Here is a 115,343-nt window from a genome sequence, read left to right as displayed (position 1 = left end):
TCTACCCAAATTATCTGTACCTAACAACGAAAAGATATTTTTTTGTGTTAAATAATATTTATTTACAAACTCATTATCTAATACAATTTTTACTGGTATTTCAACAAACTTTCCACTTTTATTAATTAAATGGGTATATAAATCACGTGATGAATTAATTATTCCCTCGTCCATAGCTTTTTTAATCACTATTTTAATTTTATTGTATTCATACGCATTATAACGAATACTAAAATTTTGTCCATCTTTACCAATAAATTTCAAATCACTTCATTCCGGAGTTATAAAAACTCCTTCTGAATTTATTGAATAATCATAATGTAAATTCAATTTCTCATTTAGTGCTGGTTGATATTTTGATATGCCCATTAACAATTCTGCATCCGGATCACTAAACATATTAAATTTTCTCACCCTTATCTGTGATAAAGATGATGGAAGATAAAAAGTATCATTATTATCTTTATCAACCGCAAATGGACTTATCCCTTCATTTAAATTATCAGGATGGTTATTTGGCGATAAATGATTAACCAAAATTGCCGTTAAAATTAAAACAATAAAGATAATGGTTGCAACAACAACATATGGATTCTTGAAATATCTTTTAATTATTTCACTAATCATATTTTTGGGTTTTCCAGCAATTTCGTTTATTGCAATTTGATTAGAAAATTGTTTAAATTTCAACAAATTTAAAGCTTCTTTGCTTAACTTATAATCAAAATTATTCTGTTCCATAAATTTTTCCTTTTTGCTTATTAACTAATTCTTTAATAAGTTTTCTTCTAATCAAATAAGCTCTAAATTTTGCATAAACTGAATTAGGAGATTTTTGTCCATATTTTATTCTAGGATCTAGAAAAACATATGAAACATCAACTAAAATTGTGTTAAATATTCCTAAAGAAGTAAAGAATAAAATATTAAACATGACAATATTTATTTCACCATTCGGAAACGAATTAACTATTAATTGTGATGAACCTGGTATATTTCAATAACGTTCTATAACTAATGAACCAGTAAGTAGGATCATATATGATGTTATAATTGAACCTGAAAGAGGGATAGAAATATTCCTTAATATATATTTAAAAAATATTTGTGATTTATTTAAACCTTTTGATTTAGCTATCAATACATAATTTGTATTCATTACAGTTATAAGCATGTTTCTTGTATAAATAATATAACCAACCATGGACGTAAGTGTAACAACCAATATTACAGGTATATATGAAACAATGATTTCAAAGGTAGTTGCACTTGTTTGTTTTTCAGGGTTGAGTACTTCAGGAGCAATTCCCATTTTCATTGCTATTTGAATAACAAATGGAGCAATTACAAATGATGGTAATGCAACAAATAATAAACTTGTAGTATTAATTATAGTATCAATAAATGTACCTCTTTTATATCCAGATCATATTCCTAAAATAATTCCTAAAAATGCAGAAATAATAAATGATGGAACCGTAACAATAATTGTTCATTTTAATGGTTTGAAAAATACATTAGGTATATATGTTGAAATACTTTTATTTGAATCTAAATATATATCACCAAAATCGCCTTTTAGTATATCCCCAATGTACATAAAGAACCTTTGGATTATAGGCAATCTATAAAAATTACCTTCTTCATCAAATCTCCCTCAATCATATTCAACCATTTTTTCTTTTACATATAATTCGGCTGATTTATTGAAAACTTTGTATCCACCTTTATCAATATATTCGCTAGTCCAAGGTTCATTAGAAAACCACGCAACCAATGTGTAGGTTACGATGGTAATTATTAATATAGTAAATAGTGCTAAAATAACACGCTGTATTAAATATTTGAACATGATAAATTATTTATTTACAAGTACAAGATCTTGGTAATAAGGAACTGAACTACTTGAGTTTGGAGCAATATATTTATTTGTTTGAATTACAGGTCTAGGGCGTATTGCTGTTTGTAAATTTGTTCCAAAATCTCAAATATAAACTGAGTTAATTTCTTTTATTAATTCTATGTGTTCTTCTACAGTTAATTCTCCTTGAAGGTCAAGGAATATTTTTGCAAGTACTGTATTGAATTCTCCAACATTTTTACGAGCATCCAAAATTGCTTTGTCATCCGCATTTTTTTCATCCAATAATCTAATGGTTCCATTAGAGTCTCTATATAATTCATTTACGCTATTTGATATTAAAAATTTATTTGGAATGTCTGAATAGTATTTAAGTTCAAATGGTATAAAATAGTTAGAATTTGGAACTACTGAAAGTTTTTTGTCAAGTAATTTAGCTAGTTTTGTTAATGTTGGAAGTTGAGTTTGTAAATTACCTTCTTCTTTTAGTATTGTTGAAAGAACATATAATAAACTAGTTGATGTGGATGCTGTTAGTCCTGTATAGTATGAACCTTGTGCTTCATAGTCATATCCTCAACCATTAAACTCTTTTAGTCCCGTACCATAAACAACTTGTTGTTGAAGTTCTTTTCCATCTTTTGGATATATAATATCAAACTCCAATCTTGGATCTAATGAATTAACAAGTTTTTTGTAGGTATCCATTGCTTGTCTAGTTTTATCATCTGGGTTTGTATATCTGTAACATTGTGTTCATTTAATTTTATCTGTATTTGCTAACGAGTTTTTAGCATAAAATTCGTCTAGCAATTCTTTCATTGCTTTTTGAATTTTTTCATAAAAAGGTGTCCTTAATTTATCTTCAGTTTTTTGATGAATATCAAAATTTTCAAGATCTTTATGTGTGATTGCGTATTTTGGGTCAGTTGTGTTTGATAAATTTAATTTATTTCCATCTTTATCAAAAACATATGTTTCATTAATTTCATATAAATTCTCTCTTGGAGTTTTTTCTGTATTTGTAAATCATGGAGAATCTAACGCTATTCCAGATAATAATGGTTGATTTTGATTGTTAGAAATGAATGCTGTAAAAGCATACATATTAATTGTATTAGCCACTAAAGATCTAAATGATTTTCCATAACCTTTTACAAATGATGATGCTGTTGCAACATCTTTATTATCGCTATTTACTCCTTTTTTTATATCATCTAATGAATATCCAAAAATCATTTTTGCATAGTTTGTATTGAATGAATAATTATTTGTGTTTTCAGGGTCTGAAACAGGAATAATATTTTCTAAAAGTTGATATAACCTATGATTTTTGTTTAACGATTGTTTATATTGTATTGGAAATTCTGGAATACCTGCATCAACTTTATCTTTGTTGCTTTGACTAAGAGAATCATAAGAAATAGAATCAATTAATCCTGCTTTAAATGCATTAAATTGCGAATCATTAAATTCTTTTCCGTCAATAGGAGCTGCTTTATATTCATTTTGAATTTTTTTAATTGAATTTTTAGAATTAACTCAACCTTGATCTCAGTAGTATTTATTTTGTGTGTATGTTTCTGTGTTTGTTTCGGAATTATATCCATTAGGTATAAATGGACTAACATAAAGTAGTTGTTCTCTTTTATTACCATATCAATAATATCCGTATTTTTTAACATCTCCAGTAAGAGATTTTAATTTTTCTTTTATATCATTATCATCAACTGTTTGTTCTTCATTATTTGCTTCCGCTACTTCTTTTATATATTGACTAGGAGCTGGTGAAAATACCAATTCATTACATAAAGTTTTTAGGTAATCAACAAATTTAGCATTTTGTACTTCAGCACCTGTTTTTCCTTCATTTTGTTTTATTAATGAAGGTGAAGCATTAAATGTAAACGCTTTTACTTTTTGACCTTGAGAGTTTTCAACTTCAACAACAGTTTTGTTATAGTCGTCCAATCCTTCTAAATCAACTCCAAATAATTCTAATAAATAACCATTAGGATAATATGATGTATCACTAAAATGTGTTTTTGCTCCACGATACAATTTCCCGATTTCATCTACGTATGTTTTTTTACCATTTTTTAATTCTTCTGAGATAACATCTTTTGCACCATTTTTAATCCTATTTTTTATTGATAACAATTGAGTTCTCATTCATGAATAGTAAAAATCATCTGCAATTAGTTTATATTTTGTTTCTTTATTATTTGAATCAGTCCAATTTACATCTCTTATAATAAATTGAACACTTTTTGCTTTTTCTAAATCTTTTATAAATTGTGGATTATTAACTGATTTTTCATCCTTAGAAGATAATTTTAAAACTTGTTGTTTTTCATCTCACTTAGGAGTTACTTCATGCTTTGAATTTGTATAATATTTTTTAGTACCATCTCATAGAGTTAATAAAATTTCTGAAGATAAATCTAATTGTAATCACTCTAATGTAGGTTTTTCTACCTTGAAGTCGTAAACAACTGCTCCACCTACTTGTTTAGGTGTTTTTGTAATTTTTGTTTCACCACTACGAGCATATCTTATGAAATTTCCTGATAAATATGTGTTTTCATGACCAGCGGTCATGCTACCGTAAGATGCTGAAAAGTCATAGAAAAATGGTTCGATTGTTCTTGATGCATTATATCTAGTTATAAGTGTATTGCGTCTATTTATGATGTTTTCGTTATCATTATTATTACAACTTATAACACATGTTGACGCTAACAAAGCTGGTATGCTCGCTAACGCTATAAATAAATGTCTTTTTTTAAACATATATATTCCTTTCTAATTTAGTTTATTTTTTAAATAATTTTTTACCAATCTTTATTCATTGGTTGATAACTGATTCTATGTTTTTAAAACCTAAGTTATAAACATTAGGGTCATATAAATCAATATTGTTGTCTTTAAGAATTTCTAGAGGTCACTTTTTGCCTCCCGCACTTAAAAATTTTGTTATATATTCTTCTAGAATATCTTTCCCTTTTTGCTTGTATCTTTCAAAAAATATATTAGCAACTAATTGACCTATTGCATATTTATATACATAAAAATTCATATAGTAATGAGGGACATAAATACAACCTATTTGTTCATTTTCGTTGAATTTATTCGATTTTATGTTTGTTTTGTAATTATACTCTTTTGAGTTTTCAAAATATATTTTTGATAAAGAATCATAATTTGGCGATGCCTTACCAGTTTCTATAGCTTTATAAAGATTATATTCATAATTTGATCATTCTACTTGTCGCATAACAGTACCAATAAAACCATTAATAATAGAATTTAAAATTGAGAAAGTTTCAATTTCAGAAGGAGAAGAAAGGAGTAAATGATCATAAAGCATGAGTTCATTAAAGATTGAGGCAATTTCAGCCAAAAATATTGGATATTGCGACTCTTCTATGTTCAAATTATTATCACTATAAAAACTATGCATTGAATGACCTAACTCGTGAGCAAGAGTTTCAACAGAGCGTAATTGGTTGTCAAAATTCATAAGAATATATTTTTTATCTAAACCATATGTTGCACCAATTGAATAAGCTCCAGATTGTTTGTTATCACAAACCATATAATCTATCCAATTTTCACTAAAAGCTTTATTAATTTGGTTAATATAATTTTCACCAAATGGTTTAAGCGCTTCCAAAACTAATTCTTGAGCTTCATTAATTGTGTATGATTGTTTCAATTTAAATAAATCAACTTCAGAATCAAATCTTGTATATTCTTTTTTAAATTTAGCTTTAAAGAATTTCTTTTTATATTTATGATATTTTTTAAAGATATATAAATTATTTTTAACCGCGCTATATAGAGTTGTAATAAATTTATCATCAATACGATCCTCATAAGTTAACATTTCTACTGTTGAATTATAATTTCGTATTTTCGCTTCAGAAACATGAGATTTAAATTCATTAAATAACAAAGCGCTATATGAATTTTTTCTTTTAATGTAAGCATCTTCATAACTTAATTTTGCTGTTTTCCTTACATTAAAATCGTTATGTTTTAATAATGATGAATAGTTAGCATTTGTAATTTTAATTTTTTTGTTTTTGCTATTAGTGGCATAACCATAATCTATTTCCGAATTATCAATAATGCTAAAAATGCTTTCAATATCAGGGATTCCGTATGAGGATTTGTTTATATAATCTTCAATATTTGCTTCTAATTTATATTTTTTCGAATCAATAACTGCTAAGATATTCTTTTTATATGGTTCAAATTCCTTTAAATTAATTCATTCTTTAATTTTTTCTTCATTTTTAATAATTCTTGTATCTTCACAACCATATTCACTAATAAAATTGTTATATAAATATTCAAATTCGGAATATAACAAATTAATTTCTTTATCAACCACATTTTCATTTTGTTTATTTGACAAATAATTGTAGATTTTATTATACTTAATCGTAAATTGCTCTTCGATTTTTTTAAATTTTAAAAAATCATTTATTGAATTATATTTATCATCTTTGTATTTTAAAAGTTCTTTTGACATAATAAATAATTCATTTATTGCATCTTTTGGACTTTTACCATCTAATAAAATATCTAGGTTTCATTTAAATTTTGGGTCAATTTCATTGCGATTTTTATATTGTTTATTCTTCAATGTACCTCCTTTCCAAATATAAATAAAACGATTGTTGGTTTTGCATCCAAACAATCGTTTTTAATTAAATAATTTTAAAAAAATAAGTTTTTGTTACGATTACTTAGAGCAAAAATAGACTATTTTCATAATCTTATTTGAGCACTTAATAATAAAATGTGTATTTCTTTGTAACATAACTTTAAAATTATATAAAATTTTTTAATTTTTGTTAAATAAATTCTATAATTTCTGCTCCAATTCTTCCTTTTGATTCATCCTTGTTTAAAATTTTTATTTTTACTAATGCTTCTGGTTTATATTTATTAGATTGAGTAATTTTTTCACTTAATTTACTTACGTGTACTAAAGCATTTGTTTTTATACCAAAATAAACAAATGCTCCAAAATCTGTAATATTTTTAATTATTCCTTCATAAATTTCATTTTCAACAACATCACTTATTTCTTTTATATTTTGATTATAATTTGGAGTTTTTCTTTCATCCCTTACGTCTCTATAAGGCTCTATAAGAGCATCAACTATCATATCAATTTCACTTTTGTTTGAACCTAATTCTTTAATTAATTTTTCACGATCTAATTCTTCAACAAACTTTTTATCAATTTTATCTAAATCTAAATTTATGTGTTTTATCAATTTGTTAGCAAGGGGATATGATTCAGGGTGTACAAAAGTTCTATCAAAATAATAAGGTGAATCCGAAATTCTTAAAAAACCAATAGCTTGTTCATAAGCTTTTTTTGTTAAGCCTTTTACTTTTGCTATTTCTGTTCTATTTTTAAATCCATTTGTTTCTTTCACATGTTCTACTAATTTTTCAGCTATCGATGGAGTTATACCTGATATATATGAAAGAATTGATTTACTTGCAGAATTTATCTCTAACCCTACTTTGTTTACCACTTTTGAAACTTTAAAATCAAGCGCTTCCTTCAATTCTTTTTGATTAACATCATGTTGATATTGCCCGATTCCTAAAGATTTGGGGTCAATTTTTACAAGTTCATTTAATGGATCTTGATGACGTCTTCCTATATTGATAGCACTTCTTTCTTCAACACTTAAATCTGGAAATTCTGCTATTGCTATTTTTGATGCCGAATAAACACTAGCCCCGACTTCCGAAACAATATCTGCAGTTACTTTTAAATCATGATTTTCTTTTAGAAACTCGTCCACAAATTCTTTTACTTCATGAGATGCGGTCCCATTTCCCGAAACAATCATGTTGATTCTATGCTTCTTGATTAAATCTAAAAACATTTTTTTATATTCTGGAAAATGATTCTTTTTAGTAATATAAAATAATTTTTTTTCTAAAAATTTACCTTTTTCATCAATAATGGCAATTTTACATCCACTTACATATCCAGGGTCAATTGCTAGTATTCTTTTGTTTTTTAAAACAGGTGCAGAAAGTAATGATTCAAGATTTTCTGAAAATAATTCAATCGAATTTTTTTCAGCTCTAGCAAATAAATCTGACTTTATTTCACGTTCTATTGAAGGATAAATAAGTCTTATTAATGCATCTTTTAGTGAAGCATTAATAATTTTTCCTGTTGTAGGTATTTTAAAATATTTATTATTTAACTCATACTCAATAGGCTTATCCCTGAATTCTAATGTGTAAGAAACAATTTTATTTTCGCTTGCCCTATTTATCGCCAATATTTGATAATCTTTTATGTGTTTAATTGGTGTGCGAAAATCATAATATATCTCATAAACTTTATTTTCGTCTTTTTCTTTTTGTTTTTCAGAAGCTTTTGAAACAACTATTCCATATGTTTCAATATTATTTTTTACATATTTTCTTGTTTCTATATCTTGTGAAATTCATTGAGAAATTATAAATTGAGCTTGCTCAATAGCAAAATCTACATTTGGGACTTTATCATTAATATATTTTTTGGCCTCTGCATATGGGTTAAAAGATTTATCTGTTGCTTCAAAGATAGATTTAGCTAACGGTTCTAAACCTAAAGCAATAGCTTCTGTTGCTTTTGTTTTTTTACCAACTTTATATGGCTCATAAATATTTTCGACTTCTGCTTTTGTTTCGGCTTTTGATATGGCTTCTTTTATTTCATCGGTTAATAATCCTTTTTCTTTTAATATATCAATTATTGCTTCTTTTCTTTTTTCTAACTCAACACCATAACGATATTTGATATTGATAAATTCAATTTGTTCTTCATCTAGATTTCCTGTAACATCTTTTCTATATCTAGCAATAAATGGGACTGTACTATCTTGTTCTAAAAGCGTAAGTTTTGCTTCAACTTGACCTTCTTTTATATTTAATTTTTCAGCAAGTTGCTTAATAATTTTTTTATTCATTGTTCTCCTATACAAATGGGTGAAATATCATCATTGCAATTATTATATTTAATAAAATTAAAATAAAAACAGGAAAATTTTTTTTAAATAAATAAAAAGAATATCCGAACGAGAACAAACATCAAGGAATTAAGATTCATTTTCTATAATCGCTAAAAAAAATAGATTTTTGTGTTTCTTGAACATAAATATATTTTTGATTAAAAATAAAATTTTCAGAATTAAAATGTAAAAAAGGTAAGATTGATACCATCATTATTTGAACAACTAATGCCATCATAATGGCGGCCACAATTGGTTTAAAATATTTAGATAACATTACATTAAACATTCCTTGTTTGTTGTATTTCTTAGATAACCTCATTGAAATGTACATTAAGAAAATTGGCGGAACAACAAAACTAAGATATGTAATTAAAACAATAATAAATGTATATCATTGATTTTGACCTATAAAATATCCGGATAAGAAGGCAAATTTGACCGACAAAACACCAGGTGTTCCATTAGCTACAGCAAAAGCCCCGTCTATAAGTTCTTGACTAATAGGTATTTTAAAAATATTACTTAAACTATTTCAATAAAATTGAAATAAGGGCATAAAAACTTGCCCTCCTCCAAAAACAATTAATGAAATAAATACTAATAAACCAATTGAAAATAATATAACGCTAATCATTTTGCTCACCTTTTATTTCTTTTTTTGATTTTAATAACGAAACAATATAAACAATAGTTATGTATATTATTATGAAAATCATTGGAAAAATTGGTGCATTAAATGGTGCTGGCATAAATATTGAATATGCTAATGTAAAAAGAAAAATTAATCAAAAAATAGATTTGTTAATTTCATTTTTATTTTTCTTTATAAAATTAATCGTAAACGCTAAAACAATACCCGCTATTGTTGGTAAAACTGCAACGGAAACAACATACAAATATTTTTGAGGTAGATAACTTATACATAAAAAAATCGAAAAAAATAACAAAATATGAGGAATTAAAGCTAATAGAATAAGTATCGATCCTTTTCAAAATCCTAAAATTTTGATAGCAATATATGATAATGACTGAACTATACTTGGCCCAGGTAAAAGATTTGTTTTGACAATTAAATTATTAAATTCATCTTCTTCTAATCACTTTCTTTTTTCTAAAACTTCCTTTTTTATTATAGGAAAAATTGCGTTCCCGCCACCAAATGAAATAAATGAAATTTTAATAATTATTATTAAAACCACTCAAAAACTAATTTTTTTTTGCATAAATCCTCTTTTTGCAATTATAATACTTTAATATCATATAAATGGAGCAATTATGCAAATAACCAGTAAAAGAAACAATGATATTTTAATTTCATGTCAATTTATTGATAATGATAATTTTTCTTCACACGAAATGATTGATCTTTCTTCAAATACAGGTTATTTAATTTTTAATAAAAATAAATATAATTTTGAAACACTTTATAGGAAGTTACTAATTGTCTTTAAAGAATCTAAACAAAATTGACAAATTGATCTTGATTCATTTTTAACTAATGATTTTGAAGATATTGATGAATTAATTATGTGTTTTATATATGCTTATCATTTTGTATTTGATAAGCAATATAATTTGAAAAAAGATTATAGCGATAAAAAAACAAATATTTGTTTATATACAAAGCAAACATACAATCGGAAGAAGAAGCAAAAAGCAGAAATTATTTCACAAAATATTACAGAAGTTAAAGAATTACAAATTATGCCACCAAATATTTGTACAAGTGAATATTTGGCCAAGCGGATTACAGATGACTTTAACAAGATGAATTTACCACACTGTTCTGGAAAATTTCTTAATAAAAATGAAATTGAAAAATTAAAAATGAATTTACTTTTAGGGGTGAATAAGGGTAGTTCTTATGAACCAAGATTAGTGGTTCTCGAATATACCCCTAAACCAAATGATAAAAATAAAATTGTTTACGTTGGTAAAGGTATTACATTCGATTCTGGTGGGTACAATATCAAAATAGGAAAATTTCATATGTTAGGTATGAAGTTTGATATGTCGGGAGCAGCAATCATGGCAGGAACAATTAAATCTATAGCTATGTTGAATGGAAAACAAAATGTTGCGTGTGTGTTACCAATAACTGATAATAGACTTGACGGAAACGCTATTACTCCAGACATGATTATAAAAGCAATGAATGGCATGAATGTTGAAATCGAAAACACTGATGCTGAAGGTAGATTAGTTCTTTCTGATGCATTAACATATGCAGCAAAAGAACTAAAAGCCACAACAATTATTGATACCGCTACATTAACAGGGGCTATAGTATCAGCATTAGGGCAAACATTTAGTGGTGTATGATCAACTAATGATGACAAGTTTGAAAAACTATTAAAGTGTTCAAACATACAACATGAATTAATTTGAAGAATGCCAATGCATAAAGATTTTGATAAGAAAAATCTAGAAACAGATATTGCGGATATAAAAAATTGTTCTGAAACTACACTTTGTGATAGCAATGATGCCGCAATGTACTTAAACCACTTTACAGAAAATGTAGATTATATTCACTGTGATATAGCAGGTACTGCCGAAATAAAAAATAAGCCTACCGCCATATTACTTAAAACATTTACAGAATTTGGATTATAAAAAATAATTTATCTTGTTACTGCATCTCATGAATGATGCTGTTTTTTATTTAAATTATTTTCACAAAATTATTAATTTCAGTATTTTTTGAGTAGGTTTTGTTGAAATGTGAAAAAATATGCTTTCTTTAAAATAACTATTTTTAAAAAAATATTAAATAAAGCAACTATTCAAACATTAAAATAAGTGACAAAACACTCATTTTCAAAATATTGATAATTATTAGATGACATTATAAAACATATATAATATATAAATTTAATATATAGATAAGGAAAAACATGAAAAAATTATCTTTAAAAAGAAAAACTTTTTTATCAGTTGGAATAACATTAGCGGCCATAGGAACTATTTTTCTTGGTTCATATTTGTATTCAAAAATTGACAAGCGCCCAAAAAACATAAATAAAGGCACAAAATCAAATGCTTTCAATGATTTTAAATACAATAATGGTGTTTATGAATCTAATACTCAAGGTATTTTTTGCGATAAAAACAAAAAACCTTTAGCTTACGTTAAAGAAAAAAAAGTTGATGGAAAAATAACTAAAAATACAATTTGTTTTTACAACGAGGATAAAGAATATACTGAAAAAGAGTTTTTTAACGAATACTTAAGGCGTTACAACAATGAAACACCTGTTTTAAAAGTTCAACTTGGACCTACTGAATTTGTTAACGAATACATAGAAGCTGTTGGAGTTCAAGACTTTATGGATTATGTTGATTGATTTATTCAAAATGTTGCATGAGGTCCTGATGTATTAACTCTGGAAAGATTCAAAATAGCAAAGGGAGTTAATAAAACTGGTTCTACCATTACACTTGGAGGACATGTTTGCCGTAACAAAGAAACTAAAGAAATAACTTTTTGGCCTGATTCATTCTTTGGTTCTTTACCACTATTTTCTACAGAAGCTGGAGAAGGAAACGGTAATGATTCATTATTAACCAAAATTAATGGTAAAAGTTTGAACAACACAAATGTTCAAAATCTATTAGATGAATTTATAATAACAAACGCTATTTATAACTATCCTGGCGATATAAATAAAACACCTGATTATCAAAATTCTATTGGTCAATTCAAAAATATTCAATTAGTTAACTTAATGACAAACCCAAATCTTAACTATTCATTTTATGAAGTTGAATTAACTAATAAAAAAACATTAGAAAAACAAAAAATGATAATGAGCTTAAGTATAGCTGATGTTAATGAAGCAAGAAAACAAGTTCCAGTAAAATCAGAATTTGAAATTTTGGACCAAAACATCAAAAAAGTTAGAATTGTAAGAACAAACTTTATGAAAAATGAGCATTTGGCATACGAACAAAAAAATGATAAACAAAATTGAAACCTTTCATTAGGCTATATTTACTCGGATGCTGATGAAGCTAATATGGTAGGTAAATATTGTCCTTATAAAGCAGACAGTGAAGAATATAAAGAACTACTAAAAAAACATAATGATGATCCTTCAAAAAATAAACATCCCGGAAAACCAACTGAAAGAATTCAATTAGATCCTTCATGAAATGACCCTATTTTTTCTAATATCTACACAAATATAAATAACTATTTGCTTTCAAAAGTAGATACTTTTAAAGATTTTGTTAACTTCAAAATTTATTTAACGGATTTTGATAAACTTTACAATTCACTCGCTCACGCCGATATTCCTGCATTATATAAAATAGTTACATATTACAATTCAGATGATGAAGATATTGCAAAAAAACTTAGAAGGGAACTTTATTTATATAAAAAACCTAATGCTAATCGTTTCGAATTAAGTAAATCTCTTTTTAAAACTAAGTCTGAAGCTAAAAAAACATTTGGTTCAAACTTTGATGATTCAAATATTGAAAAAGTTTATTTGGATGATTTAATTCTCAAAAATAAAACACTTTCAATCATCCTAGAAAAACAAGATGGAGAAAAAGAAAATATTGAAATTCACGCAGAAGATAATTCAATGAATGCCATAAATCAATTATCAAATTTAAAAACGGCACTAAATTATAAAGTTGCTTATTCTCCTAATTTTTTATCTATTGCAAATGAATATAATGATGCCAATGGAAAAAAAGTATATGAATTTGATTTGTATAATGAACTTTACTCTGATTTAATAGATATTATTGAAAGTGAATATCCATACCTAATTCAAAAAAGAACAGGAGTTCATGTTCAAAAATCAATTGATGAAAATGGAGCATATAAATTCACTTTAGAAAATGGAGAATATTCAAAATTAACTATTAATGACCGTATAAGTTTTATCATGTTATTAAAAGCAATAGATCCTAATTTTGAAGGTGTTGGCATTAACTTCTTGAAATATGTGGGTGCTCACGAATATGGTCACCACTCTACATTAGAAAATATACAAAACATATCAAATAAAGATTATTCTGTTTTAATTGGTGGAATTGATACAAGAATGGGTCCTCAAGATCAATCATTCTATGATAAAGACACTGTTCGCGAATATTTGTTAGCAAGAAGTTCAAAACTTGATTTAATAAACAAAAACCTTGCTTTCAAAAAACAAAATCATAATGTTCCAGGAAACTATCCTGTATTTTCTACTGTAAGCGTTGAAAATAAAAAATTAAAAATAGTACCAGAAACTATTGAACAAATATGAGGAAGTGAAAATTCGCATTCTGCCAAAGATTATTATGAAGCATTTAATAATAATGAAAGAAGAGCCCTTCAAACGATTGAAGGTCTTAAAAATGCGGCAAAATTAAGAGGTCTTAAAGTTTATGATTTATTTTTACTAAACTCGTTTGATCATGACTCCGGAACTATATCTCCCTCTATTTCTGGAAATGCTAAATATTACGCAATTGAAGAAGATGCTGATGGAAATGTAATATATAACTACAAATTTATTAGCTCTGGAACAAGTCAGTTAGAAAAAATATTAAAAGATGGGACCAACAAACCTATTGAATTTATTTTCGATTCAACAAATAATAAATATGTTCCTCGTGTTTTTGAAACAAAAAACATTTTCATCAAAGTAAATGGCAATTATGAAAAATTAACAATTGTCACTAAAGTACTTATAAACGATATTAATGGACAACCAATTTATAAAATAGAAAACAATGAATTCAAAGGTGTTGATATTCAAGGGAATGAAATAACTTTATATGGAGAATTATTCAATGCCGAAATTCAAAATATTAATAGCGAAATCGAATACGCTGTTAGTGAAATGATGGATACAAAATACTATATAAATGGTTGACAAAATTCAGATCATCGTGGTGATGATGATTTAAAAATGCCTACTTTTGAGTTAAAAACATCATGACCTGTTTTCGCCGAATTAAAATCATATTATGATGGCGTTATAAAACAAGTTAAAGCAAATCCCGCGCTAGCTACCGCGCAATTTACTCCTGAATTAGCAGAACGCTTTGATTCGGATAATGCAAATTATTTTGGTAACCCAAATTATTTCCATTTTGTTGCAGCAAGAGATGGTCAGACACCTGTGTTTGATCCAGAAATAAAATCACCAAGTATTTCTAATAATTCAAATAAATATAATAAAAAACTTGATTACTACAAAGATATTCCCGTTCAAGAAAATGGAGTTTCACTTCCTGCGCAATTAAGTAAATTATTTATTGATTATGTATCAACAAAGTCTTATGATGATGAATGAGAAGGTCAAAAAGATAAATTTGGTGTTTTAAGATTTGTGAAAAGTGATAACTCTATTTATAAGAAATATTTCGGAAATATGAAAGATAAATATCGTTACATTTATCAAGACGAATATTCATTAAGAATAAATGAATTTGGAGTTGAATCAATCTTTAATGTTTTATTTAGAGATAAAGATAACATGTTTGATCTATATGCAAATGATGAAGTATTTAGTGATTTAAAAATGGTTTTACCATTCATAAATTCTAAAAATATATTCAAATTAAAAGGTATGGAGTCATTTAACGACCTTGTAAAAAAACAAGAATTTATGGAAATGGTTGTAAATCGAATCAAGCAAGTTAATAACATTCGTTTAAAAAATGAACATGTATCGATACTAAAAAAACTTTTTGGTAGTTCAATAATTGAAAAATATTTAAAAAATGATACATTACAATTTACGGATATAGCAGATTTAGTAGAATTCATGTCTATTGACCCATTAATGGTTTATGGTTCGGAAAGAAATTGAAATATAGAATATGTAAAAACAAAATTTGATTTAGGTAAATTTAAATCACATATTTTAAATAATGGAACCGATGAAGAAAAGGAATTATTAAAAAACAATGATAATGAACAAACTTTAGCAAATATAGCTATGAACAGATTTATAAATTCTGATTTTTATGCATTTAACACAGATGTTGATTTAATTAACTTCAATAAAAATTCAAAAAATGATATCGAATTACAAAAAGAAACATTTAAACAATTTTTAAACATAGCATACAATCAAAATAATTCAATAAACCTTTTTAAAGGTAATAATATAGTTTCGGATAATGAGTTTAAAACTTATCAAGTAGATAAAAGAATTCCAATAAGTGTTTCAATACTTTATGAAAAAATTTGGGAACAAGTAAAAAACTTTATGATAAATAATCCTGCATTAAATGATTTTGGTCAATTAAGTTTAAGTGATATTCCTTTTATAGATGGAAAATATGAACGTCTTTATTCTGAATTTTTATCATACTATAACAGAAATATTTATGTTGTAAATAGATCAAAAATTATGGGATTCCCTATTAATAAAATCGCCTTTACATATGGTTTTAATTTAGATAATCAAATTAATAAAATAGCTAAAACATTCTTTACATCAAGACTCAATACTGATTTAGGACAAGTATTTACTGATTATACATATAATCTTCCTGAAGTTTTAACTCGTGACTTTGTTCAAACCACTTATTCTCCAAGTACAACAGATTTTAGAACTTTAAATAAATACTTCAAAGGAATAAATGAGTATTCTACAGGTTTAGAATTCTTTGTAAATGGACAAATTACAAAACATTTTATTGATAATTCAGCAAATATGAATAAAGTTAATAAAATTTTAGGCGAATTATCATACATGATTGGTAATGATGTAATTAAAGAAAAAATAAATCAAGCTAAATATGGTGATAATAAAATTTCAAGTGCCAAAAAAACATTACAAGAATCAATTAACAAATACAATTCTTTAGTAGAAGATGTTAAAAATAAAACTTATAAAAATGAAAAACAAGATTATGAGGAAAAATCTACTCAACTAATAAAAGTTCTTGATTTATTACATAATGTTAATGATGTTTTCCATATGACAAACTTAAATGCAAACTTTACAAAGCACCTTACCGCTTCATTAATGGCAGGACCTTTTGTTAGCGAAATTCAAAGTTTTATTGATAATGGAGTATTCTTTAAATATTTTGGAACAAATAGGGACCCTAAAGGGCTTAATAGCACTAACACTGGTTTAGATTTCAAATTATTAAATGTTGTTCCTAATAGTGGTGATGATGTTGAAGGGACAATGTTATTGAAAGTAAGACTTAGCATAAAAGGAACAAAAGAAGAAGATATTAATGAACATAATTCGATAATAACTACAGTTAAATTTTATGGTTTTAAAGATAAAGACGGCAATACCTCTGTATCACCAGTACAAAAAATGGGAAGTTCGGATTATGCACCAGCTATTACTAAGTTCAAAAAAATTGTTGAAAATATAGAAAAAAGAAATGAAGAACTAACCAAACATTCATTTAATGACACTAGAAAAAAAGCAGAATTTAAAGAATTAGAGGATTTATCAAAAGAAATTGAATTACAAAATAAAAAAATAAGCGATTTAGTAAAACCTATTGAATCAAAAATTAAAAGAGATAATTCGTTTGGATTATATGGTACTGAAGATTTTACTCTATCATCCGCAAACCCAAGCTATATTGGCAAGGTAAGAAAACAAAATAATGGTTTCTTTAAAGATCGTTGACTAAGAAAAGAATTAGGTTGAGAGTTATATGATGAAAAGGGGAATTCAATAATAGATAAAACAATAAGAATTCAAGACTTGGATGGTAATTTTGTTAATGATCGCGCAAGAGCATTCTGAATATACTTATTAAAATCAAAAGGTGTGGGCGATAGAAATATTACCGGTATTTGAAGAAATAAAGGCGATGACTTTGTTGCTATGTGAGGTTTTGATAAAAAAGAAATAATCAATAGAATTAAATACCTTGAATTTGAAGATGTAAAAACAGGAGAAAAATTCTATATTAACGTTAATACAAAAAATACAAATAACTTATTTTATTACAAAAATCAAGCACAAACTAATTCAAAACACACACTAGAAGATGAAGGGTATGGATCATGAGTAAGTGATTACTCAATATTCGGAAATTATCAAAATGCTACTCTAGTTCCTGGTCACAATTACTTAGTTAGATTTGTTGATAAAGATAAAAAATTCGTTAAGAATATAACAACTGGAAGTAAAAAAACTCTTGCCGAAAATGGTAAAACATACAATCAGTCACCAGTAACAATGAAAACAGTCTTGGCGGTGCATGATGGAAAAGAAGAAGAAGTTGCTCTAATAGAAATAAGAGATCAATTTAATTTATAGGAGGGAAAATGTCTAAAACAAAAAATATTATTATATTGTCATTTGTTGGTGTTGGTATAGCGGCCCCTATAACAACATTAAGTGTAGCTGCTTTAACTTCTGATAATATAGCGTGAACCGCAAAAGATGCAGCTAAAAAATACGATGTTTCTCTTGCCACATTACCTCTTTCATCTCTTAATTATATTCGTTATACAGATGTTGGAAAAGTTCTTCCTTCATTAGTTGAAGGAATAACAAAAGCTGGTGTTAGCGAAGCTATAAAACAACGTTTTCATTTACCTGAATTTAGTTATAGATGATATGAATCAAATGAATCAAGTTTAGATAAATATTTAACGAGTGAAGCGGATTTAAATAGATTAAGGAAAGTTGAAACTTCAAATAGTTATTACAATATTTCAGCGTTTTTTACCGCTGGTAGTTTATTTACTGGTGATAATGGACAAAGATCAATGACTTCAATTCTTAATAAAGAAAATCTTGTTTTATCAACTAGATTTGCACTTAATAAAGGAAGTAGTAAATGAAGTAATTCGGATGAAGTTGTTGCGCAAGATTTTCGTGATTCTGCAGAATATATTCTTGATTTATCAACCGGTTCTCAACATCTAACTACTTTTTTAACACTTAATATAAAAGGAGCAAAGCAATTCATTGATGCGCAACAAGAATATCAAAAGATATTTAAAACTCCATTTATAAATCCTTTTGGACGTCGTACTTATTATTTTGATAACGAATTAAAAATGTGAAGACAAAATCTTGAAAATAAATTTAAAGATTATAGTGGTAAAGAATATACTATTTACGAACCTCAACTAGATGTGGATAAAAACAATAATTTAGTTGATTATAACGGAAATGTAATTACCGATAAATTAGGCAATAAATTTACTCATGAAGATGAGAAAAAATATATTGAAAAAATTAAAAATGCCGCATCAAATTTGGGTATTTATACAGGACAAAGATATTTAGATTTTTCAAATGAATTTATTGAAAAACAATTGAGTTTAGGTGAAAATAGTAATGTTGAAATACTAGATAAAGATGGTAATTTACAACCTATTACAATATCTATTCAAAAAGAAATTGATGGCAAATTAAAAATAATTAAAAATGTTAAAATTTTACCAAATCCGAACTTTGATCCAAGACAAATAAAAGATTGAAGACACCCTGATGGACAATACAAACCATATGCTTATGACAAATATGATTTAAGATATGAATTTGATGAGTTTGCACCACCTACATTAAATAACATGATAAATATTATGGATAAAGGTGTAATAGTTCCTGTTAATCGTAGATTTATAGAGACAAAAGCGGGCGGAATTCTTAATTTTGGTAATAAACTTGAAAACTTTATTACATCAGGACCTTTTGAAATAGAATCTTTAGAACTTGGAGCACAAGGAAATATTGTTCTTAAAAAGAATAAACAATATTACGATGTAGACAGAATAATTCCTCGTAAATGCATTATCTATTTTAACGATAACCCAATTGTCTTAATAAATATGTTCAAATCTGGCCAATTATCCGCTGCGGATTTACCTAGTTCTCTACATTTACAAATGTGATCAGATCCTGAATTTAAAAAATATTTAGTTAAATCAGCAGGATATGGAACAATAGGAATGCAATTTAATTTAGATCCTAACACAGAAGCAAATCCTTTATTAAGAGATCCTAACTTAAGAAATGCTATTGCATATAGTATAGATAGAAATGATATGTTAAATCTTGTTGGATGACAAGCATCATTCCCAGTTATAAACTGAACTGCCTTTAACACCTCAAGAACTACAAAAGGTATACCGCTTGAATCATTTTTCGAGGATGTGAAAGTTAAAGCTAAAAATCATGAAGATTATCCAATCCAAAATTATTCATTTGTTGATCACTTGTCAAAAGCTTATACTTTTGAAAACTTAAAACGTGATGATATGATGTTTGATTTTCGTACCGCAAGGTTCTATATAGAACAATTCAAGAAAAATCATCCAGATGTAAAACAAGTGCAACTTAAATATATCTATGATGGTTCCAAAGAAAAGGAAAGAGCCGGAATATCATTACAAAATCAAATTAAAAAGGCTTTTGGTGATTATGTACAAATTAATTTAAAATCATACCCCCCTAACACTTACACTCAATTTAGAAGTGAGGGAAAGTTCGATTTAACATACTTTAATTTTGATTATTTCGGAACAAATTATGATGGATATATAAGGGCTTTTCTTGAAAAAGATGAAATTAATGAACAAGCATCAAAAACATTAGGTTTTCAAACAAATCCATCAGGTGCATGGACTTATGATAACTATTTTGAGAACTTTGAAAATATAAATAAATCAAATCTAAAATGAATAAAAGACAAATTCTTTTTAGAAGAAGAAGATGCAAAAGAATCATTAAATATATTTTCAAAAATTTATGAACATTATGAAAAAGAATGCTACGAAGGTCATTATTATAATGAAAAACCAATGGAAAAAATATTGTTTGATTTTAATAGTAAAGATGATATAACTGACGAATTTATACAATCACTTTACGGTCATAAAGAATGAGAATTAATAAAAGGCACAGGTAATCTTGAACAAATAAAAGATAGGATTACTCAAACTTTAAAAAATATTCAAGATGAAAAGAAAAAAATTGAAATGTTTATTCCTGGCGTTCAAAATCAACAAGAATTTAATAATATTTTCAAATATTTATTGATAAATGAAAATGATACTTTTGCTAGATTAAGACTAAGAATTAGTGAAAAACATTGAAATAAAATAAAAGATTTAGCAAAAACATATGAAGGCGAAACTCTAGAAGATAGAACAAATAGATTAAACAAATTCTTTTCATTTCAATTTACAGAAAAAGAGAGAAGTGAAGATTGAAATAATGAAAATGATGTTTTTGAATTGATTGTTTCGTTTGAAAAAATACTTCGTGACTCTAACCCTGTTATTCCATTAATGGAAGTGGATACAAAATGACAAATCTCACATGTCGGGGGTGTAGAAAGTCTATTTAAATTTTCATTACAATATGCCTACGATGTAACTAAACCACCATTACCAAATTTACCAACAACTATTAAAGGTTAAAAAGGAAAAATATGCAAGATAAAAATACAAACAAAAAAGATAATACATATCGTTCTCTTAATAAAAATCAGAAAGTTACAAATTTGGTAATTTACAACAATACTCAAAGCAAAAAAACAAGTTTTGTTACTAAGGTTAGACAAAATCCTGGTACCACAATATTTAAAAAATCATTAAAAATGGTTGCTGAATTCTTGATTATTTCTTGAATAGTTATAACAATCACTTTCTTCCTTATTAATTCAGTCCCAGGATCTAGTGGATTAACTACAGGGCTTAGCGAAGCATCAAAAAAAGCTATTGAACATAGATATGGACTAGATTTGCCGTTATTTCAAAGATACCTAAGATATTTAATTGGAATTGTACGACTAGACTTTGGTATTAGTTTAGTTATGTTTCCTTCAGTTGAAATAAATGAATTTATTTGAATTAAATTCTGAAAATCATTTTTAATTGGTATTTTCTCAGTTATATTAACATTACTAATTGGGATACCTTTAGGAATCTGAATTGGTCAAAACCCAGGAGGATTCTTAGATAACTTTTCAACAGTTCTTATATCAATAATTAGTTCAATCCCATCACTTGTTTTAGCTTTATTATTATTATTTTTAGGTTCAAAATTAAATATGCCAACAATGTTTGACCCCTCTAATATAATTACCTATATTTTACCGGGCTTAGCACTTTCAATGGCATCAACAATTACATATATAAAATATTTAAGAACTGAATTAAATACTGAACTTAATTCAATGCATGCAAAATTCGCATACTTAAAAGGGGTGACAAAATCTAGATTTGTTTGAAAACATGCTTTAAAACCAGCGCTATTCCCTATAGCAACATTCTTCCCAGGTGTTATTCTTGGTTCATTCCTTGGTTCACTTTTTATAGAAAAAGTTTACTTTATATCTGGATCGGGTTCAACTATGATCGATGCTATCCAATCAAAAGATTATAATGTTGTGTTATTTATGATAATTATGTACTCAGTATTAATAATTCTTTCTTATTCATTACGTGATGCATTATATGAAGTACTTGATCCACGTGTTAGAAGAGGGGGTAAATAATGAAAAAAAACAAAGAAGAAATTCAAAACAAATTAAGACAATTATATCTAGATACAAAATCAGAAATGAATTATTTATCTCACAAAAAACTTTCTGGAAATACTTATGATGCACAAAATCAAATCAAAAATTTCAAAAAATATAAATTATCTTTTAATGAAAAACTAAAACGTTGGTTACAACAAAAAAGAGAGAGAGAATTATTTAATGATCGTCTTGTATCTCAATACAAAAAAAATACTAGGTTTTCTCCTAATCATTTAATCAAACCATTTGAATATAAAAAATGAGAAATTGTAGGCGACTTATTTAATTTTAAAGATACACAAACAATTCGCGATCCTAGACGTCCTTTTAGGGAATTTATAAATAGGTTTGGACAAAACTTTGGTGGTATAGTAGGAGTTATTTTATTACTTGTATTAATAATTGCCGCAATAGTTGTTCCCCCATTTACTCAAGATCCTCGCGCTTTAAATGGTAGTGAAACATATTTAGACTTCTTTGAAAATGGTCACATTTTTGGAACAGATGATATTGGTAGAGATATATTTGCTGTACTTTTTCATGGATTAGCTTTTTCATTAGCACTAGCTACTTGCGTAACCTTAATTGAGGTAACCGTGGGTCTAATAATTGGTATTTTGATGGGACAATTTAATTGATTTGATAAAATAATGACTTTTATAATCAAAATAATTTCTATCGTTCCTACTATATTAATATTAATACTTGCAACTATTGCCTTTAATCCAAGCTTTTTAGTTATGGTTATTGCTCTCTCATTGTTTTCATGGACAGGATTGGCAAACCAAATTAGAGCACAAGTAAAACGAGCAAAAAATTTTGAATGAGTACATGCCTCAAAAATTTTAGGTACTCCATCATGAAAAATTTCATGTAACTTTATACCTATAATTCTTCCAATTTTAATTACAAACTTAATTTTTACAATTCCGGGAATAATTTTTTCAGAAGTTTCTCTTGCATTTATAGGACAATCAATACCAAATGAGCCTACACTTGGTAACTTGTTAGACAATGCCGCAAATATATTTACAATAAATTTTAGATACTTGGTAATCCCTGCATCAGTTTTAATAATATTAACAGTATCTATTCAATTAATTGGTGCCGCAATTCAAGATTCGTTAAGAAGACAAAGATAGGAAAATATGATACAAAAATTTCACGAACGACTTAATATCAAGAAAAAACTAAACTATGCTCAATTGGAAAAATTTATTGTAAATAAAATAAAAATATACAACAAGGAAAAACTAAAATTTACTAAGTATATTTTAAAGGCTAAAAAAGTTGAGTTTTGAATATTTAAATCAATGGGTTTAACCAAAAATAAAGATGATATTATAAATGCACAAGTTATCTTAGCGAATTATAAACAAACATCAATTAAATATAAACATTTATTAAAAAGTTGTTTAACTAGATTAGATAAATCTAAAGAAATTATTGATAAACATTATCTAGATTTTTACAAAATGCTACAGCAAGATTTAATCGATGATAAACAAAAAAAACTTGATGAGATAAAAAAATTAATTGATTGAAACGATCATAATGAAAATGATTTAAAGAGTTTAAAAGATATTAATTTAGAAAAACCTAAAAAGAGAGAGTTTGATTTAAACGTTGATGAAAACAATTATATTAGAATACTTGCAAATTTATATCAAACCGAACTTAACACATGCGAGATGCATCGTGTTCGTAAAGAAATAATTAAATTTATTGAAGATAATTACAAAAATTTTAAATGAGTTGAAAAATTTGTTAAAACAAAAAAATTTGATTTTGAATTTTTCGAACAAGATGTTCAGTATAAAACAATAAATAATGAAACACTTAAAATAGCTGCTGACATAAAAGATCTTGATTTGTATTTTTTAAACCCTGCTGTCCCTGGACAAAAAAATATTGTTATTAGAAATACATCGATTGATTTTTATGAAGGAAAAGTTCACGCCGTAATTGGTGAATCTGGTAGCGGAAAATCTGTTCTTACAAGTTTGCTTTATGGTTTGACCGGAGACAATGCTCGTATTAGTAATGGAACTGTTAAACTTTATAATCATGAAGTTCAAGATTTTACTTTTAAACAATGAGAAAAATCTAAATATAGAGGAACAGTTGTTAGTGCGGTATTTCAAAACCCTATGTCAACACTTAATCCAACCATGAAAATTGGGTACCAAATCATGGAAGGTATGCTTATTAATAAATTAGTTAAAAATGAAAAAGAGGCAAAACAAAAAGCTATAGAATACTTAAAAATGACAAAAATCAATAATGCTGAAAAAATTATTGATTTATATCCTCATGAATTATCAGGGGGTATGATACAACGTGTTGTTATCGCATCAATTATTGCCTTGCAACCCAAAATTATTGTTTTGGATGAACCAACTACAGCATTGGACCCAACTGTACAAGCTCTTGTTTTGGATATTATTAGAGAATTACAAGAAAAATTAAAAATGACAATCATTTTCATCACTCACGATCTTGGTGTTGTTGCTTCAATTAGTGACTATATATCAATAATGTACGCGGGTCAAATTATAGAAGAAGGTACAAACACTGAAATTTTATTTAATCCTCAACATCCATATACATGAGGTTTAATAATGTCGATGCCAGACTTAAATAAAGGAGAGCGTTTATCAACAATTAAAGGTAGCGTTCCTTCTAGTTTAAATGATATTAAAGGTGAAGCATTTGCGGTAAGAAATAATTATGCTTTAGGAATTGATTTTGAAGAAGAAGCAAAATTTGTTTATTTATCAGATACACATAGAGTTAAATCGGCTTTACTTGATGAAAGAGCTCCTATTTATACACCACCAAAAATAATCCTAAATAGATGAAAACAATATAAGGAGATGAATAAAAATGTTTAGAAAGAAAAATGTTAATAGACATGTTGTAAAAAACATTGATAATGCAATAAACTTTTATCCAGATTTATCACCTTATATAACCATAAGAAATCTTGATGTATATTACGGAAGAGGAAATAAATCTTTTAAAGCTTTAAAAGATATTAACTTAAATATTTATGAGGGTGAGGTTGTAGGAATTGTTGGTGAATCTGGTAGCGGAAAATCAACTTTAGGTAGAGCACTTATAGGTTTAGTTCCTCATCAACACGGGGAAATTAAAATAAATGACTTGGTCTTACCAAAACACATGGGATTTAGTTTTAAAAACCTATTCAAAATAAAAAAGGTTAAAGATTATAAAAGCTTACGTGACTTTATGGTAAATAAAGTGCAAATGATATTCCAAGATCCCGCCAATTCATTAAACCCTAACAAAAATATATATAGTGTTATTTCAGAAGGACTTAATAATATTTCAAATTTAGATATTATTTATATATATAACTTTGATGAAAAAACTGTTGATATGTTATTTGAGGCTGTTGAAGAAAATTATGAACCTAATTCATTATTTGTAAAACAAATAAATGAATTTAAACCTGCTCTTCGTAACGAATTAATTCACGATAAAGATGTTTATTCATTTATTTTAGATTTTGCAAACACATTAGAAAATGAAAATGATAAAACATTTTTAAGAAACATTATTGAAGAAAGAAGCAAACGTAGAGCTTATGATATAAAAAAATCTGATACATTTAAAAAAGAAGAACTTATCATTGATATTATAAATTCAGTTGGTTTGGATGAATCCATACTTAAAAGATATCCGCTTGAATTTTCTGGTGGACAACAACAAAGAATTGGTATTTCAAGATCACTGGTTGTAAGACCAAAAATTTTAATTGCTGACGAACCTATTTCAGCACTTGATGTTTCTATTCAAGCCCAAGTTATTAATATCTTTAATGATTTAAAGGAAAAATTTGATCTCACTGTTATCTTTATTGCTCATGACTTAAGAATGGTTGAATATATTTCTGACCGAATTATTGTTATGAATCAAGGAAGAATTTTAGAAATGGGTCCTACAGATGAAATTATTAAAAATTATATTCATCCATATACCAAAAGTTTGATGGACGCTGTTCCTTCAATCGATTCTAAAAAAGGGTCGTTATTGGGATATCGTTATTCTACTTCTATACATAATTACACTAAAGAAAATCAACCAGAATGAATTGATTTAGGAAATAATCACTTTGTTTTGGCTACTCCAGATGAAGTATATAATTGAAGGGAGGGAAAATATGAAGAAATATAGTATAAAATTGTTGGGATTTTTATTAACCACTTCTACTTTAGGTATTTTAACCTCATGTAATAATAACCAAAATGTTAATAAATATGAAATATTGCCAAGAAATAATGAAAACAGCAATAACAAGCAAACTTCTAATTCGAATAAACATAAACTTATAAATAGATTATCTAATAACATGCAAACAAATATTACTTTTAATGGTAATAATGGAATCATTAAATATGAAGATAGTTCTAAAAAAAGAAATTATTTATCTGAAGTACTAAATGACATTGAAATAATGATAAAACAAAATAGTCAATTAGAAAACATTAAAATATTTAACTCATTCGAAAATGACAATGCTTTATTTGAGGCTAAAATTGAAAATGGACAAGTAAAAGAAATTAAAAGTTTAATAGATAAACAGTTAACGGTTTTTACTAATTTTGAATATAAAATGAACAAAATTCATTCATTTTCTAAATTTTTATATAACTCTTTAGATAACCCTTCAGAATCAAATATTGCTCTTTTCGCAAGATACGAAGCTAACTTAGAGAATCCAAAACTTTCTTTATTAACAAAAGAATGAAGCGGGGAAGCATTCAAAAGAACATATAGTGAAAAAGGGTGAGAAACTTCTTTTGCTCGTTATTTAGCAAAAGATAATATTGACACAAGAATTGAAGATGCATTAATATGAACAGGTGTTGCTGAAGTTAGATATTTTGAAAATAATGACGGAATAAAATTTAACTCAAATAATGAAATTATTGAAGAAAATTTTATGGTCGGTAGATATAAATGTATCTCAAACCCCGCAAATAATTCTGAAACAAATATAGGTAAACCCCCACTTGAAGCTACTTATTATGATGATAAAGATGATGAAACAAATGTTAAAAGAATATATAGAGAAAGAATTAAAGTTGTAACATATGATTCATCATTTAATAAACAAGAAAAAGAAGAGTTAAAACTAAAAAGAACTACTGTTTACTTACATGATGATAATCCTAACCAAACAATCGATAAAATTAATAAATGAAATCATACAATTAGAGTAATCTATGATTCTAACGGTAACATAAATTCTAAACCTACATATTATGAAAAATATGAGGAAAATACTGGAAAAAGCGATCTTGAAGCTAAAGCGTGAGGAATGGGCGTAAAAGAAGAATATGAAAATGGACAAATAAAAAAAATTTATTATCCTTTATTAACTCTTTGAACTTCATTTAATGAATACAACCAACCTATATCTGTTGCGTTATATGATTGTAGATCAGAAAAAAATATAGGAAAAGACATAGAAAATGCTATAGTATGACAAAACGTAGCCATTAAGTACGAATATGATAGTAAGCATAGATTAAAATTTGAACATGACTTACGATATTTATATGTCATTCATTTTGAGAAAAGAGATGGAGAGAAACGTCTTGACGATTTACGAGTAGTTGTAGATGGTGAAGAAATTAACGGACAAAAACGTTATATATATGATGAAAGCAAAGAATATATTTATGATGATGCACTAAACCTTATTACTGATAAAAAACAATATAATGTTAGTTTATCAGGTTTGGGTTCTAAACAATTTAGAACATGATTAAGAGTTAAATATCAATATAATTCTGATAATCAAATAAAAATATCTTCATCATATTCAAGTGAATTAAATCTTAAACCCGATGGAAGCCAAAGAGAAATTGATGACCCAGAAATCAAACGCTGAGGTGTAAGACATGTTTATGAATATGGACCTGATAAAAAATTACTAAAAGAATATAACATATGATCTGTTGAAAATATTCTTATCAAAAACGATAAACGATTTGCGAACAACAACGTTACACCAGAAATGACTAGCACAATTATTAATGCAGAAGATTTTGCCTCGGTAAATCAAGGGCAAAATGGGCAAAAAAATGGACTTATTGGTTTCTACAATGAAAAAGAAGAATTAATCGATGACATTCCTATAAATACATATACTGCTATTTATGCTGACAAAGCAAGATTTGATAAAAATGAAGATGGTATATTCCAAGAAGAAGAAATAGAGGATATATATATAAATGATTATGTGCAAAACCCTAATAATCAAGAAGAATGAAAATTAGAAAAAATCGTATTAACTAGAGAAAGTTTTTACAAAAGATACAATAAAGCTAAAAATTTTGTTTTAAATATAATTAGAGATATCAAAAAACTTAATACAGTAGATGAACTTTATTTTAAAGACAAACATTTTACATATAAATATGCATTTGATTTCTTCTTAAAAGTTATTAGAGAAAAAGAATTTATACAATTAAAAACAAAAGATGAAGTTGATAAATTCTGAGATAAAAATAGAGAAAAAAGTTTTATCATATGAAGCGAACTTTCCGATCTTGAAACAAAAATACCGGGGGTTAAAAAAATTGTTCTTAATTATGATAGTAATAATCAACCAAACCCTCAAACTAAGGAGTCAAAATCTCAATTTGTATATGTTATAAAATCAACTGATATGGATTTAGATTATGAATTATTTAAATCATGACATTTGTATTATGAATATTATTACTTTGAATTGCCAGGGTACAAACCCGACTCTACAAACACAGATATTTGAGATAAATATACCATTAGATATAAAGTTCAATATAATAGAAAGGACTTTTTAAAAGGTGATGAAGTTGAAGAAGTTGATAAAATCGATAAAACAAAATGAACTTCTATAACCTTTGAATATAAAGATCCAAGAACCGGTCAAACACAAGAAAAAATATATTCAAAAAATAACCCGGCCTACAATACTCATACTATAGAAGATATATTAAAAGTTTACAAAACATATATAACGTCACAATATCCTTTTAGAAAGGGATAAAGGAGGCAAATCATGAAAAGAAAATTATTAATTCCATTTATTTCGTTGTTAAGCATAACAACATTTGCAATTTCATGTAACAATCAAAATAAAACAGACATTGTTGAAAATAAATTATTAGAATTTAGCGAAAAAGTTGATAAGTTTGATTTAAATTATGACTATAAAAGTAAATATAATGAGCTATTAGAACTAACAAAAAACAATAATGAGTTAGAAAAAAAATTAATACAAAAATCAAATGAATTGGTTGAACAAACAAGTAAATTAATAAATAAATATCAAGAAAACATCAACAATTTTGAGAATCTTTTAACAAATGAATCAGAAATACAAAAAATAAATGAACTTAGAGAAAAATTTGGTTCTTTGATAATAAAAGATGAACAAAAAAATAATGTAAGTAAACTAAATACTAGTTTTACTACATTTTTAAAATTTAAAAATTTATGAGGCGTTGAATTTCCAAAGATAAAAGATATAAAAGATATGGATGGTTTATGTAAATTTCTTGAAATTATAACTTCTAAATTTAGTGATTTTAATGAACAATATAATAATTATATATATACAAAAATATACAGTTTAATTCCATATTCTCTTTTCTTAGAAAATAATGATAATAATATTAACAAAATTAAAAAAGAAATTGATCTAGTAAATACATCAGAAAAATCCCCTTATGAATTATTAAAAGAGAAATTATCAAATCATTCATTTATTACTTTAGAAAATTTAACACAAATTGAAAGTTCTATTTTTAATAAGTACAAAGATTTACTTCTAGGCGAAAATCCTAATATTAAAATTTTATTAACAAAATATAATGATTGATTTGCAATAGAAGAAAATCAAAATCAAGACTATCTTAAAGAATTTAAAAATACTTTATATAAAATTGATATTAAGACACTTTCTGAAAATGATTCATTTTTATATGTTACATTTTTACATTTTGTTTTGGAACAAAACCTAAAACTTTATGAACGCATAGATATTAAAAACCATATTAAATTAGAAAATAATGATGAATTCACAAGATGAAGCGATATAAAACACAATAATATCAAAATAAATGAAGATGAAAGGGAAATATTCTTTATTAATGAAATAATAAGTAATTATGAAGATATAGAACCAAAACCAACTAAATTCTGAAAAGAAGCAGCTTGAAGAAAAAGAATGAATGAATTTTCAAATTGTTATGGCGATATCGTAATAAAAAATCTTAATTCATTTGTTTCAAAATTCCCTGAGGTATTTTATGAAGATGAAAATTTAATAAAATTAATTTCTAATGATAATTTATTAAAAAATGTTTGAACTTCTCATAATGCAAACATTGGAGATTTTTTAAGTAATAATGGTTTTAAAAATAAAGCTTTAAATGAAATTTATAAAGTTTTTGGAAAAGAAGAAAATCCAAAATTTGATAAATTTGTATCAATTGATGGTGTTGATAAAAGCTTTACGGCAATTAAGGTTCTTGACGAGAAAAAAATCAATGACAAAACACTTCGTTTAAGAAATATAGATGGTAATAACTTTGATTTTGATAAAAATAAATTTAAAATAATTATTAAAGAAAGAGACATTAAAGAATCAAACGATATTAAAAATGCTTTAGAAATAAGTTTTACAATTGAATTCAAAGGCATAAAATCAAAAATATATAATGTTATATTAGAAGACTTAAAAGGTGTCGTTCCAGAATCCGAATATCACAAAATAATAGATAAAGAAATTAAAAAACTTGAACAAAATAAATTAAGAGTAAAAATTAAAGATTTAGATGAAAATAACATCCCTAAATTTTTAAACGAATTTAGTTATTCTAAATTTATTCAAATTGAGGAAGAAATTCTCCCTAATCAATGAGTAGAATATAATTTCCCTTTTAATTTTATAAATGATTTAGTATCAAATTATAAGGCAAATGTTTTAAAAATTAGTATTTCAACAATAAATAAAGACAATATTGAAAACCTATTTAATGAAATTAATAGCTGTAAAAATTTAGAACTAAAAGTAAAAAATAATAATGATTGAATTAAATACGACACCACAAAAGTACTTTCTGATTCTGAAAAAGATGATTTTTTAAGTAAATTAAATGCCAATGAAATAAAAATAGAACTTCTTGCATCAAATGATATTGTATCCGCACATTCACTTGTAAATATAATAAATTATTCAAAATTTATCATTTTTGAAGAAAAAATAAATGATAATTGAAATAAATTTGTAATAAATGATATTTTAAATAATTTAAGATTTAGTACATTTATTAATAGAGGTACCGGATTAATAAATGGTGATGAAGAAAATGTAAACATCACATTCTCATGACAATACACAAGAAGCGCAAACCCAAATCTTGAAGATTGAAACAAAGATATAAGAATTAAAAAAGTTGAATTTGATTTAAAGTTAGTAAGAGAAAAAATAAAAAATAAAAACTTAAAAGATATTGAAAAACTTTTACAAGAAGCAGAAAATTCTATTACTGATCCTCATACAACCATTTCTATTATTCAACCCCTTTATTTAAAAGCAATGAATGCTATAAAATCATTACCTGATAATGATTATGCATTAGAAAAAGTAGAATTTAATAAGAGATTAGAAAAAGTTAAATTAAAATTGGATGACCCAAATTTAAAAGAAATAGACAAAGTCGATAAAGCCGTAAAAGATTTAATTAAATATTCAAAAAATAAATATGCAGACACTACAAAATTAAAAGAAAAATACACAAACACCACCAATTTAATTAACCAGCTAAACGATACATACTTTAAAAATAAATTCACAAATGACATTAAAGATGTAAAAGAGAACCTTGAAAACAAAGAGGCAATACAAAAAGTTTATGATTACATCAACACAAACTTTAATAATCTCACAACAACCAAAAATACTGATTCATTCCCTATGGAAATCAGTTATTATGATACAGATGACTCTAAAACGTTAACCAAATTCATCGAAGATGTAAATCGTCTAGACCTTTTAAAAGCCCATGAAGCCGTTAGTGTCAATGATATAAAATATAAAATTAACGAATACGATGGTAGATTTTACAATAGAAATGGTTATAAAACTATTGGTTTGATAATTTCTAAAGGTAATGATTCAATGGAAATTCAACTTAAAATTTCTGGATTTAAAAAATAAAAAACACAAAACTTGTGTTTTTTATTTTGTTTAATATTGGAAATAAAGTAAGTTTATATATTCTTTTTTTCTTTCTTCTCTATATTTTTTTAATTTGTAAAATAAGTCATCAATTCTTCTATTTCTTCCATTATTAGAAAATGTATTTCAATCTTTTAATAAATAATCTCTTTTATAAGCGGTTATTGATTTATGTTGTATAAAATCATTTCTATTTGTTATAGGCATTATTGGGTCATCTCAAGTGACATCAATAAACAAGTCTTGACCATCTAAATTAACCATATTTCATGCATGTAATTCAGTATTATCAGCACCGTTGGTTGCATAACCAGTAATATATCAACAGTCTATGTTTAAAAATAACATAAATTTAGAAAACATTCTTGCATATCCCTCGCAAACAACACTTTCTTTGTTAACAAATCTAAATGTGCTTCTTATTTTATCTTGTAAACTTTTATCTTTTAGTTCTGTATTGGAAGAATATTCGGTTCTATCAGCTATTCAATTATGAACTGCTTCAATTTTTTGTGCATCACTCATATTTTTGCTAATAATATTAGGTATTACAGCTAATATCATTTTGTTTACAATTATTTGTTCTTCTACATTTTCAGTTCTATAATCAAGATTATCCGTCATTGAATATATATATTGATTGTTCGATATTGGCTTATAACTATAACTAAATGAAACTATATCATTAAAATAATTTGAACCGCCGGTTAAATCATAAACAATATCATATATAGTTGTATGATCAGGAGAATTTACAACTGGTTTATTAACTTTAATATTTTCAATTTTAGCAGTTCCATTTTTAAGCAATTGTTTCCTAAAGTTTTTTATATCTTTTGGTGACATATACTCTGAATCTAAATTTTTATTTAAAAAATTTAGATTTTCTAAATATTCGTTATCAATAACTAGAGCATTTTCCTTATCAAAAGTAAGAGCTATATCTCTTTGTACTCCTTTTAAATAATTTAAAACATCATCCAAAAATGTATTAATAAATTCATAATTATTTACACAATTTCACTTGTATGAATATATGTCATTATGAAAATAATTAATCATGTTACTAATTATGAAATTATTAGGGTTACTACCAATTTTTTTAGTTTTTAAGAAATTATTGATAAAGTTTTCATATCTAATAAGATTTGATCTAAAACGCCCTTCTCTAAGTCCCATTTCATCATAAACTAAAGGTGTAATTCTTAATAATTCATTTCTTGCTGAATTTAATTTTTCCTTAATTGCAAAATAGATTTTTTGATTTCTGGTTTTATCAAATACCCTATCATATGATTCTATATTTTTATCACCCACTATTAGTCTTATATTTTGAATAGCCCTATGTTTATCTATTTCATTTTGCTCAGGTGTAACTTGCTTGTATTCTATTACGAAATCATTTTCTAAATTGTTATCTTGTTTTTTATTTACATCTTCTTTTGGTTTATTTGTTGTGTTATTTTCAGTATTTTTTTTAAAATTATTAAAATTGTTATCTCAATTAGGAATTTCCTTTTTCTCAAATAATTCAGAAACATTACATGATGTCAAAAAACCACCTATTGATAAAGATGGCACAACAAGCAAAATATTTTTAAATATTCTAAATATTTTCTTTATATTTATCATAACTATATGATATCAACATTTTTTAAAAATTTTTTATTATATATATAAACCAAAAAATTAAATATATGAATAAAAAATGTTGCTTTTTTCTTGAAAAATACTATTTTTTGTTTTTAAAATACGACAAAATTTCTTCTACTTTATCAAGTTTTTCTCAAGTAAAATTGGAGCTAGTATGACCAAAATGTCCAAAACATGTTGTTTTAAAATATTTAATATTTTTTAAATTTAGTTTTTCAATAATTCCTTTAGGAGTAAGATCAAAAACACTACTTATCATTTCTATTAATTCTTCATCTTTATATTTAGAATTTTTACTTTTAACAATAGATATTGATATTGGTTTTGAAAGACCAATACCATATGAAACTTGGATTTCTATTTCATCAGCGATTTTTGCTGCCAGAATATTTTTAGCAATATAACGACACATATAAGCAGCTGAACGATCAACTTTTGTATAATCCTTACCACTAAATGCTCCACCACCATGATGTGCATAACCTCCATATGTATCCACAATTATTTTTCTTCCGGTTAAACCCGTATCCCCAAATGGTCCACCTATTTCAAAAATACCTGTTGGGTTAAAATAAAATTTATAATCATTATTTAATCCGTATTTTAAGACAATGGGCGCTAAAATATTATTTTTAACAAACTCCTTCATTTCATTATAATTTTGGTTTTTTTCATGCTGAATGGCCATTAAAATTGTATTTATTTTTGGAGTTTTAAATGTATAATCAATAGTTACTTGTGATTTCATATCAGCTTTAATTCACGTATTATTCTCGCTTTTTCTTATTTTTTCAGCTTGTTTTATAAGATCAATTGCAATAGAGTGGGCTAATGGCATATATTTACTTGTTTCATTGGTTGCATATCCAAACATTATTCCTTGATCACCAGCCCCTAATTCTCCATCAACTTTATCCACGCCAACAGATATATCATGACTTTGAGAATTTACATTAGAAATAATAGTAAAATCATTTTCAGTATACCCAATTTTAAATAATACTTCTCATGCAGCCTTAACAACATCAACATAACTAGTGGTTGTCAATTCGCCCGCTATTATAATAAGATGGTTTGAAGCCATTGTTTCAATTGCAACTCTTGCATCTTTATCTTTGCTTAATACGATATCTAAAATATAATCACTTATTTGATCACATATTTTATCTGGATGACCAACCCCTACTGCCTCACTAGTAAACAATTTTTTATACATTACCCCTCCAATACTTATATAAAATAAAAACAATCTTTAGTAAAGATTGTTAAAACTATATATTAATAATACATGTTGAAACAAATTCCTTACTATCCACCTTGAATCAACAGGTTGGCATGCATCAAAGCCGCTAAGCTATGCAACTCTTTATGTATTTATTTTGTTATTTTGTTATTTTGAATATTATATATTAATAATTTATGGAAGTATTGCCATTTTTGATTTTTATTTATAATTAATGATTATATTGATTTTATATAATATATAAGAATAAAATAAAAGGAGAAAAAATGTCACAAATAGTAAGCATAAAAGCTAGAGAAATTTTAGATTCAAGAGGTAATCCTACAATTTCAGTAAAAGTTATTACAGAATATGGTGCAGAAGGTGTTGCTATGGTTCCCTCAGGAGCAAGCACAGGTACTAGAGAAGCATGCGAATTAAGAGATAAAGGAAATAAAAAATTCGAAGATAACTGATTTGGCGGTAGAGGTGTAATGCAAGCCGTAACAAATGTTAACGAAATCATTGCTCCAGAATTGCTTGGTTTTGAAATAACTGATCAAAGATTAATTGATAAAACAATGATTGAACTTGATGGAACAAAAAACAAAACCAAATTAGGAGCAAATGCTATATTAGGTGTTTCATTAGCTGTTGCAAGAGCCGCAGCGCAAGAAACAGGAATGCCATTATATAGATATATTGGTGGTTCAAACGCAAGAACATTACCTGTACCTATGTTAAATGTTATGAATGGTGGGGCTCACTCTTCAAATACAGTAGATATGCAAGAATTTATGATTATGCCCGTAGGTGCAAAAACAATGCGTGAAGCACTTCAAATGGCTAACAAAGTATTCCATGAATTAGGAAAAATTCTTAAGAAACACGGTCATGGAACAACAGTTGGAGATGAAGGTGGATATGCTCCTAACTTAAAATCTCATGAAGAAGTTCTTGACTTTATGGTTGAAGCAATTACAGCTGCCGGATTAAAACCAGCTACACAAGGTCCTAAAGCTATTGCTATAGCAATGGATCCTGCATCTAGTGAATTTTATGATGAAAAATCTAAAAAATATGTATTTAAAAAACTCAAGGCTGCAATTGATGAAAAACGTCCTGGATTTGACCATTTAGGAAAAGTTAAATTAGAATACACAACAAAAGAAATGGTAGATTACTATGAAAAATTAGTAAACAAATACCCAATTATTTCTATCGAAGATGGACTTGCAGAAAGTGATTGAGATGGATTTAAATTAATGAAAGAACGTCTTGGCGATAGACTTCAAATAGTTGGTGATGACTTAACGGTTACAAACCAAGAAATCCTACGTGAAGCTATTAAAAAAGATGTTATGAACTCAATACTTATAAAAGTCAACCAAATTGGTTCATTATCAGAAACACTTGATACAATGGAATTAGCACATAAAGCAGGATTTACATGTGTAGTTTCACACCGTTCAGGCGAAACAGAAGATACAACAATTGCTGATCTTGCAGTTGCACTTAATACAGGTCAAATTAAAACTGGTTCACTTTCAAGAACAGACCGTATTGCAAAATATAATAGACTTCTAGAAATTGAAGAAGAACTTGGTGAAGTTTCAAAATTTGATGGAGACAAAACATTCTTTAATTTAAAACGTCATGTTTAATAAATAATTAAAAACTTGCATTATGCAAGTTTTTATAATATCTTGTTTTTGCTTTAAAATGGCTATTTATTATTGAAAAACTAAAAAAAATGTTTTTTCTTTTTGTATTATAATTTTTATTATAGAAAGGAAAATAATGAAAAAAGTTGTTTTTAATAATAAAAAATATACATTATTTGCAAACCCAGTTAAGAAAAATGGACACCTATTTTTCACAGGAACAAACCTAGAATTAAAGGATGAAGAACTAAGATCTGAACACTATACACTTATTTCATCATTCCCATCAATTTCAACAAGTATTTGTGATACTCAAGTAAGATGACTAGGAGAATTAGCTAACGAATTCCCTAAATTAGGAATTGTTGCTATATCAAACGATTTACCATTTACATTAGCAAATTGATGTGCGCTAAATTCTGTACAAAATATTAAAGTTTATTCAGATCATGTTCATCATGGTTTTGGTTATAGAACCGGATTACTAATAAAAGATTTAAATATTCTAGCTAGATCTGTTATTTTAATAAATTCACGTAATAGAATTGTTTATATGCATGTAAATGTTGAGCAAAATAAACCATTACCGTTAGCGGAAATTAAAGAAAAAATTAGAAAAATTGTTAAATAAAAATTGCGTAACGCAATTTTTATTTATGCTCTTGATAATTTATTAAAATGGTCCGCCAACTTTGTTCTTTCTTCTATAGTTGTTTTTTCTAATTTTAATGCTTTTAAAATAGGGGTTTTTATAATTTCTCTTGATGAGTAACCTAATACTATTCCACTTTCACCTTGAACTAATAAATTAACCGCTTTTATACCAAGTAAAGCTGCATTAATTCTATCACGAGCAGATGGTGAACCACCTCTTTGGATATATGCTAAAACCATACTTCTTGTATTATGACCTGATTTTTCACCCACTTCTTTAGCTAGTTTGTTTAAATCTGGATAAATTTTTTCAGATACAACGATTATTACTGAGTGTTTGTTTGGTTTTTTAAATTCTTCATTAACTAATTTGGCTATTTCATCTGTTGTTAAAGTATATTCATTTGTAATAATAATTTCAGCACCAGTTGCAAGACCAGAATAAAGCGCCAATTCACCATTGTGATTACCCATGACTTCAACAAATATACATCTATCGTGAGATTCGCTTGTATCACGAACTTTATTTATGGCGTCAACTATATTATTTAAGGCTGTATCATAACCAATTGATTCAGCGCTAGAAGCTATATCGTTATCAATAGTTCCAGGTAAACCAATTGCTTTAATACCTAATTCATGCAATCTTTGCGCCCCTTGGTAACTTCCATCTCCACCAATAACAACAACTGCCTCTATTCCTTTTTTCTTTAATAATTTTACAGCCTTTTCACGAACAGCAGGTTCTTTAAATTCTGGATATCTTGCTGTATAAATACATGTTCCACCTCTTGAAACATAATTGTGAATATTTTCTTGTAAAGATGTTGTTATTTCATCTTCTACAAGCCCCTTAAATCCATTTTTTACAAAACATACTTCAATATTGTGTTTTTTAGCTTCTTGTGTAATGCCGTAAATGGCATTATTCATTCCGGGAGCATCTCCACCAGAAGTTAAAACGGCTATTTTTTTCATATTACCTCTTTCAAATTTGCTTTATTAATTATAATATAAGTAATAATAAATTAAGGAGAAACATGAAAAAAATTTTATTTATAAAATCATCAATTGCAAATGATGACAATTCTGTATCTACGCAACTTTTAAAAGCTTTTGAAAAAAAATACGAAGAAAAAAATCCAAAAGATGAAATTTATTGATTGGATTTGAATAATGAGGATTTAATTGCGATAACAAATAAAAACTCTATTAGTTATTTTAACCAAAAAGCGGATTCGTATATTAATCAACTAAAAGAAATTGATAAGTTAGTTGTAGCGGCACCAATGTATAATTTTAATATTCCTGCAACATTAAAAATTTATATCGATATGATTGCTCAAGCAAATAAAACATTTACATATAAATATGCTGGCAAAAATAAATCTAAGGGATTATTAGAAAACCTTACTGTTGAAATAATAACGTCACAAGGAGCGCCCGTTGATTGATATGAATGAGCAGACATTTCTAAATATTTAACTAACTTTTTTAAATTTTTAGGAACCAAAATTCATGGAACCATTAATTTTTATGGGGCAAAATTAACTGACTTTAATATTAAAAACTTGAACTTTAACGAACTTGTAAAAAAAGATGCTGAAACATTTTAAGCATCTTTTTTTATACCATTAAAATCATTAAAAGATTTATTGTAAAGAAACCAAATGATACACTATCATATCTATCTAAAAAACCACCATGCGATCTTAAAATCTTGGAAAAATCTTTAATTTGAGCCAATCTTTTTATTAACGAAAAATACAAATCACCAACAATAACCATAATAGGTAATAAAATAAAAGACACAAACAAACTAACATGTTCTTGAATTTTGAATTTTAATAAATTGTTTGAATTTGAAACGTTGTTGAAAAGAGGAAAACTAAAACAAATAGCAACAGTTATAATAAAACCACCCAAAAATTGAAAAATGGCTCCTTCCCATGTTTTGTTTGGCGAAATATTTGGTACATATGGTTTGCTTATTCATTTTTTACCAAAAAACCTACCCCCAAAAAAACCGGAAGTATCACTAAATACAGCAACAAGAAACCCTAATACTAAATAACGATAATCAAACACAATTGAAAAATATATAAAACGTAAACTACATATTATTATTAATAATGTCAAAATAAAAATAACACCATCATAGAATAATTTGGATATATTAAAATACTTATTAGTTTTTTTAGTATTTATATAGAAAAATGAAACACAAATAACATAGTCGATAAGTAATAAGGCATATAGTTGTCAACCTAAAAATATTTCAGTAACAAATTTAACAAAATTATTGCTCATCGAAATCTTATTTACCAAAAATGTTTCACTATATTCTTTTTCAAAAACAAAAAAATGTGACCCATTAAATGGAATAACAAAAGCTAGAACATTTAAACAAAAAAATAACACAATATAAGAATAATTTAATTTAAACGCTATGCATAATTCATATAAACAAATAACAAAAAATGAACATATTACAAATAAATATATTATTCTAAACACAAAACCAGTCAGATTTGTTTTTGAACTAAAAACTATTCCTAATGCCAACAAAAATATTAAAACCAATCCAAATATAATTCCTGGTAAAAGTCTATTTTTTAAAAAATTCATAATAAAATTTTATCACACATACATTTAATAAGGAAATATATGAATGTGTGAATGCATCACCTCTTGACCAGCTTTTTCACCGTTATTTATCACTAATTTATAATCAGTAAAATTATGCTCCTTAATAAATTTAAGAGCAATTTTATTTGTTTTACTAAAATAATTTCTTATCTTCTCATCTGGCATCTTTTTTAAATTAGGATAAGGCTCTTTATATATAGATAATAAATGACCTTCAACTTTTTGATCAATATCTCAAATAACTATAATTTCTTGATCTTCAAAATATATTTTTGAAGGTATTTCTTTTTCAATTATTTTTGTAAAAATAGTCTTATCCATTTTGCTTTTCTTTTGTATTTTTTAACGCATCTTGAATATCTGTTTGAACCGGAGTAAGTTTATAACCTAAATTCTCGTAGTATTTTTGAGCAGTCGCAAATAACGTAGAATCTGTTGCGGCAAAAGACAATATTAATTCATTTGTTTTACCGGTAAAATAATTTTTCTCTGATGTTCTAGAAGGACCTTTATTTTTTGAAAAAGATATATAACCTTTTATTTTATTATCTAATTTTGAATCAAAAATAAAATTAGGCACAACTACATGAAGGTATGTTATAGACATATTTGTTCCATCTTCTTTTCATGATAGAATAGGTTGTTTTTTAAGTTCATCCGGAGTGATTAATGTCTTTGTTTTAGTATCAAAAAATCCATAATTTTTAACTATTCTTCCTTCATTAAAATTTTCTTTAACAAATAAAGAAGATAAATCACCATAACCATCTGCAGCATTTTTAATTAAACCATCATATCCATTAAGTTTTGTTTCTGAAAACTCGTTTGGTTTATCAGACACTATTCCAAGCGCAATTTCTTTTCTTTGTTTTTTAGAATAGTACTTTTCATCCATTGCTATATTGAGATAATCTTGTCATGATGATAAAACCATTGAACCTTGTGAAAAGAAATTAGAATTTTGATTAGACTCTATATGTCATTTATATGCAGGTTTTGATTGAAGAACATAATTAATAAGATTATATTGTGTCTTATCTATCATATTGTCTAAAACAGCAATGTTATTACCTTTTTTCAAATTATCTTCATTTTGATCAGTTAAATATTTAAATACAATAAGCATTTTTTTAATTTCATAAGCTAGTTTTGTTTCTTTTTGTTTAAAATATTTTTTAAAAATATTTTCATTAGGAACTTCATTAATCAATAATGAGCTACCACTATATATTTTTCACTCATGATCTTTTGTTTTAAAATATAATTCATTTTCTTGAAGTTTTAAGGCTGCATAAATTTTAAATACATCGTATGAATTTTTATAAAAATCAGAATCTGGTTTGTCAAATTCACCATCAAGATTTTCGCAATTATACAAACTTTCTAATAATTTATCATTTTCTAATTCTTCTTTAATTGAGGCTGCGTGTTTTGTAAATTGTTCAATTTGCTCATTTCTTTCTGATGTGTTAACATTTTTACCGCAAGAAATGGCGATAAAAGGCAAAGCAAACAATGAAACAAAAGATAATATTTTTTTCTTTAGCATTATTCACCTCCTTTAAATATTTTCTTAATTAATAAATTAATAATTCCGTTAACCGAATCTTCTAGAACACAATTGCCATCATGTCCCATTAATTTTATTTTTGATAAATCACCAGAAACAATAAAATCATCTCTTTCTTTATTTTTAGAAATTTTTTCAATATGTTCTTTAATTTTATTAATTGTGGAAATATTTAAATTTGAATTTTGTTCTTTTATTTTATTTTTCAAGCTTTTTTCTAATGTTTCTTTAGAAATATGTTTTTCAATTAATTCTTTTGATACTTTTCCATCTTTTATTAATTTATTTTTAATATCATCAAAATCTTCATTTTTTAAATATTTTAATAAGAACACTCTATCTATATTTTGGCTAGAACTTTTTCATTTTTTAATTTCTTCTTGATAATTATTAACTAATTCTTCCCCATATAAAGTTTTATTCATATCAAAAATAATAGATTTAAATATCTCATCATTTGTATTTGAAATAGTTTTATAACTAATTAATGAAATACCATCTGTTGTTGGAACAACATAAAATACCTTGTCATTTTTTTTGTAGGCATAAAACATTCTTACGTTTTCATTACTTATTCCATAAAATTCTTCACGAAAAATAGAACCAAATTCTTTCTTCATTTCTTCATCACTTAATGAATTAATAACGCTCTCTAAAGCTTTGTTGTAAGCCTCAACAAGTTTATTTACTGTAATCGTTCTTTCATTAGCGGGTTTGGTTTTTTCGCTATCATATTTTTGCTTAATATTTTGATAGTTTCTTACCTCTTCAGTGTTCTTTTTAAATAATTCATTAATTTTTACTTTTAATTTTTCGAAAATTTTACTCAAAATTGAACCATTATATTCAATTGTTTCATTTGCAATTTTTAAGTCGCCATTTAATAAAGTTAATAATTCTTCATTAGATAATGAACTTGAAACTTCATTGATATTTTGAACATCTTTAGTTCCTAAATTTCCATCAAGCTTGGTAATAAATTTTGGTAAATAAGCTTTTAAGGTTTTATTTAAAATTTTCTCTTCATCACTAGGAGTTATTAAATTAACATTATTAAAGAATTGTAAGAATAAATCAATATTTAGATGTTCAAAAACCAAACACCCTTCATTATCTGGTTTGAATAATCCATTTTCTTCTTTTTCTAACATTTTATAATTCTTTTGAAGTCCTCTGATGGCTGAATGTGAAAAAAGATTAATAAGTTCTTGTTTATTAATAGTTCAATTTTCAAAAGAATTGTCTAAATTAGCTATGCCTAAAATTTTAGCTTGTGTAATTTGAAGAATGTCCCTTTGCTTTGAATATTCATTTATTATATTTAAGGCGCTCCTTTTATTCGGATCTAATGAAAAACTATCATTTAAAAGAACTTGTATTTTTTCAACCCTATTATTTGGATCATTATTTACATATTTAATTAAAGTATTTTCATTTGTTTTTGGAGAGTTTATATCGCTAACTTTGATTAATAATTTGTCCCTAAAAATATAGTCATTGAATTTATAAATTATTTTACCATCTTGTTTTTCTCTTACTTCTCCATCTACTATTTCTAGTTCTTTTATGTCACGTGGCGCTCTTCTATCTCAATCTTCTTTTTTAAAAGTGTCATTTTTAATTAATGAAAAACGACGTAATGCATCTGGTGTTATTGTTTTTAAAACCAATGTTTCAAGCGCTTCTTCTATAGTTTTGGCACCATTGTATTGATTAGAAAGAAATTTAACGAATTCAGTTTCTCATTTTTCCAAACCAAAATTTTTTTGATATAGATTTTTATAATCTAATAATGTATTTTTGTTTGTTGTCCTTATTTCATCAAGAGAACTTAAATGAATATTATTCGTGTCTTCTTCACCTTTGTTTTTTGTTTTATTTATTAAATATTCATATTTTAGTGAATCTTCATATTCTTCGTTATATAACTTATAAATTACTTCAGTAAAAAAAGCTTCTTGTGTTTGTGCTTCAGTTTTTTTAATTGGGTCATCAAGAAATTTTTTTATTTCAGAAAGCGGAACATTTATAGTTTTATCTGGTGTTTTAAATTCAAAGACCTTTTCCGTATCATTTATTTTAGGAATATAATTAATCTTTGTACTTGAAACAATAATTGGAACTCCTATTCCAACACCAATAGAAACAGCTAATGCACCCAATATTGAATATGTTGCAATTCTTGCTTTTTTCGATTTTAATGTAACTTTTTCTTTTTGTTCAACATTTTTTTTGGCTAATCTTTCAAAAAATGATTCTTTTTTGTTGGCCATATTTCTCCTTATAATATATATTTTTACTATTAAATAAATTATTATTATTATAAATTATTATTTATAATTTAGAAATAAATATGATTATTAGTAGAAACGATAAAAACACATTAAATTATTTAATTGACATTATTGAAAAAAATAAAATGTTTTATTCATTGGGAAGAGACTTTCTAGATTATATTTTTCGGGGAGAAATAGATGATTTAACTCCGCAAAATTTTAGCGTTATTTTAAAACCTGATGATTATTTTAAATTGAAATTATTATACCCATCAAATTTTATTGATAATAGTGATTTGCTAAAAGGAGAATTGTGTCCTTTATTTATTAATGGTGAATATGGAATAAATATCTACTTTTTTGTACCAACAAATAAACAGAAATATCAATGTTTTTTAAAGAAAATTGCTCAAAATAACTATTCTTTTGTTTTAGAAAATAAATTAAAATTTAAGAAAAATACTATATTTAAATCAATGTTAATAAAAACATTTAGATTTATAAAAAAAGAAACAAATTTTAAATTATTATTAAGCAAACTATTAGAACATGAATATAGTTATTTTGCTTATATTCATTCATATATCCAATCTAATAAAAATAATTTATACACAAATATATCATTCAAAACAGATTTAATTGATTTTGAAGATACTAAATACAAATATTTTATCGAATATAAAAATGAGACTCATTAAGCTACTTGTGTCTCATTTTTATTTTTGTAAATTAAACAAATAATTAACATTGTTAGAGATAATACTAAAGAAATAACTTGGTAAATTAAAAACATTAGAACCGTTATACTGTAAATAGTTGACCAAAATACTATTCATAATAAGTTAAGAGTAACTAAGATGAGCATCATTCCAATTGAGACATTTTTTACATCTTTATAAATAATGCTTTGAAGAGTTTGTGGAGTAAAGGCAAATGTTGTTAATGCGCCAGTAATTATTGAACATATTAATTTTGCGTTTTGATTTTGAAATCCTCAGTCAGTTTTAATCATACCAATTGTAAAAGAAATTGTGTTTAATAAAGTTAATAAAGCAATCAAAGAACCTATAAAAATTATTTTTTTTGAATTAATATTTTTGCTATATTTATAAACTAAGAATAACATCATTCCATAAACCATAGTACTTAAAGCATTGGGTACAGCTGTTTGATATAATTTTTTACCATTTTCGAATGCAAATGAACCATAAGTTGTTCAACAAATTAATCCAATAAAAAATAATCAATTAGAAATTAAACTAATACCTGATGAATTTTTTGTTTTTAATAATTTTATAAGTTGTGGTAATCCAATAATAACTGTAATCACTGCAGCTAATCATCCAACTACTTGATTTATAATGTTTATAATTTCCATATTATCTCCTTTTATTACTTAATATGATAATGTATTTTTCTCTTTTAAATTAAATTAATTGAATTGTATACCTAATAATCTTTTATAATTTAATATTAAATAGAAAGAAAATCATGTATAAAACGAAATTAGATGTAAAACAAACACAAGAAGCAATTCACTTAATTAGAAAACATTTTCAAAAATTATTTGCTAAAAAATTAAATTTAATAAGGACAAGTGCTCCTTTATTTGTGGATTCGGTAACAAAAATTAATGATTATTTAAATGGTGAAAAACCCGTTCGTTTTACCGCTAAGGGATTTGATAATAAATTCGAAATTTTACATTCATTAGCTAAGTGAAAAAGAGTGGCTCTTCAAAAATATAAAATTAATTTGTATGAAGGTATTTATACAGATATGAATGCCATTAGACGTGAAGAAGATTTAGATTATATACATTCATTTTATGTTGATCAATGAGATTGAGAAATTAATATAAATAAAAAAGATAGAAATACAGTCTTTTTAAATAAAGTAGTTAAAAAAATTTATTCCGTAATAAAAGAACTTGAAGATTATATAAATAAAAAATATAATGTACTTGGCTATAAGTTGCCTGAGGACTTAACAATAATTACAAGCCAAGAACTTGCTGACATTTATCCAAAATTAACTCCCTTCGAAAGAGAAAAGGAATATGTTAAAACACATAAAGCTGTTTTTATTACTCAAATAGGTCATCCTTTAAGTGATGGAATTCCTCACGGAAATAGAGCTTTTGATTATGATGACTGAAAATTAAACGGAGATTTAATTTTCTATGATAAAGTAAATGATAACCCTCTCGAAATTTCTTCAATGGGTATCAGGGTTGATTCCAAAACACTAAAAAATCAACAAAATATCTTAAATATTGAGGAAGATAAATTATCACCTTACCATTTTTCAATCTTTAATAAACAATTACCTTACTCAATTGGGGGAGGTATTGGACAAAGTAGGCTTTGTATGTTCTTATTAGAAAAGAAACATATTGGTGAAGTACAATGCTCATTTTGACCTGAAGAAAAAATTATAGAATGAAGGAACGAAGGAATAGAATTGTTATAAAAAAACCACAGAAGTGGTTTTTTTATATTAAGCTCTTCTTAAAGGCGCAATAAGTTGTTGGGTATTAGGAGAGTATTTAGAAATAATTAACACTTTTTGAATATCACTACTTATACAGATTACTATTTCTTTATCAAAAACTTGTATTGCTTCATTAAAAAAATTAAAATTAAAATCTATTTCTAAAGGTTTACCTTGTAATACAAATTGACTAATAGATGATTCCATTTTAGCCATTTCTTGGACGTTACCAGTAGCTACTAATTTATCATTTTTAATAATTAGAGTAAACCTATTATTTTTATCATCTGAGTTGTAGAATATTTTACTAATTAAATCAGAAATGTCTTTTTTTTCAACAGTTATTGTTGAAATGAATTCATTTGGGATTGTTTTTGTATAATCAATAAACATTGTATCAACTATTTTAGAAACAATAATTGTATCTTTTGTAACAAACGTAAATTCAATATCATTTGCATAAATATCTACCTTTTTACCCCCATCATCAATAAGCATCTTTTTAATATTTTTTGCTTTTACTATTTTTTGAAATTCTGCATTTTGTTCTATATTAACAAAATGTCTTGCAAACCTATATTTATCCGATGCTAAAAATTCTAATTTATTGTTTTTAGCATTAAAAGAAATTGAAGCAAACCTTGGATTAGGATCCTTTTCATTTATCGCAAAAATAACATTATTAACAGCTTCTTTAAACTCACTATAATTTAATGTAATTTTTTCCCCTGATAATGAAAAAATTGGCATTTGATATTCTTGACTTTTAAGAAGTGCTAATTCATATTTTGTTTGACCAGAATTTAATATGATTGTATTATTATTTTTCAATATAGTAATTTCACCATTTACTTTTGTTACTGATTTTTTAAAAAAATCATAATAAATCAACACTTCTCCAGGTTCGTAAATTTCCAGGTCATTCGATAATGGTATACGAGTTTTAATAGAAAGCTCTCCATCAGTTCCAATTAATTCTATTTCTCTTTCATATACTTTTATATAAACTCCACGAAATTGCATCATAACATTATTTACATCTATTGCTTTTCCGACAATATTAAGATGTTTTTCTAGTAAATTTTTTTTAATTTTAAAATTCATAATTCTCCTTTAGTTAGTTTTAATAAGTAAGTTAATTGTTTTTATTACTTGTTTGAGGTTTGGATCTTTTTCTTTACTGTTTTCAATTTTTTTAATTGCATATGTTACCGCTGAGTGATCACATTTGAAAATATTAGCAATTTTAATCTGTGTATATTTAAGCATGTAAGTCATAAAATACATAATAATATGGCGAGCTCTTGATATTTCGGATTTCCTTACTTTAGATAAGACATTTTTCTCCAGTAAATTAAAGTAGTTGCATACGACTTTAATTATAGTTTTTTCATCAATAACTTTATTATTTCTTAATTTATCAAAATAATTAGATAAAACTTTGTAAGAATAAACTTTATGTTTTTTTATACTAGAAGAAAACGTATCTAACGTTATAACCATACCTCTTATTTTATTAATATTATCAACATCCATGTCAACTAAATCATGTAATGCTTTTTCATCAAAAAGTTTTATATCTCACCCATTTTTTTCAAGCATAAATTGTAAGATTTTAAAATATTCTTCAGAACTAGGTTGTTGTATTTCCAAAACCATTCCTTCTTCAAGTCTAGAAATTAAACGTTCATCAAAAGATTGTCTTAAAACATCAGGTTTTTCATCAGAACAAATAATAGTTAATTTATCTCGAGTTTTTCTTTCCTCTATAATATCATTGATAAATTCAAATGTCTTTGGTTTTGTTTTGTAATTTTGAAAATCATCAAACACAAGAATATCGTAGTTAATTAATTTTTTAACAAATACACTTTTTTCTTCAGGTATATTCCTCTTCAGAATTGTCGCAAATTTAATATCATAATTTGAAGGTTTTATTATTAATGAGGTCAACCCTATTTTTTCATATTCGAGACAAACAGCATTCGCTAAATGAGTCTTCCCCATCCCTGTACGTGAATTTATAAAAAATATATTAAATCCTATATTTTCATCCGTGATTTTTTTCGATACTTGATAGGCAAGTTTATTAAAATTTCCTTTATATAAATTATCAAAAGTCATTGAATAATTTAATGTCTCATTATTTTTTAATTTTACTTCCTTCATGGGTAAAATTTTTCTTTCATGAGTTATGTAAAATGATTCGATATCGAATTCTTTTTTTAATATACTTTTTATTAATATTTGAACAGAATCTTTACTTATTTGGTAAGAATTCGTATTCGGTATAAAGAGTAATATTTCATTATTGTCAAAATTTATAATTTCAAATTTATTAAGCACATTCTTTTTTATTATCTCATCACAATCAAACGCTAATGCTGCTTGTTTTAATTTTAAATTTAAATTTTCTAAATTAATATCTTCTTCGATTTTCATAATATTATTTTAAAATAAAAAAGTCGTTTTTTATATATATTAATTTATTAATTTATTTATTATTAATTATTAATAATAAACATCCCTAAAATGTTAAAAAAATGTTAAAAAAATAAAAAAAACATATTTTTACTCATAAATATAATCAAAAAAATGTTTTTAAATTAAAAAATAATGTTAAAAATTTTTTTAGTTTTCACTTTTTATTTAAATTTTTATTCGCGTATTCTTTAAAAATAAAATAAAACCTTGTTATATAATAAATAATATTATTGAAAGGATATTAATGAAGACAATGGTTGATGTAGCTATAGAATACTTAAATAGCCATGGACAAGACAATTTTGAGAATATTTTTACAGCTGTTAAAAAAGAATTCCAAGAAAAATGACAAAACGAAGCTAAAAAAAATAATTTAACAATGGAAGAAATATTGGTTAAAAAAACAGGTGAATTTTATAAACTTCTAACTGTTTATGCAAAATTTACTCACTTAGGAAATAATGAGTGGGATTTGTCTTATATAGAAAAATAAAAAAAAGGAGTAGAAGATGATAGTAAATGCTAAAAAAATGTTAAAAGATGCATATGATAAAGGATATGCGGTACCACATATAAATACTAATAATTTAGAATGAACAAAGGCCATTTTGTTAACTGCACAAGAAATGAAATCACCAATTATTATTGCAACTAGTGAGGGAGCAATTAAATATATGGGTGGGTTTAATGTAGCTGCTGCGCTCGTAAAATCAATCGATAAAGATTTAAATATTACTGTTCCTGTGGCTTTACACTTGGATCACGGAACATTTGAAGGGGCTAAAAAAGCTGTAGAAGCTGGTTATACATCAATAATGTATGATGGCTCTCATGAACCATTTGAAAAGAATTACCAAAATACAAAAGAATTGTTAAAACTTGCAAAAAAACACAATTTAAGTTTTGAAGCTGAAGTTGGAACTTTAGGTGGTGAGGAAGATGGGGTTGTTGGTGCGGGTGAATTTGCAAACCCTGAAGAAGCTAAAAAAATGGCGGACCTTGGCATAGATGTTCTTGCTGCTGGTATAGGAAATATTCATGGTCCATACCCTAAAGGTTGAAAATCATTAAATTTTGATGTTTTAAAAAATATCTCATCAACTATAGGGATGGGTGTTGTTCTTCATGGTGGTTCCGGAATTCCTAAAGAACAAATACAAAAAGCTATTTCTTTAGGTGTTGCAAAAATAAATGTTAATACAGAATTGCAACAAGCTAACCATAAAGCTATTCGTGCATTTATAGAATCGGGGAAGGATTTGGAGGGTAAAAACTTTGATCCAAGAAAACTTTATGCACCCGGCTATAAAGCAATGTGTGAAACTGTTAAAGAGAAAATTCTTGAATTCGGTTCAAACAATAGAGCATAATAAAAAGCCAAAAATAGGCTTTTTATTTTTTATCTAAAAATAATAATTTCAATAATAAATCAATAAAAAACAAACATATTTTTTATTTATTGTTTAATTTTATTCATCAAAAAGATTTATTTGTTCACTATCATTTAAACCATCTAAAACGCCCAATGAGTTTAAATCATTAAATACATTTTTGTTAATTTGGGTTCTTTTTAATAAATCTTCTTTAGAACTAAATGGGTATTCATTTCTTGCGTTAACAATGGATATAGCAACCGTTTCTCCTAATCCCTCTACTGTTATAAAAGGGGGAATTAATTTATTATTTTTATAATCTATTAATCATTCTGTCGCTGCCGATTTTTTTAGTGAGACATTTGAAAATGAAAATCCTCTTAAAACCATTTCATAAGCCACTTCTAGTGAAACTAATATGTTTTCTTCTTTTGGTTTTATATCACTTTCTTTACTATTTTTCTTTTCTAATAATTTATTATATTTTTTTTCTATTGCTTCTTTTCCCTTACACATTGTTTTTATATCAAATTCTTCACATCTAACTGTAAAGTATGTTGCGTAATGTTCAAGTGGTTTATATAATTTAAATCAAGCAACACGTCATCCCATTAAAACATAGGCGGCAGCATGAGCTTTGGGAAACATGTATTCAATTTTTTTCATGCTTTCTATATACCAATTAGGAATTTTGTGTTTAATTAATATCTCTTCCTGTTCTTTTGTTACATTAGTATTCTTTTTACGCACATTTTCCATTATTTGAAAAGCGGTTAATGGTTCAACACCTTTTCTTATTAAGTAAATCATTACATCATCTCTACATGAGATAATATCTTTTATTTTCTTATTTTCTTCCCTGATTAATTTTTGCGCATTATTTAATCAAACATTTGTTCCATGACTTAATCCGGCAACTGAAATTAAATCTGCAAAAGACTCAACTTGTACTTCTTGTAACATTTGTCTAACAAATGGAGTACCAAATTCAGGAATTCCGATTGCTCCAGTGGTGTCGTTACCAATTGTCCCTGGTTTTATGTTTAGAGCTTCATTTGTTCTAAAAAGTGATAGTACTTTTTCATCCATATTTGGAATATCGCTAAATTTAATCTTGGTTAACCTTTCTAGCATTTTTATAGCGGAAGGATCTTTATGGCCTAATAAATCAAGTTTTAGTAAAGATTCGTGTATTGATTCATGATTGAAATGTGTTGTTTTTCATTCACTTTCAGGGTCATCGCTAGGAAAGTTTATTGGCGTAAAATCTTCAACATCATATTCTTTAGGAATTATCATTATCCCCCCCGCATGTTGACCAGATGTTCTTTTTGAACCTTCGATCGATGAAGAAAGATATTTAGTAAAACCAGAAGTAAATTCCTTTTTAATTTCTTGGGAATATGTTTTAACATAACCATAACATGTTTTTAATTTTGCGGTCATTATTGTACCCGCTCTAAAAGTATGATTCTTACCAAACATACGTCTTACTTCATTGTGAATTATGCATTGATACTCTCCAGGGAAATTTAAATCTATATCAGGAACTTTATTTGCATTAAATCCTAAAAAAGTTTCAAAAGGAATTAATTGACCATCTTTATATAATTCTATATTACATTTTGGACATAATTTATTTGGTAAATCAAAACCAGAAGTAAAATTATTATTTTCAATTACTTCAAAATATTTACATTTATTACATAAATAATGTGGAGCTAAAGGATTAATTTCTGTAATTCCGGCTAGTGTAGCAACAAGTGAAGAACCAACACTCCCCCTACTTCCTGCTAAATATCCATCATTTAGTGTTTTTGTTACAAGTTTGCTTGCGATTCAATAAATAACTGAAAAACCGTATTTTAAAATTGGATTAATTTCTCTTTCTATTCTTTCTTCAATTATTTTAGGGAGAACTTCACCATATTTTATATGAGCATTTTCGTAGACAAGATCTTTTAAATTAGTTTCGGAATTATCGAATTTAGGGGTAAATAATTTATCTTCAAAAATATTAATTTCTGAAATCTGGTTTGCTAATTTATAAGTATTATTTACAACAATATCATAAATTAAATCCGGGTCATTTAAAAAATTAAAATAATTAATCATCTCATCAGTTGTTGGTACAAATTGCAATGGATAAGTTAATGTTCCTTCTTGAGCTCTTTTATAATTATATAAATAATGTTTTACCCCACCAACCCCACTTGCATGAATTAAGACCTTATGAATTTCTTGTTCGTGTGGATAAATATACCTTGCATCCGAGACCGCTATTATTAATTTATTCATTTTTTTAGCTTCTCTAACCAAAACTTTTAGCAATCTAGTTATTTCATCCTTGCTAAATTTATCTTCGAATGATGCAAAATTATGTGGTGGTGTAATTTCTATGTAATCATATTTTTGCATTTCTTGTCTTAGCGCGAAGAGAGATTTAAAAAATAAACACTCATATAAATCGCTTTGTAAAGTTGAAGACCCAATTAAAACATTTTTACATTTTTTAATTTCATCAAAAAATATTAATGGGTATTTTGAAGAATTATTTGCAATTAATTTTGTGTGAGCACTTGAAACAAGTTTATATAATTCCTTAAGACCTACTTTATTTTTTGCTAAAACACTAACTTTTGAAGTTAGATATTTAGGTATTTCACCAGGATGATTTAAATTTTTTAATTCTTTTATTGTGGTAATATTTTTATTAATAGAAAGTTGTCTTTTTAATATTATTCATATTTTAGCTAATACCTCAGCATCATAATCACCGCGGTGTGCTTCTCTGGTGTTATATGGAACACTTAATTTTTTAGCAACACTACCTAAAGTATATTTATTGAATGATGGGTGCATGATTCTTGAAAGCGCAAGTGTATCAATAAAAGTTGTATTACAATTGTTTAAATTAAACTCTTCAAATTTTTGAATAATAACATTCATATCAAAAGAAGCATTATGAGCAACAGCGACTTTATCTTTTATGACGTCATATATTTTTTTAATTCCTTCTTCTTGGGTATAACCCAATTCCTCTAACATATCATTTGTTATACCAGTTAGCGAAGTTGTTTCCTCAGATATTGGTTTAGATGATTTTATAAAAAATTGAATTTTATCTATTATTTCATTATTTTTAACAACACTAGCTCCAAACTCAATTATTTCACTAATGATAGGAGATAAACCTGTTGTCTCTATATCTAAAACAATAAATTCATTATCATCTATTTTTTCATTATATTTTCCCTCTAATAAAATAACATTATTTAATTTTTTAACAGTAGTAAATGTACAACCATAAAATTTCGAAAATTCAGCAAAATTTGCTGAAAATTTGTTGAATTCAGGAAAATTTTGTACAGAATCAATATCCATTAATGCCATACCTTTTAATCCCATTTCTTTTATGTCATGTGCCAGTGTTTTTGCTTTTCTAAAACCGTCTAAGGTAGTCATATTTGATTTGACATTGAATTCAATTCTTGGTTTTTTACTTTTATCTTTTTTCAAAGAAAAAAGAGGTTCTATTTCAACAAAAGAATTTAATTGTATATTTCATTCATGAATATTGGAAAATGATTTATATTGTGTTGTACCTTTAAATTCATAAGTTTTCCCTGTTTCTAGTTTTTTAAATTCTTGTATATATTTTTCTTCTCTAGCAAAGCAAAAAAATGAAATAGCGTCCTTAAAATCAGTTATATTAAATGAGAACATTAATGCTCCATTCTTTACGCTTTTGCTAACAATTTCACCAAAAATTGTCCCTCTAACAATTACTTTTTCTTTTAGATTTATATCCTCTGTAGAGTTAATTTCTGAAATAGTTCTTTGAAAATATTTGTAATGATTATTTTTAAAAGTTAGTGAATATTCTAATTCTTCTTCATTTTCAGTTTTATCATATACCCCATTTTTAAAGTTTTCGTCTTTTTGCTGTTCCAATACTTCATAGAGTTCGTCATGATTTTTGCGTTTTAAAATATCTAATGAAATTGTTTTAAAACCAGCTTCATGAATTAAATTTAATAATTGGTTTTTAATTTTTTCAAATATTAATTTTACTTCTTCTGTATCAAAAGCAAAAACAATAATACCATCTGGTTTTATAGATGTAGAATTACCTAGGGATTTTTGTATTAAATTTTTTTCATTGTTTTGTAAAACTTTTGATGCCTCTTCAAAAAAAAGTCATAAGTAAGTAATAAAATTTTCTGTATTATATACGGGATTATTGATTTCTAAAACTAAATTTTTACCTAAAACATCATAAAGTTTTTTGTATTCTAATGAATTTGGAATTTCTTCTACTTTTAAATACATTTTTTTTATGGTTCTATTTATTTTGTCAAAATCACATTGAAAGTTTTCAATTTTTAATTTATTAGCATCGACATTTATTTTAAAAACTATATTGCATATTCTTGTAAAATCATTAATTATTTCTTTTCTATTGGAGTTCATATCGTTCATAATATGATTATAATAAAATAAAAATATCTTTTTTATCAATTAATGCATAATTAAAAATATAAAAGGAGATAAATGTTTATTACTTTCGAAGGTTTGGATGCTAGCGGAAAATCATCTGTATTAAAAAAAGTTGGGGATTATTTAAAAAAGAAATATCCTAAAATTAAGCTAATAATAACAAGAGAACCAGGTGGAGTTAATATAAAGGAAGCGGAAGAAGTAAGAGAAATAGTCTTAAGTAATAAATCGAATTTATCTGATTGATCTGAAGCGATATTAATTTCAGCGGCAAGAAGAATACACCTTGAAAAAGTTATTTGACCAGGATTAAAAGAAAATAAATTAATAATTTCGGATCGCTATATTGATTCTTTTTATGCTTACCAAGGATTCGGGAGAGAAATAGGATATCAAAGATTATTTGATTTTTCTAAATTTATAATTGAAGACACTATGCCTACTTTAACTTTTTATTTTGATATTGGGGTTGATAAATGTTTGGAAAGAATGTCAAAAACAAGAAAAAAATTAGATCGTTTAGATAGTTTAGATAGAGATTTTTATTTTAAAGTTCAAAAAGGATATGAATTTTTAATTAATATGGATAAAGAAAGATTTATTTTAATAGATGCTACAAAAAGTTTTAATGAAGTAGTTAGACAAATCATTAAATCATTAGAATCAAACAATAAATTTTTGGAGTATATAAATGGATGTTTATAGTATTGTGGATAATTATGTTAAAAAAGATAAAATAAATCATTGTTTTATTTTTTATTCTTCTAAAAATGTAGACATAGAACAATATATGCTTTATTTTTTTAATAAAGTGAATAAGTCAAAATATGTTGAATTAAATTATGAACAAAATTATGATAATTTACATCTTGTTAATTTTGATAATGCATATTCTAGTAAAGAATCAATGGTAAATGCTTTTCAAAAATTAGAAAATAAAGTATCTCAAGATAGATATAAGTTTTTAATGATAAAAAATTTAGATGAAATGAGTCCTAATGCAATAAGTTATATTTTAAAACTTATTGAAGAACCATTCCCAAACTCTATTATTATAATTAGTACAAGAAACATTTCTTCATTACCTAAAACAATCATTTCGCGCGCTATTTTAATTAATGTGCCGCCATCATTATCAAAAAAAGAAGTAGCATTATTAGATAAAAAAATAAAAGAGCCAATTTATAAAAATGTATTAACAAATATTTTGTGTTCTTACAAAGAAATTGAAGAATTTTGTGGCTTTTTCGAATTTAGTGATATTTATAATATCCTTGATGTTATTTATAATTCTTGCAAAAATAAATATATTTTAGCTGCTTATATAATTGAAAAAATGACTTTAAAAAATTATTATCATTTTTGTTTAATGTTAATTTTTATTTTCCAAGAAATTCATTTGCGTAGAACAGAATTTTCTAAAAATAATAAGGAAAAGTTTGATTTTATTTTAGAATCTAATCTAAAAATTGAGCCTATTATTGATGAAATTTATAAATTTATAAAACAAATAAAATCAAAATATAATTTTTATTTATTTAAACAAGTATTAATTATAAATACAATGAGGTCTTATGTCTAAAATTTATATAGTTGGTACACCTATAGGTAATTTGAAAGATATAACATTAAGGGCGCTAGAAGTTTTAAGGTCTGTTGATTATGTGGCTTGTGAAGATACAAGGACATCAATAAAATTATTAAACCATTATGAAATAAAAAAACCATTATTATCTCACCATTTATTTAATGAAAAAAATAGTACAAAAGGGATATTAAAATTAGTTAATGAAGGCAAAACTGTTGCCCTAATTTCTGATGCGGGGATGCCAATTATTTCCGACCCAGGTTTTAATTTACTTAAAGAAGCAAAAAAGAATAATATAGATTTTGAAATTATACCAGGTGTAAGCGCATCCACGCTTGCCTTTGCCTATTCTAGTTTGGGTAATAATTTTACCTTTTTAGGTTTTTTAGAATCAAAAACAAATCAAATAAAAAAACAATTAACAAGACTAACAAAAGGCGTCTATGTTGCTTTCATTTCGCCCCATAAATTAATTACAACAATGACAATTTTTCAAGAGAATTTCAACGAAAACGCTGAAATATATTTATTAAAAGAACTTACAAAAATAAATGAAAAACATTTTTTTGGCACCCCAAGTGAGGTTTTAAATAAATTAAATAATAACTCGTTAAAAGGGGAATTCACGATTGTCTTTAAAATTTATTAAAAAAACAAAAAAACTAAATTCAGAATGTTTTTTATGTATAAAACATGTTTTTATTATTTTATGTAATAATTAGTAAATGAAAACTTTAAATAAGATAACACCTCAAAGTGAAAATTTTGCCAAATGATATGTTGATGTAGTTAAAAATGGCGATTTAATGGAATATGGGTTAGTTAAAGGTACTATTGTTTTTAAACCTAATAGTTATGGCATATGAGAAAATATACAAAGAATCTTAAATAAAAAATTTAAAGAGCAAGGTGTACAAAATGTTTATTTACCCATGCTTATTCCTGTAGAACAATTTCAAAAAGAGAAGAATCATATAGCCGGATTTAATCCTGAATTGGCTACTATAACAAAAGTTGGAGACAAAGAACTCGCTGAGCACATCTATATTCGGCCAACTTCTGAAGTTATATTTGCCGATCTTTTTAAAAATATAATTAGTGAAAAAAATGAATTACCAATTATTTTTAATCAATGAGCAAATGTATTAAGATGAGAAAAAACAACAAATCCATTTTTAAGAAATTCAGAATTTTTATGACAAGAAGGTCACACAGCACACGATAATGCGATTGAGGCAAGAAAGCTTACTAGAAAAATTTTAAGCATTTATTCAAAATTCATTAAAGATTATTTAGCAATACCTACAATTATGGGTAAAAAAACACCTCGAGAAAAGTTTGCTGGCGCATGCACCACTTACACTATTGAGGCAATGATGAAGGATGGTAAGGCATTGCAAAGTGCAACAAGTCATTATTTAGCTCAAAACTTTTCAAAAGCATATGATATTAAATTTAAAAATAAAAATAATGAATTTGAACATGTATATCAAACATCATGAGGACTTTCAACTAGATTGATAGGCGCAATTATTATGAATCATGGTGATGATAGAGGTGTAATAATTCCTCCATATATAGCAAATACACAAATTGATATAATAACTTTTTTCGCTAATAAAAATCCAGAAATTATAAATGTGGCTAAAAATATTTATAAAAATTTATCAAAAAAATATCGCGTTAAATTAGATATATCAGATAAACAACCTGGTTATAAGGCATCGGAAAGTGAAATACAAGGTACCCCAATAAGAATAGAAATAGGACCAAGAGATATTGTTGATAATAATGTGTCAATTGTTCGTCGTGATACTTTAGAAAAAGAAATTGTTAATTTATGTGATATCAGTTTTTATATTAAAAAATTAATTAAAAATATTCAAGAAAATTTATATAAAAAAGCTAATGAGAGTCTTATTAATAATATGATTGAAGTAAGCACTTATAAAGAATTTAAAGAAGCAATTGCTCAAAACAAATTTGTCATTGCCCCATTTGAGGGGGATGAAATAGTAGAGGAATTAATACAAAAAGAGACAGGAGCAACATCTCGGTGTGTACTTATGCAAGAAAAAAAAGCACCATTAAAAAAATGTATTTATTCTAGAATTAAGACAAAAAGGCGTGTTCTTTTTGCTAAAAGCTATTAAAAAATGGGCATTTTTCCCATTTTTTTATTTTTTTGGCATTTTATCCCCATTTTCATACTTTTATTGGTTGGAGGTAAAAAAAATGAACATAAAAAAATTAGATTTCATATCTAAAAAAAATTTAGTTAGAGATGCATGTAAATTCTATAACCGAATAAAAAACATTCAGTTAAGTGATGAAATTTTAAAAAAATATGACACATCTGCTAAAAACATTTTAGAAATGAATAAAACTACAAAAGTAAAATCAATTTTTGAACAAATATTGAATTTACTTTCACCAACAAGCTATATGATTATTGATAACTTTTTCTGAAGAATGTAGAAAATGAAAAAGAATGAGCTGAGCAATATTTTTCTAAAACAACTTTCTATAAAAGATAACATGAGGCTGTAGATGAGTTTTTAGACTATCTATATGATAAATAATGTTAGTATTGAATTATGATATTCCTCAAAAAGTAATTGAGGAAAAGTTTAGAGGGACTGTAGAACAAAAGGTTGCCGTGGAATATTCCGGGTTTGAACTCAGTATAAATCCCGTTAATGATCATTTTCATATTTCATTCGGCACCAACAGAAACAAGTTTGGTTATGAAGATATGAAAACAAAAATTTTCATTAATTCAAATTTAGTCTTTGATGGAGGCGAACCAGAAATAAAAGAACATTCATATGGTTATTTTTCATTTTTATTTAGAGAAAACATATTTAATTATATGAAATGAAGTGACGTAAGAAATATTTATATTGATATGCAATATAAAAATTATCAAACAAAAAAATGAGAAATGTATGCAAAATTACATATAGTAAATCCCCCTAAAGAGGAGGATATTAAAAATCGAGAATATTCAATAGGCAAGAACGGTATTATATTTCGCGAATTAAAAGGTTTAGATATGATGAGAATGGAAGAAATAAGAAGGTTTGAAGAAAAATATTGCGAATTAGATATTCGACCTATTATTGATAAAGAACCAGATTTATATGTAAATAAAAATGATTTTTTTCGATTACATTTTCACAATTTGCTCCCCTATATTAATTACAGTCCTAAATTTGAACATTATGGGTTAAAAAATATTCCTATTGATAATACTTTAAAATCTATCCCAACAAAATATATGAAAGATAAATTTTGTTGGGAAATAAACTCTGATATACAAAGTAGGTACGATTATAATAATAAGACCACCACAACATTATCTAATGCAGAAATAAAAGACGGGTATATTTTGCCATATTCATTTAAAGGAGTGTTTTCTCCAAGGTTAGAGTTTAGTTTTGGTCATTATAAAAATATCAAAATTGGTTATGATGTAGAAGTACAAAATTCGCTATTAGGAGAACTTGATAGCAAATATACTGTTAACATAAAAGAAGAAAATTCAATAAAAAACAAAGATTTTAGTTGGAATCATTACAAAATATCCTCCAAAGATTTTTCTTATATTTTGCCTAATCAACTAAATTATTTTTTATTAATTAAAAAATCAATATTAAATGGAGCGGTATTGCCATGAAAAGAAAATGTATTTATCATTGAAGAAAAAAAGAAAGACTAATGTGAATAAATTTACTAAGAGATTTTTTTTATTTTTTTCATTTATTGTTTCCCCTTCCTTAATTACAATTAGTTGTAATAAAAATAATTCTCCTATTAATAATTCAACTGAAATGATAAATACAAAAACTTCCAATAATAAAACAGGTTTGTACAATCATAAAAATGTTTTCCCGGAAATACATAAGGACTCATTTTTAAAATTTATTAGATACAATTCTGATCAAAAAAAACCATATTTTGATAAAGAAATAATAGCCGCTTTTATTAATGAACTCATAACAAAAATAAATATTTTATCTGGTGATTTGTTTTGAAGTTATAAACAAATAAACCCTGAAACATTAGAGATATATGTGTCATGAGTTGATAATAAAACATCCTTAGATAAAACATATACTTTTAGTATTGTTGAATAAATTTAAAAAGCAAAACATTATGTTTTGTTTTTTAAATATGTAATAATTAATAAGGTAAAAAAAGGAGATATAAATGATAGTTTTAAAAATGAAATCAAACAATCCTTATGAAACATTATCGTTAGAGGAATTGATTTTAAAAGATGAAAAATATATAGACCAAGATATTATGTTGTTATACCAACATGATAATTCAATTATAATTGGTAGAAATCAAAATTTATATGAAGAAATTAACGTTGATTATACAACTAAAAACAATATAAAAATTGCCAGAAGAATTTCGGGTGGCGGAGCAGTCTATCATGATTTAAACAATCTTAATTTTAGTTTTATAACAAATAAAACATCAATGGGTTATGCACAATTCTTGAAACCAATAATAGAATACTTAAATTCTATAGGTGTTTTAGCAGAATTTGAAGGGCGTAATGATATTAAGGCCAATGGACTAAAAGTAAGTGGAAACGCCCAATTTATATACAAAAATAGAATGTTTAGTCATGGTACATTACTTTTTGATGTAAATATTGAGACAATGATGAAGGCTTTAAAACCAAATCCTCTAAAAATGCAATCAAAAGGTATTAAATCTGTAAAACAACGTGTTGGAAATATAAAGCAAATGTTAAAGGAAAATATTTCTATTAATGAATTTACTGATAATTTAATTAAATTTATGGTTGAAAAATATAATGCAAAAATTGTTACCGAAAAAGATTTTCAATATAAAGAACATGCAGATTTAATTAAATATAAACAATCTGATGAATGATTATTCTTTAAAAATCCAGAATTTAGTATTGTTAATACAAGAAAATTTGATAATGGTTTAATTACCTTTAAAGCAAATCTTGAAGAAAACAAAATTAAAACTATAACTTTTGAAGGAGATTTCTTATCTCAAAAAGAATTATCAGATGTTATTGATTTATTTATTGGTGTAAATTATGACAAAAATTCTATTGGTAACATTCTTGATAAAATTGATTTAGTATTATATTTTGGTGGAATTAAAAAATCAGAATTTATTGAATTGATTTTTGGTTAAAATGACAATCGATATATTAAATGAATCTATAAATTATTCAATAGAAAGCAATAACAAAGAAAAAATTCTTTTTATACACGGTTTTGGCTCTAATGGAATGGTAATAAATAGGATAAAAAAATTTACCCCAGATTTTGACTTTATTCAAGTTGATTTACCCGGATGTGGCAAATCAACAATGAATAAGGATATATGTTCATTAGAATATCTTTATGAAATAGTTCTGGAATTTTTAAAAAAAATAGATACTAAAATAGATATAGTAATTTCTCATTCTATGGGAAGTGATATAGCTTTACAACTTTTAAAAAATAAAATTGTTAAAAAAGCTATTTTAGTTTCTCCGCTTACATTCCAATTACAATATTCAAAAATAGATATAAAGGAAAACATATTACCAATAACACGTGAACAAGCAAAACACGCATTGTTAAATTTATTTAATTCTCATTCTGAAAAATTTTTATCTATCATTGATAATCAAGCAAAAATTTCTCTTGATTATGCAAACATACATAGAAAATTTTTTGAAAAAATGGTTGATAATCAAATATTAAATACATCATATTTAAAAAATAGACAAGAAGAAATTTTTAAAAAATATAATAATGACATATTCATAATTGTTGGAGATAATGATTTATTTACAACAAGAGAGAGTTTGGATTTATTATCAGAAATCTATAACATAAAATTATATGTAGTTAATGATTGTGGGCATGCAATATTTGTTGAACAACCCGAACATGTTGCAAACAATATTAACAATATTTATAAATGTATAATTTAATTATAATTTTTGTTAAAATATAATAACTTAGCGTTTATAGGACAGGATATAGGTGAAAGACTATACATAGGTGGTTTTAGCGCGTTAAAACATAATAAAATGAAAGGAACAAAATGGCAAAACAAGATTTTGACCGTAGTAAAGAACACGTTAATATTGGTACCATTGGACACGTTGACCATGGTAAAACAACATTAACAGCAGCAATTGCTACAGTATTAGCAAAAAAAGGTTTATCAGAAGCTAAAGATTATGCTTCTATTGATAATGCACCCGAAGAAAAAGCTCGTGGTATTACAATTAACACATCACACATTGAATATCAAACAGAAAAGAGACACTATGCACACGTAGACTGTCCTGGTCACGCTGACTATGTTAAAAATATGATTACTGGTGCAGCACAAATGGATGGAGCAATATTAGTTGTTGCAGCCTCAGATGGTCCAATGCCTCAAACACGTGAACATATCCTTCTTTCAAAACAAGTTGGTGTTCCAAAAATGGTTGTATACCTAAATAAATGTGATATGGTAAATGACGAAGAAATGATCGACTTAGTAGAAGTTGAAATTCGTGAATTACTTTCACAATATGGTTTTGATGGTGATAATACACCTATTATCCGTGGTTCAGCTCTTAAAGCATTAAATGGAGATGCTAAATATGAAGAAACAATATTCCAATTAATGAATGCGGTTGATACATGAATAGAAAATCCACCAAAAGAATTAGATAAACCATTCTTACTTGCAGTAGAAGACGTATTTACAATCACAGGACGTGGTACAGTTGCTACAGGTAGGGTTGAACGTGGTGTTTTAAAACTTAATGAAGAAGTTGAAATTGTTGGATTAAAACCAACTAAAAAAACAGTTGTTACAGGAATTGAAATGTTCCGTAAAAATCTTAAAGAAGCACAAGCCGGAGATAATGCAGGATTACTTCTTAGAGGTATAGATCGTGATGGTGTTGAACGTGGACAAGTGTTAGCAAAACCAGGTTCAATTATTCCTCACACAACATTCCAAGCAGCTATATATGCTCTTAAAAAAGAAGAAGGTGGACGTCATACCCCATTCTTTAAAAACTATAAACCACAATTCTACTTCAGAACAACAGACGTAACCGGTGGTGTTGAATTTGAAAAAGGCCGTGAAATGGTTATGCCAGGAGAAAATGTTAACTTAACAGTAACATTAATAGCTCCTATTGCTGTTGAAGAAGGTACAAAGTTCTCAATCCGTGAAGGTGGAAGAACTGTTGGTGCTGGTTCAGTTACAAAAATTATTAAATAATATAAAAAAGAATAAAAAAGCAACTAAGTTGCTTTTTTATTTATCAATAATGGAATTTATTGAATAAATTAATAATAATGTCAAATGTTTTATTATTTAATTTGATTGATTAACAATATACATAAAATAATAAAATATTAATCAAAATTAATAAGAATAAAAAAATACAAATAGTTTTTATATAGACATCAACATTAAATCTAGTTAAAGAAATAAAGTATATAAATACTAAAGTGACAAAAAAACTAATATATTATTATTACTTATTTTTAATTTCTATATTATAAAATATAGAAATGGATATATATATTTACGTGTCCCATAAAGAGAAACACATTAATTTAAATAATATTTATTCTGATGAAAGAAGAGAAGAAATTAATAATGTTAGTAATTATGATGTAAAAAATAGTAAATATAGCGTTTGAATTTTGTTGCAAAAAGCAATTAAAGAAGTCTTTGGATTAGACCCAAAAGATATCAAATTTATAAAAGATTCCAATAATATGTGAAAGTGTAATAATTTCTTTTTTTCTATTTCTCATTCAAAAAAATTTGTTGCAGTAGCTATATCTACTGAAGGAGTAGGGGTAGACATTGAAGAGATTAAAAACATTTCATTAAAAATTTCAAAACACATTTTATCTGAAAAAGAATCAATAGAATTTAATAATCTTAAAAAAGAGAGGCAAAATAATTATTTACTAGAAAAATGAACGCAAAAAGAGGCCCTTTTTAAGTATTTAAATAATAAAATTTTCGAAAGTAAAAAACTAGATACCATTATAAATAATAATATTCTATCCACTATTTCTTTAGAAAACAAATTAATATTGTCTGTCTGTTCAAAAATAAATAAAAAAACAAAGTTAATTTTTAAATAAAATCAATGTGTTTCCTATAAAATACATTGATTTTGTTATTTTTATGACATTATAATTTTGATGTTTTGCTTTTTAAAATTATTATAAAGATTACTTAATAAACTATTAAATTCCTGCTTATTTTTAATTAGGGTATTTGAGTTATCTTTAATTTTTTCCTCTAAAATTTTTTGATTATTTAAAGATAATCAAGGTTTCAAGTCTTCAAATTTTTTAATGGAAAAAATAGTAGTAAAAAATGTGATTAAAAGAGTTTTCTCGTTTTCATTCATGGAGGAATTATTAATAATTTTAATATAGTCATTTGTTAAATTGGTGTGTTTAGTGTTTTTTAATGCATCTAATATTTTATATAATGAGTTATCGTTATTTAATGTTTCTTCCAATTTGGCGTTTGTTGAGATGAGATTGCAAATTTGTTTAATGTTTGCATTTAACTGATCCTTAATTTGAAATGCATAAATCATTGTTTGTATATCGCTATATGAATAATTTCTCATCTCATTAAAAATTTCTTCCTTTGAAATGTATTTTTTTAAGAAATTTCAAGTTGGTTCGTTGTTTACAAGTCTTCAATAAATATATCCGCAAACACTTGCTGTGTGTCCATTATTTCCAATTATTTTTTTATTAATTTCAGATTTTGCCAATCCAGGGAATAATTCTAAAATTTTTTTATTGGAAATTATTGAATAAAATTTTGGGAATTGATTTTTATCTTTTTTATTTTTAAGAATATTTAATGCCAAAGGTGCTTTGAATAAATTATTATCTTTAATGTCTTTTACGACAATATTTTTACTAATTTTTAAATTTCTAAAAATTTTATTTTCGTATGCGGGCGCCCAACCATAAAACTCTGCTTTATCATTAAATTCGTTTCACGAATTAATTGATAATTCATTAAAAACTACATTTTCAATCTTCTCTAACATTAACTTGCTTCAATTTTTATAATTAAGTTTTTTAAAATCAATTGATTTAGTAAAAGTTTTATATGTTTTTTCATCCTTTTTAATTGCCATTGAGAACATATATGGAATATAAAGTCCGTATGATTGGATACCTTCAAAATCTATTAAGATAATTTTTTTCATAATGTGTTTAATTATAAACCGAAGATTTAATTTTTTATGGTTAACTGTTTTTGATTTTATTTATAATATAAATGCAGTCACAAAGATTGTAGTTTCCTGACTGGGTTAGTTCCCCAACCGGATGTAAAGCCATCGTACTCTTTGAGCATGAACAGGTTAATTTCCTGTGCCGACAGTAAAGTCTGAATATAGTCTCTACACAATGTGTATGGTCATCAGGAACTTCTTTAAAAGGAGTTTTTTATTTATGAATATTACAAAATTATCTAAATTAAACCATAAAACAATATGGTTTGATTCTTTGATTGGAACAGGTCTTGGATTTTTTGCCACTTTGATTATAGGCGGATTATTTGGTATGGTTGGTAGTTATTCAAGTGAAAATATTTTTGTTTCAATTAAAATATTTTTGTCATTTATTTCTCCTTTAGCAATAGGTTTAGCGATTAGCATTAAGAATAAAAGAAGTATATTAGAAACAATAGCAATTTCATTGAGTGCTTTTATTGTTTCCAATAGTTCTGTAAAGCCGGTTTTTGATGTGGTGAATAACAATATTATTTATGAAGTTTCAACCATAAATATAAATACAAATATAAAAATTGTTGGTGACGCAGTTAGTGCTTGATTAGCATCAGTAATTATTATTTACTTTTTTAATATTGTACATATTGATAATTCATTTTCAATTCTTGTTTTACCATTAATTGGTGTTGCTTTAGGTATTGTTAATGCATTATGATTAACATATATATGTAATTTAATTTTGATTTGGATTGAGTGATTAATTGTTAATTCAGTTAATTCTAATAATGTATTAAGAATTATATTATCGCCAATAGTAGGATTAATAATGGGGCTAGCTTTAACATTACCTATATCATCAGCATCTATCGCTTATTCAATTCATCTCAATTCATATGGCGCATCAATAGCTGTAGCTGCAACAACAGCGCAAATGATTTCTTATGGTTTTATAGTTTTACTTAGCACCAAAAACATAAGTTATTATATTTCCACAAGTTTTGGGACCACAATGACTCATATGAATAATTATGTAAAGAATTGGAAATTATTGATATTACCTTGTTTTGCATCTATGATTTGTGGATTTTTAGCAAGCCTTTTACCTTGTGAATTTAATTTAGAAAAAAATCAAAATTATGTATTAGGTGGAATGGGGAGTGCTGTATTATATGGTCCAATTTTTACAATAATTGAACTGGGATATAGTGAAATTTGATCGTGGATACATGTTTTATGTTTACAATTCATTTTACCTATGTTGCTTGCTACTGGATTTCATTTTTTAAATAAAAAACTATGTTGATATCAAAATGAGGAGTTAAAATTATGAAAAAATATATAGCAGAATACTTTTTTAAAACAAAAAAGATTTTGGAGAAAAAGAAGCCAAACAATATTGTTACAATTCAGTTTTTTCAACGAGAAGATAATGTGGTTTTGTGTGGAATAAAAGAAGTTTTAGAATTACTTGAAAAAGAAACTGATACAAAGAAATATAAGATTAGTTATTTGCCAGATGGTTCTATCATTAACAACAAAGAAGTAGTTCTCGAATTAGAAGGGCACTATCAAGATTTTGGTATATATGAAGGAATGATTGATGGAATATTGGCTAGGGGTTCAAGTATTGCAACTAATTCAAAAAGAATAATTGATGTAGCTAATAACAAAAATGTTGTTTTTATGGGTGATAGAGCAGATCATTATTTGGTCCAAAGGTTTGATGGTTATGCAGCACACATAGGTGGAATAGACACTCAATGTACAAAAGAACAAGTTGCGCTTCATAACGGATTAGCGGTAGGAACTATTCCTCATATTTTAATTCAAGGGTTCAATGGAGATATTATTGAAACATTAAAAGCGTACAAGGAAATTATTAAAGAACCTCTTACCGCATTGGTTGATTTTAATAATAATGTTATTGATGATTCATTAAAAGCTTTAAAAACTTTTGGAAAAGAACTTGTGGCACTAAGAATAGATACTGCGCAAAACGTAAGGGATAAAATGTTCACTAATAACGAAGATGAATATGGTGTAACACCAAACCAAGTAAAGAGATTAAGAAAAGCGCTTGATGAAAATGACGGTAAACATGTAAAAATTGTTGTTTCAAGTGGTTTTAATGCAAATAAAATTAAAATGTTTGAAGAACAAAAAACACCTGTAGATGTTTACGGGGTTGGGGCAAGTATTTTAAAAATTAATATTAATTTTAGTGCTGATGCAGTGAAACTTAATGGAAGTGAAATAGCTAAATTTGGTAGGGGTTATTCATATAATCCTAGACTTATTAAATACGAAAAAAATAATTAGATATATTTAAAAATAGTATTTGTTTATTTTAAAAATTAAAAAATAAATTTGTTATACTTCTTATGTAATGAATGAGATAGTAATTACCACAAATTATTTAGGTGTCTCTAAACTTGCAGATTAGTCTGTTAGTTTAGGGGCGCCTTTTTATTTTTTGTGAACATGTTTTAGTATCTATGTATTTTTAAAAATACTAAAATATGGCTAAAAGGAGGAAAGAAATGAAAAGAAAATTATGATATTTAGGAGTTATTGCACCTATAGCAATTTTACCTTTAACTACTATATCATGTAGTAAAGATAGCGTAGCAATTAAAACAAATGGTTATGCTGATGCAATGACAAAACTAGCCGGAAAAGATATAAATCTTTTAGGTTGCTGAGGAGATGCAAGATTTTACGCAGGCGAAAACGCTAAGGATATAATTGTTGTAGGAACTACAAGTGCTATTTCGAATGATGGTGCTCAAGCAAGAGCAGATTTAAAAGCAGACGATGTAAAAGGTGTTCAAGATATGTTTATTTTAGCAATGCAAGAAGCAAATAACCAAGCTAAAGAAGCAAAAAAATTAAAAAGTCTCGAAGAATACGATAAGTTACCAGCTGATAAAAAAAGTTTATTATTTAAAGCGGAAATGAAAGATGGAAAACTTAAAGTAAGAACAGTTTTTGATATTTATAGTCACTCAGACTACACAAAAGTATCGCCAGATGCCGAAATTACAGTTAATGCAAAAGGTAAAACTAAAAAAGCATTTAATTCAGCTTTAGTTGCTGGCGGGGATTATTTTGATGAGTCGGGTAAATTTAAGGCTGATGCCAAAGCTTTAAAAATTTACTTAATTCCTTCTAGTGATGCAAGTGATATAGCTGAAGCGGGTAAAAAAATTAAAGATTTTTTAGCTACAAAAGGTTACAAGACTGAAATAACTGTTTCAACAGGTTATGATCCGGCAGCCACTGCGTTAGAAAATAAATCAATTGATGTTGCGTTTTTACCGGTTGGTACATGAGATAAAACCGCTCCAAGTACAAACTTTATAATTCAAGCCGGAAGACCAGTTCAAATAATTGATCCTTATAAAAATGGAAATTCTTCAGTACCAGCTATTAATGACGAAAAAATATTAGTTGAAGCATTTAATAACTATAAAGAATTTAATGGTGGTTCATTATATGTACAAAAGGAAAAGGCCAAAAGACCTAATGCTGTAACAGAAGGATATTCTAAAGAATTAAAAGAAGCAGTAGATGCAATTGATGAAGGTGATTTACATGTAGCTGGATATTACAGATCATATATTTACGCTCGTAAAGATTCAGAAATAGCGCAAATAATTCTAGAAGCTTTAAAAGAACATGGTTCTAACTGAAAACTAAAATGAGATGATGTTAAAGATAAGATAAAATACGGACACACCGGAACAACTTCTTCAGCATCATATTCATTCCCAGAAGTATGATTCGCTAAACACTTTGAAGGTTTCACATCATTTAATTAGTAATTTATGAATGAAAATAAATTAGGTACCCCAATTAATACTCAAGAAATTGAAACTCAAGATTGAAATATTAAGTGGGATCATGTATCAAAAATTTATGATAACGGAAAGAGAGTGTTGACTGATGTCAACGTTTCTATTAATCAAGGTGAATTTGTTGCAATCATAGGTCTTAGTGGGGCCGGTAAAACTACGCTTATTAAAACCGTAAATAAAATAAATGATATTAGCGAGGGTGAATTATATGTTGGCCCTTATAATGTTAGTAAAACAAAAGGTAGTAAATTAAGAAAATTTAGATCAAAAATCGGTATAGTATTTCAAAGATACAATTTAATAGAAAATATATCAGTAATTCAAAATGTTCTAACGGCAAGACTACCGCAGATGCCAAAATGAAGATCATTTCTAGGCATTTATTCAAAAAAAGATGTTCAAATTGCATATCAATCTTTAGCAAAAGTTAATATTCTTGAAAATGCATATGACTTAGCTAAAGACTTAAGTGGTGGCCAAATGCAACGTGTTGCATTGGCTAGAACATTAGCGCAAAAGCCTAAAATTATTTTAGCTGATGAGCCCGTAGGTGCACTAGATCCTATTATGGCAAAATCTGTTATGGATGGGTTTTTATTAGTAAATAAATTAGATAAAATAACTGTATTAGCAAACTTACACCATGTTGACTTAGCACTACAGTATGCGGATAGAATAATTGGGGTTAAGGATGGTGCAATTGTTTTTGATGGCGCATGAGATAAAGTTAATTTGGATGTTCTTAAATCCATTTATGGAGAACAATTGGAACAATTTGATAAAGAACAATTTTTAGAAACTAATAGGAAAAGAAAAGCAATTCAAGAAAATATTCAAAACAGAATAAGAGAATTTGAAAAATAATATGAATAAACAAAAGAAAAGAAGTCTTAGATATTACTTTGAAAGATTTATAGATTTTTTTAATCCAAAATTTATAGATATTAATGGTCAAAAAGTAACTAAAAAATTTCCATGATTGTTAATTTTTTCTTGAATAATAGGATCGGCTTTATTAATATATTTAATAAATAAAGTACATCCGGATTTTTCCTATGCATATAAAATGTTTGGACAATTGTATCATTTTACCGAATTTAACAAGACAATTTATATTGGAAATGGTGATACAACTCCATTAGATACTTTTGTACTAAGTCTTGAGCTATTATGGGAAACAATTGCTTATTCTGTGTTAGGTACTTTATTAGGAATTATTATTTCAGTACCTCTTGCTTTATTTAGTTCTAAAAATTTTATTAAATCACCATTTATTTATTATCCTACAAGAATTTTCATGTCATTTGTAAGAGCAATTCCGCCAATTGTTTTTGCGTTTCTTATATTTCAATTAGTTAGCCCATCATTGGCGGCGTCTTTATCTATAGCTATATTTGTTTCAACACTAATGACAAAATGGCTATATGAAGATCTAGATACTTATGATGTATCTACATATTACGGAATGCTTTCTATAGGTAATACTAGATTTCAAGCATTTAAAAAATCAATTCTTCCCTATTTAATGAAAAGAATTGTAACTTATGGTTTATACACTTTTGAAATGGTTGTTCGTTTTGCTGCAATTCTAGAAGTTGTAGGTATTGAAACTATTGGTTCATTAATGAATGATAAATATGCGGTTCCAAACCATTGATCTCATTTATCTATAGTTTTATGAATTCTTGTTGCATTTATGATTATTCTTGAAGTATTTAATTATTTAATTAAAAAATATCTTTTAGAATATACGCCAAAACATCCAAATATTGATAGTTCATTAGAATTAAAAGATCAAATTGATAGTCTTAAAAAACAAAAACCTAAAATATTTTATGCTTATTTAACATTAATTATTTTGTTAGCAATTTTAACAATTGCAACATTATTTGAAGTTGAGTGGAAAATTGCAAATGATATAAAATTAAGAAATTTTGGGAATGGACTTAGAAAATTATTTAACCCAGATTGAACATTATTTAATAATTGAGATTCAGGTAATAATCCAATTAATTTAGGGTTGGATGCTTTAGTTGTAGCTGTTGTTTCATCTGTGCTTGGTTTATTGTTTGCCTTAATATTAGGAATATTGGCGGCAAGAAAAATATCTGGGCATTTCTCATTAATTTTCAAATTTATAATTATAGTTATAAGGGCAATCCCTCCATTTACTTTAGCATTATTATTTTTGGTTATGTATCATTATTCATTATTATTTGTTGGGGTATTGGCATTAGGAATTCACTCTATAGGTATGCTTGGTAAATTAGTTACAGAGTCTATTGAGAGAATAGATAATGAAGTATTTGTCTCTCTAGATTCTGTTGGTGCAAATTGATTTCATAAAATTAAATACGTTGTTATTAAAGAAATTATGCCTCAAACATTATCAAACTTCCTATATAGAATAGAAATTAATTTTAAGACAACGGTTGTTATTGGCGCTGTTGGAGCATCTCCATTTGGACAACAAATTTCTATTTATTCCGCAGATACAAATAATTGAGATAGACTATCATCATATTTAATTGTTACTATTGTATTATTATTGATAATTGAGCAAATTTCAAACATTTTAAGAAAAAAATTAATTAAGGGTTACTTCTTCGAAAAGAACTTTATAATAAAACGTAATCTTAGACATTCTCAACTTCTAAAATCACTCTCTATCTCATATATAACAAATGTTGAATATAACAATAAATTATCAAATGCTCAATTTAATATTGCTAAAAACAAAAAAGATAATTTATTAACATTAAATAAAGAATATGCAAACAAAAATGAATATTTATGTGATTTAAAAAACAAGAAAAAAGAAAATATATTAATAAGAAAAACTTATAAAGAATATAAAAAAGAATTTCAAAAAATGAAGAAAAAGGTTTTTATGGATATTTTTACAAATACCAATAAACCTAAATGACAAATTTTGGCTAGATATAAAATAGCTATTAAATCATTAAAAACATACGTTTCAAAATATTTCTCAAAAGGTATCCACAAACCTATGGATAGGCAATGAAATGCTTGATGACTATAAAAAGTTATGAAAAATAATTGCTAATCATTCTTATATTACAATATGTACTCATATTGAACCAGACGGAGACACTTTAGGTTCTGCTGTTGCTTTAAAAGAATTGATTAGGATTAATTGTCCAAAAGTAAAAGAAGTTAAAATATCTGGTGGCGATTATCCAAGAAATTTATTGTTTTTAATTGATGAACCAATAAACTTGGTTGAAAATGAATATTTTAATAAATCATTAAAAATAGTAGTTGATACATCAACTAAATCAAGGATTTATGATTCTAGAGTAATACCAGAACAATCTTTAAAAATTGATCATCATCCTCATGAAAATAAATGATTATTTGAAATAGGTGGAGATAATTGACCAGCAACAGGTGAATTACTTACATTAATAATAAAAGCACTAAAGTTAAAAACTAATGGAAAAGTTTTGAATGGATTAGCTGTTGCCATAATAACTGATACAGAGTTTTTTATGGAACGTAATATAAATCAAGAAACTTTTAAATGTATGGGTTTTTTAATGGAGAAAGGTCTAAATTATTCACAATTAATAAAAAATATGAAGTTGAATAATTTAGAAAATAAACTTATATTTGATACTATAAAAGATAAACAGGAATATGAAGGTATATCATATGTTATTTCTGATAGTGTTATAACAAACGATATTGTTAGACCGTTAGTAATGAAGTTTGTTGATTCAACAACAAGCGAAGTTGCAATAGCTTTCTTAAAAAAAGATGATGGTAAGTATAGGGGGGAAATAAGATCAAAAACACATTTTGATGTTTCTCAAGTAGCTAGAAAATTTGGAGGCGGAGGTCATCATAACTCATCAGGTTTTATAATAGATAACATAAATGATGTTCAAAAGGTTTTGGATTATACAAAATCAGTTCTAATTTAATCATTGTTTAAAAAATTTTAATAGATCTATCATGACATATAAATTTGTTATTTAAAATAATCAACCAATAAAGGTTGATTATTTTATTAATTAATTTTTATAAAAATAACTTAACTTGTGTTATTTTATTTTTAATTTAATTACAATAATTTATAAATTTGTTTATATTTTGTTGAATTTGCTTTCAAAATTAATATTTTTGTAATCAAATTTATTTTTTAGAAAGAAAGTTTTTAACTAATTTTAGAAGGTTTTCAGTGTTAAAACCTTTTAATGAATAAACTTTACCGCCATCTTCTGAATGTCCATATGTAGTTGCTAGGAATGCATCTATTTTATTATATTTTGACAATTTATATCACATGCAATCACTTGTTGCTTCAATTGCAAACATAGGTTTTTTATCAAGTTTTAATTCTTTAATCAATTTTTCATTATCAACAAGGTCTTGAAGTAGTGGAACTGATATTACTTGCGCTTTTATATTTTCTTTCTCTAAAACATTAGCTAATTCTACTGCTAGAGATACTTCTGAACCTGTTGCAAGAAGAGAAATATCAAATTTAGGATTTGATTTTACTACATATGCTGATTTAAATTCTTTAATTAAATTAAATGACTTAATTCCTTGACGACAAGCAATAATTGCATATTTTTCTTTATCTTGATTTAACGCTTGATTAAATGCTAATTTCATTTCTGTTTCATCACATGGACGAATAACTTTTACGTTTGCCATTGCTCTAAGCATAGGTATTTGATCAAATGGTTGGTGTGTTGGTCCATCTCCACCAACTTGATATGAATCATGTGTGTAAATATGAACACTAGGTATTTCCATTAAAGCACCAAGTCTAACTGCGGCTTTTGCATAATCGGCAAATGCAAGAAATGTAGAATCTATTGTTTTTAGATTAGAGTGTAAATATATACCATTATTAATAGCGGTCATTGCATGTTCTCTAATACCATATTTTATATATTTGCCACCATTATTTAATGTGTTTGCGAATTTAATTTTAGTTGCTGAAGCTAAATCTGCGCTACCCCCAATAACATAAGGAGATTTTTCTAGTTCATTCATTATTGGTGTAAAGTAGTTTCTTGTTGCAACATTTGATTCTTTAAATTCTATTTTTGATAAATCAAATTTGTATGATTTATTTTTTAAAGTGTTTAAAAATTCTCATTCCTCTGGATATTTGTTTTTAAATTCTTTAAATAATTTTTGTCATTCATCATAAATCTTGTCTTTTTTTACTCAATGACTTTGTGCGTGAGTATATACGTCTTTATCATATTCGAAAGGAATTTTGTTATTTAATCCTATTTTTTCCTTAAAAGCAATTGTTTTTTCGGGATCTAATACACCATTGTGTCCAGCGGATGTATTTTCAACAGGAGTATTGGCTGCAATAACTGTATGTATTTGAACATATGAAGGTTTTGTTGCTTTTCTTGCTTTTTTAAGAGTTGATTCAATATTTTCTACTGTAGGTTCTGTAACAACAAATGTTTCAAAGTTTTGTGCTTTAAAGTAAGAAATAAAATCTGTATTATTAACCTCTTTTGCTCTTGAATCAATTTGAACATCATTAAAATCATGTATTAAAATTAGTTTACCAAGATTCATTGTGCCAGCTAATTGTATTGCTTCAAGAGCAACCCCTTCTTGAACACACCCATCACCGTGTAAAACATAAATATCATGATCAATAATATTAAAGTTTGGTTTGTTTACGCGATTTTGTAAGTATTTTTGACTAATCGCCATACCAACACCCATCGCAATACCTTGTCCTAAAGGACCGGTTGATGCATCAATGTAATCTTGTGAATCAATTTCTGGGTGGCTTGGAGTTTTAGAATGTAATTTTTTGTGATTTTTGATATCTTCTACATTTAAAAGACCTAAGTAGTTCATAATTGAATACATTGCCATTGATCCATGTCCAGCGCTTAATACAAAACGATCTCTGTTTATTCACTTAGGATCATTTTTATTAATTTCTAATAATTTTGTAAAAATTGTGTATGTAATTGGAGCAGCACCTATTGCCATACCAATATGTCCTTGCCCTGCTTTATTTATTGCATCTAATGCAATACCTTGCATAGAAGCAATTGTTTTTTTATCTAAGTTCATTTTTTCCTCTTTCTTTATACAATTATAGAAATTATACATTTATAAAAATATATTATTAATACTAAAATTAAAAATATAATTTATAAATTAAAGAAAGGAAAAAATGAAATATTCTCAAAGTATATGTGCTTTAAATTCATATGAATCATTAAAAGATTTAGATTATTTATATCAAAATGGGTTTGAAAATTTTCATCTTGATTTTATGGATTTTCATTATGTAAATAGTTTTGGATTAAAATTAGATGATGTTATTTGATTAAGAAATAGATATCAAAAAGCAATTTTTGAAGCTCATTGTATGTGTAAATATTCTGATGCTTTAATTCAAAAATTAGTAGAAATTAAAATAAACAAAATCTCTTTACCTTCTAGTGAGTTCTCTGTAGAAAATATATTGAAAATTAAAAAAGAATATCCGAACACAAAATTCGGAATAATGATCGAATCAAAAGATAAAATTGAAGACATAAAAGATCAAATTAAAATGCTAGATTATGTTGTGCTAATGACAATAGATATTATTGGTGGTGTTGGTCAAAAATTGAACCCTATTTTGTTTGAAAAAATCCCAAAAATAAAAAAAATAAATAAAAATATTGAAATTATTTCGGATGGTGGTTTAAGATCAGAAAATGTTTTAGAGTTTAAAAGATGAGGAGTTGATATTGCTGTTGGTGGTTCAATATTAAGAAATTACATAAAAGAATACAATAACTTTAATGATTTTTGAGAAAAATACGTATTAATTAAATAATGTGGATTTATTTTCATATTATTTTTCTTTTTAAGTGTTTTTAGATTTTTATATATATAATTTTAAATATCAAATAATAAAGAGTAACATAGTTTACTTATAAATTTAAATTATGAGTGGAAAAAATACAGAAAAATTGGGATATTCTTGAACCGAACCTAATATACTTAATGTTTCTTTTTGAACATTAAGTGCGTTATTAATTCTTATTCTTATAGGGGTTATAATTTGAAGAATACTTATCTATTTTTGACCATCCTTGGATACTAAAAAAGGTCGCGAGAAAAAACAAGTAGGGTCAATTAATAATGATTTAAATAAATTTGTAAAAACAATTATCCTAAAGAAAGAATCACGTTTATTTTATAATGTTTTGCTTAAGAATAAGTTTGCTAAATTTAATTATTCATTAATTCCAATTTTAATTATTCATAATAATCATATATTTTTAATTTCAAATTTGGTACGTAATTATAAAGGTCAAAATTTAATATATGAGGATGGAGTTTTAAAACTTATTAATTCTAAGAAAAGTAATAAAATTGACGATGTAAAACTAGAATGATATGAAGATATTTGTAAACTTTTAGTTAGTAAATATGAAATTGAAAATAAACAAATTACAAAAATAATTCTAACTTTAAACGAACAAACGCAAACAGTTATTAATGATTACAATGTTGTTTCCACTTATAATTTAGTTCCATTTTTGGAAGAGAATGAAGTTGACAAAATTGATGATAGTAAAGTAGATAAAATTATTCAAAAATTATTATCAAACAACCTTATAAAGATGAAAGTGAGCAAATAATGATTGACTTTACATATTCTGATTTTTATATAGGTTTTGCAATAATTGTTTTTAGTTTTATTATTAGTGCATTTTACAATTACATCGTAATATTTAATATTACTCATGAACAAAAACAAGAAAGTTTAAAAAACAAGGACCATATATTATTTGAAGCTAAAACATTAATTGGGAAATATGGTTTATCATCATCATTTAAGAGAGAGAATTTAAGTTTTGTTTTACCATACAATTTAAAAAAGTCGATTGTGAAATTTAATGCTGATGTTTTCTTAAATACAAATATTTATAATTCGGTAAATTCAATTTACACTACATTTATGTTTATAGATGATAAAATAAGTAAAAGTAATAGCGTTTATAAATTTAATAAAATATTTTCTTTTACAAATTTATTTATATGAATAATAGAGGTTACATTTTTAGCAATGTCTTGATGAGAATTAGGTCTAATTATTTTATTAACTCGACTTTTATTAATTGTTGTTAAATTTATCATAAATTTACCAAAAATCAACAAAAACATTGATATTTCATTCAAATATTTAAAAACGGATAATAAAGAAATTGATGCAAAAATTTTAAAAATATTAAAATTAAAAAGGTGGTTGATTTTTGATGAATTGTTAAATCACTATTCAAAAACAATATTTGAATTAGCGATTTCTTTTAAAAAATGAGGAAGAGATGAGTAACGATAAATTTAATAGAGAACACGCAATTCAATTATTGGTAAGTGTGTATGATGAAGAATATGAAAAAATGAATTTATTATCTGATGAAGAGCTAAAAGAATTAAGTATAGAACATCAGAAAAAAGATATACAAATTAAAAGGAATCCAAATAATTTCTTTTATATAAAAGGAATGCCTCTTCCTAAAGAATATAATCCAAAAACTTCAACTAGAGGAGGGTGAATTCTATTTATATCTATAATCATTGTTATTATTGGTGCAACACTTACTTTTTTACTTTTAGCTTTTAAAAGTCAAGGAATGATATAAAGGAGGAATATGAAATTATTTGACACAAAAATGATAGAGTACAGGACAGATTTGGATAACTGAAAAGATGTTGTTCATGCTGGTGTTGATATTCTTGTAAAACACAAATATGCTAAAAAAGAACTAGCTGATGCAGTCTTTGAATCAACAAAACAATATGGGGCATATTATGTTCTAGAAAGAGGATTAGCATTAGTTCATGCAAAGCCTGGTCCTTATGCTTTAAAACCAGGAACAAGTACACTTTTGCTTGACAAATATGTTAAGTTTAATAATCAAGATGATAAAGAAGCAAAAATTATTATTACTTTATCAGCAATTGATAGTACCAGCCACATTAGTATTATTCAAGAATTTGGTGAATATTTTACAGATGAAAACTTTAAAAAACAAGCACTTGAATGTGATTCTGTTAAAAAATTCATTGAATTATTAGATAATTATAAAAAAGGAGGTAAATAATGAATATAAAAACAGTTTGTGGATCAGGTTTAGGATCTTCACTACTTGTAGAAATGAATGTAAAGAGTGTTTTAGATAAATTAGGAGTTCAATATGACTCATGTGAAGACACAAATATTTCAAGCTTTTCTGCTCACGGTGTTGATTTAATTGTTGTAGGAGCTGATATTGCTGAGGCATTAGAATTTCCTGAAGAACACAAAATTGTTCTTAAGAACATTTTATCTAAAGTTGAACTAGAAGAAAAATTAAGAAAATATTTCAAAATAAATTAATTACTAGTTAAAAAAATTTAAATTATTTGTATTTTTCTATTGGTACAAAGATTTGTGAAAGCTTAATTTAAATTTTATAAATAGAAAGAGAAAGAAAGGAAAAGATGTGATTCTTAGAATTTATTAAAGCTTTTGTTGGTGTTCCAGCATTCTTAGTTGGTATCTTTACTTTACTAGGTGCATTAGTACAACGTAAAAAAGCTTCCCAAACAACTTTATCTGTGTTTAAAGTTATTATCGGGTTTTTAATTTTAGGTGGCGGATCTGGTGTTATTGTTGGGTCAATTAGTGCTTTTCAACCAGTATTTATGGCAACATATGGATTATCTGGTGTTATTCCTAACAATGATGCGCTTGCTGGTGCAATGACAGGTGCATTACCAACAATCGTTACTCTAGGTAGTTTAATCATGATTATCGGTATGATTCTTAATATGATTCTTGCCGCATTCTCAAGATTAAAATATGTTTATTTATCAGGACACGTTTTATACTATACATCATTAATGATTTCTATGGTATTTTACGCAATGGGTTTTGATTTGAGAAACAATGCAGGTAATTTTGCGGCAGCTCTTATATCAGGTAGTGCTTTAATAGCAGCATACATGGTTATAGCCCCTGCAACACAACAAAGATACATGAAAATGATCTTAGGTACAGACGAAATTGGGTTAGGACACACAGGAGGATTCGGATATGCTCTTAGTGGTTTGATTGGTGAAGGTATTCACAAACTAACGAAAGGAAAAATTGCTTCAACCGAAGAAATTAAATTCCCTAAAGGTTTATATTTCTTAAGAAATACAATAATCTCATTAACAATTTCAATTTTTATTTTCTATGCAGTAGCATTCATACCTGGTGGTGTTTTATATGAAATTGGTAAAATAACAAAAGCCAATAAAGATACTGAAGGTGCGTATACAATTCTTAGCAAAGGAAATTGAGTTGTAACATTATTAGTACAATCATTTACATTTACAGCCGGAGTAGAAATTATGCTTTCTGGTGTAAGATTGTTTGTTGGTGAATTAGTTCCTATGTTTAAAGGAATTAGTGACAAATTAATCAAAAACTCTAAAGCAGCAGTTGACTGTCCAGTTGTATTCCCATATGCGCCAGTTGCAGTATTGATTGGGTTTATTTCATCATTCGTAGCAGGTATAGTAGGAATGGGTATTACAATCGGTCTTTATTCAGGGGGATTAATTGCCGTAGTTATTTTACCAGGACTTGTTCCTCACTTCTTCTTAGGAGCAACAGCAGGTGTGTTTGGTAATGTTCGTGGTGGTTGACTTGGCGCTATTGTTGGTCCATTTGTTGGTGGTATTATAATTACATTTGTGCCAGCAGCATTTATATGAGGTGGATGGGTACCATATTCAAGTGATGCCCTTAAACAAATTCTTGAAAGTTCAACAAATGAAGAAGCTAAAAAAGCTTTAGACACACTTAATACCTTAAACTGAGGAGACACTGATTACATTATTGGTGCAATACCAGGATTGTTTGGTAAAATCCCAACTGTTGGTAAATGAGTTGGATTTGGTGTTCCAATCGCCATTTATCTTGGAATTCTTTTTGATGGAATTATCAGTTTCTTTATTAAAAGATCAAGACCATCAAACAAAGAAGTTAACGAAGTTAAAGCAGAAGCTTAATTCTAACAAAAAAAACGGCTTTTGCCGTTTTTTTTATTTATTGAATTTGTTCATAAATTTTTTCATCATTATAAAAATAATCTAAAGGTATTTTGATATCTGGCTCTATTCCATTTTCAACTTCAATATAATTATTACCATCTTTAATAACTAATAGATTATTCGAGCTTGTTTGAAATGATGTTCCATCATCTAAAACAATAGGTATAACTGAACACATACCACCACCTGAACGTTGACCTATTATTTTTGCGCATTTATATTTTTTAGAAAGAAATGCAAATAAATTAGCTGCACTAAATGTATTATTGCTTGTTAAAACATATCATTGGTATTTTGTGTAAGCATCATTATCATCATAATTATTATCATTATTTACATCTACTCTTAGTGCATTAGATGTAATTGAATTATCAATTGAGTTTTTAAATAATATATCTATATTATCATTTGTAAGAAATCCTAAAGCTTTACCCATGGCAGCTATACTGCCGCCACCATTAAGGGATAAATCAATTACTATTTTTTTAACACCTTCAATTTTTGGATTTATAGATAATGGGTCTACCATATATTCATATTTATTAATTTTTTTCATAGCTTCAGTCATAAGGGCAAAAGTATCATTGGAAGGTGTAGAGTTATTTTTGTTACCAACATCAAAACTATTAAATGTTATAATAGCCATATCTTTATAAAATCTAACATAATCTTTACTTATATTTTTTTGATTTTTCTGTAGGATTTCACGGGTTTTCTTGAAGTTTTTTAATTTATCGCTATTTATATTATAAGAATTCAATGTATTATTATAATGATTATAAAATGATGTCATATGTATTGATGTATGTAATTCATTTAATTTTCCATATAAAAGATCTATATATGCTTGAGTAAATTCATTTGGGTTATTTGATAATAACGTATTTATTTCATTTTCACTAAAAAGAGACCCAAAATTATTTATAGATTTATTGTTTTTTAAACCATAAAAATAATCCATAGTAAATAAAAGATGTTTAATTGTGTCTTGTCGTTGTTCTTTAGTTGGTTTAGTATTATTTAAAGAATTTTTTTTAATATTCTCTATACCCGCCATATTTTCATTTAAAAGAAAATATGTTCCATATACATTATCACCTGTAAAATATAGGTTATAATAATTTGGACTACAAAATAATGTATTAAATACAGCTAATGGCATAAGTATTTTTTCATTTTTGTAAAAAATGTCGATACCATATTTTTTAAGATCAAAAACAATACCATCATTATTAGGGTTTTCTATTTTGTTATCCAATCATTCAATATTACTATCAAAATCTTTTGTTTGAGATGAATTAGTAAAGTTAAAAACACCTTCATTACTTACTCAAATAGTATCATTGATTCAATCTAAAATAAGCTTACAGTTATTTGCATATAATACAAATTTATTTGTGAAAAAACGCTTTCTATATAAAACTGAATTAAGGTTAAATAATCCATCCAAGTCATTTATAATTTCTGTTAAATTTACATATTTTGTTTTTTTATTATTTATTTCATAGAGGTTTATGAAATTAGTTGGAATTGTATAATCATTAGCTAAATTGTGAAATAGATATTTATCTTTTTTAATAGTAATATCATCTTCTTTATGAAATAAAGAAGTACAAGATAAACTAATTGTGCTAAAAGATAAAACAAAAGCGCTTGTTAAAGTTAAAACTTTATTTAGTTTCATTAAGGCCTTTTTAAAGCGAATTTAATCTATTTAATAATTTATCAATGCTATCAAAAATGTCTCCATTTTCTTTAATGGCTCCAATTACAAATAAATTAAAATACATAAATTGAGATTCTGCAACTTGGGTTTTCATGATTTCTAATTTTGGTTCATTATTCTTTAAATAACCAGTTTTTCTCGAGTCAGTAATTAAACCAAAAATAGGTTTTTTGCATTGCGCAAATATTCCTATTTCTGCAGCAACACCAGGATCTATAACTTGACCATCTAATACAGCAACTAGAATATCGCACTTATCCAATTCATTTTTGTCAGCTCTATAGATATCTTTTGAATCTGCCGATTTTGACTTATCATTTATACTTAAGTTTTCTTGTGGGGCATAAACGTTAAATTTATTTAGATCCCTAATTTTTTTAACTAACATTTCATTAAAATAATATTCAGCATTAGAAAATAAAGCATTAGCAAAATAAATTCTTTTCATAATTATTCCTTTCTATCTATTATAAAAAAATTATAAATGATACTAGAATAATTTATTTTCATTAAGCAATTTTTCATAACAACATTGTGCAATCATGGCACCATTATCTTGACAATATTTTTTATTAGGTATAAGAGCATTTTTGTGTAATGATAAAAATTTATCTCTTAATAAAGTATTAGAGCTGACCCCTCCGCATAATATTATGGATTCGGGGTTATATTTCGAAATTGCTAATTGCATTTTATCAATAACATAATTAATTGACGTTTCCATAAAAGAGGATGCTATAATTTCAACATCTATATTATTATTTTTATTATAGTAATTAACAACTTGAGTTTTTATTCCGCTAAATGAAAAATCAAACCTATTTTGTGTTTTTGGTTTTGTAAATTTAATTAATTTGCAAGGCATTTTTTTGTTATAAATATTATTTATAATTGGCCCTCCCGGAAAACCTAAATTACATTTTGAAGATATTTTATCAAATGCTTCACCGATAGCATCGTCTTGAGTTTCGCCAATTACTATATAATCAAGTGGCTTATTTGCAAGTATTATTTCGCTATGTCCCCCCGATAAAACCAGTGCTAATGCGGGATATTTAATTTTTCGTTCTTCAATATTAACAGAATAAAAATGACCTAACATATGATTTATCGGAATAACGGGAATATTTAAAGCAATTCCTAAACCTTCTGCAAAAAGTCTTCCTACTTGAAGTGAACCAATTAAACCCGGTTCATTAGTATAAGAAATATAATTTAAGTCTTTTAACATTTGATTACTTTTTAATAAATTAAAAATAATTTGAATATTTTTAGTATGTTCTCTTGATGCTATCTCTGGAATTGTTCCACCAAATTCTTTAAAAATATCAATTTGTGAAAGTGTAATCATATTAATTATTTTATTATCTTCTCAAAGAGCAACGGATGTATCATCATGACTTGTTTCTATCCCTAATATTCTCATTATTTTTTAACTCCTATTTGTGGGCTTTTTAAGTAAAGAGGATCAATAATTTCATCGGATTTAATTTCTTTAAAAAATTGCTTCAATTTACTAAAATTATTTTCTATATTATCGTATTTTATATAGTTTATAACTACGTCATTTTTTTTGGGAATTATTGTTATTGTTTTTAAATCAGTATTAAATTCAAATAAGTCAAATTTACTTGCTTCTAAATATAAGTTCTTTTGATTTGAAAATGGTGCTATTAGATTAAAAGAATTACAAATATAAATTTTTTTATTATTGGTGCCAGCAATAGTTTTAAAAAAAATTAACGCCGTCCTGCTGCCCGTAAATGATCCTGGTCCAATATTAATGTAAAATTTATTTATTTGGTTAATGTTAATTTTCTGATTGCTTAACAAAATTTTGAATTCATTAATTAATGGTTCAATTTTTTTAATCAAGTTTTTAATATGAATTTTAGCCAATAATTTATCGTGATCAAAAATTCCTACATATAAATCTTTATTAGATGTATCCGCAAAAAGTTCCATTGTATCCTTCTAATATACTAAATATTTTCTTTCATTTAAGTTTTTGGTATATTTAATTTTAATTATTAATCTATTTTTATATTTATCATAATTTAATAAATTTGCTCATTCAACAATTACTAATTTATCTTCAATAAAATCTTCAAAATCATCTATGCTTCCATTTAAGTTATAGGCATCAATATGAATAAATTTATCATAAATATTTATGTAATTAAAAGATGGGGATTTAATATTTTTTTGTTCATTTAATATTTTTCCAATGAGCTTAACAAGCGTAGTTTTACCCGCCCCTAATTCTCCCATTAAAAAGATAAATTGAGTATTTTTTATTGAATTTTCAAGAAAATTCACAAATTCTTGGTTTTTAATTAGAGGTAATTTAACAACAAATTCTGTCATATTATTTTCCAAATCTAAAATGACAAATATCGCCATCGTTCATTATGTAATTTTTTCCTTCAAGTCTTAATTTTCCCGCATTTTTTACACCTAATTCACCATTATATTTAATATAATCATCATAAGATATTACTTCTGCCTTGATAAATTTGTTTTGAAAATCAGAATGAATTATACCAGCACATTCGGGGGCAAGCATTCCATTTTTATAAACTCATGCCTTGACTTCCATTTTACCAGCGGTAAAATATGTTTTTAAATCTAATAAATCAAATGTTGCTCTTGCTAACTTATCTAAACTTGTATCTTGTAGATTATATAATGCCATAAATTCTTCTTTTTCATCATCATCAACTTGTGAAATTTCGTTCTCTGTCAAAATACACATAGGAAGAACAGGTTTATCTTTTACAAAGTTCTTTAATGCTTCCACAAAACTATTTTTATAATGTAAATCAAGTGATTTAACATCAATATTTGCAACATAAATAGTGGGTTTAGATGTTAAAAATTGATATTTTTTAAGTATGGTTTTATTTTCCATAAGCTCTTTATCGTCAAAAATTAAAACACCATTTTCAAGATTCTTTTTAATTTTTAACAATATTTCATATTCCTCTATTGCCTCTTTGTCACCGGATTTTGCCTTTTTAAGAAACTTGGGAATTATATTTTCTAACATGTTTAAATCAGATAAAATTAATTCTTCATTTATGGTTTGGACATCATATACGGGGTCAATTTTATTATTTACATGGAGAATATTTTTATTTTCAAAACATCTTACAACATGGACTATTGCATCAACCTCTTTTATATTGCTTAAAAACTTATTTCCTAAACCTTCTCCTTTACTAGCGCCTTTTACAAGTCCGGCTATATCTACAAAATCAAAAGTTGCATAAACAATTTTGTCTGGATTAACAATTTTTGCCAAATTATCTAAACGCGAATCTTTTAATAGAATTGTACTTATATTTGGTTCTATAGTTGTAAAGGCATAATTGCTTGATTCAACCATTTTTTTTGTTAATGCATTAAAAAGACAGCTTTTGCCCACATTTGGCAACCCTACTATTCCAGCTTTTAAACTCATAATACCTCCAAATAAATACAATAATATGATTAATGTACTTAATAATAATATATATTTATATTATATGAAAAGATATTTTTATAAAAATAAAGACTATATTATTGACTACGAGAAAAAAGTAGTTATTATTAATAAGGAATTACATAACAAACTTTTAAAAAATGAATGTGTTTATCCAAATACAAGCCTAAAATTTGGATATAAAAAAATTGGTGGTTCTTCTTTAGGTAATATTTTAAAAGCCACTTCATTTAGTTCGGATTTTAATGCGTTTTGTAATTATGCTTATTTAGCACCAAAACCATTAGTATTAAAATATATTAATGCCGGTATTGCAGTAGAGCCAAAGGTAATTGAATTATTAGGGAAAGAATTAAATAAAAATAGAGATTTAGATAAAAAATTAGATGTTGTAGGTATTTCTGCTAAAGATTATAATTTTAATTATTTTAAAAATTTTGACGATTTAGTTAACGGGGTACCCGATGGTTTTATTACGCTTCCTGATAAAACAAAAATTTTACTAGAAATAAAAACTGCTGGTAAAAAGAAGTATAACGAATGATGCAGTAATGTGCCCAGAAATTATATAAAACAAGCACAATTATACTCGTATATATTAGGGTTAGAAAAGTTTTGAATAGTTACTTCATTTTTAGAAGAATCAGATTATGAAAAACCAGAAGAGATAGATGTAAGTAAAAGAATTCTTAAGAACTTCCCTTTTAAAGTTAATAACGCGGAAGCTCAAGATGACCTTAATTATGCAAAAGAATGGTATAAAAAATACATTTATAATGGTATTTCTCCCGAATTTAATAGAATAAAAGATGGAGAACTTTTAGAATATTTAGAGTGTGAAAATGAAGAACAATGGCAACAATTAATTGATAAATGGAAAAGGGAAGGTAAGTGCGATGAAAAATTTGAAGGATAAAAAAATTGATTTTAAATTATTTTATAATTCATTAACCCGCTCAAAAGGTTTGTGGTTTGATGATGATGAAGATGAGGAAGAAAACATTGATGAAGATTTTTTTAGGATAGAAAATCCTGATGATACAGTTCAAGAAGAAGCTAATTCATATGTAAAATCTCCAATTTCTGTTTTTGAAGATTATAAAAAATCTAGAGATATCTTTTTTGAAAAAAGTCAAAAAAACAATAACATTAAATGGATAAGTGCAAAAAAACTTGAAGATAAAATTAAAGAAACATCAAGTTTAATTTACTCAAACGAAAATATAACAATAGTAAACGGAGCATGTGAATATAATGGTGCTATAGCATCTTTTTATGCCCTAGATACAAAAGAAGGTATATTGTATGTCGATTCATTTAGTGTTACACCTATTGTAAAAGATATTGCAAAAGCTTATTTTGTATATAATGTTGTAAAAAAAAACTATAACAAAATTTTTTCAATTAAATTCATATGCAGAAGTGAAGAAGAAACTTATGAACCCAAGAAATTTTATTTTAAATTTACAGAGTATGCAGAATGTAAAAAAGGTAAGACAAAAGAAAATTCTGTTATTGTTAAAAAAATAGGACTGACAAATTTTGCAAACTTAAATCTTCAATTAAATAATCAAGATGAACAAGAGGCAAAATTAATTAACATGATTGACAAAAATCAATTTTATAAGTTTGGATATGATAATAAAAACAATAAAGTAAAATTAATAGCAAATACTGATTGTTTTTTTAATGAGTCTTTTGATGCTCAATTATCATATATAAAGAGCAATATTGATTTTAAATTTAATATAACAGATTATAAGGATAAATATATATCGATATATGACGAAAATAAAGGTGTGTGAGGAGATAATAAGAATTTTAATAAATTATTTGAAACGTACTTTCCTGAGTTAAATGGGTTGCATGGGAATTATGTTGCGAAAAAATCTTTATTGTCTGATTATTCAAAAGGAGAAGAAGCAGAATCAATAAAAAAAGCCAAAAAATTTTTAAGTATAAAAGATGAATATATTATTCCTAATGTAGAAAAAATTGAGGAAGAGATTAGAAAAATAGATTCTAAAAAAATAGTTTGGTATGACTATGAATCTATTTCGCTTCCATATGCGATAATTAAGAATACGACGCCATATCAACAGATTATTTTTCAAGTTTCAATTATAAAAACAAATAATAATAAACAAACAAAATGTTATGACTTAGTTTATGATCCAAAAACATTAACGCCAATGGATTTTGTTGATAATTTTTATCATTTATATGAAAAAAATGCTGATTATTATATTGTATTTAATAAAAATTTTGAGAATATAAGAAATAAAGAAATGATAAAAATTATTGAAAAGTCATTTAATGAAGATAAAGATTTTGCTAACAATGTGCTAAAGAAATATAATTTAAATTTTGATAATTTAAAAAGCATGCAAGAAGAGATAAATAATAAAACCTATGATTTAGCTGATTTTTTCAATTATAAAAAAGGAGAAGAAAAATCATATCAAAATGAGTATAAAATACCAAGATTATACATACCAAGCTTAAAACTTTATTATTCTATTAAGAAGGTTGAAAAATTTGTTTCTGCAAAACCTCAAATAAATTTAGAAAACAAAATAAAAAAATATGATACATTAAATATAAAAAATGGTTTGTATGCACAGGAAGCCGGAATAAGAAGGTTTTTGGGCGAATGTAAAGATAATGAGTGAAAAGTAATTGAAGAGGATCTTAAAGAGTATTGTCATAATGATGTAATGGCAATGTTGATGGCATTTGATTTGGTTAAATATTTTTACAATAAAGAAAAACAAAAAAATATAAAAAATCAGTAAAAATATTGATTTTTTATTGATTCTATCAATTAAACTCATCCTTAAAATAAGGATTATCAATTATTAAAATTGCTTCATAAGGATTTACAAAATTTTTGTCTTTTATCAAATTTCTATCAAAATTATAGTTGCTAAAAATAATACTTTCTGTTTGAAATCTTTTAATATTTCGTTTTACTTGACTAAAATTAGCGTAAAGCGTTAGTGAATAGTCTAATGAAATAAATTTTATTTTTAATAGATTTAAAAATGAAGATATTTTTATATTACAATTTTTAATTAATTTTATAAAATTGTCAGAGTTAGTGAAAGATATTAATTTTTTATAAAAATGTAATGTAGAATTAGGTTCGTTTCTTTGTATTTTATAATTATTTAATTTATAGTTTTCGTCATATATGCCACAAATAGTATTTGACTCACTAAAGCCGGCATTTATATTACTATTTCACGTGAATATTAATTTATCATTCTTCTTTTTAAAAAAATCTTTTAAAAATGTCTCAACAGAAAATTCTGAAGCGGAAGGGTTAAAAATATTTAAGCCAATTTCATCTCCAAAATATATAAATTGTTTACTTTTTGCTAATAATATTATTGATAATAATAATTTAGATATTTCTGTGTTTAAATAATAGTTATTAAAAATTTTGTTTATAGTTCGAACATTATTTATATATGTTAGATTTACTATCAAATCATTTTTTAAAATCATTTTAATTTTTTTTGAAAAATTATTACAATTCAAATTATCTATTTCACTAACAAGTATTTCATCAAAAACCATGTTTTTTAGATATTTTATTTTCTTTATGTTTTTTAGAGATGTTTCAAAAATAACATTGTATTCATTATTTAAGGTCTTAATATTCGAATATGTTTTTTTAAAAAAATTGAGTCATAATTCATTTTTAAGATCTATTTCATTTGCTATATTTTTAAATACAAAACCTTTAATTCCAAGTTTAAGAAAATAATTGAAAATATCAAACAATTTTTCTTCTTGCTCTTTTAGGTGTGAGTTTAAATTTAAAATATATGTATTATCTGAAATATAAAAAGTTTCAGTTTTATCCATGTTCTCGTTTTCTTTTGAAATCAAATTTTCTTTATTGGTTTTTTGATAATCTTTTAAGTTTTTAAATCAAATAATTATTTCATTGATTTTTAACAAGTCAATTTCAATTAATGGGGACAATTCATTTTTATCTAAAATATATATCATATTTTTAAAATCATCAAATGAACCAAATTTATTCTCATTAAAAACGATTTCTTCAGGAAAACTAGATTTGTATATCTCTAATGGGTTGGGTAAAATAATATAATTTAAATCCAACTTGTTTATAACATTTATTTTTTGAATTATTCCATTGTAATTACCAAATCCAGTATTACCACTATCAAAAAATAATGATGGTTCAATTTTATAATATCTCTGCATTATTCATAAACTATATCCATATATTTTATAAGGAAATAATCAAACCACCTTTCTTTTCCTATATTTGTTGTTCTAGAGTTTATTTCTATGTTACCAAGTTCTTTTATAATATTATTTATTTTTTTTATACCATAAGAACTAACAATTTTATTAGCCACAAAAACACGATAAGGATGTATTTGTAATGCTTCTTGAATTTGATTTTCATTAAAACCAGCTTTAATAAAACAATAATATTGACTAGCTAATGTAAAAAAACTTGAAATTATTTTTACAAGCTTTGACGTATCCCCTTCAATTTCAATTGTTTTTTTACATTCGCTAACAAAATTTACCACATCTTTATTTTCTAAAAAATTTTGAATTGAGTAAGGATTTTTATTTAAGTATGAAGGAAAATCAATTTCTGGATCAATCCGAATCTCTTTATTTCTATCCATTAATTTATTTATTTCTTTAGATAAAATAAGTAGATCATGAGGGAGATAATTTAATAATATATCTATATTTTTATCACTAATTTTTCCATTTTTTTGTTCAACAAAATTTTTGATTCATTGTGCTAAAAAATTATCGTTAAGAGATTTAATTAAAAGAACATTAGCCTTTTCTTTTAAAAAATCAATTAGAATATTTGATTCTGGTAGCTTCATACTATTAATAATAAAAATAATATGAGTAGCTTTTCTATTTTTTAAAAGTTCAATTATTTTGTTTAGTTTATCAACATTTTTTGAATTATTTGTCAAAAAACTTAAATTGTTGCAAACAAATATTCGATGTTCAATAAAGATTGGATTATTTTCTAATTGAAATAAAAAATCATCTTCATTGATTTCTTGGTTAAATTTTAAAATATCAACCGAACTATCGTCAAATTTTTTATTATATTCTTCAATAATACTATTAACCTTTGTTTCAATTAAATATTTATCTTCACCATATATTAAATACATAACATTATTATATTTAATAAATATAAATTATTTTTTAACATTAGTTTTTAAAATACTAATAAAGGCTTCTTGAGGTACTTCAACATTTCCGAATTGCTTCATTCTTTTTTTGCCGGCTTTTTGTTTTTTTAATAATTTTTGTCTTCTTGTAACGTCACCACCATACAATTTTGCTGTAACATCTTTTCTATATGCTTTAATGGTTTCTCTAGCAATAACTTTACCTCCAATAGCTGCTTGAACCGGAATTTCAAAAGATTGTCTTGGAATAACCTCTTTTAGTTTTTCAACTAAATCTCTAGATCTTGCATAAGCATGGTCTTTGTGACAAATTATTGAAAATGCATCAATTTTGTCTCTATTTAACATAATATCTACTTTTACAAGATCGCTTGGTCTTTCATCAATAAGATCATATTCAAAAGAGGCATATCCCTTTGAAATAGATTTTAATTTATCAAAGAAATCGAAAATTATTTCCGATAATGGTAATTCATATATAAGTTTTCTTCTGTCTCCATCTAAAAATTGAATATCTATATAAATACCTCTTTTAGTTTGGCATAAATCCATTACAGCACCAATAAATTTATCTGGAAGTAAAATAGTGGCTTTTATATAAGGTTCTGTAACTTCTTTTATAAATGTTTTGTCTGGAAGTAGTGCCGGATTTGATATTTTTTTGATTTCTCCATTAGTTAAATAAACAGTATACTCCACACTAGGTGAGGTAGCTATAACACCAATGTTATATTCTCGATCCAATCTCTCTTGCAATATTTCCATATGTAAAAGACCCAAAAATCCAACCCTAAATCCAAAACCAAGTGCTTTTGTTGATTCTTGTTCTCATGTTAATGAAGAATCAGATAACGAAATTTTTTCAAGACTTTCTTTTAAATCATCATAGTCTAAAGTATCAATTGGATAAAAACCGCTATATACAACAGGTTTCATTTTTTTATAACCAGGCAAAGCGACCGGGGTAGGGTTTTCAAATGTTGTAATCGTGTCTCCAACAGATACTTCTTTCGCATCTCTTATATTTGCGGCTACTCAACCAACTTCTCCGGCAACAAGCATTTCTTTTTTAATTTCATTAGGGTTTTTAACCCCTAATTCGGAAACATGAAATTCTTTATTGTTAGACATAAATTTTATTTTTTCATTTTGCCTTAATACACCATCAAAAATTCTAATTAGTAAAACAACACCCCTATATGGATCGAAATATGAATCAAAAATTAAAGCTTTTAATGGTTTATCATCATTAGCGTCTTTGGGAGCGGGAATATAATTAATAATTGCATCAAGCACTTTTTCGCAATTTAAACCTGTTTTAGCAGAAATTTCCACAGCGTTGTCTGTCGGGATGCCGACTATATCTTCTATTTCTTTTTTTACATATTCAGGGTTTGCGCTAGGCAAATCTATTTTATTTATAATAGGAATAATTTCTAAATTATTATCCATAGCCAAATAAACATTAGCTAAAGTTTGTGCTTCAATTCCTTGTGTTGCATCCACAACAAGGAGAGCGCCTTCACTTGCGGCCAAAGAACGTGAAACTTCATAAGTAAAATCAACGTGTCCGGGAGTATCTATAAGATGAAAAACATAATCTTTATATTTTATTTGAGCAGCATTTAATTTAATTGTTATTCCTCTTTCGCGTTCAAGGTCCATGGTGTCCATTGTTTGTTCTTTAATATCTCGCGAAGTAAGAGTGTTTGTTAATTCTAAAATACGGTCAGCTAATGTTGACTTTCCGTGATCAATATGTGCTATTATTGAAAAATTTCGTATTTTAGACTTATCCATATACGTATTATTATAAACAAGTTTGTTATAAAATAATAATACATTTAATATACTTTTTCTAATTATTTTAAAAACAACTTTATAAAAAAATGAACAAAAATTGTTTATTTTTGTTCATTTTCTACAATTTTATATTTATTTTTAAATGAGTTTTCCTTACCTTTAAATAAACGGATAATATTTTGTCTATGAGCATATAAAACAAGTAAATATGTTATGCAACAAATAATTCCTATTAGTCAATATTTTTCATTCACACTTCGATTTAACTCGCTTAAAATTGATCCTGTCGCAATTCAAGGTATAAATGCGCAACCAGTTAAAATTAATGTGGAAATTAGAGTGGCAACTGAAACAATTTTTGTTAAAAAGGCAATCGATAGAAATAGTATGACCCCAGCTATAAATAAAATAATATTAATTGATGAAATTAATCCTGCAAAACAAGCCGCACCTTTACCACCCTTAAATCCATGGTATAAAGGGAATATGTGACCAATAATAACCGCCAAACCAATAGATTGTGGAATAATATAATTTTTATAAAATATATTACTTGATTGTGGTTCGATATATTTTGCAAGTAATCCTATAAGCAAAATAGGTATTAAACATTTGAAAAAATCAAATAAAAAAATTAAAAAACCAATTTTTTTTCCATAAACTCTTAGAGCATTTGTGGCCCCAGCATTTCCTGAACCCATGCTTCTTATATCTCTATTTTGTTTTGTTTTTGATATTAAAATGGAAATATTTAATGACCCAATAAAATAACCGATAAAAATTAAAGATAAATTGTATAAAATCATTAATCACATTTTTCTTCCTTAACTATTCAAACATTTTTTATATTAATTATTTCATTTGGTTCAAATAAGAAAGTCTGATAATCATCTTTTTTTATAACTCATGTATAAGTGTTAAATGAAATATCTTCTTTTTTTGTATCAATGATGGAATAATTTGTTAAATTATATATTTTAGTATCGCCATTTTGCTTTTGTAAATCAGACTTTTCGAATTTTAACGAAATAAGTGACTTTTCTAAATGTAACTCTCTAAAAGTCCCATCTTTTTGTTTTCGGTGGTAGTCATAAAGTCTATATGTAACATCACTAGGTTGTTGTACTTCTAAAACTTCAATAAAATCATCTTTATTGTAACCTATTCCATGTATAAGGCCAGCAGGTACATTATAGAATTCATTAATTTCTGGATCTATAATATTTAAATACTTTTCTAAACAATTATTTATTACGGCATTCTTAATTATTTTTTTGTCTATAGTTTTAGACCCTCAAATAATTTTTGCATTTTTACTTTTTTTAATTAAAATTCATGCTTCATTTTTACCATTTGATTGGTTTTCTAGCTTTTTTGCCAATGTATCATCAGGATGAACTTGTATACTTAAAGGTTGATTTGCAGAGATTATTTTTATTAATGGTCCAAAGCTATTCTTTTCTTTATTCTCAAAAGTTGTTTCAAAATTTTTTAAAGGAGAGTGTAGTCATATTTCTTTGCCTCATAATTTTTCATGAACAACAGGTACTATTTTTTTCATAATTATTAATATTTTATAATATATTAACTATAATATATCCATGAATGTAATTTTTTCTGATATAGATGGCACAATTTATGGCCATGGCAAAGATATGACTACTAAAACAAAAGAAAAAATATTATCATTAAAAAAACTTGGTGTAGATTTTGTAATAAATACAGGAAATGCTAATTATCCTAAACATCTAAAATTGGGCGAAGACTTAAATGCAACTTATGCAGTTCTTAGTTGTGGTGCGGGAATATGAGATATTAAACAAAAAAAATATATAAAAACATACCCTTTTGATACAAAAATAGCTAAAAAAATTATGGATATAGCGATTAAAAATGGATGTGGATTGTATTATTTTGGAGAACACAAACAATATTTATTTAATACATCAAATGATTATAATGAATTTATTTTTAAACATGCTGGTACAAGAGATTTTATTAATACGGGAGAAATTCCGGATGATTTAATAAAAATGGAAGTATGTTTTAGTTCCCTTCTTGAAATAAATCCTTTACATGGTGAAATTCCTAATATAAAAAAATGTTACAATGAACTTGTTGCCAACGGAATAGATAAAGAAGTTCATATTATGTATATGAATGGAACTCATATGGAAATTGTGGCAAATGGTGTTTCTAAGGGAGAAGGTATTAAATGACTTTGTGAAAATATATATAAAATAGATCCTAAAGAAGTAATGGCGATAGGTGATAGTGCTAATGATATATCAATGTTGGAATATGCCGGATATAGTTATGCAATGGATAACTCACCAAAAAATGTTAAAGATGCCGCAAAATATCATACTTGTGATGTAAATCAAGAAGGTTTATATATGGCTATTGTAGATTATTTACATCGTAAAAAAATAGAAATATAAAAATCGCTTATTCAAGCGATTTTTTTCTTAAATCAGTTAATTTTTTTAAATATTTATCTTCTATACGTGAATAAATAATGGTCATTGATTCAGGTCCAGTGTGTACAGCAATAAGTGGAGATAAATGATATTTATAACTTATGTTTACATTATTTTTTTTATAAATATCTAAAAATTCATTAATGTCAGAACATCTAGCTTCAATAACTATATGTTTATACGATGGATCCTTTTTTAATGTTTCTATGTTTGAATTTATGATATTTGAAACAGTTTTTATAAATTTGCGCCCTTTACCGTATTTTAATAATTTGCCATCTTTAAATTCGATGATTGGAACAATATGTAAAAGTTTTGCTATAGCATTTGCTGCTGGGGTTAAGCGACCACTTTTAAGTAAGAAATCTGTATTTTTTGGCACCAATAATACTGATTGTTCTTTATTACATTTACCAAGTTTACTAAATTCTCTTTCAAAATCTTCATCTGTTTTAATGTTTTGATCTAAGAATTTAAAAATATCCAAAACCATAAGTTCACAAATATTTTCGCTAGGTACAACATATACATTTTTAAATTCTTGTGATAAAAGTTTTAAATTTGAGTATTGTGAAGATAAATGAATAGAAATTGGATAAACTACAACTTTATCATATTCTTTTGATAATTTAGAAAATAATTCTGATGCAACCGATAAATTAGAGGCAGATGTTTTAACATCAGACTCCTTATTATATATATCAAAAAAGTCCTTCGCATTAATATCTATACCATCAGCATACTGTTTACCATATATATTTATATAAGAGGGTAATAAAAATCACCCTATTTTTTCAGCCTCTTCTTTTGTTAAATTTGCTGCTGAATCTACTACTATTGCAATTTTCATATTCTTATTTTACATTATAATTTAAACATGATAATAAAACTAAGAATAAATAAAAATTTTAAAAATCATACTATTTATAAACTAGGTAATGTGGCTAATTGGGAAAACGTAGAAATAGTAAAAAAGAATAACTTAATTGGTTATGTTGAGAGCAATGAGTTAAAAATAATTATTGATACAAATGATACTAAAAGCAAGTTTGAATATCAATTAATAAATAAATTACCTAAAAGAATTAGTGACTTATTTAATAATTTTATTATTAAAAACTATGATTTTTTTCTATATTCTAAAGTCATAAAATGTGATAAATTAATTAATTCAAATCTATATAAACTATGTATACAAACTCAAAATAATAGTGTTGTTGTATTAACAAATAGAGAAGATATTAAAGTAAATGAATCTTATTGATTTGCTCTAGAGGGCTCTATTTTGAGTGATGGAAGCATTATAGAGGAATTTAAAGTTAATAATATTAGTTCTTGAGGAATGATTCTTTCTCAGAATTCAATATTAAAAAATAATAATAAGGAATTACTATTTAAAGAAAATGATTTAGATGTATTGTTTGAAGGAATAGGGTATTAATAATAGTAATTTAAGTTTATGTAAATATATTTATCAATTAAATCAAAAAAATAATATTAATTTATAAATTTTTATGGAAAATATAGATTTTATTAAAATAATTAAATACTAAATTAAAAAGGCGAAAGAGTTAAAGTAAAGATATATGGATAATGAAGAATTTCTTTTAACAAATTGAAAAAAATTTTGGTTAAAAAATAAAAAAAGAAAAATAGCGCAAATAGTAGATAAATTCAAAAGTGATTCTTTATTTTTTTCTAGTCCGTCTATTAATGATGATGGTATGGTTAAATGAATTAAAGATATAGGATATTCAAATTTGAATTTATTAACTCTTTCTCAATTTATTGTTGAATTTCATGATTATATTAACTTAGCAAATAAAAAAATTTTGTTAATGCAAAACATTAATAAACCTAATTTTATATACGAAGCTTTTTCTAGTGTTGCTAATGAATTTGGAGCTAATCTCTTTGTTACAAAACATAAACAAAAAACATGTTATGTTATAGTTAAGGAAATAATAAAAAGAATTAATGTTGATTATGCTTTTTATTTTTATGAGCAAAACAAAGAAATTTTTATGGAAATATATAATGGTAAGGGCGAGAAAATTAATGACAATAATCTTACCGAAGCTATTAACAATTCTAAATATCAAAATATTGATATACCAAAATATTCTTTTGATAAGACAATTAATATAGATCAAAGCTTGATTATTGAGGATTATATTGAAAAAATAATAAGGAAATTTTCAGGTAATTCATTATATGATGAACCTTTAGTAAATATATTTGTTTATAAAAATAACACTGAATACAATCAAATTTTTAAAATTATTGGTAAAAAAATGAATTGAAAAATTAGGTTTTCAAAATTATTAAATAAAAATATATTTAATAAATTTTTAAATTGATTTTATGTTAGATTTATAGAAAAACAAGATTTAATATTTAATTACTCTGAAAACTTTGTTTTGCCCGAAATTAAAATGTTACATAATACAACGCACAAGACAATCCAAATAAACAATTTAATTGGTTCCTTTCTTGATTATTTTTTAGAAGATCAAAAAAGACTTAATCAAAATAATAATGATATTAATTTAGAATTAGATATTTATACAAATAATTTTGTTAAAAAAATTATTAATAAATATAAAAATTTAACTCTCAATAAAGGAAATAATTATTTATTTAAAAAAGAAGAAGAATTCATAAGTTTATCAAATGATTACATAAATGACAACATTCCATTTATTTTTAAATTTATTCAATATGTGAATTATTTAAAAAATCAAAACATAAATTTTTCATTAAGGTGGAAAAATCTTTTCAAAATATATGGTGATTATTTTGAGATTAAAAAATCATTTAAGTTTAAAAAAGTTGATCATGATGTTTTTATGGAATCAATTAAAAATATTTTCGCCAATTCTCAATTCGAGTTATTGGAATGAGAGAGAACTAACAACAAAACAAAATTGGTATTTGATCATGATGTATTTGCAGTAATCTATTTTGATGATAAAAATCAAAAATACAACATTTTTATAAATATCAACAAAAACCAGCAAAAATTCAAGAAAAAAGCAAAAAATCTGTTTAAAATTATTGAGCGTTCCATAATAGAAAGTGAATAAAAAAGAGGATTTATTCCTCTTTTTTATTCATCGTCATTATCTTCGCTACGTTGACTTAATATAACTTCTTGCGTTCTTTGGTATTCAGCTTCTGCTTCTTCCTCTATTCCCTTAGTATCTATAACCTCAAACGCCTTAAGACTTTCATTACGTTTTAAGCTAATTACTTTTACACCTTTTGCAAACCTTCCTATTATTGGTATTTCATTTCCGTTGATTCTTATTGTTGTACCTTTATTATTTAAAAGAATTATATCTTCATCACCTTTTATATAACGGCATCCTATTAATTCTCCTGCTTTATCGGTGTTTAGAGTATGTACACCACGAGCGCCTCTTTTTGTTTTTCTATATTCATCAGCTAATGTTTTTTTACCATAACCTTTAAAACCAAGCGAAAGTATATAATCTCCCTCGCCACTGTGGCTAGCTGATACAACAAAGCAATTTTCTCTTAATCTTATACCTATAACGCCAACAGCTGTTCTCCCACTTTGACGAATATCATCACAGGTAAATCTTGCTAAGCTACCATCATTAGATGCAATGATTATATCTCTTTGACCATCAACTATCATGGCCCTAATTAATTGATCATCTTCTTTTAATCCAAGAGCTATTTTACCGTTTGTGTTAATTCGTTTGTATTCAGAAATAGGTGTTTTTTTAATCATTCCTTGTTTTGTTATTGTAACAAGGAAATTATTGTCGCTATAATCGTTGTTTGCAATAATCGAGATAACGCTTTCCTCAGGTAATAAATCAATTATATTTACAAAAGGTATTCCTTTTGAGCTTTTGCTTTGTTCAGGGATTTGTAAAGCTCTTATTCTATAAATTCTGCCTAAAGAAGTGAAAATTAATAAATCTATATGGGTTGTTGTAATTATTAATTGTTCAACATCATCATCTTGATATGTTTGCATCCCTTTAGCGCCAATACCACCTCTTTTTTGGGTACGATATTGTACTAGATCAGTTCTTTTTACATAACCTTTCGAACTAAGGGAAATAACAATTTCTCTTTCAGGTATTAAATCTTCATCCGATATATTAATTGAAGCAGATTCATTTATTTTTGTCCGACGTTCATCACCATATTTTTCTTTTATTACACTTAACTCGTCTACTATTAAATTAGTTAATAATTCTTGGCTGGCTAAAATAGCTTTAATTTTTGAAATTTCAGCCTCTAACATTGCAATTTCTTCATTCATTCTATCGATTGCTAAACCAGTAAGACGACCTAAACGCATATCAACTATTGATTTTGCTTGAATTTCAACCAATTCAAAACGAACCATTAAACGTTCAATTGCTTCTTGATCGTTATTTGAGCTTCTAATGATTTTTACAACTTCATCAATATTATCTACAGCTATTTTTAGACCTTCTAATATTAATAGTCTTGCTTCATTTTTTTCTAGATCAAATTTTAACCTTCTTGTTACAACGTCATATTGGTGTTCGAGATAATATTCTAACATTTCTTTTAAATTAAGAAGCTTTGGTTCTCCTTTTACAAGCGCCACCATATTTGCATTGTAATTTGTTTGAAGTGGGGTTTGTCGATAAAGTTGGTTAAGAATAACGTTAGGGTCAGCATTTTTCTTTACTAAAATAACAATTCTAATTCCATCTTTATTAGATTCATCACGTAAATCGGTAATTCCATCTATAACTTTAGTTTTTACTAGTTCTGCAATTCTTTCAATAATTGCTGTTTTTCTTATTTCATATGGTATTTCAGTGATTATAATTTTTGACTTACCACTTGCAAGAGTTTCTATTTTAGCCTTACTTCTAACAGGAATAGTACCTCTTCCTGTTGTGTAAGCGTCATATATTCCTCTTTTTCCGATTATTTCTGCACCAGTAGGGAAATCAGGACCTTTTACATATGTAATTAACTCATCAATTGAAATATTAGGATTTTTAGCAAGTGCAATTGTGGCATCAATTGTTTCACCTAAATTATGAGGCGGAATTGCAGTTGCCATACCAACAGCAATACCCGTTGCACCAGAAACTAAAATATTAGGGAAACGACTTGGTAAAACAACAGGTTCTAATTCACTGGCATCATAGTTATCGATGAAATCTACAGTATTTTTCTTTATACCATCTAACATTTCAGACGCAATTTTAGACATCCTTGCTTCTGTATAACGCATTGCGGCGGCCTGATCTCCATCAATGCTTCCAAAGTTACCATGACCATCTATTAAAGGATAACGAAGTGAAAAATCTTGTGCTAATCTAACCATGGCCTCATAAACAGAGCTATCACCATGTGGGTGATATTTTCCTAAAACATCCCCAACAATTCTAGCTGATTTTTTGTGGGCGCTAGATGATGTAATTCCTAATTCATTCATCCCATGTAAAATTCTTCTATGAACAGGTTTTAATCCATCCCTTACATCAGGTAGAGCACGAGAAACTATAACGCTCATTGCATAGTCAATAAACGAACTCTTCATTTCTTCGCGTATATCGCGAGGATAAAGTCCTCTTGTTGGCTCTTCAATTATTGCTGATTCAACTTGATAACCAGTTATGTTTTGAGGAAGATTTTCATCTTCATCATCCTCTTCAATCTCTTCTTTAGGTTTATCATTATTAAAAACTGTTTTTATTTCTTCATCATCATATTCTTCAATATTATCTTTTTTTTCATCTTCATCAAACAACATAATTCTCCTATATTAATATATATAAAATATTAATATATATTATATATTAAATATATTATTATAAGATTCACAATTAACCTAAGGCAATACTTTCTTCAATATATTCATAAAAGTTTTCTTTACTTGATCTATTTTTCCAAACAAGAATAGTACTTGAAATACCGAATTGTCCGATAAACATTAATATAATTAATGTTATTTTAGAAGCAATATTTAATTTATTAGTTATGCCCGTACTTAAACCTGTAGTTCCGAAGGCTGATGTTACTTCAAATAATAAGTGTGAGGTTGTATAAGTTGAATCTAATTCTCCATGATAAATATCTAATGAAGAATGTAGGATTAGTATTCCAATAATAATTAATATCAAACTAATAAGAAATACATTTGATGCCATTTGCACTCTTTCATCAAGTATTTTTCTTTTAAACATTCTTGTAGATTTATAACCTAACATTTTAGAAAACAATGAAATAAAAACAACTGCAAATGTAGTGGTTCGAATTCCTCCTCCGGTTGATGCGGGAGCTGCACCAATAAACATAAGTATACTCAAAATTATTAATGTGGCTGGAGACAAATTATGCATAGATATAAGCGAAAATCCAGCACTTCTTGTTGAAAAAATGCTGAAAAACAACACTCATAACTTATTTAATTGCCCGCCAAAGTTTTCGTTTTGTCAATAGTTTGTATTACCACCTACTTCAATTGAAATAACAACCAAAAATGAGATAAACGACAATAAGAAATACGTTGTTAAACTAACTTTAGTGAACAATGATCATTTATATTTTTTACCTTTATTTTTTTTATTGAAAATAAATTTTACTCATGATAAAAAATCATATATAACAGGATATCCTATTCCGCCTATTATGAATAAAATCATAAAAATTATATGCAAACCATAATTATAAAAATATGGACTAATAGATTTTGTTCCCATAATATCATATCCAGCATTATTTAATGCGCTAATTGCGTGGAAAAACCCAAACCTAAAAGATAGTGATATATCATGATAAGGAGAAAGTGGAAGAGCTGATTTTGATACTGTTGGAAGCGGTTTGTTTGGCACAAAATAAAAGTATATTGTAAGCGTTAGACCAGCTACTATTAAAGTACCAATAATAAAATTAATACTCTTAATAACTAAGTCGCTTGTTTGAAGAGTAGTATCCCCTCTTTCAGTATTTAACAATTCTCTTTGAGATAAATCATAATTTTTAAACCTAAACAAGTAGTTCATTATAAAAACTTTTAGTGCAAAAAACCCGATTCCACCAACAAATATTAAAGCTCCAATTATTGCTTGTCCAAAAATGTTTCATGCATCTTGTTGTGATTCTATAGTATTTAATCCAGTATTACTAAAAGCGCTAGCGCTTGTAAAAATAGCATCCATATAATCAATTTCTTCTTTTCCGGTGTGGGTTCATGGGAAAAATAAAATAATTGAAGAAATAAAAACTATAAAGAAATATACAAAAAATATATATTTGATTTTTTTCTTATTATTATTTTTATTTTGGTATTTTGATCATAATAATTTAAATTTATTATTTTTCATAATTGTATATTTTATACTATTATTAATATATATTTAAATTAGAATATTAGTATGAAAGATGAAGGCAATTATGAAAATGAAAAAAGATATTTGTGTAATTGGTGCTGGGCGTTACGGGCAGGCAATTATAGAACAACTTAATAAGTTAAATTACCCAGTTTTAGTTTTAGACAAAGATGAAAAAGCATTACAAGCAATTAGTGATTTAGCAACTAATGTTTATGCATTGGATGCCGCTGACATGAAAGCATTAAATGCTATTAGCATTAAAGAAGTTTCGACAGTTATTGTGGCTTCACCAGATAATTTAGAAATAGTGGCGGCACTTTTAGAATTAAAAGTTAAGAATATTATTGTTCGCGCAACATCAAGAAGACATGCTAGAGTTTTAAAACAAATAGGAGTTCATATGATTGTTCGACCAGAATATGAAGCAGGAGTAAGAACTGCGCTAATTGCTACAAATCCTAATTTTATTCACTATTCAAAAAATTTAAATGAAATTGGACATAATTTTGTCATGGGTTCAACAAATGTATATAACAAAGATTTTGAAAACAAAGAATTGAAAGAATTAAATTTGTATGATCAGGGAATAAATATTGTATTTGTTTCAAGAGAAGGGAAAGGCATACTACCTGTAGGTACAACTAAATTATTAAGAAATGATAATATTTCATTTGTGGGTTCAATTGCTGACGCAACAAAATTTATGGCAATAATTAACCTAGAAAATGAAAAGAAATTGGAAGACTAATGAAAACAATTAATAATAATGAAATAACATTAAAACACTTAGGAAAAGAATTAACAGTTTATGGTTGAGTTCAAAATAAAAGAAGATTTGGTAAAAAAACTTTTATTGATTTACGTGATAGAAGTGGTATAGTTCAACTTGTTTTTGATAATATAGATTTACATATCAATAAGGAAGCTGTTTTAAAAGCGACCGGTAAAGTAATTAAAAGAATTGAATCAAATAAAGAAATAAATTCAGGTGATATAGAAATTTTAGTAAATACATATGATTTACTTTCAGATTCAAATGAATTACCATTTAGTATTCGTGATGATAATAATGTTAGTGAAGATTTGAGGATAAAATATCGTTATTTAGATCTTCGTCGTCCAACAATGCAAAAAAATATTATTTTAAGAGCTAAAGTTATTTCAATAATGAGAAATTATTTATCTGATCAAGACTTTATAGAAATCGAAACTCCCATTTTAGGTAAGTCAACTCCTGAAGGTGCAAGGGATTATCTTGTTCCAACAAGACATCAAGGAAAGTTTTTTGCTCTTCCGCAATCACCACAACTATTTAAACAACTATTAATGGCTTCAGGTTTCGAAAGATATTATCAAGTAGCAAAAGTTTTTAGAGATGAAGATTCAAGAAAAGATCGTCAACCAGAGTTTACTCAATTTGATATTGAGGCTTCATTTATGACGAAAAAACATTTTCAAGAACACATAGAAAAAATGATGAAAAAAGTTTTTTTATCTATAGGACAAAAATTAAAAACACCATTTAGAAGAATAAGTTATAATGATGCAATTAACGATTATGGTAGCGATAAACCCGATTTAAGATACGATAACAAAATTACTACAATAGAAGATTGAGACAGAAAATCAGGTTTTGAAATAATTTCAAAACAAGAATCAATAAGAATGATTCATATTCCTGATATTATTACTAATAACGAATTTAAAATTTTTGAAGAAGTAGCTAAAAAAAATGGGGCAAATATTCTTTGATACATTACTCATGAAAATAATGAAATTATAAAAAGCAATTTTGCGGTAAAAGACAAAGAAAATTCTTTAAAAATTATTGAAAAATGCGAAAAAATGCATTATGGAAAAGGAACGATTTTTATAGTTGCTAATACATATATGAATACCTCAATATCTTTAGGGGCTGTTCGTATAAAGGCTAATGAGTTATTTAATTACGCAAAAGACACATATGAGTTTGCGTGAGTTGAAGATTGACCTATGTTTGAATATGATGAGGAATCAAAAAGATATGTAGCCATGCATCATCCATTCACAAATTTTGAGGGTGATATTGATAATGTTGATATTACTAAAATGAAATCACAAGCTTACGATTTAGTTTTAAATGGTTATGAAATTGCTGGAGGTAGCGTAAGAATTCACAAGAAAGAAATACAACAAAAAATGTTCAACTTAATTAAATTAACAGATGAAGAAGTAAAAAATAAATTTGGTTTCTTTATAGATGCATTTAATTATGGGTTGCCGCCTCATTTAGGTATGGCTTTTGGCATAGATCGTTTAATAATGATAATGACAAAATCTAGTTCAATACGTGATGTAATTGCCTTTCCTAAAAATGCTAATGGGTATGATTTGTTAACGGGATCACCATCAGAAATCACAAAAGAACAATTAGATGAGGTGTTTTTAAGATTAAAGGAGATTAAATAATGAAAAAAGAAAACTTTAATATTGTTAAGAAATCGTTTAGCGATGCTAAAAAGATATTAACAAAAGGAAACATGATTATTTTGGCCATTGGTCTTATTATTGGAGCCGCCTTTTCAGCTGTTGTAAAATCATTAGCTGATGATGTTATAATGGCTACTATTGTTAAAATTGTTGGAGTTAATGAATCAATATCTGAATGACAAGTTAATGGTATTTATCTTGGTAAGTTTTTGGCAGCCCTTATTTATTTTGTTATTGTTTTTATATTTTTATTTATATTTCTAGGTTCGTATTTTCTTATAAAAAATATTGTTTTTAAAATGAGGGGTAGAAACATAGAAGAAAAACCAGCGCCCCCTACTACTGAAGAACTAATATTAGAAGAGTTGAAAAAATTAAATAGTCATCATAAAAACATTTAAAAAAACATTCATTATGAATGTTTTTTAATAATTGTTCTGCATTCTTTCTCAATTAATCTTATTTTTAACTAAATATGACTCTTTAATTTCTTGAGGTGTTAAGCCAACTAGTTTACTTAAACCAAGAATTAAAGAGAGCGAGTTTGTAACATTTTCTTTATTATCATTGTCAAACAATAAAACTAATGATTTCATTATTTCTATATATTGATCATTTACATCATTATTGATTATCTTAGGTTCGATAATAGGATCAATGTCTTTTATAACAGCTCAACTGATAATAAAATGTAAAACATCCGCAAATTCCTCTTTAATATTATCTTTATTATTTTTCTTATTTTTCTTTCAATATTTAAAAGATTCAATCTCGTTCATAAATTCGCCCATTTCAACTATAAGAGATATTTTGCTAAGTTTATTTCTTTCTTCAATGGTTAAATTAGATAGTAAATGTTGCGATCTTTCTAATATTGTTTTATCCAATTTTTTTTGTTTATCAAATATTTCACTAAGGTTCATGCGTTTATTATAAACTCTTTTAGCGCGAAGTGTTAAAATAGTGTTATGAAAAAAATTAGAACAAGATATGCGCCAAGTCCTACAGGATATTTACATATAGGGGGGGCTAGAACAGCTCTTTTTTCCTATTTATTTGCTAAACATAATAAAGGAACTTTTGTTATAAGGACAGAAGATACAGATCAAAAACGCGATGTTAAAGATGGTGAAAAATCTCAACTAGAAAATTTAAAGTGATTAGGAATTATAGCTGATGAAGATCCGTTAAACCCAAATAAAAAATACGGGAAATATCGTCAATCAGAAAAGATAGATAGATATAATGAAGTAATAGCAGATATGTTAAATAAAAATTTAGCATACAAGGCATATGATAATTCTGAGGAATTAGAAAAACAAAAAAATGAACAATTATCAAAAGGTATTACTTCTTTTAGATACGATTCTAATTGACTTAAAATTTCAAAAGAAGAACAAGAAAAACGTGAAAAAAACAATGAATATTCTATTAGATTTCGAGTTCCAAAAAATAAAATTTACAAATGAAATGATTTGGTTCGAGGATTAATTGAATTTAATTCAAATGAAATTAGTGATTTTGTTATTAAAAAAAGTGATGGTTTTCCAACATATAATTTAGCAGTTGTTGTGGATGATCATGATATGCAAATTACTCATATATTAAGAGGTGAGGAACACATAGCAAACACCCCAAAACAGCTCGCTATTTATGATGTTTTGGGATGGGAAGTTCCCAAATTTGGACATTTAACTATAATTACCAATATGGAGGGAAAAAAACTATCAAAACGTGATTTAACACTAAAACAATTTATAGAAGATTATAAAAACGAAGGTTATATACCTGAAGCAGTATTTAATTTTCTAGCACTTTTAGGTTGAACAGATCCCGAGTCAAGAGAAATCCTTTCACATAAAGAATTAATACAAAGATTTGATTATAAAAGATTATCAAAAAGTCCTTCTAAATTTGATATTTCTAAAATGCAATGATTTTCTAAACAATATTTAAAACAAATAGATAATAGAGAAATAGAAAAAATGTTAGCTTCTAACCATAATAGCGAATGGAATAATATATTCATAGAAACATACAAAGATAGTGTATATTGCATAAAAGAATTACAGGATAAATTAGCCATATATGATGATAAACAAATCGTTAAATTTGATATTAAAAATTTTGATAATTCGGTTATCAAAGAATTTAATAATTCAATGAAAAATCAAGAGTTTAATATTGAAAACATTAAAAAAGCGATTTCTGAAGTTATGGAAAAAACGGGCATCAAAGGAAAGAACTTATTTATGCCAATAAGACTGGCCACAACGAATCAAGAACATGGACCAGAGCTTGCTAAAGCGATATTCTTATTTGGTGAAAAAATAATAAGAGATAGACTTTCTTTATGAAAATAAATTTCAAAAGTATTAGTAATGCAAATGGTCAAGAAAACATTATTGAATTTACATCATTTGTAGATATTGATAAGTATGAGGACTTTGATGTATATGAATTTTTGGAACCTAGTAATAAAGTTATGAATAGGATAGAAGTAAAAGATGATGCCATAAATATTATTTCTGGGGTAAGTTTTCTTGAACTTGAATTAGGAAAAAAAATAAAAAATAGATATAAAACAGAACATGGTTTTTTAGATTTAATTATTGAAACAACAAAAATAAAAAATAGCAAAAACAATATTGAATTTAGCTACGACATGTTAGATCAAGAGAAAAAAATAGCATCATTTACAATTTTTTTAAAAATATTTTAAAAAATAAACCACAAGAGGTGGTTTATTTTTTATCCTAAATATGGTCAAACAGATTTCAAGTATAGCGCACCAGAATAAAGACTAAAAAATGTTGAAAAAATTATTAAACTGTTTATGGAGTGATTAATCAACGCGTCCATTCAGTATTGTCATGTTTGGTTTTCTAATATAACAAGGTGTTCATCGACATTATAAAATGTATAAAAAGACATCACTAATATTATTCCAAGAGTTAAACATAAAGTTTTTAGTTTTCCTCATATTGATGCCGATAATTCTATATTATATTTAGCCATTACTATTCTAGAACCATCAACAATTAAATCCCTTAGTATGTGAATTAATAATATTCAAACAGGTACCGTGCGAAATCCCACCAAAAACAATAGAGCAGTTGTGGTTATTATTTTATCGGCTAGAGGGTCTCATAGTTTGCCAAATTCAGTAATTATTCTGTTTTTTCTTGCGAAATATCCATCTAGAAAATCTGTGAACATAGCAAAAATAAAAATAAAAAGTGATATTCCCATGAAAATACGGCCATAAATTTCATACCCCATATTCTCTATAGAAATGCTTACTTTATACATGGTCAAACAAATGATAAAAGGAATAACTAGAAAAAGGCGACAAATTGTTAATTTATTTGGAAGATTATAATTTTTCATCATTATCCTTTTTATTTTTATAATATTTTTGAATTCTTGATTTTGATAATTGATAACGTCCCTCAAAATTTGTTAATGAATTTTCAAAGTTATTTTTCAATGAGGTAAAAAATTCTAAAGTGTTAGGGATTCTTTTTTCTCAAAGATTACTTTTTGTCTCTTTTAACGCTAACGTTTGGTTGAATAATTCTTTATATTCAACATTATTTTTAAAAACAGTTTGATAAACATCGCTTTCTAATAATTCGCTTAATATTTTTTTTGGAACATTTGTTATTTCACTCATTTTATATTCGCCAATAGATACCTCAAAATTGGATAGTCTATCTTTATTTTCTTCGATCAAAGCATTTATATCGAGAATTGCTTGTTGATAACCATTAGTTGCAATTTCTTCTATCATTTGCTTTTGTTTTTTTATTTTTCTTTTACTAATTGTGCTTTTAATTACTGAATACAATATAAATAGTATTAACAATCCTCCAGCAATTGAAAGCATTACAATAGTGCTTGTGTTATTGCTCCCAGAAGAGGAATAAAAATATTTTGTTACATTTGATGTTTTCATGTTTTCTCCTAAATAAATTTATTTTTTTCTAAAAATTCTAATATACCAAAATTTTCTGGAGGGGCAATAATAAATTTAGCAACTTTATTGTTGTTTATGTTTTGTCCTTGTCTACCCAAAACACTAACACCAACACCCGCATGTTTTATCATTTTATAGTCATTTGCGCCATCCCCAAAGGCCATAACGTTTTCTAAATTATAACCATATTTTTTAGCTATAACTTCAATTGCATATATCTTATCTACATTTTTATTAGATATAAATGTACCCCTAGATCATGACGCAGTTATTTCGAGAGGCGAATTGATTTCATTCATAGCCTTTTTAATTTTATTTAAAGCATTTTCAAAGTCATGAAAAATTTCTATTTTAGAGATTGTATTTTTATCAACATTATTAAAATCTAACAATTTTATTTTATCTGTGTATTTTGATCAAAACCAATTATCAGTATTAATTTTGTTTATAGCATGTATTGCTTTTGAGTCTGTTATAAAAATATTGCTCATTTCATCTTTTAATTTGTTAACAATATCTTTAGTAGAGTCTATATTAATATAATTATTTCATACTTCAGTTTGCTTATTCAAATCATAAATAAATGTTCCGTTACCACCAATTAAATAATCGGCTGTAATTTGGGGCATAATATTAGTTACTGTATTATATTCGCGCCCAGTAGCTATTACTATAATGTAGCCGTTATCTTTTAATGTTTTGAACATTTTTTTAATCTTATCATGTATAAGATGTTGTCTATATGTTAAAATTGTGCCGTCTATATCAAATGCAATGATTTTAATTTTGTCAAAAATTTTATTCATTTATATTAATCTCTCTTTCTTCTTTTTCTAAATAATAAATAAAGAGGAATCACCACTAAGCTAAGAAAAAGGGCTAAAACTACTAACGAAATAATCAAACAAGCTTTATTTAATTGTTTGAGATTTGCTTTTTCATGGTATTGAGAAATATTAGAAGGAGAATAATTTTCAATCATCTTTATTTTTTTGTAATTATAGATATATCTAGTGATTGATAATATATCGAAAATTCCTAAAACTATACCCACTATTGCAATAAAGAATGTTACATTTCCAAAAGATGATTCTAAAATTAATGGTCAATCAATATTCATTACAAAATGCCCATTATTACTATTTATCTCTCAAGCAGCACTATTTAATGAAAGGATAATTATTATAAAAAGCAAAGTATAAAAATTAATTCACGATGTAAATCAAATATTTATTAAATTGGATCTTACACCACCTATATAAGAGCTTCCAACAAAACTTGGTGTTACAGTTGTATCAACATTTTCTAACCTGTAATCTTCCATTTGTTCTTTTATTGAACATACATTAATTCAATGTTTAATCAAGAAAAATAAAGAAGATAACAATAATAATGAAAAAGTTATATATCAACCAATTGATGTGTTTTTAATTTTAGGCATTAGCACATTTGTTACTTGCAATGAAATCATGATAATAACTAAAATAATTATCATAGAATGGATAAAAATTTTTGAGAAGCCTATATTTAATTCGGATTTGTGTAATTTATAAAGACGTACAGGCATCTTATTTTCTAAGGCATCTTTTTCGTCTTTTTCAGTTATTTCTAATAAAACCTCTTCTTTTTTTACGTGATTTGGGGTATTAACTATAACTATTGCATCTGTATTTTCTTTAAAATTTTTAGGTTTATATTCATTCATATTTTCTTAATTATATTGTAAATTATTTAATATCAAAAATTATCATGTTTTTAAAGCATATAATTAGTTGTATGAAATTAATAGTAGGATTAGGGAATGACGCAGAAAAATATGATTATACAAGACATAATTATGGTTTTATTGTTTTAGATGCGTTTGCAAAAAAATATAATTTAGAGTTTGATAAAGAAAAATTTAATGGTGTTTTTTCAAAACAAAATGATTTTATTATTGCTAAACCAAAGACATTTATGAATTTATCTGGAGAATTTGTGAGGGACATATGTAATTTTTACAATATTAGTCCTGATGATGTGTTGATTGTTCATGATGACATTTCTTTAAAAGTGGGTTCGGCAATTCTTAAAGTTAAAGGTGGTGATGGTAATCATAATGGAGTAAAAAACGTTATGCAAATGTTAAAAGTTGATGTTTTAAATCGATTAAAATTGGGGATAGGAAAAGATCCGAAATACGAAATGAAGGATTGGGTTCTATCAAAATTTTCTCCGGAAGATCTAAAAATAATTGAATCTAAATTAGACCTTTATGTAGATGCGATATTATGTTTTATCTATAATGATATTTATATAGCGATGAATAATTACAATGAAAAATTAAAAGGTAATAATGTCTAAGTTTTTATTAGCTGTTTCGGGTGGTCCAGACTCTATGTTTTTATTAAATATGTACAAAAATAGAAATATAGTAGTTTGTCACGTTAACTATAATAAAAGGGAATCAGCAAAACGTGATGAAGAAATAGTGGTGTCGTTTTGTGAACAAAATAATATAAAACTGTATGTAAAACAGATGGGCAAAAATTATACATATAATAGCAATTTTCAGAATTGCGCCCGTAATATAAGATATGAATTTTTTAAAGAAATTTATGATAAAGAAAATTGTGACACGTTAATGACAGCGCATCATTTAGATGATTTTTTGGAGACATGTTTGATGCAATATAATGCTAAAAAAACACCCTCATATTATGGCATTAAACAAGAAACAAATATCTATGGAATGAAGGTGATTAGACCATTTTTATTCAAATTTAGAAAAAAAGAAATAATAAATTTATTAGACAAAAAAAATATAAAGTATGGTATTGATGAAACCAATGAATTGGATATATATGAAAGAAATAAAATACGTAATAATTTAAAAAACATTTCTGATGAAGAATTCAGCAAAAACGTTGAAAAATTTTTGAAATTAAATGAAAATCGAATTAAAAAAAATGATGAAATATTGTTAGAATTAAGTGCTTGAAAGGAGCAAAAATATAGTTGTGTATATTTTGCAAATTTAGTTAACAAGGAAGAGGTTTTATTTACTTTTTTACATAAAAATTATTCTAACTTAAAATTATCGTCAAGTAAATTAAAATCAATAATACAATTTATAAATTCTAAAATCTCTACATCATCATTTAAACTAAAAGATAATACATATTTAATTAAAGAAAATGATTTTATTATAATATAATACATTATGTTTTATTAAAGGAGACCTATGCAAAAATCAAAACCAGTTAGATGAGGAAGAATAATAATAACAATTATCTTAGCTTTATTATTCGGTTTTATATTGTACAAAATTTTTAAACCAAAACCTCAATTGATAACCCCTAATGAATTTAGGACACAATTAATAAAAGCGGCTGCTAAAAACGATGATAAAAACAGATTTGTGCAATTAAGATCGGATATAGAATCTGCTTCTATAGAAGGAAAATATGTTGTGGATGATAATGGTGAAAAGTTGGTTTGATTTAAGACCCAACTTAATGGCAATGATGAAAGAAATGCGTTTTTTTCATCATCTAATTCAAGTAATCTTGGGTTAGAAATTGTTCAAGAACTAATTAAAAACGGAGCCAAAGAAGATGGTGGTCACGCTATTGTTGGGTTGGATGAAAAAGGAAAAGAAATAGAAATTACACCTGATTCAACATGAAACAAGTTGGTTCAACAATCTATGTGGAGCTCAGATGCAAATTCAAACAAATTAATTGACCAAAATATAGTTGTTAATGAAATAAAAACGGGCGTATCTATTTTTGATATTTTTATTAGATTATTACCTACTTTATTGCTTATAGCTATGCTTGTATGAGTATATAAAATGCAAGTGAAATCTATGGGGGGCACCGGACTAGGTGGGACAAATAACCAAGCGGTCAAAGTTAAAACTAATAAAAAATTTAAAGACGTTGCAGGAAACGCGGAAGTAAAACAAGAAGTAGAAGAACTTGTCGACTACCTTAAAAATCCAAGTAAATATTCTGATGCTGGAGCAAGAATTCCTAAAGGTATATTACTAGGTGGTCCTCCCGGAACTGGAAAAACCCTTATTGCGAAAGCAACGGCTGGAGAAGCAAATGTTCCATTCTTCTTCATTTCCGCATCAAACTTTGTTGAAATGTTTGTTGGTTTGGGTGCAAAGCGTGTTAGGGATATGTTTAAAGAGGCTCGCGCAGAATCCCCTGCAATAATATTTATAGATGAACTTGATGCAATAGGGCGTCGTCGTGGAAGTGGTGTTGGTGGCGGAAATGATGAACGTGAACAAACCTTAAACCAAATTCTTGTTGAAATGGATGGTATTACAGACAACTCGGGAATATTAATAATGGCCGCAACAAACCGTACCGATATTTTGGATCCCGCCCTTTTAAGACCTGGACGTTTTGACAGAACAATAACAGTTAATTTACCCGACATAAAAGAGCGTGAGGAAATACTTAAATTGCATGCTACAGGTAAAAGATTAAGTCCTGAAATAAAATTTGAAAATATAGCAAAAAGAACACCAGGATACTCTGGTGCTCAACTTGAAAACGTTATTAATGAAGCTGCAATTTTATCTGTTCGTGAAAATACTAAATTAATAACACCTGCTCAAATAGATGAAGCTATAGATCGTGTTATGTCTGGGCCCGCTAAAAAAGGCCGTGTTATTTCAAGAGAAGAACTACAAATGGTTGCCTATCATGAAGCAGGTCATGCTGTTGTAGGTCTCAAAGTCCCTGGTGGTAATAAAGTTCAAAAAATTACAATTATTCCAAGAGGCAATGCTGGCGGTTATAATTTAATGCTTCCGGACGTTGAAAAGTACAACATGACTAAAAAAGAAATGTTGGCAATGATTGCTTCATATATGGGTGGTCGAGCTGCGGAAGAAATTATTTATGGAAAAGAAAATATTTCAACCGGGGCAGGAGACGATATTGCAAGAGCAACTAAAATAGCTAGAAAAATGGTTACTGAATACGGTATGTCAAATTTAGGTCCAATAAAATATGAAGAAGATACTGAAAATCCATTTTTAGGTAGAGATTATGCCAAAAATTCAGCTTTTAGTTCAAAAGTTGCTCATGAGATAGATATAGCTGTTCGTGAAATAATTACAGAGGCACAAGCAATTGCTCAAAAAACAATTAATGAGAACCGTGAACTTCATAAATTAATTGCGGACGCATTATTAGAAAATGAAACAATTGTGAAAGAAGAAATTGATTATATTGCAACAAATTTAAAATTGCCTCCCAAAAAAGAGAAAAAGACAACAAATATTAAAGAATATTCTATAGATGAGATCTTGCAAGAGGTTGAAACAGAAACCGATAAAGAAAAAGATAATGAAATTAAGATTGTTGTTGAAGAGGAAAACAATAAAAAGACAAAAAAATAAAAAATAGACCTAATTATAATTAAAAAGGTCTATTTTTATTTTAAAAATTTATATAAAGTTTAAATTATTAAAATAGAATAAGTATAAAACGTTAAATTTAAAAAATAAAATGATTTGAATATTTTAATATCAATTTTAAAATAAAAAAAGTATTCAAGATTCTTGCAAAAATATATATCTATTAAATATATTAAATAAAGTTAATAATTATCATTCAATTCTAAAAAATTAAAATATTTTTATTTTTTATATTTTTTAATGTCTTCAATATGAAATGATTTAAGCATTTTTACATCTGATTTTAATTCCGCAACATCAGATTTTAATTGTGTTACATCTGATTTTAATTCCGCAACATCAGATTTTAATTGTGTTACATCTGAT

The 115,343-nt window shown here is 26.0% G+C and carries 92 protein-coding genes (1 of these 92 running past the window's edge); 53 read left to right on the top strand and 39 right to left on the bottom strand.

Translation table 4 applies throughout. The annotated features are described in order from the left end of the window. The 7 genes from T380_RS0100470 to T380_RS0100440 form a co-directional block, all read right to left on the bottom strand. Positions 1–741, bottom strand: the 5' portion of a protein-coding gene (locus tag T380_RS0100470) for an ABC transporter permease (RefSeq protein WP_027334009.1). 648 nt of this gene lie to the left of the window's left edge; only the first 741 of its 1,389 coding nucleotides appear in the window; its start codon is at positions 739–741; the stop codon falls past the left edge of the window. After that, entirely contained in the window at positions 728–1,852 is a 1,125-nt protein-coding gene (locus T380_RS0100465) for an ABC transporter permease (RefSeq protein WP_027334008.1), read from the bottom strand. Before T380_RS0100465 ends, T380_RS0100470 begins: the two co-directional genes overlap by 14 nt. A gap of 6 nt (positions 1,853–1,858) precedes the next feature. Beyond that, entirely contained in the window at positions 1,859–4,654 is a 2,796-nt protein-coding gene (locus T380_RS0100460; protein WP_027334007.1) for an OppA family ABC transporter substrate-binding lipoprotein, read from the bottom strand. Positions 4,655–4,676: 22 nt separating this feature from the next. Beyond that, positions 4,677–6,515: an oligoendopeptidase F gene (gene pepF / locus T380_RS0100455; protein ID WP_027334006.1), complete on the bottom strand. Its 1,839-nt coding sequence runs from the start codon at positions 6,513–6,515 to the stop codon at positions 4,677–4,679. 211 nt (positions 6,516–6,726) lie between these two features. After that, the gene (locus tag T380_RS0100450; protein WP_027334005.1) at positions 6,727–8,862 is read right to left on the bottom strand and encodes a Tex-like N-terminal domain-containing protein; all 2,136 of its coding nucleotides are present in this window, start codon (positions 8,860–8,862) and stop codon (positions 6,727–6,729) included. Positions 8,863–8,869: 7 nt separating this feature from the next. Beyond that, the gene (locus T380_RS0100445) at positions 8,870–9,541 is read right to left on the bottom strand and encodes a chromate transporter (protein WP_027334004.1); all 672 of its coding nucleotides are present in this window, start codon (positions 9,539–9,541) and stop codon (positions 8,870–8,872) included. Further along, positions 9,534–10,130, bottom strand: coding sequence for a chromate transporter (locus T380_RS0100440; protein ID WP_027334003.1), 597 nt, complete (start codon positions 10,128–10,130; stop codon positions 9,534–9,536). The genes T380_RS0100445 and T380_RS0100440 overlap by 8 nt, the downstream gene beginning before the upstream one ends. Positions 10,131–10,182: 52 nt before the next feature. Between T380_RS0100440 and T380_RS0100435 the strand changes: the two genes are divergently transcribed. The 9 genes from T380_RS0100435 (at position 10,183) to T380_RS0100395 (ending at position 32,635) form a co-directional block, all read left to right on the top strand. Next, a complete protein-coding gene (locus T380_RS0100435) occupies positions 10,183–11,523 on the top strand; it encodes a M17 family metallopeptidase (RefSeq protein WP_036436599.1) in 1,341 nt (446 codons plus the stop codon). Positions 11,524–11,804: 281 nt separating this feature from the next. Beyond that, positions 11,805–18,167: a PDxFFG protein gene (locus T380_RS0100430; RefSeq protein WP_027334001.1), complete on the top strand. Its 6,363-nt coding sequence runs from the start codon at positions 11,805–11,807 to the stop codon at positions 18,165–18,167. An 8-nt stretch (positions 18,168–18,175) separates the two neighbouring features. Beyond that, positions 18,176–21,286 (top strand): ABC transporter substrate-binding protein, encoded by a 3,111-nt coding sequence (locus T380_RS0100425; RefSeq protein ID WP_027334000.1) that lies wholly within the window; start codon positions 18,176–18,178, stop codon positions 21,284–21,286. A gap of 11 nt (positions 21,287–21,297) precedes the next feature. Then, complete coding sequence (locus T380_RS0100420) at positions 21,298–22,365, top strand: ABC transporter permease (RefSeq protein ID WP_027333999.1); 1,068 nt, start codon at positions 21,298–21,300, stop codon at positions 22,363–22,365. Further along, on the top strand, positions 22,365–23,534 hold the full coding sequence (locus tag T380_RS0100415) for an ABC transporter permease (RefSeq protein ID WP_245594762.1): 1,170 nt from the start codon (positions 22,365–22,367) through the stop codon (positions 23,532–23,534). Before T380_RS0100420 ends, T380_RS0100415 begins: the two co-directional genes overlap by 1 nt. 6 nt (positions 23,535–23,540) lie before the next feature. Beyond that, complete coding sequence (locus tag T380_RS0100410; protein ID WP_425411596.1) at positions 23,541–25,286, top strand: ABC transporter ATP-binding protein; 1,746 nt, start codon at positions 23,541–23,543, stop codon at positions 25,284–25,286. Then, on the top strand, positions 25,279–26,592 hold the full coding sequence (locus T380_RS0100405) for an ABC transporter ATP-binding protein (RefSeq protein ID WP_036436597.1): 1,314 nt from the start codon (positions 25,279–25,281) through the stop codon (positions 26,590–26,592). The genes T380_RS0100410 and T380_RS0100405 overlap by 8 nt, the downstream gene beginning before the upstream one ends. Then, positions 26,579–29,458, top strand: coding sequence for a hypothetical protein (locus T380_RS0100400; protein WP_156930181.1), 2,880 nt, complete (start codon positions 26,579–26,581; stop codon positions 29,456–29,458). Before T380_RS0100405 ends, T380_RS0100400 begins: the two co-directional genes overlap by 14 nt. Positions 29,459–29,470: 12 nt before the next feature. Further along, positions 29,471–32,635, top strand: coding sequence for a hypothetical protein (locus T380_RS0100395; protein WP_027333994.1), 3,165 nt, complete (start codon positions 29,471–29,473; stop codon positions 32,633–32,635). A 30-nt stretch (positions 32,636–32,665) separates the two neighbouring features. Here T380_RS0100395 and T380_RS0100390 read toward each other — a convergent pair whose 3' ends face one another. Together T380_RS0100390 and metK are read right to left on the bottom strand one after the other, a co-directional pair. Further along, entirely contained in the window at positions 32,666–34,288 is a 1,623-nt protein-coding gene (locus T380_RS0100390) for a transglutaminase domain-containing protein (protein WP_027333993.1), read from the bottom strand. Positions 34,289–34,388: 100 nt separating this feature from the next. Further along, entirely contained in the window at positions 34,389–35,525 is a 1,137-nt protein-coding gene (metK, locus tag T380_RS0100385; protein WP_027333992.1) for a methionine adenosyltransferase, read from the bottom strand. Positions 35,526–35,818: 293 nt separating this feature from the next. Between metK and eno the strand changes: the two genes are divergently transcribed. Together eno and T380_RS03745 are read left to right on the top strand one after the other, a co-directional pair. Further along, positions 35,819–37,195 (top strand): phosphopyruvate hydratase, encoded by a 1,377-nt coding sequence (gene eno, locus T380_RS0100380; RefSeq protein ID WP_027333991.1) that lies wholly within the window; start codon positions 35,819–35,821, stop codon positions 37,193–37,195. Between the two features lie 136 nt (positions 37,196–37,331). Beyond that, positions 37,332–37,826 (top strand): redoxin family protein, encoded by a 495-nt coding sequence (locus T380_RS03745; protein WP_051599912.1) that lies wholly within the window; start codon positions 37,332–37,334, stop codon positions 37,824–37,826. Positions 37,827–37,849: 23 nt separating this feature from the next. On the opposite strand, the gene pfkA is transcribed toward T380_RS03745, so the two are convergent. Beyond that, a complete protein-coding gene (gene pfkA, locus T380_RS0100370; RefSeq protein ID WP_027333990.1) occupies positions 37,850–38,827 on the bottom strand; it encodes a 6-phosphofructokinase in 978 nt (325 codons plus the stop codon). Positions 38,828–38,889: 62 nt separating this feature from the next. Here pfkA and T380_RS0100365 point away from each other — a divergent pair, with 62 nt between their 5' ends. Next, positions 38,890–39,465: an FMN-dependent NADH-azoreductase gene (locus T380_RS0100365; RefSeq protein ID WP_027333989.1), complete on the top strand. Its 576-nt coding sequence runs from the start codon at positions 38,890–38,892 to the stop codon at positions 39,463–39,465. Between the two features lie 10 nt (positions 39,466–39,475). On the opposite strand, the gene T380_RS04185 is transcribed toward T380_RS0100365, so the two are convergent. From T380_RS04185 to T380_RS0100345, 4 genes are read right to left on the bottom strand one after another with little or no spacing between them, the layout of a single operon-like run. Then, a complete protein-coding gene (locus tag T380_RS04185) occupies positions 39,476–40,477 on the bottom strand; it encodes a phosphatidate cytidylyltransferase (protein ID WP_051599910.1) in 1,002 nt (333 codons plus the stop codon). 24 nt (positions 40,478–40,501) lie between these two features. Next, entirely contained in the window at positions 40,502–40,819 is a 318-nt protein-coding gene (locus tag T380_RS0100355) for an HIT family protein (protein ID WP_027333988.1), read from the bottom strand. After that, positions 40,812–42,047 carry a HinT-interacting membrane complex lipoprotein P60 gene (locus T380_RS0100350; RefSeq protein WP_027333987.1) on the bottom strand — a complete coding sequence of 412 codons (1,236 nt, stop codon included), beginning with the start codon at positions 42,045–42,047 and terminating at the stop codon, positions 40,812–40,814. Before T380_RS0100350 ends, T380_RS0100355 begins: the two co-directional genes overlap by 8 nt. Next, positions 42,047–44,341: a HinT-interacting membrane complex protein P80 gene (locus tag T380_RS0100345; RefSeq protein ID WP_027333986.1), complete on the bottom strand. Its 2,295-nt coding sequence runs from the start codon at positions 44,339–44,341 to the stop codon at positions 42,047–42,049. Before T380_RS0100345 ends, T380_RS0100350 begins: the two co-directional genes overlap by 1 nt. Before the next feature lie 80 nt (positions 44,342–44,421). Between T380_RS0100345 and T380_RS0100340 the strand changes: the two genes are divergently transcribed. Beyond that, a complete protein-coding gene (locus tag T380_RS0100340) occupies positions 44,422–45,042 on the top strand; it encodes a hypothetical protein (RefSeq protein ID WP_027333985.1) in 621 nt (206 codons plus the stop codon). Here the strand turns inward: T380_RS0100340 and T380_RS0100335 are convergent. Continuing rightward, on the bottom strand, positions 45,039–45,722 hold the full coding sequence (locus T380_RS0100335) for a PQ-loop domain-containing transporter (RefSeq protein ID WP_027333984.1): 684 nt from the start codon (positions 45,720–45,722) through the stop codon (positions 45,039–45,041). The genes T380_RS0100340 and T380_RS0100335 overlap by 4 nt on opposite strands. Before the next feature lie 113 nt (positions 45,723–45,835). Between T380_RS0100335 and T380_RS0100330 the strand changes: the two genes are divergently transcribed. Continuing rightward, entirely contained in the window at positions 45,836–46,816 is a 981-nt protein-coding gene (locus tag T380_RS0100330) for an aspartate--ammonia ligase (protein WP_027333983.1), read from the top strand. A 27-nt stretch (positions 46,817–46,843) separates the two neighbouring features. On the opposite strand, the gene dnaN is transcribed toward T380_RS0100330, so the two are convergent. Further along, complete coding sequence (dnaN, locus tag T380_RS0100325) at positions 46,844–47,941, bottom strand: DNA polymerase III subunit beta (protein ID WP_027333982.1); 1,098 nt, start codon at positions 47,939–47,941, stop codon at positions 46,844–46,846. 9 nt (positions 47,942–47,950) lie between these two features. Continuing rightward, the gene (locus T380_RS0100320) at positions 47,951–49,279 is read right to left on the bottom strand and encodes a DnaA ATPase domain-containing protein (protein WP_027333981.1); all 1,329 of its coding nucleotides are present in this window, start codon (positions 49,277–49,279) and stop codon (positions 47,951–47,953) included. 286 nt (positions 49,280–49,565) lie between these two features. Here T380_RS0100320 and rpoE point away from each other — a divergent pair, with 286 nt between their 5' ends. After that, entirely contained in the window at positions 49,566–49,814 is a 249-nt protein-coding gene (rpoE, locus tag T380_RS0100315; RefSeq protein WP_027333980.1) for a DNA-directed RNA polymerase subunit delta, read from the top strand. A gap of 16 nt (positions 49,815–49,830) precedes the next feature. After that, complete coding sequence (gene fba, locus T380_RS0100310; protein WP_027333979.1) at positions 49,831–50,691, top strand: class II fructose-1,6-bisphosphate aldolase; 861 nt, start codon at positions 49,831–49,833, stop codon at positions 50,689–50,691. A gap of 99 nt (positions 50,692–50,790) precedes the next feature. Here fba and T380_RS0100305 read toward each other — a convergent pair whose 3' ends face one another. Then, the gene (locus T380_RS0100305; protein WP_036436593.1) at positions 50,791–55,176 is read right to left on the bottom strand and encodes a PolC-type DNA polymerase III; all 4,386 of its coding nucleotides are present in this window, start codon (positions 55,174–55,176) and stop codon (positions 50,791–50,793) included. Between the two features lie 72 nt (positions 55,177–55,248). On the opposite strand from T380_RS0100305, the gene tmk reads away from it, so the two are divergent. From tmk to T380_RS04180, 11 genes are all read left to right on the top strand, one after another. Continuing rightward, a complete protein-coding gene (gene tmk / locus T380_RS0100300; protein ID WP_027333977.1) occupies positions 55,249–55,899 on the top strand; it encodes a dTMP kinase in 651 nt (216 codons plus the stop codon). After that, positions 55,886–56,776, top strand: a complete 891-nt coding sequence (locus T380_RS0100295) for a hypothetical protein (protein WP_027333976.1) — start codon at positions 55,886–55,888, stop codon at positions 56,774–56,776. The genes tmk and T380_RS0100295 overlap by 14 nt, the downstream gene beginning before the upstream one ends. Further along, positions 56,769–57,431 carry a 16S rRNA (cytidine(1402)-2'-O)-methyltransferase gene (rsmI, locus tag T380_RS0100290; protein ID WP_027333975.1) on the top strand — a complete coding sequence of 221 codons (663 nt, stop codon included), beginning with the start codon at positions 56,769–56,771 and terminating at the stop codon, positions 57,429–57,431. Before T380_RS0100295 ends, rsmI begins: the two co-directional genes overlap by 8 nt. A 76-nt stretch (positions 57,432–57,507) precedes the next feature. Further along, positions 57,508–58,935: a proline--tRNA ligase gene (gene proS / locus T380_RS0100280; RefSeq protein WP_027333974.1), complete on the top strand. Its 1,428-nt coding sequence runs from the start codon at positions 57,508–57,510 to the stop codon at positions 58,933–58,935. Positions 58,936–59,017: 82 nt separating this feature from the next. Next, positions 59,018–59,260: a hypothetical protein gene (locus T380_RS0100275; RefSeq protein WP_156930180.1), complete on the top strand. Its 243-nt coding sequence runs from the start codon at positions 59,018–59,020 to the stop codon at positions 59,258–59,260. Between the two features lie 103 nt (positions 59,261–59,363). Beyond that, positions 59,364–60,503, top strand: a complete 1,140-nt coding sequence (locus tag T380_RS0100270) for an MHO_1580 family protein (RefSeq protein WP_027333972.1) — start codon at positions 59,364–59,366, stop codon at positions 60,501–60,503. A 1-nt stretch (position 60,504) separates the two neighbouring features. Continuing rightward, positions 60,505–60,921: an MHO_1590 family protein gene (locus T380_RS0100265; protein WP_156930179.1), complete on the top strand. Its 417-nt coding sequence runs from the start codon at positions 60,505–60,507 to the stop codon at positions 60,919–60,921. A gap of 73 nt (positions 60,922–60,994) precedes the next feature. Beyond that, positions 60,995–61,972 (top strand): lipoate--protein ligase, encoded by a 978-nt coding sequence (gene lplA / locus T380_RS0100260; protein ID WP_027333970.1) that lies wholly within the window; start codon positions 60,995–60,997, stop codon positions 61,970–61,972. A gap of 1 nt (position 61,973) precedes the next feature. Further along, on the top strand, positions 61,974–62,762 hold the full coding sequence (locus tag T380_RS0100255; RefSeq protein ID WP_156930178.1) for an alpha/beta fold hydrolase: 789 nt from the start codon (positions 61,974–61,976) through the stop codon (positions 62,760–62,762). Between the two features lie 113 nt (positions 62,763–62,875). After that, positions 62,876–64,060 carry an elongation factor Tu gene (gene tuf / locus T380_RS0100250; RefSeq protein WP_027333968.1) on the top strand — a complete coding sequence of 395 codons (1,185 nt, stop codon included), beginning with the start codon at positions 62,876–62,878 and terminating at the stop codon, positions 64,058–64,060. Positions 64,061–64,356: 296 nt separating this feature from the next. Next, positions 64,357–64,944: a 4'-phosphopantetheinyl transferase family protein gene (locus T380_RS04180; RefSeq protein ID WP_027333967.1), complete on the top strand. Its 588-nt coding sequence runs from the start codon at positions 64,357–64,359 to the stop codon at positions 64,942–64,944. Between the two features lie 41 nt (positions 64,945–64,985). On the opposite strand, the gene T380_RS0100240 is transcribed toward T380_RS04180, so the two are convergent. Further along, positions 64,986–66,041, bottom strand: coding sequence for a hypothetical protein (locus T380_RS0100240; RefSeq protein ID WP_027333966.1), 1,056 nt, complete (start codon positions 66,039–66,041; stop codon positions 64,986–64,988). Between the two features lie 247 nt (positions 66,042–66,288). Between T380_RS0100240 and T380_RS0100235 the strand changes: the two genes are divergently transcribed. The 6 genes from T380_RS0100235 to T380_RS0100210 all read left to right on the top strand — a co-directional run bounded on the left by T380_RS0100235 (position 66,289) and on the right by T380_RS0100210 (position 73,872). Then, positions 66,289–67,410, top strand: a complete 1,122-nt coding sequence (locus tag T380_RS0100235) for a PTS sugar transporter subunit IIC (RefSeq protein ID WP_027333965.1) — start codon at positions 66,289–66,291, stop codon at positions 67,408–67,410. Beyond that, a complete protein-coding gene (locus tag T380_RS0100230; protein WP_027333964.1) occupies positions 67,395–68,387 on the top strand; it encodes a nicotinate phosphoribosyltransferase in 993 nt (330 codons plus the stop codon). The genes T380_RS0100235 and T380_RS0100230 overlap by 16 nt, the downstream gene beginning before the upstream one ends. Before the next feature lie 221 nt (positions 68,388–68,608). Continuing rightward, on the top strand, positions 68,609–69,889 hold the full coding sequence (locus tag T380_RS0100225) for a type 2 periplasmic-binding domain-containing protein (protein ID WP_027333963.1): 1,281 nt from the start codon (positions 68,609–68,611) through the stop codon (positions 69,887–69,889). A 6-nt stretch (positions 69,890–69,895) separates the two neighbouring features. Then, positions 69,896–70,789, top strand: coding sequence for a phosphonate ABC transporter ATP-binding protein (phnC, locus tag T380_RS0100220; RefSeq protein ID WP_084259779.1), 894 nt, complete (start codon positions 69,896–69,898; stop codon positions 70,787–70,789). A gap of 1 nt (position 70,790) precedes the next feature. After that, positions 70,791–72,968, top strand: coding sequence for a PhnE/PtxC family ABC transporter permease (locus T380_RS03730; RefSeq protein ID WP_051599915.1), 2,178 nt, complete (start codon positions 70,791–70,793; stop codon positions 72,966–72,968). Then, positions 72,952–73,872 (top strand): DHH family phosphoesterase, encoded by a 921-nt coding sequence (locus T380_RS0100210; protein WP_027333961.1) that lies wholly within the window; start codon positions 72,952–72,954, stop codon positions 73,870–73,872. Before T380_RS03730 ends, T380_RS0100210 begins: the two co-directional genes overlap by 17 nt. Positions 73,873–74,083: 211 nt before the next feature. Here the strand turns inward: T380_RS0100210 and T380_RS0100205 are convergent, their stop codons facing one another. Then, positions 74,084–76,018, bottom strand: a complete 1,935-nt coding sequence (locus tag T380_RS0100205; RefSeq protein ID WP_027333960.1) for a transketolase family protein — start codon at positions 76,016–76,018, stop codon at positions 74,084–74,086. Positions 76,019–76,121: 103 nt separating this feature from the next. Here T380_RS0100205 and T380_RS0100200 point away from each other — a divergent pair, with 103 nt between their 5' ends. From T380_RS0100200 to T380_RS0100170, 7 genes are all read left to right on the top strand, one after another. After that, positions 76,122–76,775: a beta/alpha barrel domain-containing protein gene (locus tag T380_RS0100200; RefSeq protein WP_027333959.1), complete on the top strand. Its 654-nt coding sequence runs from the start codon at positions 76,122–76,124 to the stop codon at positions 76,773–76,775. A gap of 112 nt (positions 76,776–76,887) precedes the next feature. Beyond that, positions 76,888–77,586: a hypothetical protein gene (locus T380_RS0100195; protein ID WP_027333958.1), complete on the top strand. Its 699-nt coding sequence runs from the start codon at positions 76,888–76,890 to the stop codon at positions 77,584–77,586. Continuing rightward, complete coding sequence (locus T380_RS0100190) at positions 77,586–78,281, top strand: hypothetical protein (RefSeq protein ID WP_027333957.1); 696 nt, start codon at positions 77,586–77,588, stop codon at positions 78,279–78,281. Before T380_RS0100195 ends, T380_RS0100190 begins: the two co-directional genes overlap by 1 nt. Then, complete coding sequence (locus tag T380_RS0100185) at positions 78,274–78,591, top strand: hypothetical protein (RefSeq protein WP_027333956.1); 318 nt, start codon at positions 78,274–78,276, stop codon at positions 78,589–78,591. Before T380_RS0100190 ends, T380_RS0100185 begins: the two co-directional genes overlap by 8 nt. 9 nt (positions 78,592–78,600) lie before the next feature. Continuing rightward, on the top strand, positions 78,601–79,053 hold the full coding sequence (locus T380_RS0100180) for a PTS sugar transporter subunit IIA (RefSeq protein WP_027333955.1): 453 nt from the start codon (positions 78,601–78,603) through the stop codon (positions 79,051–79,053). Next, positions 79,053–79,328: a PTS sugar transporter subunit IIB gene (locus T380_RS0100175; protein ID WP_027333954.1), complete on the top strand. Its 276-nt coding sequence runs from the start codon at positions 79,053–79,055 to the stop codon at positions 79,326–79,328. The genes T380_RS0100180 and T380_RS0100175 overlap by 1 nt, the downstream gene beginning before the upstream one ends. A 104-nt stretch (positions 79,329–79,432) precedes the next feature. Continuing rightward, positions 79,433–80,992, top strand: a complete 1,560-nt coding sequence (locus T380_RS0100170; RefSeq protein WP_027333953.1) for a PTS sugar transporter subunit IIC — start codon at positions 79,433–79,435, stop codon at positions 80,990–80,992. A gap of 37 nt (positions 80,993–81,029) precedes the next feature. On the opposite strand, the gene T380_RS04175 is transcribed toward T380_RS0100170, so the two are convergent. The 6 genes from T380_RS04175 to ychF are packed head-to-tail and all read right to left on the bottom strand — an operon-like array spanning position 81,030 to position 86,223. Continuing rightward, the gene (locus T380_RS04175) at positions 81,030–82,718 is read right to left on the bottom strand and encodes a S41 family peptidase (protein WP_051599900.1); all 1,689 of its coding nucleotides are present in this window, start codon (positions 82,716–82,718) and stop codon (positions 81,030–81,032) included. Positions 82,719–82,728: 10 nt separating this feature from the next. Next, positions 82,729–83,208, bottom strand: coding sequence for a nucleoside 2-deoxyribosyltransferase (locus T380_RS0100160; protein WP_027333952.1), 480 nt, complete (start codon positions 83,206–83,208; stop codon positions 82,729–82,731). Between the two features lie 42 nt (positions 83,209–83,250). Next, entirely contained in the window at positions 83,251–84,186 is a 936-nt protein-coding gene (gene tsaD / locus T380_RS0100155) for a tRNA (adenosine(37)-N6)-threonylcarbamoyltransferase complex transferase subunit TsaD (protein WP_027333951.1), read from the bottom strand. Next, positions 84,186–84,725, bottom strand: coding sequence for a hypothetical protein (locus T380_RS0100150; RefSeq protein ID WP_027333950.1), 540 nt, complete (start codon positions 84,723–84,725; stop codon positions 84,186–84,188). Before T380_RS0100150 ends, tsaD begins: the two co-directional genes overlap by 1 nt. 9 nt (positions 84,726–84,734) lie before the next feature. Continuing rightward, a complete protein-coding gene (gene tsaE / locus T380_RS0100145) occupies positions 84,735–85,127 on the bottom strand; it encodes a tRNA (adenosine(37)-N6)-threonylcarbamoyltransferase complex ATPase subunit type 1 TsaE (protein WP_036436609.1) in 393 nt (130 codons plus the stop codon). A gap of 1 nt (position 85,128) precedes the next feature. Continuing rightward, positions 85,129–86,223: a redox-regulated ATPase YchF gene (ychF, locus tag T380_RS0100140; RefSeq protein WP_027333948.1), complete on the bottom strand. Its 1,095-nt coding sequence runs from the start codon at positions 86,221–86,223 to the stop codon at positions 85,129–85,131. 64 nt (positions 86,224–86,287) lie between these two features. On the opposite strand from ychF, the gene T380_RS0100135 reads away from it, so the two are divergent. Continuing rightward, positions 86,288–87,160, top strand: coding sequence for an MAGa7180 family putative nuclease (locus T380_RS0100135; RefSeq protein WP_027333947.1), 873 nt, complete (start codon positions 86,288–86,290; stop codon positions 87,158–87,160). Further along, positions 87,141–89,039 (top strand): UU173 family protein, encoded by a 1,899-nt coding sequence (locus T380_RS0100130; RefSeq protein ID WP_027333946.1) that lies wholly within the window; start codon positions 87,141–87,143, stop codon positions 89,037–89,039. Before T380_RS0100135 ends, T380_RS0100130 begins: the two co-directional genes overlap by 20 nt. 22 nt (positions 89,040–89,061) lie before the next feature. Here the strand turns inward: T380_RS0100130 and T380_RS0100125 are convergent, their stop codons facing one another. The 5 genes from T380_RS0100125 to T380_RS04170 form a co-directional block, all read right to left on the bottom strand. Next, complete coding sequence (locus T380_RS0100125; RefSeq protein ID WP_156930176.1) at positions 89,062–90,483, bottom strand: alpha-amylase family glycosyl hydrolase; 1,422 nt, start codon at positions 90,481–90,483, stop codon at positions 89,062–89,064. Next, on the bottom strand, positions 90,483–91,439 hold the full coding sequence (holA, locus tag T380_RS0100120; protein ID WP_027333944.1) for a DNA polymerase III subunit delta: 957 nt from the start codon (positions 91,437–91,439) through the stop codon (positions 90,483–90,485). Before holA ends, T380_RS0100125 begins: the two co-directional genes overlap by 1 nt. A 27-nt stretch (positions 91,440–91,466) precedes the next feature. Continuing rightward, on the bottom strand, positions 91,467–93,260 hold the full coding sequence (gene lepA / locus T380_RS0100115) for a translation elongation factor 4 (protein WP_027333943.1): 1,794 nt from the start codon (positions 93,258–93,260) through the stop codon (positions 91,467–91,469). Between the two features lie 104 nt (positions 93,261–93,364). After that, positions 93,365–94,078 (bottom strand): glycerol-3-phosphate 1-O-acyltransferase PlsY, encoded by a 714-nt coding sequence (gene plsY / locus T380_RS03720; RefSeq protein WP_051599897.1) that lies wholly within the window; start codon positions 94,076–94,078, stop codon positions 93,365–93,367. Continuing rightward, positions 94,069–94,824: a type I phosphomannose isomerase catalytic subunit gene (locus tag T380_RS04170; protein WP_051599895.1), complete on the bottom strand. Its 756-nt coding sequence runs from the start codon at positions 94,822–94,824 to the stop codon at positions 94,069–94,071. The genes plsY and T380_RS04170 overlap by 10 nt, the downstream gene beginning before the upstream one ends. A 40-nt stretch (positions 94,825–94,864) precedes the next feature. On the opposite strand from T380_RS04170, the gene T380_RS0100100 reads away from it, so the two are divergent. After that, positions 94,865–95,704 carry a Cof-type HAD-IIB family hydrolase gene (locus T380_RS0100100; RefSeq protein ID WP_036436587.1) on the top strand — a complete coding sequence of 280 codons (840 nt, stop codon included), beginning with the start codon at positions 94,865–94,867 and terminating at the stop codon, positions 95,702–95,704. Positions 95,705–95,711: 7 nt separating this feature from the next. Here T380_RS0100100 and T380_RS0100095 read toward each other — a convergent pair whose 3' ends face one another. Further along, positions 95,712–96,593, bottom strand: coding sequence for a DegV family protein (locus T380_RS0100095; RefSeq protein WP_027333941.1), 882 nt, complete (start codon positions 96,591–96,593; stop codon positions 95,712–95,714). A 27-nt stretch (positions 96,594–96,620) separates the two neighbouring features. On the opposite strand from T380_RS0100095, the gene T380_RS0100090 reads away from it, so the two are divergent. Together T380_RS0100090 and T380_RS0100085 are read left to right on the top strand one after the other, a co-directional pair. After that, positions 96,621–97,184, top strand: coding sequence for a hypothetical protein (locus T380_RS0100090; RefSeq protein ID WP_027333940.1), 564 nt, complete (start codon positions 96,621–96,623; stop codon positions 97,182–97,184). 145 nt (positions 97,185–97,329) lie between these two features. After that, positions 97,330–98,829 carry a hypothetical protein gene (locus T380_RS0100085; RefSeq protein WP_027333939.1) on the top strand — a complete coding sequence of 500 codons (1,500 nt, stop codon included), beginning with the start codon at positions 97,330–97,332 and terminating at the stop codon, positions 98,827–98,829. 23 nt (positions 98,830–98,852) lie between these two features. On the opposite strand, the gene gyrA is transcribed toward T380_RS0100085, so the two are convergent. Together gyrA and T380_RS0100075 are read right to left on the bottom strand one after the other, a co-directional pair. Then, positions 98,853–101,525, bottom strand: a complete 2,673-nt coding sequence (gyrA, locus tag T380_RS0100080; protein WP_027333938.1) for a DNA gyrase subunit A — start codon at positions 101,523–101,525, stop codon at positions 98,853–98,855. Between the two features lie 73 nt (positions 101,526–101,598). Further along, positions 101,599–103,098, bottom strand: a complete 1,500-nt coding sequence (locus T380_RS0100075; protein WP_027333937.1) for a potassium transporter TrkG — start codon at positions 103,096–103,098, stop codon at positions 101,599–101,601. 70 nt (positions 103,099–103,168) lie between these two features. On the opposite strand from T380_RS0100075, the gene T380_RS0100070 reads away from it, so the two are divergent. The 3 genes from T380_RS0100070 to T380_RS0100060 are packed head-to-tail and all read left to right on the top strand — an operon-like array spanning position 103,169 to position 105,977. Next, positions 103,169–103,855 carry a potassium channel family protein gene (locus tag T380_RS0100070; RefSeq protein ID WP_027333936.1) on the top strand — a complete coding sequence of 229 codons (687 nt, stop codon included), beginning with the start codon at positions 103,169–103,171 and terminating at the stop codon, positions 103,853–103,855. After that, the gene (aspS, locus tag T380_RS0100065) at positions 103,855–105,555 is read left to right on the top strand and encodes an aspartate--tRNA ligase (RefSeq protein WP_027333935.1); all 1,701 of its coding nucleotides are present in this window, start codon (positions 103,855–103,857) and stop codon (positions 105,553–105,555) included. Before T380_RS0100070 ends, aspS begins: the two co-directional genes overlap by 1 nt. Further along, on the top strand, positions 105,555–105,977 hold the full coding sequence (locus T380_RS0100060) for an MscL family protein (protein ID WP_342665508.1): 423 nt from the start codon (positions 105,555–105,557) through the stop codon (positions 105,975–105,977). The genes aspS and T380_RS0100060 overlap by 1 nt, the downstream gene beginning before the upstream one ends. A 24-nt stretch (positions 105,978–106,001) precedes the next feature. Here T380_RS0100060 and T380_RS0100055 read toward each other — a convergent pair whose 3' ends face one another. Next, positions 106,002–106,499, bottom strand: coding sequence for a dUTP diphosphatase (locus tag T380_RS0100055; RefSeq protein ID WP_027333933.1), 498 nt, complete (start codon positions 106,497–106,499; stop codon positions 106,002–106,004). 45 nt (positions 106,500–106,544) lie between these two features. Between T380_RS0100055 and gltX the strand changes: the two genes are divergently transcribed. Both gltX and T380_RS04165 read left to right on the top strand, forming a co-directional pair. Beyond that, on the top strand, positions 106,545–107,939 hold the full coding sequence (gene gltX / locus T380_RS0100050) for a glutamate--tRNA ligase (protein WP_027333932.1): 1,395 nt from the start codon (positions 106,545–106,547) through the stop codon (positions 107,937–107,939). Then, complete coding sequence (locus tag T380_RS04165) at positions 107,930–108,298, top strand: DUF1934 family protein (protein ID WP_051599893.1); 369 nt, start codon at positions 107,930–107,932, stop codon at positions 108,296–108,298. The genes gltX and T380_RS04165 overlap by 10 nt, the downstream gene beginning before the upstream one ends. Before the next feature lie 29 nt (positions 108,299–108,327). Here the strand turns inward: T380_RS04165 and pgsA are convergent, their stop codons facing one another. Genes pgsA through T380_RS0100025 form a run of 4 tightly spaced genes read right to left on the bottom strand, consistent with a single transcriptional unit; the run spans position 108,328 to position 111,260 of the window. Next, complete coding sequence (gene pgsA / locus T380_RS0100040; protein ID WP_027333931.1) at positions 108,328–108,966, bottom strand: CDP-diacylglycerol--glycerol-3-phosphate 3-phosphatidyltransferase; 639 nt, start codon at positions 108,964–108,966, stop codon at positions 108,328–108,330. Next, positions 108,953–109,534: an MHJ_0274 family protein gene (locus T380_RS0100035; RefSeq protein ID WP_027333930.1), complete on the bottom strand. Its 582-nt coding sequence runs from the start codon at positions 109,532–109,534 to the stop codon at positions 108,953–108,955. Before T380_RS0100035 ends, pgsA begins: the two co-directional genes overlap by 14 nt. 8 nt (positions 109,535–109,542) lie before the next feature. Then, a complete protein-coding gene (locus tag T380_RS0100030) occupies positions 109,543–110,361 on the bottom strand; it encodes a YcsE-related riboflavin metabolism phosphatase (RefSeq protein WP_027333929.1) in 819 nt (272 codons plus the stop codon). Between the two features lie 5 nt (positions 110,362–110,366). Continuing rightward, complete coding sequence (locus T380_RS0100025) at positions 110,367–111,260, bottom strand: MSC_0882 family membrane protein (RefSeq protein WP_027333928.1); 894 nt, start codon at positions 111,258–111,260, stop codon at positions 110,367–110,369. 71 nt (positions 111,261–111,331) lie between these two features. On the opposite strand from T380_RS0100025, the gene pth reads away from it, so the two are divergent. From pth to ftsH, 3 genes are read left to right on the top strand one after another with little or no spacing between them, the layout of a single operon-like run. Next, on the top strand, positions 111,332–111,898 hold the full coding sequence (gene pth, locus T380_RS0100020; RefSeq protein WP_027333927.1) for an aminoacyl-tRNA hydrolase: 567 nt from the start codon (positions 111,332–111,334) through the stop codon (positions 111,896–111,898). Continuing rightward, the gene (tilS, locus tag T380_RS0100015) at positions 111,891–112,751 is read left to right on the top strand and encodes a tRNA lysidine(34) synthetase TilS (protein WP_036436584.1); all 861 of its coding nucleotides are present in this window, start codon (positions 111,891–111,893) and stop codon (positions 112,749–112,751) included. Before pth ends, tilS begins: the two co-directional genes overlap by 8 nt. Before the next feature lie 27 nt (positions 112,752–112,778). Beyond that, positions 112,779–114,959 (top strand): ATP-dependent zinc metalloprotease FtsH, encoded by a 2,181-nt coding sequence (gene ftsH, locus T380_RS0100010; protein WP_027333925.1) that lies wholly within the window; start codon positions 112,779–112,781, stop codon positions 114,957–114,959. Positions 114,960–115,343 lie beyond the last annotated feature (384 nt).

Source organism: Mycoplasma elephantis ATCC 51980 (assembly GCF_000687815.1).
Lineage (GTDB): Bacteria > Bacillota_I > Bacilli_A > Mycoplasmatales > Metamycoplasmataceae > Mycoplasma_H > Mycoplasma_H elephantis.
Note: the sequence above shows the minus strand (reverse complement) of the source record. Positions and strands in the feature narration are given on the sequence as shown.